107 protein-coding genes, 1 tRNA gene, 1 other RNA gene, 1 riboswitch and 3 other annotated features (2 of these 113 cut by a window edge) are annotated in these 115343 nt (G+C 39.6%); of the genes, 86 read left to right on the forward strand and 23 right to left on the reverse strand.

The annotated features are described in order from the left end of the window. Both J2Y03_RS14095 and J2Y03_RS14100 read left to right on the forward strand, forming a co-directional pair. Positions 1 to 232, forward strand: the 3' end of a protein-coding gene (locus J2Y03_RS14095) for an EcsC family protein (RefSeq protein WP_310195150.1). The gene continues 605 nt to the left of window position 1, outside the view; only the last 232 of its 837 coding nucleotides appear in the window; its start codon lies beyond the left edge, outside the window; it ends in the stop codon at positions 230 to 232. Between the two features lies 1 nt (position 233). Then, positions 234 to 746 (forward strand): MogA/MoaB family molybdenum cofactor biosynthesis protein, encoded by a 513-nt coding sequence (locus tag J2Y03_RS14100; RefSeq protein ID WP_310195153.1) that lies wholly within the window; start codon positions 234 to 236, stop codon positions 744 to 746. 35 nt (positions 747 to 781) lie between these two features. Here J2Y03_RS14100 and J2Y03_RS14105 read toward each other — a convergent pair whose 3' ends face one another. After that, positions 782 to 1096, reverse strand: coding sequence for a hypothetical protein (locus J2Y03_RS14105; RefSeq protein ID WP_132093161.1), 315 nt, complete (start codon positions 1094 to 1096; stop codon positions 782 to 784). 77 nt (positions 1097 to 1173) lie between these two features. Further along, on the reverse strand, positions 1174 to 1623 hold the full coding sequence (locus tag J2Y03_RS14110; RefSeq protein ID WP_310195155.1) for a universal stress protein: 450 nt from the start codon (positions 1621 to 1623) through the stop codon (positions 1174 to 1176). Between the two features lie 105 nt (positions 1624 to 1728). On the opposite strand from J2Y03_RS14110, the gene J2Y03_RS14115 reads away from it, so the two are divergent. Then, positions 1729 to 1890 (forward strand): hypothetical protein, encoded by a 162-nt coding sequence (locus J2Y03_RS14115; RefSeq protein WP_310195158.1) that lies wholly within the window; start codon positions 1729 to 1731, stop codon positions 1888 to 1890. A 411-nt stretch (positions 1891 to 2301) separates the two neighbouring features. Then, complete coding sequence (gene ald, locus J2Y03_RS14120) at positions 2302 to 3420, forward strand: alanine dehydrogenase (protein ID WP_310195160.1); 1119 nt, start codon at positions 2302 to 2304, stop codon at positions 3418 to 3420. A 54-nt stretch (positions 3421 to 3474) separates the two neighbouring features. Here the strand turns inward: ald and ssrS are convergent. Together ssrS and J2Y03_RS14130 are read right to left on the reverse strand one after the other, a co-directional pair. Continuing rightward, positions 3475 to 3671, reverse strand: a non-coding RNA gene (ssrS, locus tag J2Y03_RS14125) — 6S RNA. 54 nt (positions 3672 to 3725) lie between these two features. Then, complete coding sequence (locus J2Y03_RS14130; protein ID WP_310195163.1) at positions 3726 to 4823, reverse strand: M24 family metallopeptidase; 1098 nt, start codon at positions 4821 to 4823, stop codon at positions 3726 to 3728. A gap of 165 nt (positions 4824 to 4988) precedes the next feature. Between J2Y03_RS14130 and J2Y03_RS14135 the strand changes: the two genes are divergently transcribed. Further along, entirely contained in the window at positions 4989 to 5669 is a 681-nt protein-coding gene (locus J2Y03_RS14135) for a metal-dependent hydrolase (RefSeq protein WP_132093146.1), read from the forward strand. Between the two features lie 434 nt (positions 5670 to 6103). Next, positions 6104 to 7423, forward strand: coding sequence for a CBS domain-containing protein (locus tag J2Y03_RS14145; RefSeq protein ID WP_310195170.1), 1320 nt, complete (start codon positions 6104 to 6106; stop codon positions 7421 to 7423). Between the two features lie 41 nt (positions 7424 to 7464). On the opposite strand, the gene J2Y03_RS14150 is transcribed toward J2Y03_RS14145, so the two are convergent. Then, a complete protein-coding gene (locus J2Y03_RS14150) occupies positions 7465 to 7773 on the reverse strand; it encodes a YtpI family protein (protein ID WP_310195173.1) in 309 nt (102 codons plus the stop codon). Between the two features lie 94 nt (positions 7774 to 7867). On the opposite strand from J2Y03_RS14150, the gene J2Y03_RS14155 reads away from it, so the two are divergent. Continuing rightward, a complete protein-coding gene (locus tag J2Y03_RS14155) occupies positions 7868 to 8812 on the forward strand; it encodes a DHH family phosphoesterase (RefSeq protein ID WP_310195176.1) in 945 nt (314 codons plus the stop codon). A 32-nt stretch (positions 8813 to 8844) separates the two neighbouring features. Here J2Y03_RS14155 and ytrI read toward each other — a convergent pair whose 3' ends face one another. Both ytrI and ytrH read right to left on the reverse strand, forming a co-directional pair. Beyond that, positions 8845 to 9348 (reverse strand): sporulation membrane protein YtrI, encoded by a 504-nt coding sequence (gene ytrI, locus J2Y03_RS14160; protein WP_310195179.1) that lies wholly within the window; start codon positions 9346 to 9348, stop codon positions 8845 to 8847. Continuing rightward, the gene (gene ytrH, locus J2Y03_RS14165) at positions 9345 to 9683 is read right to left on the reverse strand and encodes a sporulation membrane protein YtrH (RefSeq protein ID WP_463675879.1); all 339 of its coding nucleotides are present in this window, start codon (positions 9681 to 9683) and stop codon (positions 9345 to 9347) included. The genes ytrI and ytrH overlap by 4 nt, the downstream gene beginning before the upstream one ends. A gap of 343 nt (positions 9684 to 10026) precedes the next feature. On the opposite strand from ytrH, the gene dnaE reads away from it, so the two are divergent. From dnaE to J2Y03_RS14205, 8 genes are all read left to right on the forward strand, one after another. Next, positions 10027 to 13389, forward strand: a complete 3363-nt coding sequence (gene dnaE, locus J2Y03_RS14170; RefSeq protein WP_310195184.1) for a DNA polymerase III subunit alpha — start codon at positions 10027 to 10029, stop codon at positions 13387 to 13389. Between the two features lie 127 nt (positions 13390 to 13516). Further along, positions 13517 to 14755: an NADP-dependent malic enzyme gene (gene ystJ, locus J2Y03_RS14175; protein WP_310195187.1), complete on the forward strand. Its 1239-nt coding sequence runs from the start codon at positions 13517 to 13519 to the stop codon at positions 14753 to 14755. 55 nt (positions 14756 to 14810) lie between these two features. Next, on the forward strand, positions 14811 to 15386 hold the full coding sequence (locus tag J2Y03_RS14180) for a FadR/GntR family transcriptional regulator (protein ID WP_396954212.1): 576 nt from the start codon (positions 14811 to 14813) through the stop codon (positions 15384 to 15386). Positions 15387 to 15587: 201 nt separating this feature from the next. After that, positions 15588 to 16463: an acetyl-CoA carboxylase, carboxyltransferase subunit beta gene (gene accD / locus J2Y03_RS14185; RefSeq protein ID WP_132093120.1), complete on the forward strand. Its 876-nt coding sequence runs from the start codon at positions 15588 to 15590 to the stop codon at positions 16461 to 16463. Beyond that, positions 16457 to 17431 (forward strand): acetyl-CoA carboxylase carboxyl transferase subunit alpha, encoded by a 975-nt coding sequence (gene accA, locus J2Y03_RS14190; RefSeq protein ID WP_310195193.1) that lies wholly within the window; start codon positions 16457 to 16459, stop codon positions 17429 to 17431. Before accD ends, accA begins: the two co-directional genes overlap by 7 nt. Positions 17432 to 17722: 291 nt before the next feature. Continuing rightward, entirely contained in the window at positions 17723 to 18682 is a 960-nt protein-coding gene (gene pfkA / locus J2Y03_RS14195; protein WP_310195197.1) for a 6-phosphofructokinase, read from the forward strand. 69 nt (positions 18683 to 18751) lie between these two features. Then, positions 18752 to 20515, forward strand: a complete 1764-nt coding sequence (gene pyk, locus J2Y03_RS14200) for a pyruvate kinase (RefSeq protein WP_310195199.1) — start codon at positions 18752 to 18754, stop codon at positions 20513 to 20515. A gap of 98 nt (positions 20516 to 20613) precedes the next feature. Continuing rightward, positions 20614 to 21000 (forward strand): FxsA family protein, encoded by a 387-nt coding sequence (locus J2Y03_RS14205; protein ID WP_132093108.1) that lies wholly within the window; start codon positions 20614 to 20616, stop codon positions 20998 to 21000. A gap of 40 nt (positions 21001 to 21040) precedes the next feature. Here the strand turns inward: J2Y03_RS14205 and ytvI are convergent, their stop codons facing one another. Further along, positions 21041 to 22156, reverse strand: a complete 1116-nt coding sequence (gene ytvI / locus J2Y03_RS14210; protein WP_310195202.1) for a sporulation integral membrane protein YtvI — start codon at positions 22154 to 22156, stop codon at positions 21041 to 21043. A gap of 105 nt (positions 22157 to 22261) precedes the next feature. On the opposite strand from ytvI, the gene J2Y03_RS14215 reads away from it, so the two are divergent. The 11 genes from J2Y03_RS14215 to coaE all read left to right on the forward strand — a co-directional run bounded on the left by J2Y03_RS14215 (position 22262) and on the right by coaE (position 34712). Further along, entirely contained in the window at positions 22262 to 22723 is a 462-nt protein-coding gene (locus J2Y03_RS14215) for a DUF441 domain-containing protein (protein ID WP_132093102.1), read from the forward strand. Positions 22724 to 23087: 364 nt separating this feature from the next. Next, entirely contained in the window at positions 23088 to 24206 is a 1119-nt protein-coding gene (gene citZ / locus J2Y03_RS14220; protein WP_310195207.1) for a citrate synthase, read from the forward strand. Positions 24207 to 24357: 151 nt separating this feature from the next. Continuing rightward, on the forward strand, positions 24358 to 25626 hold the full coding sequence (gene icd / locus J2Y03_RS14225) for an NADP-dependent isocitrate dehydrogenase (protein ID WP_310195209.1): 1269 nt from the start codon (positions 24358 to 24360) through the stop codon (positions 25624 to 25626). 108 nt (positions 25627 to 25734) lie between these two features. Next, positions 25735 to 26673 (forward strand): malate dehydrogenase, encoded by a 939-nt coding sequence (gene mdh, locus J2Y03_RS14230; protein ID WP_310195212.1) that lies wholly within the window; start codon positions 25735 to 25737, stop codon positions 26671 to 26673. Between the two features lie 75 nt (positions 26674 to 26748). Further along, positions 26749 to 27225: a MaoC/PaaZ C-terminal domain-containing protein gene (locus tag J2Y03_RS14235; RefSeq protein WP_310195215.1), complete on the forward strand. Its 477-nt coding sequence runs from the start codon at positions 26749 to 26751 to the stop codon at positions 27223 to 27225. 130 nt (positions 27226 to 27355) lie between these two features. Continuing rightward, on the forward strand, positions 27356 to 28072 hold the full coding sequence (locus J2Y03_RS14240; protein WP_132093087.1) for a response regulator transcription factor: 717 nt from the start codon (positions 27356 to 27358) through the stop codon (positions 28070 to 28072). After that, positions 28069 to 29832, forward strand: a complete 1764-nt coding sequence (gene pnpS / locus J2Y03_RS14245; protein ID WP_310195217.1) for a two-component system histidine kinase PnpS — start codon at positions 28069 to 28071, stop codon at positions 29830 to 29832. Before J2Y03_RS14240 ends, pnpS begins: the two co-directional genes overlap by 4 nt. Positions 29833 to 29850: 18 nt before the next feature. Then, a complete protein-coding gene (gene polA / locus J2Y03_RS14250; RefSeq protein ID WP_310195220.1) occupies positions 29851 to 32484 on the forward strand; it encodes a DNA polymerase I in 2634 nt (877 codons plus the stop codon). A 46-nt stretch (positions 32485 to 32530) separates the two neighbouring features. Next, the gene (mutM, locus tag J2Y03_RS14255) at positions 32531 to 33358 is read left to right on the forward strand and encodes a DNA-formamidopyrimidine glycosylase (protein WP_132093078.1); all 828 of its coding nucleotides are present in this window, start codon (positions 32531 to 32533) and stop codon (positions 33356 to 33358) included. A gap of 88 nt (positions 33359 to 33446) precedes the next feature. Then, positions 33447 to 34088 carry a sporulation membrane protein YtaF gene (ytaF, locus tag J2Y03_RS14260; RefSeq protein ID WP_310195222.1) on the forward strand — a complete coding sequence of 214 codons (642 nt, stop codon included), beginning with the start codon at positions 33447 to 33449 and terminating at the stop codon, positions 34086 to 34088. 18 nt (positions 34089 to 34106) lie between these two features. Then, positions 34107 to 34712 carry a dephospho-CoA kinase gene (gene coaE, locus J2Y03_RS14265; protein WP_310195225.1) on the forward strand — a complete coding sequence of 202 codons (606 nt, stop codon included), beginning with the start codon at positions 34107 to 34109 and terminating at the stop codon, positions 34710 to 34712. 928 nt (positions 34713 to 35640) lie between these two features. Here the strand turns inward: coaE and J2Y03_RS14270 are convergent. Next, entirely contained in the window at positions 35641 to 36042 is a 402-nt protein-coding gene (locus J2Y03_RS14270) for a nuclease-related domain-containing protein (RefSeq protein WP_310195227.1), read from the reverse strand. Between the two features lie 207 nt (positions 36043 to 36249). Between J2Y03_RS14270 and J2Y03_RS14275 the strand changes: the two genes are divergently transcribed. The 13 genes from J2Y03_RS14275 to J2Y03_RS14335 all read left to right on the forward strand — a co-directional run bounded on the left by J2Y03_RS14275 (position 36250) and on the right by J2Y03_RS14335 (position 47287). Next, on the forward strand, positions 36250 to 37281 hold the full coding sequence (locus J2Y03_RS14275; protein ID WP_310195228.1) for a glyceraldehyde-3-phosphate dehydrogenase: 1032 nt from the start codon (positions 36250 to 36252) through the stop codon (positions 37279 to 37281). A 322-nt stretch (positions 37282 to 37603) separates the two neighbouring features. Further along, complete coding sequence (speD, locus tag J2Y03_RS14280; protein ID WP_132093063.1) at positions 37604 to 37978, forward strand: adenosylmethionine decarboxylase; 375 nt, start codon at positions 37604 to 37606, stop codon at positions 37976 to 37978. A gap of 107 nt (positions 37979 to 38085) precedes the next feature. Then, positions 38086 to 38472 (forward strand): hypothetical protein, encoded by a 387-nt coding sequence (locus J2Y03_RS14285; protein ID WP_132093060.1) that lies wholly within the window; start codon positions 38086 to 38088, stop codon positions 38470 to 38472. An 89-nt stretch (positions 38473 to 38561) separates the two neighbouring features. After that, positions 38562 to 39023, forward strand: coding sequence for a transcriptional regulator NrdR (gene nrdR / locus J2Y03_RS14290; RefSeq protein ID WP_045523558.1), 462 nt, complete (start codon positions 38562 to 38564; stop codon positions 39021 to 39023). Between the two features lie 53 nt (positions 39024 to 39076). Beyond that, positions 39077 to 40474 carry a replication initiation and membrane attachment family protein gene (locus J2Y03_RS14295; RefSeq protein WP_310195232.1) on the forward strand — a complete coding sequence of 466 codons (1398 nt, stop codon included), beginning with the start codon at positions 39077 to 39079 and terminating at the stop codon, positions 40472 to 40474. Positions 40475 to 40487: 13 nt separating this feature from the next. After that, positions 40488 to 41417 (forward strand): primosomal protein DnaI, encoded by a 930-nt coding sequence (dnaI, locus tag J2Y03_RS14300; protein ID WP_310195235.1) that lies wholly within the window; start codon positions 40488 to 40490, stop codon positions 41415 to 41417. Between the two features lie 142 nt (positions 41418 to 41559). Next, positions 41560 to 42432: a putative sporulation protein YtxC gene (gene ytxC, locus J2Y03_RS14305; protein ID WP_310195237.1), complete on the forward strand. Its 873-nt coding sequence runs from the start codon at positions 41560 to 41562 to the stop codon at positions 42430 to 42432. A 407-nt stretch (positions 42433 to 42839) separates the two neighbouring features. Beyond that, positions 42840 to 44777, forward strand: coding sequence for a threonine--tRNA ligase (gene thrS, locus J2Y03_RS14310; RefSeq protein WP_132093047.1), 1938 nt, complete (start codon positions 42840 to 42842; stop codon positions 44775 to 44777). Positions 44778 to 44947: 170 nt separating this feature from the next. Further along, positions 44948 to 45079: a sequence feature (ribosomal protein L20 leader region), on the forward strand. 120 nt (positions 45080 to 45199) lie between these two features. Then, positions 45200 to 45703 (forward strand): translation initiation factor IF-3, encoded by a 504-nt coding sequence (gene infC / locus J2Y03_RS14315; RefSeq protein ID WP_132093044.1) that lies wholly within the window; start codon positions 45200 to 45202, stop codon positions 45701 to 45703. Positions 45704 to 45720: 17 nt separating this feature from the next. Then, positions 45721 to 45921 carry a 50S ribosomal protein L35 gene (gene rpmI / locus J2Y03_RS14320; RefSeq protein ID WP_034676880.1) on the forward strand — a complete coding sequence of 67 codons (201 nt, stop codon included), beginning with the start codon at positions 45721 to 45723 and terminating at the stop codon, positions 45919 to 45921. A 33-nt stretch (positions 45922 to 45954) separates the two neighbouring features. Continuing rightward, positions 45955 to 46311, forward strand: a complete 357-nt coding sequence (gene rplT, locus J2Y03_RS14325) for a 50S ribosomal protein L20 (protein WP_132093038.1) — start codon at positions 45955 to 45957, stop codon at positions 46309 to 46311. Between the two features lie 56 nt (positions 46312 to 46367). Then, positions 46368 to 46631, forward strand: a complete 264-nt coding sequence (locus J2Y03_RS14330) for a DUF1294 domain-containing protein (protein ID WP_310195239.1) — start codon at positions 46368 to 46370, stop codon at positions 46629 to 46631. A gap of 68 nt (positions 46632 to 46699) precedes the next feature. After that, positions 46700 to 47287: a TVP38/TMEM64 family protein gene (locus J2Y03_RS14335; protein WP_310195242.1), complete on the forward strand. Its 588-nt coding sequence runs from the start codon at positions 46700 to 46702 to the stop codon at positions 47285 to 47287. A 4-nt stretch (positions 47288 to 47291) separates the two neighbouring features. Here J2Y03_RS14335 and J2Y03_RS14340 read toward each other — a convergent pair whose 3' ends face one another. Then, entirely contained in the window at positions 47292 to 47672 is a 381-nt protein-coding gene (locus tag J2Y03_RS14340) for a sigma-w pathway protein ysdB (protein ID WP_310195245.1), read from the reverse strand. A gap of 102 nt (positions 47673 to 47774) precedes the next feature. On the opposite strand from J2Y03_RS14340, the gene J2Y03_RS14345 reads away from it, so the two are divergent. Next, on the forward strand, positions 47775 to 48266 hold the full coding sequence (locus J2Y03_RS14345) for a dUTP diphosphatase (protein WP_132093026.1): 492 nt from the start codon (positions 47775 to 47777) through the stop codon (positions 48264 to 48266). A gap of 63 nt (positions 48267 to 48329) precedes the next feature. Beyond that, positions 48330 to 49415 (forward strand): M42 family metallopeptidase, encoded by a 1086-nt coding sequence (locus J2Y03_RS14350; protein ID WP_310195249.1) that lies wholly within the window; start codon positions 48330 to 48332, stop codon positions 49413 to 49415. A gap of 159 nt (positions 49416 to 49574) precedes the next feature. On the opposite strand, the gene sspI is transcribed toward J2Y03_RS14350, so the two are convergent. Beyond that, the gene (gene sspI, locus J2Y03_RS14355) at positions 49575 to 49781 is read right to left on the reverse strand and encodes a small acid-soluble spore protein SspI (RefSeq protein ID WP_132089068.1); all 207 of its coding nucleotides are present in this window, start codon (positions 49779 to 49781) and stop codon (positions 49575 to 49577) included. 111 nt (positions 49782 to 49892) lie between these two features. On the opposite strand from sspI, the gene J2Y03_RS14360 reads away from it, so the two are divergent. The 3 genes from J2Y03_RS14360 (at position 49893) to pheT (ending at position 54470) form a co-directional block, all read left to right on the forward strand. Further along, positions 49893 to 50642 carry a TrmH family RNA methyltransferase gene (locus J2Y03_RS14360; RefSeq protein WP_310195252.1) on the forward strand — a complete coding sequence of 250 codons (750 nt, stop codon included), beginning with the start codon at positions 49893 to 49895 and terminating at the stop codon, positions 50640 to 50642. A 61-nt stretch (positions 50643 to 50703) separates the two neighbouring features. Next, positions 50704 to 50947 (forward strand) — a binding site (T-box leader). Between the two features lie 55 nt (positions 50948 to 51002). Beyond that, positions 51003 to 52040: a phenylalanine--tRNA ligase subunit alpha gene (gene pheS, locus J2Y03_RS14365; RefSeq protein WP_132089062.1), complete on the forward strand. Its 1038-nt coding sequence runs from the start codon at positions 51003 to 51005 to the stop codon at positions 52038 to 52040. A 15-nt stretch (positions 52041 to 52055) separates the two neighbouring features. Further along, the gene (gene pheT, locus J2Y03_RS14370) at positions 52056 to 54470 is read left to right on the forward strand and encodes a phenylalanine--tRNA ligase subunit beta (protein ID WP_310195254.1); all 2415 of its coding nucleotides are present in this window, start codon (positions 52056 to 52058) and stop codon (positions 54468 to 54470) included. Between the two features lie 69 nt (positions 54471 to 54539). Here the strand turns inward: pheT and J2Y03_RS14375 are convergent, their stop codons facing one another. Both J2Y03_RS14375 and rnhC read right to left on the reverse strand, forming a co-directional pair. After that, positions 54540 to 54992, reverse strand: coding sequence for a cupredoxin domain-containing protein (locus tag J2Y03_RS14375; RefSeq protein ID WP_310195256.1), 453 nt, complete (start codon positions 54990 to 54992; stop codon positions 54540 to 54542). Positions 54993 to 55106: 114 nt separating this feature from the next. Beyond that, the gene (rnhC, locus tag J2Y03_RS14380) at positions 55107 to 56042 is read right to left on the reverse strand and encodes a ribonuclease HIII (RefSeq protein WP_310195259.1); all 936 of its coding nucleotides are present in this window, start codon (positions 56040 to 56042) and stop codon (positions 55107 to 55109) included. Positions 56043 to 56175: 133 nt separating this feature from the next. On the opposite strand from rnhC, the gene zapA reads away from it, so the two are divergent. The 13 genes from zapA to J2Y03_RS14445 all read left to right on the forward strand — a co-directional run bounded on the left by zapA (position 56176) and on the right by J2Y03_RS14445 (position 71087). Further along, positions 56176 to 56436 carry a cell division protein ZapA gene (zapA, locus tag J2Y03_RS14385; RefSeq protein WP_132089049.1) on the forward strand — a complete coding sequence of 87 codons (261 nt, stop codon included), beginning with the start codon at positions 56176 to 56178 and terminating at the stop codon, positions 56434 to 56436. Positions 56437 to 56443: 7 nt separating this feature from the next. Continuing rightward, positions 56444 to 56998, forward strand: coding sequence for a CvpA family protein (locus J2Y03_RS14390; protein ID WP_132089046.1), 555 nt, complete (start codon positions 56444 to 56446; stop codon positions 56996 to 56998). 51 nt (positions 56999 to 57049) lie between these two features. Then, a complete protein-coding gene (polX, locus tag J2Y03_RS14395) occupies positions 57050 to 58771 on the forward strand; it encodes a DNA polymerase/3'-5' exonuclease PolX (protein ID WP_310195511.1) in 1722 nt (573 codons plus the stop codon). A gap of 12 nt (positions 58772 to 58783) precedes the next feature. Continuing rightward, on the forward strand, positions 58784 to 61141 hold the full coding sequence (locus tag J2Y03_RS14400) for an endonuclease MutS2 (RefSeq protein WP_310195261.1): 2358 nt from the start codon (positions 58784 to 58786) through the stop codon (positions 61139 to 61141). 64 nt (positions 61142 to 61205) lie between these two features. Continuing rightward, positions 61206 to 61613 carry a DUF350 domain-containing protein gene (locus J2Y03_RS14405; protein ID WP_310195263.1) on the forward strand — a complete coding sequence of 136 codons (408 nt, stop codon included), beginning with the start codon at positions 61206 to 61208 and terminating at the stop codon, positions 61611 to 61613. A 240-nt stretch (positions 61614 to 61853) separates the two neighbouring features. Next, a complete protein-coding gene (locus J2Y03_RS14410; RefSeq protein WP_310195265.1) occupies positions 61854 to 63557 on the forward strand; it encodes an AMP-binding protein in 1704 nt (567 codons plus the stop codon). A gap of 177 nt (positions 63558 to 63734) precedes the next feature. Further along, entirely contained in the window at positions 63735 to 64319 is a 585-nt protein-coding gene (locus J2Y03_RS14415; RefSeq protein WP_132089029.1) for a TetR/AcrR family transcriptional regulator, read from the forward strand. A gap of 30 nt (positions 64320 to 64349) precedes the next feature. Continuing rightward, positions 64350 to 65120 (forward strand): enoyl-CoA hydratase, encoded by a 771-nt coding sequence (locus J2Y03_RS14420; protein WP_310195269.1) that lies wholly within the window; start codon positions 64350 to 64352, stop codon positions 65118 to 65120. Positions 65121 to 65211: 91 nt separating this feature from the next. Next, entirely contained in the window at positions 65212 to 65985 is a 774-nt protein-coding gene (locus tag J2Y03_RS14425; RefSeq protein ID WP_310195271.1) for an electron transfer flavoprotein subunit beta/FixA family protein, read from the forward strand. A 64-nt stretch (positions 65986 to 66049) separates the two neighbouring features. Further along, positions 66050 to 67027 (forward strand): electron transfer flavoprotein subunit alpha/FixB family protein, encoded by a 978-nt coding sequence (locus J2Y03_RS14430; RefSeq protein WP_310195273.1) that lies wholly within the window; start codon positions 66050 to 66052, stop codon positions 67025 to 67027. A 176-nt stretch (positions 67028 to 67203) separates the two neighbouring features. Further along, complete coding sequence (gene trxA, locus J2Y03_RS14435; protein WP_132089015.1) at positions 67204 to 67518, forward strand: thioredoxin; 315 nt, start codon at positions 67204 to 67206, stop codon at positions 67516 to 67518. Between the two features lie 129 nt (positions 67519 to 67647). Next, positions 67648 to 69420 (forward strand): excinuclease ABC subunit UvrC, encoded by a 1773-nt coding sequence (gene uvrC, locus J2Y03_RS14440; protein WP_310195276.1) that lies wholly within the window; start codon positions 67648 to 67650, stop codon positions 69418 to 69420. 144 nt (positions 69421 to 69564) lie between these two features. Next, positions 69565 to 69743: riboswitch (Lysine riboswitch) on the forward strand. Between the two features lie 120 nt (positions 69744 to 69863). Further along, complete coding sequence (locus J2Y03_RS14445) at positions 69864 to 71087, forward strand: aspartate kinase (protein ID WP_310195278.1); 1224 nt, start codon at positions 69864 to 69866, stop codon at positions 71085 to 71087. Between the two features lie 53 nt (positions 71088 to 71140). On the opposite strand, the gene J2Y03_RS14450 is transcribed toward J2Y03_RS14445, so the two are convergent. After that, positions 71141 to 71593: a YslB family protein gene (locus J2Y03_RS14450; RefSeq protein WP_310195281.1), complete on the reverse strand. Its 453-nt coding sequence runs from the start codon at positions 71591 to 71593 to the stop codon at positions 71141 to 71143. Between the two features lie 451 nt (positions 71594 to 72044). Here J2Y03_RS14450 and J2Y03_RS14455 point away from each other — a divergent pair, with 451 nt between their 5' ends. From J2Y03_RS14455 to yihA, 18 genes are all read left to right on the forward strand, one after another. Further along, a complete protein-coding gene (locus J2Y03_RS14455) occupies positions 72045 to 72653 on the forward strand; it encodes a succinate dehydrogenase cytochrome b558 subunit (protein ID WP_132089003.1) in 609 nt (202 codons plus the stop codon). A 62-nt stretch (positions 72654 to 72715) separates the two neighbouring features. Continuing rightward, the gene (sdhA, locus tag J2Y03_RS14460; RefSeq protein WP_132088999.1) at positions 72716 to 74467 is read left to right on the forward strand and encodes a succinate dehydrogenase flavoprotein subunit; all 1752 of its coding nucleotides are present in this window, start codon (positions 72716 to 72718) and stop codon (positions 74465 to 74467) included. Positions 74468 to 74483: 16 nt separating this feature from the next. Beyond that, positions 74484 to 75245: a succinate dehydrogenase iron-sulfur subunit gene (sdhB, locus tag J2Y03_RS14465; protein ID WP_132088995.1), complete on the forward strand. Its 762-nt coding sequence runs from the start codon at positions 74484 to 74486 to the stop codon at positions 75243 to 75245. Positions 75246 to 75356: 111 nt separating this feature from the next. Beyond that, on the forward strand, positions 75357 to 75947 hold the full coding sequence (locus J2Y03_RS14470; RefSeq protein WP_310195283.1) for a class D sortase: 591 nt from the start codon (positions 75357 to 75359) through the stop codon (positions 75945 to 75947). Between the two features lie 154 nt (positions 75948 to 76101). Further along, a complete protein-coding gene (gene gerE, locus J2Y03_RS14475; RefSeq protein WP_009796032.1) occupies positions 76102 to 76326 on the forward strand; it encodes a spore germination transcription factor GerE in 225 nt (74 codons plus the stop codon). 174 nt (positions 76327 to 76500) lie between these two features. Then, the gene (locus J2Y03_RS14480; RefSeq protein ID WP_132088987.1) at positions 76501 to 76950 is read left to right on the forward strand and encodes a MarR family winged helix-turn-helix transcriptional regulator; all 450 of its coding nucleotides are present in this window, start codon (positions 76501 to 76503) and stop codon (positions 76948 to 76950) included. A 15-nt stretch (positions 76951 to 76965) separates the two neighbouring features. Next, the gene (gene racE / locus J2Y03_RS14485) at positions 76966 to 77760 is read left to right on the forward strand and encodes a glutamate racemase (RefSeq protein WP_132088982.1); all 795 of its coding nucleotides are present in this window, start codon (positions 76966 to 76968) and stop codon (positions 77758 to 77760) included. A gap of 123 nt (positions 77761 to 77883) precedes the next feature. Further along, positions 77884 to 78930, forward strand: coding sequence for a GerMN domain-containing protein (locus J2Y03_RS14490; protein WP_310195288.1), 1047 nt, complete (start codon positions 77884 to 77886; stop codon positions 78928 to 78930). 120 nt (positions 78931 to 79050) lie between these two features. Beyond that, positions 79051 to 79803, forward strand: a complete 753-nt coding sequence (gene rph, locus J2Y03_RS14495) for a ribonuclease PH (RefSeq protein WP_310195289.1) — start codon at positions 79051 to 79053, stop codon at positions 79801 to 79803. Between the two features lie 13 nt (positions 79804 to 79816). Then, positions 79817 to 80425, forward strand: coding sequence for an XTP/dITP diphosphatase (locus J2Y03_RS14500; RefSeq protein ID WP_310195292.1), 609 nt, complete (start codon positions 79817 to 79819; stop codon positions 80423 to 80425). A gap of 2 nt (positions 80426 to 80427) precedes the next feature. Then, a complete protein-coding gene (locus J2Y03_RS14505; protein WP_310195294.1) occupies positions 80428 to 80937 on the forward strand; it encodes a metallophosphoesterase family protein in 510 nt (169 codons plus the stop codon). A 545-nt stretch (positions 80938 to 81482) separates the two neighbouring features. Beyond that, positions 81483 to 81559, forward strand: a tRNA-Arg gene (locus J2Y03_RS14510). 357 nt (positions 81560 to 81916) lie between these two features. Next, a complete protein-coding gene (locus J2Y03_RS14515) occupies positions 81917 to 82942 on the forward strand; it encodes a tetratricopeptide repeat protein (protein ID WP_310195295.1) in 1026 nt (341 codons plus the stop codon). 165 nt (positions 82943 to 83107) lie between these two features. Continuing rightward, the gene (gene tig, locus J2Y03_RS14520) at positions 83108 to 84385 is read left to right on the forward strand and encodes a trigger factor (RefSeq protein WP_310195299.1); all 1278 of its coding nucleotides are present in this window, start codon (positions 83108 to 83110) and stop codon (positions 84383 to 84385) included. A 416-nt stretch (positions 84386 to 84801) separates the two neighbouring features. Beyond that, positions 84802 to 86061: an ATP-dependent protease ATP-binding subunit ClpX gene (gene clpX, locus J2Y03_RS14525; RefSeq protein WP_310195302.1), complete on the forward strand. Its 1260-nt coding sequence runs from the start codon at positions 84802 to 84804 to the stop codon at positions 86059 to 86061. Positions 86062 to 86222: 161 nt separating this feature from the next. After that, complete coding sequence (lonB, locus tag J2Y03_RS14530; protein ID WP_310195304.1) at positions 86223 to 87890, forward strand: ATP-dependent protease LonB; 1668 nt, start codon at positions 86223 to 86225, stop codon at positions 87888 to 87890. Positions 87891 to 88093: 203 nt separating this feature from the next. Further along, entirely contained in the window at positions 88094 to 90421 is a 2328-nt protein-coding gene (gene lon, locus J2Y03_RS14535; protein WP_310195306.1) for an endopeptidase La, read from the forward strand. Next, positions 90418 to 90999, forward strand: a complete 582-nt coding sequence (gene yihA / locus J2Y03_RS14540) for a ribosome biogenesis GTP-binding protein YihA/YsxC (protein ID WP_310195310.1) — start codon at positions 90418 to 90420, stop codon at positions 90997 to 90999. Before lon ends, yihA begins: the two co-directional genes overlap by 4 nt. Positions 91000 to 91027: 28 nt before the next feature. On the opposite strand, the gene J2Y03_RS14545 is transcribed toward yihA, so the two are convergent. Beyond that, positions 91028 to 91516, reverse strand: a complete 489-nt coding sequence (locus J2Y03_RS14545) for a LiaI-LiaF-like domain-containing protein (protein ID WP_132088945.1) — start codon at positions 91514 to 91516, stop codon at positions 91028 to 91030. Between the two features lie 264 nt (positions 91517 to 91780). Here J2Y03_RS14545 and hemA point away from each other — a divergent pair, with 264 nt between their 5' ends. From hemA to hemL, 6 genes are all read left to right on the forward strand, one after another. Next, entirely contained in the window at positions 91781 to 93121 is a 1341-nt protein-coding gene (hemA, locus tag J2Y03_RS14550) for a glutamyl-tRNA reductase (protein ID WP_310195311.1), read from the forward strand. A gap of 12 nt (positions 93122 to 93133) precedes the next feature. Then, positions 93134 to 93967, forward strand: a complete 834-nt coding sequence (locus tag J2Y03_RS14555) for a cytochrome C assembly family protein (protein ID WP_132088939.1) — start codon at positions 93134 to 93136, stop codon at positions 93965 to 93967. Positions 93968 to 93976: 9 nt separating this feature from the next. After that, a complete protein-coding gene (hemC, locus tag J2Y03_RS14560) occupies positions 93977 to 94915 on the forward strand; it encodes a hydroxymethylbilane synthase (protein WP_310195313.1) in 939 nt (312 codons plus the stop codon). After that, positions 94909 to 95682, forward strand: a complete 774-nt coding sequence (locus J2Y03_RS14565) for a uroporphyrinogen-III synthase (RefSeq protein WP_310195315.1) — start codon at positions 94909 to 94911, stop codon at positions 95680 to 95682. The genes hemC and J2Y03_RS14565 overlap by 7 nt, the downstream gene beginning before the upstream one ends. A gap of 18 nt (positions 95683 to 95700) precedes the next feature. Beyond that, positions 95701 to 96681: a porphobilinogen synthase gene (hemB, locus tag J2Y03_RS14570; RefSeq protein WP_132088929.1), complete on the forward strand. Its 981-nt coding sequence runs from the start codon at positions 95701 to 95703 to the stop codon at positions 96679 to 96681. A gap of 377 nt (positions 96682 to 97058) precedes the next feature. Then, on the forward strand, positions 97059 to 98345 hold the full coding sequence (hemL, locus tag J2Y03_RS14575) for a glutamate-1-semialdehyde 2,1-aminomutase (RefSeq protein WP_310195317.1): 1287 nt from the start codon (positions 97059 to 97061) through the stop codon (positions 98343 to 98345). Between the two features lie 139 nt (positions 98346 to 98484). On the opposite strand, the gene J2Y03_RS14580 is transcribed toward hemL, so the two are convergent. The 7 genes from J2Y03_RS14580 to J2Y03_RS14610 form a co-directional block, all read right to left on the reverse strand. Beyond that, the gene (locus tag J2Y03_RS14580) at positions 98485 to 98925 is read right to left on the reverse strand and encodes a hypothetical protein (RefSeq protein WP_310195318.1); all 441 of its coding nucleotides are present in this window, start codon (positions 98923 to 98925) and stop codon (positions 98485 to 98487) included. A gap of 389 nt (positions 98926 to 99314) precedes the next feature. Then, the gene (locus J2Y03_RS14585) at positions 99315 to 100310 is read right to left on the reverse strand and encodes an NAD(P)-dependent alcohol dehydrogenase (RefSeq protein ID WP_310195319.1); all 996 of its coding nucleotides are present in this window, start codon (positions 100308 to 100310) and stop codon (positions 99315 to 99317) included. A 230-nt stretch (positions 100311 to 100540) separates the two neighbouring features. Beyond that, positions 100541 to 101749 (reverse strand): polysaccharide deacetylase family protein, encoded by a 1209-nt coding sequence (locus tag J2Y03_RS14590; RefSeq protein WP_310195320.1) that lies wholly within the window; start codon positions 101747 to 101749, stop codon positions 100541 to 100543. Between the two features lie 130 nt (positions 101750 to 101879). Next, the gene (locus J2Y03_RS14595; RefSeq protein ID WP_310195322.1) at positions 101880 to 102629 is read right to left on the reverse strand and encodes a DUF2306 domain-containing protein; all 750 of its coding nucleotides are present in this window, start codon (positions 102627 to 102629) and stop codon (positions 101880 to 101882) included. 200 nt (positions 102630 to 102829) lie between these two features. Next, the gene (locus J2Y03_RS14600) at positions 102830 to 103555 is read right to left on the reverse strand and encodes a hypothetical protein (RefSeq protein WP_310195323.1); all 726 of its coding nucleotides are present in this window, start codon (positions 103553 to 103555) and stop codon (positions 102830 to 102832) included. After that, the gene (locus J2Y03_RS14605; RefSeq protein WP_310195324.1) at positions 103524 to 103859 is read right to left on the reverse strand and encodes a hypothetical protein; all 336 of its coding nucleotides are present in this window, start codon (positions 103857 to 103859) and stop codon (positions 103524 to 103526) included. The genes J2Y03_RS14600 and J2Y03_RS14605 overlap by 32 nt, the downstream gene beginning before the upstream one ends. Positions 103860 to 104044: 185 nt before the next feature. Then, positions 104045 to 106759, reverse strand: coding sequence for a LuxR C-terminal-related transcriptional regulator (locus J2Y03_RS14610; protein ID WP_310195326.1), 2715 nt, complete (start codon positions 106757 to 106759; stop codon positions 104045 to 104047). 291 nt (positions 106760 to 107050) lie between these two features. On the opposite strand from J2Y03_RS14610, the gene spoVID reads away from it, so the two are divergent. Both spoVID and ysxE read left to right on the forward strand, forming a co-directional pair. Then, complete coding sequence (spoVID, locus tag J2Y03_RS14615; protein WP_310195328.1) at positions 107051 to 108151, forward strand: stage VI sporulation protein D; 1101 nt, start codon at positions 107051 to 107053, stop codon at positions 108149 to 108151. Between the two features lie 89 nt (positions 108152 to 108240). Next, positions 108241 to 109278: a spore coat protein YsxE gene (ysxE, locus tag J2Y03_RS14620; protein ID WP_310195329.1), complete on the forward strand. Its 1038-nt coding sequence runs from the start codon at positions 108241 to 108243 to the stop codon at positions 109276 to 109278. A gap of 17 nt (positions 109279 to 109295) precedes the next feature. Here the strand turns inward: ysxE and J2Y03_RS14625 are convergent, their stop codons facing one another. Then, a complete protein-coding gene (locus tag J2Y03_RS14625) occupies positions 109296 to 109493 on the reverse strand; it encodes a hypothetical protein (RefSeq protein ID WP_132088916.1) in 198 nt (65 codons plus the stop codon). Positions 109494 to 109704: 211 nt separating this feature from the next. Between J2Y03_RS14625 and J2Y03_RS14630 the strand changes: the two genes are divergently transcribed. From J2Y03_RS14630 to J2Y03_RS14640, 3 genes are all read left to right on the forward strand, one after another. Then, positions 109705 to 111024: an O-antigen ligase family protein gene (locus J2Y03_RS14630; RefSeq protein WP_310195330.1), complete on the forward strand. Its 1320-nt coding sequence runs from the start codon at positions 109705 to 109707 to the stop codon at positions 111022 to 111024. 91 nt (positions 111025 to 111115) lie between these two features. Beyond that, positions 111116 to 111353: a binding site (T-box leader), on the forward strand. Positions 111354 to 111401: 48 nt separating this feature from the next. Continuing rightward, complete coding sequence (locus J2Y03_RS14635) at positions 111402 to 114047, forward strand: valine--tRNA ligase (protein WP_310195331.1); 2646 nt, start codon at positions 111402 to 111404, stop codon at positions 114045 to 114047. Between the two features lie 66 nt (positions 114048 to 114113). Further along, positions 114114 to 115343 carry the 5' portion of a bifunctional folylpolyglutamate synthase/dihydrofolate synthase gene (locus tag J2Y03_RS14640; RefSeq protein ID WP_310195332.1) on the forward strand. Its footprint extends 93 nt past the window's final position, so 1230 of the gene's 1323 nt are visible here — the first part of the coding sequence; the start codon lies at positions 114114 to 114116; the stop codon falls past the right edge of the window.

Here is a 115343-nt window from a genome sequence, read left to right on the forward strand (position 1 = left end):
TTTTTATGAAGGAAATGAAGAAATTACAGATGTGACCTGGTTAGAGCAGCCAATTCAACAATTACTTAAGGCAATGGTCATTACCTTGTTCCGCAAAAGGCTCATACAAGGGCTTCCGGTCGTCAGTATGGCTATTGGGGCAGGGACAAATTATCAATTAACAAGAAAAGTTACCGAATTCGCCCATAACTATTACCAGCTGCGATATCTTAATGAGAAAGAGGAAATTTAAGATGAGTACTACGGAACATAAGCAAGAAGCTCCAAGGATTGTATATTGTAAAGTGATTACCGTGAGTGATACAAGAAATAAAGATACAGATAAAAGTGGCAAGCTAATGATGGAATTACTAGAACAAGCCGGGCATGCCATTGTTGATTATGTCATTGTAAAGGATGAAGCTGGACCTATCAAAGAAGCAATCTTAAAAGGCTGTGAGCGTGAAGATATTGATGTCATCCTGACAAATGGCGGTACTGGAATTGCAAAGCGCGATGTAACCATTGAAACGGTACAAGGTTTGCTAAATAAAGAAATCGTTGGTTTTGGAGAGTTATTTAGGATGTTGAGCTATCAAGAGGATATCGGCTCTGCCGCCATTCTTTCACGTGCAATTGCAGGGGTAGTAAAGAATAAAGGTATTTTTGCCACTCCAGGCTCTACAGGTGCAGTTAAACTAGCCATGAATAAATTAATCCTGCCAGAAATCGGTCATGTAGTGAGGGAAATTAAAAAGGATCTTTAAAGAAAAGAAGAGCTCCCACTATCAGGGAGCTCTTCTTATTGGTGCATTTTTTCTGAAACTGTTTGGTTTGCTCTATACCACAGCCATAAATCATTAATGATGGACGCAAGCTCAGCAATATCACTGTTTAATTTACATGAAGTTTTAAAGTTACTTTCATCAGAAAGTTGTGCTTGCTTTTGATTTATCATTTTTTCAAGATCAGCAATTCGATCGGGAATGGAACCTCTAATTTGTTCCCAATGAAATAGGATAGCATGCTGGGTTTCATCACTATATCGTGCCCATTCCGTTTCTAGGTTGGGAATCGAAATGCCAAGCCGTTGATCAAAGGAAAAATGTTCTTTCAATGTGATAGCCTCCAAGACGAGTTATATTCCTATTTTACAACACATCAAGCAAGCATTCACGTTTAATTTATTGTAGGTCAGGGGCTTTTTTGTGAACGGACAATGAGGACATCACATGGGGCGTAACGAGTTATGTGTTCAGAGACACTGCCAATTAAGAACCTCTCAACGGCATTCATTCCAGTAGCACCGCAAATAATTAAATCAATAGGATGTATTTTAGCCATTTCTTTCGGAATTTTCACTTTAGGCGAGCCGTATTCAATTTCATATTGAACGTGTGCAACTCCCGCATCTAATGCTTGGCTTTGGTATTTTTCAAGCATATCGATGGCAAGCTTATTTGCTCGGTCAGCAATATCTGGGTCATAGGAATCAATTAACATAAACGACCTTGTGTCGATAACATGTGCCAATAACAATTTAGCGTTATTTCTTTTAGCAATTTCAATCGACTTTTCTAAAGCCCACTCTGATTCTTTTGAACCGTCTAGTGCAACTAAAATATGGTCATATTGAACACCCATAGGTAATCCCTCCTTACTTAAATTATACATTATTTTCTAGGAGTAAGATGTTTCAATTTTTCGAAAAATAATTGGGTAATAATCCATCGAAGGGAGATTGAAACAATGTTTAAACATGATCCTACTAATAAGTCCTTTACATTTGAATTTGATGAGAAAGGGACAAATGAGGTAAGTGAACAAATCATGGATTCCTATAATAGCGGCTTTATTGGCCAGGATTTTGGAGTAACTAATGAGGATGCAGGACAAAGTACAGCGGAATAGCTATAAAATAGGGCTCGCCAACAGGCGAGTTTTCCTATGTATATATCTATTAAATTTCTTTTTGCGGGGCATTTACCCAAGAATCTCATTTAAGCCTGCATATTCTTTTAATGTGTAAGGAATAAAAATGCAAGAAATGCCTAAATACATGGGATCAATCGATCCAAACGATCAAAGGTTTGGTTTTGGATTCGGATTACCATTCTTAGGGGGATTATTGCTAGGAGCAGCATTAAGTCCAGGGCCTTACTATTACCCATACCCATACCCATATTATGGGTACCCGTACTACCCTTATTATTATTACATCTAAAAATTATCGGCTTCATCGCTTACCGCGTGAAGCCTTTTTTATATAAATATGGTAAAATGAAAGTGCTTTCACAATCTTTGTTAATTGGAGGTTAGTACATGCGGGTCGGCGTTCCTAAAGAAATAAAAAATAATGAAAACCGTGTTGCGATGACACCAGCAGGGGTTTTCAATATATTGAAATTTGGACATGAAGTTTATATTGAAAAAGGGGCAGGACAAGGTTCTGGATTCACAGATGAAGACTATGTTTCTGCAGGTGCAAAAATAGTAGAAACAGCATCTGAAGCGTGGTCAATGGAAATGGTGATGAAGGTTAAAGAGCCGCTCCCAAGTGAATACCAATATTTCCGCGAAGGTTTAATTCTATTTACATACTTACATTTAGCTCCTGAACCAGAATTAACGAAAGCCTTAATTGATAAAAAGGTAGTTGGTATTGCCTATGAAACGGTGCAACTTCCAAATAAATCACTGCCATTATTAACACCAATGAGTGAGGTGGCTGGAAGGATGGCTGCTCAAATTGGTGCGCAATTTCTTGAAAAAGTTCATGGTGGGAAAGGAATTCTCCTTTCAGGTGTTCCTGGAGTCCAAAGAGGAACGGTTACCATCATCGGTGGTGGTGTGGCAGGAACCAATGCTGCAAAAATGGCGATTGGACTGGGGGCAAAGGTAACAATTATCGACTTAAATCCAGACCGTCTTCGTCAATTGGATGATATTTTTGGATCAGATGTTACGACCCTTATCTCTAATCCATACAACATTGCAGAAGCAGTAAAAGAATCAGACGTGGTAATAGGTGCTGTACTTATACCAGGTGCAAAAGCACCTAGGTTGGTGACTGAAGAAATGATTAAAACAATGAATCCAGGAAGTGTAGTTGTTGACATAGCCATTGACCAAGGCGGTATTTTTGAAACAACTGACCGTATTACAACACATGATAAACCAACCTATATTAAACATGGAGTTGTTCATTATGCTGTTGCCAATATGCCTGGTGCAGTACCGAGAACTTCCACCATGGCCTTAACAAACGTAACCGTACCATATGCAATCCAAATTGCAAATAAAGGTTATAGGCAAGCATGCCTAGAAAACGAAGCTTTATTAAAAGGTATTAATACGCTTGGCGGGTTTGTAACCTATGTAGCAGTGGCAGAGGCACTCGGGCTGCAATATTCTGATACCAAAACATTACTTAATCAATAATAAAAAAATAAAGCCAGCTTCCATTAGGGAGCTGGCTTTTGAATGATTTAAAATGATAGAGCCGCATTTGCCGTACCTCATATAAGAAAGTTTTAAACCACCACTCCTCAAAGTGGGTGTTCGCAAAAGCATTCCTGCTTGTCCTCCATGTCGTATAGACAGAGGCGTGTCATTACCGCTTCGATAGTAAAACTCCCTTTTACAGCTTAAAGGTTAAAACTTTATTATCATTACGAGCAACGCAGCTTGTATTAGTATAATACTTCAATTCCTCCAAATGTTCAATGGTAAAAAAAACTAAATATCTACTTAATGATTTGTAACTCTTTAGGAAATTTGGTTAATACTTTTGCTCCCTCAGCAGTAATGAACACATCATCTTCAATCCGCACTCCTGCAACATCTGGTACGTAAATCCCTGGTTCAATGGTATACACCATTCCTTCTTCAATCACCAATTGGTTAGTTTCTGTCATGGAAGGATACTCATGAACACTAATCCCTAATCCATGCCCGAGGCGGTGCGGGAAGTATTCCCCGTAGCCTGCATCTGAAATGATTCTTCGAGCTGTTAAGTCAACCTCAGCAGCAGTTGCACCAGGTCTACTTGCCTCTATAGCAGCTAATTGTCCCTTTAAGACGGTATCATAGATTTCTTTTTGCTTATCATTTATATCACCATAAGCAACAGTTCTTGTAATGTCAGAGCAATAGCGGTCAACGACTACTCCTAAATCAAATAAGACCAAATCCCCTTTTTGAATTTTTGTAGCTCCTGGATTACCATGTGGGGACGCTGCATTTGCACCGGTCAGAACCATTGTTGAAAATGACATTTCCGTTACGCCTTTTTTCTTTAGGGCATATTCAACGGCATTTAGAACATCTAATTCGGTGCGCCCTTCTTTTATTTCGCTGCAGCCAACTTCGATGGCATAATCCGCCAAAGCACATGCTTCTTCAATCACTTTTAATTCCTTCGCATCCTTAATCATCCGCAGTTTTCTCATTTTTTCCTCAGCAGAAGCAAAAGCAGCACTCGGAAATAACGCAGTCAGCTGCTCATAGCGTTCAACATTCATATGCTCCTTTTCAATTGCGACGTACCGTACACCAATATTTCTTTTTTTGATTGAAGTATGTACTAATTCCCATGGGTTTTCTATATCACTATACCCGATGATTTCATGGTTCCATCCAGATTTTTTAACATCATGCACTTCCATTCCTGGACATACAAGGAAAGGTTCTTCCTCCTGGAACACAGCTAACCCTAATAGGCGCTCGTGTGGATTTGAGAAGAATCCGCTTAAATAAAATACATTCTCAGAAGAACTGATAAAGCTTACATCAATCCCATTTTCCTTCATCCATGCTTGAAGTTTAGTTAATCGTTGATTCATTTATATTACCTCCTAAATAAACATTCCTACATGAGCGTATCAATTATAAAACCATGTGTAAACATAGCATGTGCTAAAACAAACAACTAATGGGCATAAATGAGGAAGGAATTTAGAAAATTTTATGGAAGTAAATACTATAAACTTTAAGGAGGAGATGGATAAATGAAAGTATCTTATCATGGACATTCGGTTGTTCAAATTCAAGTCAATGGCAAAAGGATCATCATTGATCCTTTTATAAGGGGTAACCAATTAACCGATTTAAGAGTGGAAGATGTAAATCCAGATGTAATTCTCTTAACTCACGGTCACAATGACCATGTCGGTGATACAGTCGAATTAGCAAAAAAAAACAATGCTCTCGTTATTGCTAATCATGAGATTTCTACCTTCTTAGGATGGCAAGGAGTAAATACTCATGGTATGCATATTGGTGGCGCACATCAATTTGATTTTGGAAAAGTAAAATTAACACAGGCTTTCCATGGATCAAGCTATGAGACAGAAAATCAGGAACTTGTATATTGTGGCATGCCTGCTGGTATTCTTTTTATGGCTGAGGGAAAAACCATCTATCATGCAGGTGACACAGGATTATTTTCAGATATGAAGCTCATTGGGGAAAGACATCCGATTGATTTAGCGTTCTTGCCAATTGGTGATAACTTTACAATGGGACCTGAGGACGCTGCATATGCAGCTAAATTACTGGGGGCAAAAACAATCGTCCCAATCCATTACAATACGTTCCCGCCAATTAAGCAGGACCCTAATCAATTTATTGATATGCTTGAGAATAAGAATGGAAAAGTGCTTGGTGCTGGAGAATTTATCGAATTATAATACTTTTTTCGCCCTTCCTTGCATAAAGTGAAACAAGCAGTATTTGGAAGGGAGATTAAGAGTTGAAAAAGAACCGATATTTACTATGCTTGTTGCTCTGCGGGTTCATGCTATATTTAGCTGTTCCTAGGCTATCAGTAGGTACAGAAGGTCTCGAAGGAATTTTTGCTATATCCTGGCTTGCGTTTGCATTAATTGTTATCGCAGGAAATCTCACTGGACTGTTGTATAGTCCAAAAAAGGCAGTTAAAGGTCGACAACAGCCACGCATAAACAAAAAATCACGTTCTTATTAATGATTAATCAACTAGGAGAGGGAGCCTGAAGTTCAGGCTCCCTTCGAATTTTTATAAAAGAATTTATGAAATTAATTAAATTAATGGTAAAATTATATAATGATTATTATTATTGGGTAATAGAAATGGGTGAAGGACTTGGCTACAAAGCATGAACAGATTCTACAGTATATTGATGAGCTGCCTGTTGGGGAAAAAATATCTGTACGTCAAATCGCCAAGGCGCTGAATGTAAGTGAAGGGACAGCTTATAGAGCTATCAAGGAAGCTGAAAATAAAGGTTATGTCAGTACGATTGAGCGTGTTGGAACGATAAGAATTGAACGAAAGAAAAAAGAGAATATTGAAAAGCTCACCTATGCTGAGGTCGTTAATATTGTGGAGGGTCAGGTTTTAGGCGGTAAGACTGGCTTGCATAAAACACTTAATAAGTTTGTTATCGGTGCAATGAAACTTGAGGCGATGATGCGTTATACGGGTCCAGATAACCTATTAATTGTCGGGAACCGTACACAGGCACAGGAGCTTGCATTGAAAGCAGGGGCAGCTGTCTTAATTACAGGTGGCTTTGATACCGATGACGCTATTAAGAAATTAGCAGACAGCCTTGAGATGCCGATTATTTCGACCAGTTATGATACTTTTACCGTGGCAACGATGATAAACCGCGCCATCTATGATCAGTTAATCAAAAAAGAAATCATTCTAGTTGAAGACATTCTAACCCCGCTATCAGAAACATTTTATTTGAAGACCTCAGATAAGGTTTCGAAATGGCATGACTTGAATCATGAAACCACTCACAGCCGTTATCCTGTTGTCGATCAGAACATGAAGATACAAGGAATGGTAACAGCTAAGGATATCATGGGGCAGGAAGCTGATATCATCATTGATCGTATTATGACGAAACTGCCGATGACGGTCTCGGGAAAGACAAGTGTGGCCTCTACAGCACATATGATGGTATGGGAAGGAATTGAAGTTCTTCCTGTTGTGGATGAAGCAAACCGTCTTGAAGGCATTATTAGCAGGCAGGATGTATTAAAAGCATTGCAAATGAACCAACGTCAGCCCCAAGTAGGGGAAACGCTTGATGACATTGTTACTAATCAAATGGTATTAATGCGCGGAAGAGCAAAAGGGGAGGAAGTCTATACCTGTGAAGTTACCCCGCAAATGACAAACCATCTAGGGACAATCTCATATGGAGTATTTACCACAATTGTTTCCGAAGCAGCGAACAGAATATTAAGAAGCTATAAAAAAGGAGATTTAGTCGTCGAGAACATGACGATTTACTTTTTAAAACCAGTTCAGATGGAGAGTGTATTAGAAATCTATCCAAAAGTGCTCGATGTAGGTCGTAAGTTCGGAAAGGTTGACGTCGAAGTCTTTAATGATGGAATTTTAGTCGGTAAAGCAATGATGATGTGCCAGCTATTAGACAGGAATTAAAAAATAGAAAAAAGCCGCTACAAAATGAGCGGCTCTCCTTATTATTTTGCCTCAAGGCTCTGAACTTCCTCAATGGCGAATGGAAGATAGTGTTTATACTTTTTGAAACCAACCCAAGTAAATACACCGCCATACACAATAAAGATTATAGATACAATAAATGTAACAGTCGTTTCTGATATAAAGAATAAATGATTAATACCAAATAAGCAGACAAACAAGCCAAGTGCGATATTGGATTTTGCACCCAGCCATTTCTTTTCAACCGGTCGGCTGCTCCTAAAGTATTTTGTTTTATAGAATAAATAAAAAGCAAATAGAATAACAATAAAAAACGCTAGAATCAACATTAAATTTCCTCCAACCCTAAAATTCTCATGTTCATTGTACATATTATTTTACCAAAATACTAGGCATGCTTCAAAAACTATAGAGGTGATAACCATGAATGAAAAAATTCTCGAAATGATTGAACAATATGAAACAATAATCGTTCACCGCCATGTCCGTCCTGACCCGGACGCTTATGGTTCCCAATGTGGATTGGTTGAAATACTAAAAGCATCTTACCCTAATAAAAATGTGTTTGCGGTTGGAAAGGAAGAAAAGTCACTCCATTTCATGCGCCGTCTAGACACCATTGAGGATGAGGTTTATAAAGGGGCCTTAGTCATTGTATGTGACACCGCTAATGAGGAGAGAATTTGTGACAAACGATATTCATTAGGGGATAAGCTAATAAAAATAGACCATCACCCTAATGAGGATCCATACGGAGATTTATTATGGGTAGATACAACGGCAAGTTCGTGCAGTGAGATGATTTATGAATTCTATTTATTTGGTAAGGACCGTGGTTTAAAATTAAATGATGTAGCCGCTAGACTCTTATTTGGTGGTATTGTTGGGGACACAGGGAGATTCCTGTTTCCAAGTACGACAGACAAAACCTTTGCCTATGCAGGGGAGCTCATTCACTATAATTTTTCCCGTACCGAACTCTTTGACCAAATGTACGAGCTTGATGCCAATATTATTAAATTAAACGGCTATGTCTTACAAAATTTTGAAATGCAGACTAACGGTGTAGCTTCAGTTCTTCTTACAAAGAAATTGTTGGAAGAATACGGGGCAGAGCCGCCAGAGGCTTCGTTACTTGTCGGAACATTGGGAAATGTAAAAGGTATTGTAGCCTGGGTCTTTTTTATTGAAGAAGAAGATCAAATCAGGGTACGCCTTCGTTCAAAGGGACCAGTCATTAATGGTGTTGCCAGAAAGTTTAAAGGCGGTGGGCATCCACTTGCATCAGGTGCTTCCATTCATTCATGGGATGAAGTTGATCTTGTATTAAAAGAGCTGAGTGAAGTGTGTGAAAACTATTCTTCATAAAAATGAATCGACCTAATTACGGGTCGATTCTTTTATTCTTCAAAAGATATTTCAAGCTGAATGGATAGTGTGGTGAAGATGACCATTTCCTTAACTTGCAGTTTATATCTTTTGTCATGAATTTTAATGGGTTTATTCTGAATGATTTTTTTGATTAATTCCTTGCTTTTATAGACGGTATCTATATCCTTTGCAATCATCATACTAATGTCATCTTTTACGGAGTCTTCGATTTCTGAAACACTTAATAAGTCTAGCTTGTATTTTTCCCAATTGGTTATTTTAATATTGATTTTTTGAATCGTTAGCTGCTCAATCGTCCGTTTATTTATCTCTTTATATTCTTCCTGCCAGATTTTTTTTTCATTTTTCAGGTCAACTATTTCCTCCTTTTGCTTTTCAATCAATGCGGTGTGGTCCTCCTGCCAAACTCCAAAAATATATAAAAAAATACACCAGCTAATCGCTCCGCCAATGACCATCCCAGCAAAAAAACGCTGCCAAGCAGGTCGTCGATAATAGGGTGGAATTCTCACGATATATACTCCTGTGTTAACCAATTAATAATCAGTGTACCTGTTTGTGCACCGCCTAATGCCGACAGGATAATAAGCAGCTGCTTAAAAATGTCCCTTGTTTCGGCATTAAATAACCCTCTCTCAAAGGTGTAGACAGCATCAAATGTCCCGCCTATTGCAGCGACAATTGCCCAAATTCTTAAGTCTGTAGACAGCCGGTAAACAGCTGTAAGCGGTGGTTGTCCAGTTAGAAAGGCTGCGATTCCGCCAATTAAGGCACCTCCTAAGATCACTCCTAATGCAATAAAATAGCTTTCAATAAAAGTAGGAAAAAAACCAATTTCTTTCATTATTTTAACCGCCCTTATGGAAAATCTTATTTACTATTACATTTATATGGACAAACAACTGCGTTTATGAGGACTAAAAAAAAGGCTGTGTTAATGGATACTGTTGATTTTAGAACCTGTTGATTGGAGCGAAAGGGGCTCGACTCCTGCGGGATGAACGAGCTGAGTGAGACCCCGCAGGTGCGAAGCTGTATGGAGGCTCACGGGTGAGCCCGCGAACCGCTCGCCCCTGTAGCGCAAATCAACAGCCAAGTTTAACACAGCCAAAAAACAAGAACATATTTTCCTTTTTTATAAATTGGTTCTATAATGTAGATAAGAGATTTAGTTGGAAGGGGTGACAAAAATGTCTTTTATTCACCTTCACGTATATAGCGCATATAGCTTATTAACAAGTACAGCATCGGTTCATGAATTGATTTATCATGCAAAGAAAAAAGGATTCAAAGCGCTAGCCTTAACGGATAGAAATGTTATGTATGGAACGATTGAATTTTACAAGGAATGTTTAAAAAACGACATCCAGCCAATCATTGGATTAACCGTAGATGTAGAAAGTGAAAATGAAAAGGAAACTTCATATCCGTTAGTTTTACTTGCTGAAAATGAAAAAGGTTTTAAAAACCTTTTGAAAATATCGAGTGCGGTCCAAACAAAAGCAGAAAATGGGATTCCTTTCAAATGGTTAAAACATTATGCTGAAGGACTTATTGCCATTTCTCCTGGTGTAGAAGGGGAGATTGAACAAAATCTATTAAGTGGAAATGAAGAACAAGCGATAGAAATCATAAAAAAACTTGAGTCTATATTTGGCAAAGGGTCCTTTTTTCTAGCACTCCAAAATCATCAATTAGAGGAGGAAGCAATAGTAACAAAGAGAATTCAAACGATTGCCGAAGAACTAACGATTCCATTAGTGGCAACAAATCGAGTTCATTACATAGAACAAGAAGATATGTTTGCTCATGAATGTCTATTAGCAATAAAAAATGGGGATAAACTTCAAGATGATCACCGAGAAAAATTGGGCAGCGATCAATTTTACTTGAAAACCGGAAAGGAAATGATCGAAGCATTTTCAGAAATACCTGAAGCGTTAGAGAACACGATTGGTATTGCTAAAAGGTGCTTGATAAATATTGAATTGAACAAAACCTATTTACCAGAATATCCTACTGAGAATGGACAGCCAGCAGAAAACTACCTAGAAAAGCTCTGTAAACAAGGGTTGATGGAGCGCTTTGGTTCTCCCGCCAAAGAATACTTTGAGCGTTTGTCCTATGAATTATCAGTCATTAACTCGATGAAGTTTAGCAACTACTTTTTGATTGTTTGGGATTTTATGAGATATGCTCGTGAGAATGGTATTTTGACAGGTCCAGGAAGGGGTTCAGCAGCAGGTTCGCTCGTAGCCTATGTGTTGTATATTACCGATGTGGATCCACTAGCACATAATTTACTATTCGAGCGCTTTTTAAATCCTGAACGGATTTCAATGCCAGATATTGATATAGATTTTCCTGACCATCGTCGGGATGAAGTAATCGGGTACGTGGCAAAGAAGTACGGAGAATTACATGTAGCTCAAATTGTAACGTTTGGAACACTTGCCGCCAAAGCAGCGATTAGAGATGTCGGCAGGGCATTTGGATTGAATACGAAGGAATTAGAACAATTATCAAGACGTATCCCATCAGTGTTAGGAATAAACCTTGAAGGTGCTTATAAGGAATCGCAGCCATTAAGAGCCTTTATTGATGAAAGCCCAATCAATCGAAAGCTCTATGAGACAGCTTTAAAGCTCGAGGGGCTGCCTCGTCACACATCCACCCATGCTGCAGGCGTGGTTATAAGTGAGAAGCAGCTAATTGAATTAATCCCTATCCAAAAAGGGAATAACCATATTTATTTGACCCAGTATTCTATGGAGCATCTTGAAGAAATAGGGTTATTGAAAATGGATTTCCTTGGCTTGAGAAATCTATCGTTGATTGAATCGATAGTAGCTTCTATTCATAGAAAAACTGGAAGAAAGATAGATATCAAAACCATACCATTACAGGATGAAAAAACATTCGCTCTGTTGGCAAGAGGAGAGACAACAGGGATATTTCAGCTCGAATCGGAGGGAATGAGAAAGGTATTATCACGTCTGAAGCCTTCACGTTTTGAAGATATTGTGGCGGTTAATGCCCTCTATCGACCAGGGCCAATGGAAAATATCCCCTTATTTATTGATAGAAAACATGGCAGGCAGGCTGTGGAATACCCACATAAAGATTTGGAACCCATTCTGTTAAATACATATGGGGTGATTGTATACCAGGAACAAATTATGCAGATTGCTTCTCAAATGGCAGGTTTTTCTCTTGGTGAAGCGGACCTTTTGCGAAGGGCAGTAGGGAAGAAGCAAAAGGATGTGCTGGACAGAGAGCGAAACCACTTTGTCCAAGGTGCTATAAAGAAAGGGTATGACCTAGCACTAGCTAATGAAATATATGATTTAATCGTTCGCTTTGCAAATTATGGTTTTAATCGAAGCCATGCTGTTGCCTATAGTATGATTACTTATCAATTAGCATATTTAAAAGCAAACTATCCTCTTTATTTTATGGCTGGCTTGCTGACCTCAGCCATTGGAAATGAAACAAAAATAGCCCAATATATTTTGGAAGCAAAGCAAAAGGATATGGAAATCCTGCTGCCTTCAATCAATCACAGTGGTTATTCCTTTCAGGTAGAGAAGAACGGAATCCGCTATAGCCTCGCAGCCATTAAAAGTGTCGGTGCTGCAGTATTAAAAGAAATCTTTCGAGCAAGAAAAAGTAAGAAGTTTGAGGATATATTCGATTTTTGTACCAGGGTTTCTTCAAAAGCCATCAATCGAAAAATCCTTGAGGTTCTCGTTCACTCTGGCAGCTTTGATGAATTTAAGGAAGACCGTGCTGTCTTACTTGCAAGTTTAGATGTTGCCCTAGAGCATGCCCAATTGTTTAAGGTAGACGAATCAAGTCAAGTGGAATTATTTCTTGATGAGTTTCAGCTTAAGCCAAAGTACGTACAGGTAGACCCAATCAGGCTGGAGGATAAGCTTCTATTTGAAAAAGAGGCGCTTGGATTCTACCTTTCTGACCACCCAGTATCCATTTTTGAAAAACGACTTAAACAAGCTGGTGCGTGTGTTTTGCTTGAATTATCTGCGGACCATAAAGGTAAAGCTGTCGGTGTTTATATTACTTCTTCGCGAAAAATTCGTACAAAAAAGGGGGATTCAATGGCCTTTTTGAATGTAAGTGATTCTAGCGGGGAAATGGAAGCAGTCGCATTTCCGGTTATATATAAAAAATACTCTCATCTTTTAGAACATGGAAAATTTGCAGTGATAGAGGGGAAAGTAGAAGAACGAGATAGTAAACTTCAATTTATTATCCAGCAAGTCTCTGAAATAGAGACATGGTTAGAAACAAAAAACAAGAAGGAGTCTATTTTATATTTAAAAATAGTCGAAGAGAAACAAGATGAGCAATCGTTACATCAATTAAAGCAATTATTCAAAGAGAATGCTGGAAAAACAAAAGTTGTTTTACATTATGAAATCAGTAAGAAAACCTTCAGGCTTGGGAAAGAATTTATGATTCATCCTAGTACAAAACTAATAAAATTATTGTGTGAATTTTTAGGAAATAATAATGTGGTTTTGAAGGAATAATTCTTTACAACGATTGCAGATATGTTATAGTGTAATTGAGATAGGTGTGGTCTGACCACTAAAAAACAGACTAATATTAATTGTATTTAACGATATCTTTTTGTACTAATTTAAGGGGTGAAATATTTTGACTTTACGGGAAGAAGCACTACACATGCATCGAATTAACAAAGGAAAGCTTGAGTCTAAATCAAAAGTACCAGTAAGAAATGCCAAGGATCTGAGTTTAGCGTATTCTCCTGGTGTTGCCGAACCGTGTAAAGATATCTATGAAAAACCAGAAATGGTTTACGAGTACACGATGAAGGGCAATATGGTTGCTGTAGTCACTGATGGTACAGCAGTCTTAGGTCTCGGAAATATTGGACCGGAAGCTGCACTTCCAGTAATGGAAGGCAAAGCAGTATTATTTAAAAGCTTTGCTGGCGTCGATGCCTTCCCAATCTGCTTAAACACAACCGATGTCGAAAAAATAATTGAAACCGTTAAGTTACTCGAGCCAACATTTGGCGGCGTGAATCTTGAAGATATCGCAGCGCCAAATTGCTTTGTGATTGAAGAGAGATTGAAAAAAGAAACCAATATTCCTATTTTTCATGATGATCAACACGGTACTGCTATTGTTACTGTTGCAGGTCTTGTAAATGCACTAAAGCTGGTTGACAAAAAAATTACAGAAATTAAAGTTGTTGCTAATGGTGCTGGTGCAGCTGGAATTGCCATTATTAAATTATTATACAGCTATGGAGTAAGAGATATTATCATGTGTGATACAAAGGGTGCCATTTATGAAGGCCGCCCACAAGGAATGAATGGTATCAAAGCGGAAGTAGCAAAATTTACAAATCGTGATAATCTCACTGGAAGCCTTGCTGATGTTATTAAAGGTGCAGATGTATTTATTGGCGTTTCTGTTGCAGGTGCCCTTACAAAAGAAATGGTTGCTTCCATGAATAAAGATTCTATCATTTTTGCAATGGCTAACCCAAATCCAGAAATCATGCCGGATGTGGCAAAAGAAGCAGGAGCTAGAGTGGTAGGAACAGGTAGATCAGACTTTCCAAACCAAGTAAATAATGTACTAGCTTTCCCTGGGATTTTCCGTGGTGCCCTAGATGTTCGTGCTACACACATAAATGAAAAAATGAAGGTGGCAGCTGTTGAGGCTATTGCCAGTTTAATAAATGAATCAGAACTTAATGAGGATTACGTTATCCCAGCACCTTTTGATCCGAGAGTTGCGCCAACTGTTGCTGCAGCAGTAGCAACTGCAGCCATGGACACGGGAGTTGCCCGTATAAAGGTTGACCCTGAAGATGTGAAAGAAAAAACAAAGAGGCTCGCTATTATTGGTAAAAGTGAGTGATTCGTTAGTGGCAAATACTAAGGTATATCTTGAGATTGTAAAGCAACTAAGAGAGATGATATCTGCAGATAATTTGAAATCTGGAGATAAAATCCCATCTGAACGGGAATTGTCTGAGCGCCTGAATGTCGGGCGCTCTTCTGTTCGGGAAGCTTTAAGAGCGTTGGAGCTGCTAGGTTTAATTGAAACGAGACGCGGAGAAGGTACATTTATCAGGGATTTTCAGGGAAATCAGCTTGTACAGTTGCTTGGAACCTTTATTCTTCAGGATGAAAAAGCAAAGCATGATGTGATTGAAACAATGTACCTAATAGAAATGGATTGTCTCCGATTAGTTCTGAATAGAGCGGATGAAAAGCAGTTATTGAAGGTAAAAAGCTTGGTTGAACAAAATCAATTAAATGATGATGAGTTCTTCTATCAACTAATTAAATTGGCTGATAACTTTTTGTTTTCAAGAATCTGGTTAATATTAAAGGATTATTACAATTCTGTTCAACCAAAAAATGTAGTGTATAATAGGAACATCATTTTACAATTAATAGAAGCCTTAATTGTAAAAGATGAGAAATGGACTTTTTCTATATATCGCCAATTAAGAAATTTGTCTATTTTAAGCGACAAATACTAACAGATTTTGAAGGATTTATCCTTTATAGTGATAGACAAGCTAACAAGCCCTTTTAGAAATGGGCATTTTTCATTTTTTGGTGGTCTGACCAATTTATAAAGATAGGTTTGAATTGTCATTATTTAAGGAAAGACTTCAATATAAGATTATAAAAACTTGCCGTTTGGCTTGATTTTTTCCAACGAGGGAGGTTTGGACGAATTGCTTAAAGATCTTTTTACAAAAAATACACCTAAAAAGAAAAAATATGCAACGATTCCTACCGAGGCTGCAAAAAGTGATGTACCTGAAGGAATTATGACTAAATGTCCATCATGTAAAACCATTATGTATACAAAAGAATTAACGAAAAATATGAAGGTTTGCTTGCAGTGTGGATATCACTTTGCCATGAACGCAAAAGAGCGCATTGTCAGCTTTTTAGATGAGGACAGCTTGGAAGAAATTAATGAAAATATGGTTTCTGAAAACCCGTTGAACTTCCCAGATTATCTCGAAAAAGTAGAAAAAGACCGTCAAAAAACGAAAATAAATGAAGCAGTAGTAACTGGCTGTGGAAGTGTAAACGGAAATAAGATTGTCTTAGCCATAATGGATTCTACATTTAGAATGGGGAGCATGGGGTCTGTTGTAGGTGAAAAAATAACCCGTGCGATTGAAAAAGCGGATGAACTTTCAGTACCATTTATTATTTTTACTGCATCCGGCGGTGCCAGAATGCAAGAAGGGGTCCTTAGCTTAATGCAAATGGCCAAAACAAGCGTTGCCTTAAAGCGATTTAGTGATAATGGCGGACTTATAATTTCGATTATGACCCACCCAACAACGGGGGGTGTTTCAGCAAGTTTCGCGTCACTTGGTGATTACAACTTTGCAGAACCAGGGGCATTAATTGGTTTTGCGGGGCGTCGGGTGATTGAACAATCCATCCGGGAGGAACTGCCTGAAGATTTTCAAACAGCAGAATTCCTATTGAAGCATGGTCAGCTGGATGCCATTATTTCCCGTCAAGATTTAATCGATAAAATCACAAACATACTTGAAATTCATCAACCAGGAGGTGAACTTGGATGGTAGGGGAATTAGAATTTGAACGCCCAATCGTGCAATTAAGAAATAAAATTGCCGAACTAAAAGAGTTTACAAAAACTGCAGATGTTGATTTATCTTCTGAAATCGAGAAATTAGAGTCAAGGCTTGAGAAACTTGAAAAAGATATCTATAACAATATAAAACCATGGGACCGTGTGCAAATTGCCCGACATCCAAATCGACCGACAACGTTAGATTATATTGCTAACCTCTTTGATGGTTTCTTTGAATGCCATGGGGATCGAACCTTTGGTGATGATGAAGCGATCGTCGGTGGTGTGGCTAAGTTTCGTGGGCTGCCAGTAACGGTAATTGGCCATCAAAGAGGAAAAGATACAAAAGAAAACATTCGCAGAAACTTTGGAATGCCCCACCCTGAAGGCTATCGAAAAGCCCTTCGCTTAATGAAGCAGGCAGATAAATTTAATCGACCAATTATTTGCTTTATTGATACGAAAGGTGCCTATCCAGGAAAGGCAGCTGAAGAACGAGGACAAAGCGAAGCAATTGCCCGCAATCTATTTGAAATGGCCGGACTTAAGGTTCCAGTCATTTGTATCGTAATCGGTGAAGGCGGAAGTGGTGGTGCGCTAGCTTTAGGGGTAGGTAACCGCATGTATATGCTGGAAAATTCCACTTACTCAGTTATATCACCAGAAGGTGCTGCTGCGATACTTTGGAAAGATTCTTCACTATCTAAAAAGGCTGCTGAGTCCATGAAAATAACAGCACCTGACTTAAAGGAACTGGGCGTCATTGATGATATCATTCCAGAAATCAAGGGTGGAGCTCATAAAGATATCAAGGATCAAGCAGAGGCGATTGACACTATCTTGAAGAAATCCTTAAAAGAACTTCTTGAACTATCAGAGGAAGAATTAATCGTGGATCGTTATAATAAATTTAGAACAATTGGAGAATATACCTTTTTAAAAGATTATATTAGTATCTAAAAAAACGTGCTCACAGAGCACGTTTTCAATATTTTACCGAGTTCACATATATGTCAATAAATTTCCGGAATATGTCAATGTCTGCGTTTCCAATTGTCGGTTAAGCGTTTCCAGTTAACCAACAATTCCGTCTATTAAATTTACTAATGTTATTGAGTTGTTTAGGGGTCGCTTTAATGGTATTTTATAAATATTACCGGCATTTCTGTAGATAATAAATGAAGTGCACTTATAATGAAAATTCTAATTTAAAATACATACGTTTTTTAGTAAATAGATGAGGTGGTATAAATGAAAAAAATTGGAGTCTTAACAAGCGGTGGTGACTCACCAGGAATGAATCCTGCTATCCGGGCTGTTGTCCGTAAGGCAATATATCATAACGTAGAGGTTTATGGAATTTATGGTGGATACGCTGGACTCATTTCAGGAAAAATAAAAAAACTTGAACTTGGCTCTGTAGGTGATATTATTCATCGCGGAGGGACCATGCTGCAAACTGCACGCTGTCCAGAATTTAAAACACCAGAGGGACAGCAAAAGGGAATTGAACAGTTAAAAGCACATGGTATTGAAGGACTAGTTGTTATCGGCGGCGATGGTTCTTATCAAGGTGCCAGAGCATTGACACAACAAGGGTATCCATGCGTAGGTGTGCCTGGAACGATTGATAATGATATTCCAGGGACTGAAGTTACCATTGGTTTTGATACGGCATTAAATACCGTTATTGATGCGTTGGATAAAATTCGTGATACTGCAACATCTCATGAAAGAACTTTTGTGATTGAGGTAATGGGAAGGGACGCAGGTGACCTTGCTTTGTATGCTGGATTAGCTGGTGGAGCAGAAACCATTCTCATTCCTGAAGAACGCTATGATTTGGATGAAATTGTAGACAGACTTCGCAAAGGGCAGGAACGCGGGAAGAAGCATAGTATCATTATTGTCGCTGAAGGTGTTTGCAACGGCAATGATATTGCCAAGCAGCTAAAAGAAGCAACCAGCTTTGATGTTAGATTATCTGTACTTGGGCATATTCAACGCGGTGGTTCCCCAACTGCAGCTGACCGAGTGCTGGCAAGCCGCTTAGGTGCAAGAGCAGTCGAATTATTAATTGAAGGCAAAGGCGGACGTGCCGTAGGGATTGAAAAAAATGCACTTGTTGATTATGATATCGTCGAAGCTTTAGAAAGAAAGCACAAGCTAGACCTAGATCTAGTCAAACTTTCAAAAGAATTATCTATCTAGGCTGTTTTCGTAGTTTAAGAAAAGAGCCACTGTCTAAAAGTACTAGTTGAAATATAGGAGGAAATAAATATGTTACGTAAAACGAAAATTGTATGTACAATCGGTCCTGCAAGTGAAAGTGTAGAAAAATTAACTCAATTGATTGAATCAGGGATGAATGTAGCACGCTTGAATTTCTCCCATGGTGACTTCGAAGAACATGGACAGCGAATCCAAAATATTCGTGAAGCATCAAAACTAACTGGTAAGACTGTTGCTATTCTTCTTGACACAAAAGGTCCAGAAATCCGTACTAATAATATGGTTAACGGATCAATCGAACTTCAGTCTGGAGATAACATTACCATTTCGATGATTGAGGTAGAAGGGACAACAGAAAAATTTTCGATTACATATCCAGGATTAATTGAAGATGTTCAGGTAGGCTCAAAAATACTATTGGATGACGGTTTAATCGGACTAGAAGTCCTTAATATTGATATGGAACAAAAGGAAATTCATACAAAAATCCTTAACAGTGGAACATTGAAAAACAAAAAAGGGGTTAACGTTCCAGGAGTATCGGTAAAGCTTCCAGGTATCACTGAAAAAGATACAAATGATATCCTGTTTGGAATTGAACAAGGTATAGATTTTATTGCGGCATCCTTTGTCCGCCGTGCAAGTGACGTTTTGGAAATCCGTCAGATTCTAGAAGAAAAGCAGGCTACACATATTCATATTATCCCTAAGATTGAAAACCAAGAGGGCGTCGATAATATTGATGAAATTCTTGAAGTTTCAGATGGTTTAATGGTAGCTCGTGGAGATCTTGGCGTGGAAATCCCTGCAGAGGAAGTGCCACTTGTGCAAAAAATGTTAATCAAGAAATGTAATGCACAAGGTAAACCTGTTATTACGGCTACACAAATGCTCGACTCTATGCAGCGTAACCCACGTCCGACACGTGCAGAAGCAAGTGATGTTGCCAATGCAATTTTTGATGGTACGGATGCCATTATGTTATCTGGTGAAACAGCGGCAGGAGTATACCCTGTTGAAGCTGTGCAAACCATGCATAATATAGCTTCTAGAGCAGAATCAGCTCTAGACCATAAAGAAATTCTTTCTGCACGCAGAAAAGATTCGGAACACAATCTTACAGACGCAATTGGTCAGTCAGTTGCCCATACCGCTTTAAATCTTGAGGTAAATGCAATTATTACACCAACTGAAAGTGGACATACTGCTAGAATGATTTCAAAATACCGCACGAAGGCACCAATTGTGGCAGTTACTGCAAACGAGCATGTTTGCCGCCGTTTAGCACTCGTATGGGGTGTGTATCCTCAGCTTGGAAGAATGTGCAGCTCAACGGATGAAATGCTCGATAGTGCTGTGGAAGATAGTGTAAACAGCGGTCTCGTCAAACATGGTGATTTAGTTGTCATCACAGCTGGTGTTCCTGTTGGTGAAGCAGGTACAACCAATTTGATGAAGATTCATGTTGTCGGTGATATTATCACTAGAGGACAGGGTATTGGCCGTAAGTCTGCTTTTGGTAAAGTGGTTATTGCCCAAAATGCTCAGGAGGCTATTGAAAAGGTAAAGCCTGGATCCATTTTAATCACACTTGGTTCAGACCGTGATATGGTTCCAGCAATTGAAAAATGCGCTGCTTTGATTACACAAGAAGGTGGATTAACCAGCCATGCAGCTGTCGTTGGACTTAATCTTGGAATCCCGGTTATTGTAGGTGTTGAAAACGTACTTGAGCTGTTCAGAGATGGTCAAGAAATCACTGTTGACGCCTCTCGTGGTGTCATCTATAACGGGCATGCAAGTGTCCTATAAGTCTTAAGAAGAGAAGGGATTAACCCTTCTTTTTTTTGAACATTAATTCAACAATTCGGTATATAATTAATACAAGCTGGTTTGAAGGAGATAAAAAAATGCGCTATTTAGCCTTATTAATTATTGTAATTCCCGCAATCGATATTGGGTTCCTTCTTTTATCGGGTAAAACCATTGGTTTTTTACCAACCATTGCGTTTATTATCTTAACAGGAGTTGTTGGAGCCTATTTGGCAAAAAGAGAAGGACTGCAAACGATAAAAAGAGCACAGGAACAGCTAGCCTATGGCCAAATTCCTGGTGACTCTGTCTTGGATGGCATATGTATATTAATTGGTGGAACACTGCTATTAACACCTGGTTTTATTACCGATTTATTTGGATTTTTGTTTTTGTTCCCTCCTACTAGAAAGCCGTTTAAATTCCTTATGATAAATTCTTTACGCAAGAGGATAGAAAAAGGGAATATAAAGATAATCAAATAAAAAATGTCAACCTCCAATGGGGGTTGACGTTTTTTATTGATTAGTCCTCTTTTCCTTTGATAAAAGTCCATAAATCATGAAAAACATTTGCGCGATAGAGAGTGCTAATGATAACGAGGGCAACAGGACCCACTATTAAACCTATGAAGCCAATTAATTTAAACCCGACAAACAACGCGATTAAGGTGGCTAATGGATCAAGGCCGATACTAGAAGAAAGTATTTTTGGCTCCATAACTTGCCGTTGAACAATGACTAGTACATAAAGTACCCCTAATCCTAAGGCAAGACCCAAATCACCTGCAATTACCTCATAAATAATCCAGGGTACAAAAACAGCACCGGTACCCAGGTAGGGGATAATGTCAACAATACCAGTGATCAAAGCGATAGTAATCGCATAATCAACCCGAAGGACGAGCAGCCCAATTAAAATAATCACGGTTGTTATCGAGATAAGTGTTAGCTGTGCCTTTAGAAAACCAATTAATGCCTTTTGCAAATCTACAAATACAGTCTTACCACTTGTTTTAGCTTTCTCTGGTAAAATTTTGTTACTAAGACGGGTAAATCTGTGCCAATCTTTACTTATAAAAAAAGTTGCTAATAAGGAGAAAATTAACACCGTTGCTGCATTTGGAAACCAGGATAGAATCACTGGAATATTGCCGAAAAGATTTTGTATGAACGTTCCAACGGTTGTTCCAATGGTTGTTCCAACATTTTGGATATTAGAAATGATGGTATTTTGCTGACCATCTGCTAATTGGTTAAATATGCTAGTTAATTGATTATAGAGAGGGATAATTTGAGCAGTAATATATTCTTCAATGTAACTTATTATTGTATCGAGATGTTCTGGTACAACTTTAGCTAAATAATTGGCCCCTGAAACAATTTCAGCTATTAAAAGTGTAACTAAGCCAACAGCAAAGGCAAAAATGATGATTAATGCCACAAAAACAGCTAATCCCCGGGGCATTCGAAGTTTATTTTCAAAAATGTTAACAATTGGATTAATAAAAAATGCAATAACTAAGGCAATTAGAAATGGATAGATCACTTTTGACAAATAATAAAATGATAGAAGTGCAAGAACAACAATGCCAATCACCATAACAAATCTCATCGTGCGATATAAGTACTTTTTATCCAATAACATGCCTCCCTAACAGTCATTTCGGTAGCTTTAGTTTAACATTTTTTGTACAAACCTGCATGATTTTCCATATTAGAATTGAGAAAAGGATGGATGAAATAGATGTTTAATGAGTCGTTTTTATTCTTATTGCTGCTATTAATCATTGGAATTATTGCAAAAAACAACTCGTTGATGATTGCCATTGTTGTTTTAATCTTATTAAAATTGAGTGGACTTGAAACAAAATCTTTCACCTTTATACAGAGTAAAGGCATTAATTGGGGGGTTACTGTCATTACAATCGCTGTTTTAGCGCCGATTGCCTCTGGCGAAATCGGGTTCAAAGATTTGTCCGGTGCTTTTAAATCACCTCTTGCTTGGGTGGCACTCATTTCTGGAATGGTCGTTGCCTTACTAGCCAAGGGGGGAGTCTCCTTATTGGAAGATGACCCACATATAACTACGGCACTTGTTTTAGGTACTATTTTATCTGTATCAATCTTTAAAGGTGTGGCTGTAGGTCCGCTAATTGGTGCAGGAATAGCCTATACAGCCATGAAAATAATCCATTTTTTTACTTAGATTTTTTGTAAAATAATATTTTTTTGAACTTTTCATCCCTTTTCGTTCACAAAAATCTGATAATTGTTTATAATAGGACTTGAAAGCGTATCCTTTTTTACATAAGTCGCATAAATATGCTAGATTACTTGTTAATAACTTTTTTTTAAAAAAAGAAGTTATTTAGTTTGTTGGGTTTAACCCGAGCAAGCGCTCAGGTCTAGATATTTGCTTGAAGGAGACGCGTTATAGTAATTCATAAGCAATATTTGAAATGAAGAATTTCTTTCAACATGGCTGTGATCATTAACGATTTCAGCTGATAAAAAATACTTCTTTTTACAAATGGGTAATGGGGAAATTATAAAGTGAAGGAGAGATTTCTATGACAGTAACACGCGGTCTTGAAGGGGTAGTGGCAACAACTTCTTCCATCAGCTCTATTATTGATGATACGTTGGCTTATGTTGGGTATGATATTGATGATTTAGCTGTAAATGCAAGCTTTGAAGAAGTAATTTATTTATTGTGGCACCGCAAATTACCAACAGAACCTGAACTAGCAGAATTGAAAAAGCAGCTAGCTGAAAATGCGGCACTTCCACAAGAAGTGATTGAGCATTTTAAAATGTATCCTATTGAAAAGGTTCATCCAATGGCTGCGCTGCGTTCTGCAGTTTCATTGCTAGGACTTTATGACGAAGATGCAGACTTAATGGATGCTGAATCAAACTATCAAAAGGCGATTCGACTGCAAGCTAAAATGCCTGCAATTATTACAACTTTTGCACGGGTTAGAAAAGGTCTTGAACCCATCCAACCAAGAACAGATTTAAGCTTTGCAGCAAACTTCCTTTACATGTTAACGGGGAATGAACCTGATAAAATCGCTGTTGACGCTTTAGACAAAGCACTTGTACTACATGCAGACCATGAACTGAATGCCTCTACATTTACGGCAAGAGTTTGTGTGGCAACTTTATCAGATGTTTATTCCGGCGTAACAGCTGCTATCGGAGCTCTTAAAGGACCACTACATGGCGGTGCAAATGAAGCTGTAATGAAAATGCTTAAAGAAATTGGCACAATTGAAAACGTTGAGCCATATGTCCGTGAAAAGCTTGCGAACAAGGAAAAAATCATGGGCTTTGGGCACCGAGTTTATCGCTTAGGTGATCCGCGTGCTAAACATTTAAGAGCGATGTCCAAAAAATTAACTGAGTTAACGGGCGAGCCTCATTGGTATGAAATGTCTGAAAAAATCGAAAGCATCGTTACTGGCGAAAAGAAATTACCGCCAAACGTTGATTTCTACTCAGCATCTATGTATCACAGCTTAGGCATTGACCATGATTTATTTACACCAATCTTTGCAGTAAGCAGGGTGTCAGGATGGTTGGCTCATATTCTAGAACAATATGAAAACAACCGTTTAATTCGTCCACGTGCTGAATATACAGGTCCGGGCATGCAGACTTACGTTCCAATTAACAAAAGGGGTTAATTAAATTTTACTTTTATGAAAAAAATTGTTCTAATAGGATTGTATCCTCAGGGTTAGAGATAACCCTCTCTAACCTCGGTTAGGGATCACCTATCTCTAACCGAGGAATCCACTTAATGATTGCTTTTTACATACGGAGGGAGAATGAATCATGTCAGGCGAAAAAATCACAGTTACCAATGGAGTATTAAACGTACCAAACAATCCAGTTATCCCATTTATCGAGGGGGATGGAATCGGTCCAGATATTTGGGCAGCCTCTGAGAGAGTATTAAATGCTGCAGTTGAAAAAGCTTATAAAGGCGAGCGCAGTATCGTATGGAAGGAAGTTCTTGCGGGAGAAAAGGCTTTTAACCAAACTGGTGAATGGCTTCCAAAAGAAACTCTTGATGTAATTAACGAATATTTAATTGCAATCAAAGGTCCACTTACAACACCTGTTGGCGGTGGTATCCGTTCATTGAACGTTGCCCTTCGTCAAGAGTTAGATTTATTTGTATGCTTACGTCCAGTAAGATGGTTTGAAGGTGTACCTTCTCCAGTAAAGCGCCCACAAGATACGGATATGGTTATCTTCCGTGAAAACACAGAGGACATCTATGCTGGAATCGAATATGAAAAAGGTACAGAAGCAGTTAAAAAAGTGATCGACTTCCTACAAAACGAAATGGGTGTTAACAAAATCAGATTCCCTGAAACTTCAGGTATCGGTATTAAACCAGTTTCTGAAGAAGGAACAACTCGTCTTGTACGTGCGGCGATTAATTATGCGATTAAAGAAGGCCGTAAATCTGTTACGCTTGTACACAAAGGAAATATCATGAAATTCACAGAAGGCGCATTCAAAAACTGGGGTTATGAGCTTGCCGAAAAAGAATTTGGTGATAAAGTCTTTACATGGGCTCAATATGATCGTATTAAAGCTGACCAAGGTTCAGATGTTGCTAATAAAGCGCAAGCTGACGCTGAAGCAGCTGGCAAAATTATCGTGAAGGATGCGATTGCCGATATTTTCTTACAACAAATCCTTACACGTCCACGCGAGTTTGATGTTGTAGCAACTATGAACTTAAATGGAGACTTCATTTCTGATGCTCTTGCTGCACAAGTTGGCGGAATCGGTATCGCTCCTGGAGCAAACATCAACTATGAAACTGGCCATGCTATTTTTGAAGCAACACATGGTACAGCTCCAAAATACGCAGGACTTGATAAAGTTAATCCTTCATCTGTTATCCTATCAGGTGTATTACTTCTTGAGCACTTAGGCTGGACTGAAGCAGCTAAAATGGTTATTAAATCAGTAGAAAAGACCATTGCTTCTAAAGTAGTAACCTATGACTTTGCTCGTTTAATGGACGGTGCAACAGAAGTTAAAACATCTGAATTCGCAGATGAATTAATTAAGAATATGGAATAATTGGAAGGCTAGTGCACCTAGGGGAAGCTTAACATGGATAATCAGGGCTGTTTTCGAACAGCCCCTTTCGAATATCGACAATAATACTTTCAAAGGGGAGAGTTTAAAATGTCTTTAAAGCGTAAAAAGGTTTCCGTAATTGGCGGAGGTTTCACCGGTGCTACAACTGCATTCTTACTTGCACAAAAGGAATTAGGCGATGTCGTTCTCGTTGATATCCCACAAATGGAAAACCCTACAAAAGGAAAAGCCTTAGATATGCTTGAAGCTAGTCCTGTTCAAGGTTTTGATGTGAATATCACGGGTACATCAAATTATGAAGACACTCGTGATTCTGATATCGTCGTTATTACTGCAGGTATCGCCCGAAAACCAGGTATGAGTCGTGACGATTTAGTTCAAACAAACCAAAGGGTTATGAAAAGTGTTACACAGGAAATCGTAAAGCATTCTCCAAACTGTACCATCCTTGTATTAACAAACCCTGTTGACGCAATGACTTACACAGTATTTAAAGAATCTGGATTCCCTAAAAACCGTGTAATTGGGCAATCTGGTGTACTTGATACAGCGCGTTTCCGTACATTCGTAGCACAAGAATTAAATCTTTCAGTTAAAGATGTTACCGGCTTTGTTTTAGGTGGACACGGTGATGATATGGTTCCACTTGTACGTTACTCTTACGCTGGTGGCATCCCATTAGAAACATTAATTCCTAAAGAGCGGTTAGAAGCAATAGTTGAGCGTACAAGAAAAGGCGGCGGCGAAATCGTGAACCTTCTAGGAAACGGCAGCGCCTATTATGCTCCTGCAGCTTCCCTAGTTGAAATGTGTGAAGCTATTCTAAAAGACCAACGCCGCGTTCTTCCTTCGATTGCCTATCTTGAAGGAGAATTTGGTTATGAAGGTATCTACCTTGGCGTACCAACAATCCTTGGCGCTAACGGAATTGAAAAAATCATTGAGCTAAATCTAACTGCAGAGGAAAAAGCGGCTTTAGACAAATCCGTTGAGTCTGTTCAAAATGTAATGAAAGTTTTAGTATAAGTGATTTGGAATTCGGGGAATAATTTCCTCGAATTTTTTATACTATAATGAAAACGTTTACAAGGAGCGAAAAAAATGCTTTTAGGTAAAAAAAGAAAACTAGGTCGAGAAATTAAAGAAATGACTGCAGGAGAAAAACTAGTCTTAACTGAAAAAATTGAAGATAAGGATATTCTTTTGTATTTAGGGCTAACCGATGATGCAAATCCGCTATTTATTCAGCATGATTACGCCTCCCAAACACCTTTCAAAAAACCGATTGTCCCAAGCGTAATGCTTACTGGAATGATTACATCAGCTATTTCGAAGTATTTACCTGGACCTGGAAGCCATATTGTCAGCCAGGATATTGATTTTCCCAAGCCAGTTTACCATTATGCAACAGTCCAGTTATTGTTAGAGGTGGTTCAAGTAAATCATGATGACCATACCGTGACGATTACAGTGGTTGGGACAAATGAAAAAGACGAGGTTGTTATTACTGGAAAATTAAAGGTTTGTCCTCCTTATCGCTTAGGAGGAATGAATGGTAATGTGTTAGATAATTTTTAATATCTATTCATCCGAAAAGGAATGTGCTCTCACATTCCTTTTTTGTAGATAAGTTGGATAGTAGGTAATCTTCTTGGTTCTATATTATAATAAAAAAGATGGAGAAATAGACATACACTCGGAGGGTTATATGAAAAATAAGGTACTTGTTGTAGATGATGAACAGTCAATCGTGACGTTACTTCAATATAATTTGGAACAAGCAGGTTTTGATGTAATGACAGCATTTGATGGCTTGGCGGGCAAACAATTAGCAGAAACCATGGCACCTGATCTTATTGTGTTAGATCTTATGCTGCCGCAAATGGACGGTGTTGAAGTGTGTAAACAGCTTCGTCAACAAAAAATCATGACACCGATTCTAATGTTAACGGCTAAAGACGATGAGTTTGATAAAATATTGGGTCTAGAGCTCGGTGCAGATGATTATATGATTAAGCCTTTTAGCCCAAGAGAAGTAGTTGCCCGTGTGAAAGCAATCTTGAGAAGAATTCAAATACAAACAACTAGTAATGAAGTGGACAAAGTTGATAGTTCAATTATTGAAATTGGAAACCTGCAAATTTTCCCTGAGAAATATGAAGCATATTTTAAAGGTCAGCAATTGGAATTAACCCTAAAGGAATACGAATTGCTGCATTATTTAGCTCAAAATAAAAATCGAGTTTTAACTCGTGACCAATTATTGAGCTCTGTTTGGAATTATGAATTTGCTGGGGATACTCGAATTGTGGATGTTCACATTTCACATCTGAGGGAAAAAATTGAAGAGGATACCAAAAAACCTATTTATATCAAAACAGTTCGTGGACTAGGATATAAACTAGAGGAGCCAAAGGTGGAATGAACAAATTTCGTTCAAAGCTCCTCCTAGCCCTTATATCCCTAATCATCATTGGTTTAGTCGGATTGGGGATTTTACTCGGTCAGCTTTTTAAAAGCAACTACCTTGATACATATAATGAACGTTTAAATAAAGAAGGCAGTCTACTTAAACTGTATATTGAAAATAATGGTGGATTGAACTCAATCAATCAGGAACAGGTAAGCGAAATAAGTCGTATGCTCAATGTAAGGCTTGCCATCACAGACAACGATGGGGTCCTTCTGTATGACAGTGGGAAAATGGATCAGACAAATATAAACGGTATAAAAGAAAATATTAATGAGCTCTTAAAGGAAAAATCAAAACAGGAAACGAAGCTAGTAGAGCAAGATGAATACGACTTACACTATTCATGGAAACCCATTTTAAAAGCGGGTGAAAGAGAAGGATATATCTTTATCATTACAAAAACGAGTGAACTTCAAAAAGCTTACGGACAAATATGGCTGATTTTATCGATTAGCTTAGTGATTGCACTTATTGTCTTCATATATCTCGGGTATAGAATAACGTCACGATATGCAAAACCAATCGAAGCTGCTACAAATGTCGCTATTGAATTGGCAGAAGGAAATTACCGGGCAAGAATAGAAAGTGACGAATTAAACGAGACAAGTATGTTGAGTTCATCCATCAATGTATTGGCGCAAAATCTTCAAGAAATGAGTAAATCTCAAGAAATACAGCAAGATCGTTTAAGTGCATTAATCGAAAATATGGGTGCCGGACTTCTTCTGATAGACAGTCGTGGATATATCAATCTAATTAATAAAGGATACATCGAGATCTTCCATGTGGAATCTACCGATTACTTAAATAAGCTATATTACGAAATAATTGAGAAAGAAGAAATCTGCCATATCATTGGGGAGGTATTCCGGACAGAACAACGTGTCAGAAAACATCTTCTTTTTCCATTGGGAATTGAAAGAAGATACTTTGATGTTCACGGAATACCAATTATTGGGACAAATAATGTTTGGAAAGGTGTTTTACTTGTTTTCCATGATATTACCGAGATAAAAAAACTTGAAAAAATGAGAAAAGACTTTGTAGCCAACGTTTCGCATGAATTAAAAACGCCTGTTACCTCGATAAAAGGGTTTACTGAAACGTTGATTGATGGTGCGATGAACAATCACGATACGCTCGAGGCATTTTTATCAATAATCCATAAAGAAAGCGATCGAATGCAAAAGCTTATCCAAGACCTGCTTGATTTTTCAAAAATTGAGCAGCAGGAGTTTAAGTTGTACATTCAGAACTTGGATCTTTATGAATTAATTAGCGAAGTTATTACCATGCTTGATAAAAAAGCAAAATCAAAGGATATTCGTCTAGAACTTGAGTTTAAGAGGGAAGAATTATATATACAGGGAGACCATGATCGATTAAAGCAGGTTTTTATTAATCTAATAACGAATGCTATTTTATATACTCCGGCAAGAGGATATGTGAAAATATCACTTTTTGATTACGAGAAGACAGTAAAAATACATGTTAAAGACTCCGGTGTAGGAATTAAAAAAGAAGAAATTCCTCGTATTTTTGAACGATTTTATCGTGTTGACCGTGCAAGAAGCCGGGACTCTGGCGGGACAGGTCTTGGGTTAGCCATCGTAAAACATTTAGTTGAAGCACATCATGGAAACATTACTGTGAGAAGCACAGTTGGTGAAGGCAGTGAGTTTATCATCGAACTACATAAATATTTGAATTAACCTGGAAGGGGTAAATGGATGGAAAAGAAGAAATTAGTATTAATTGACGGGAATAGTATTGCTTACCGTGCATTTTTTGCACTGCCCCTGTTAAACAATGATAAAGGTGTACACACAAATGCTGTATACGGTTTTACCATGATGCTGAATAAAATTATGGAAGATGAAAAGCCGACCCATATCCTCGTTGCCTTCGACGCTGGGAAGACCACATTCCGCCATAAGACTTTTGGAGAGTATAAGGGTGGAAGGCAAAAAACACCGCCTGAATTATCGGAGCAATTTCCTTATATTCGTGAACTGCTTGATGCCTACGGAATTAAACGCTATGAGCTTGAAAATTATGAGGCGGATGACATTATTGGAACTCTCTCATTGTCTGCGGAAAAAGAAGGCTATGAAATTAAAGTTATTTCAGGAGATAAAGATTTAACACAGCTTTCATCTGAGAATACAACTGTCGGCATTACCCGTAAAGGAATTACCGATATCGAGGTATACACTCCTTCACATGTGATGGAAAAGTACGGGTTAACTCCAGAGCAAATTATCGATATGAAAGGGTTAATGGGGGATCCTTCAGATAATATTCCAGGTGTACCGGGTGTCGGAGAAAAAACGGCGATTAAGCTGTTGAAGGAATTTTCAACATTAGAGAAATTATTAGAATCAATTGATCAAGTAGCTGGAAATAAGTTAAAAGAAAAACTCGAAGAATTTAAAGATCAAGCAAAGATGAGTAAGGAGCTTGCCACGATTGAAAGGCAGGCACCGGTCGAAGTAACTATAGAAAATGCCCTTTTCGAGGGATTTGAAAGAGAAAAAGTTGTAGCACTATATAAAGAGCTTGGTTTTACTTCGTTATTAGAAAAATTAGGTGGCGACACTACTAGTACAGAAGAGCTAGAGCTTGAGAACATCGAGTTTCAAACACCCGAAGTAATAACGGATGATTTGTTTGCAGATGATAATCATTTCTATGTTGAAATGCTCGAGGATAATTACCATTATGCAGATATTATTGGTTTTTCGATTGTAAATGAAACGGGATATTATTATTTACCAACAGAATTAGCCTTACAGTCTGAAAGCTTTAAAGAATGGGCCGAAGATGAATCGAAAAAGAAAACAGTCTACGATGCGAAACGTTCAGAGGTTGCGTTAAGAAGACATGGTATACATTTAAAAGGGGTCAATTTTGATATATTAATGGCTTCTTATATTATCAATCCAACTGAATCAATCGATGATCTTTCAACTATCGCTAAAAAGTACGGAAATACGATTCAATCAGATGAGTCGTTTTATGGAAAAGGGGCTAAGAGGAAAATACCTGATGACTCACTGATAGCGGAGCACCTTGTTCGAAAAAGTCTTGCTATGTTTGATTTGAGACAGAAGCTGGAAGATGAGTTAAAAACAAACGAACAATATAAATTATTTACTGAGCTTGAAATGCCGTTATCACTCATTTTGGCTGATATGGAATCCTGCGGGATCAAGGTGGATAAGGAACGTCTGCTAAAGATGGGCGGCGAAATTCATGACAGGCTGATTGAAATCGAAGGCACCATTTATGATTTGGCCGGTGAAAAGTTCAATATTAACTCAACTAAGCAATTAGGTGTGATTTTATTTGAAAAGCTAAACCTGCCACCCTTTAAGAAAACAAAAACAGGATACTCCACATCAGCAGATGTCTTGGAGAAATTAGCAAATGATCATGAAATCATTGATCATATTCTTAATTACCGACAATTAGGAAAGCTGCAATCTACCTATATTGAAGGTCTGCTTAAAGTGATAAATCCAGAGACAGGTAAGATTCATACACGATATCAACAAACCTTAACATCAACAGGCAGATTAAGCTCGATTGACCCGAATCTGCAAAACATCCCAATTCGATTGGAAGAGGGGCGGAAAATTCGCCAAGCCTTTGTCCCTTCAGAACCAGGTTGGATAATATTTGCAGCCGATTACTCACAAATTGAACTAAGAGTTCTTGCTGACATCGCCGGTGATGAAAAACTAATTCAGGCATTTAAGGATGACCTCGATATCCATACAAAAACAGCGATGGATGTATTCCATGTTAACGCTGACGAGGTAACATCCAATATGAGGCGCCAAGCAAAGGCTGTCAACTTTGGTATTGTCTACGGAATAAGCGATTATGGTCTTTCACAAAGCCTAGGAATTACCCGTAAGGAAGCTGGCCTATTTATTGATCGCTACCTTACTAGCTATCCTGGGGTGAAAGAGTATATGGATGACATCATTCATTCCGCTAAACAAAAAGGCTATGTTTCTACCCTGTTGCAGAGAAGAAGATATATTCCGGAGATTACAGCTCGCAATTTTAATGTTAGAAGCTTTGCCGAAAGAACGGCGATGAACACACCGATTCAGGGAAGTGCAGCCGATATCATCAAAAAAGCAATGATTGATATGGCTGAAGCATTGAAGGATTATCGATTAAAAACAAGACTTCTTCTCCAAGTGCATGATGAACTCATCTTTGAAGCACCGGAAGAGGAAATTGAAACACTCAAGAAATTAGTACCTGATGTGATGGAAAATGCACTCGAATTAAAGGTGCCATTAAAAGTAGACTTTTCCTATGGCCCAACATGGTTTGACGCGAAATAGAAAAGCTGCAGAGATGCTAGAGTAGCATTCAGGGAGGAATTAATGTATGCCGGAGCTGCCAGAAGTAGAAACAGTTAGAAAAACGTTAAAAAACCTTGTTTCGCATAAACAGATTGAAAATGTAACCATTCACTGGCCGAAAATCATCAAAAACCCACTAGAAGTAGAACAATTCATTGATGCCCTAAAGGGTGAAACGATTGAGGATGTCGGCAGAAGAGGAAAGTTTTTAATCATCTATACGAATACTTACGCCCTTGTTTCCCATTTACGCATGGAAGGAAAATATGGGCTTTATCCAAAAGAAGATCCATATGATAAGCATACTCATGTAATCTTCCATTTTACTGATGGAAGTGAGTTGCGGTATCGGGATGTTCGAAAATTTGGAACGATGCACTTGTATAAAAAAGGGGAAGAATTTCAAAAACCTCCGCTTATTGACCTTGGACCAGAGCCATTTTCGGAGGAATTTACAGTCGAATATTTAACTGAAAAGCTAAAAAAGACGAACAGGAAAATAAAACCTGCACTCCTTGATCAAAAAGTCTTTGTTGGACTAGGTAACATTTATGTGGACGAGGCCTTGTTCCGTTCCGGAATTCATCCTGAAAGGATAGCTAATTCTTTAAGTGAACCTGAACTAACATTACTTCATCAGGAAATTGTGGCGACATTAGGTGAAGCGGTTAAAAAAGGAGGAAGTACGATTCGCTCGTATGTGAATTCACAGGGGGAAATCGGAATGTTCCAGCTCGAATTATATGCCTATGGCCGCGAAGGGAAAGCCTGTAAGAACTGTGGAAGGCCGCTAGAAAAGACGAAAGTGGGAGGAAGAGGGACGCATTTTTGCCCTAACTGCCAAAAGCTTTAACCATTAGAAGTGATTGACAATTTAATAACAAAGGATAGGCTCCTGCCATATACTATCGTAGTGATTGACGGAAGGAGCCCTAGACATCATGTTTCAATTGTTCTCACTTCTCCTGCTGGCTTTTGCTCTCAGTCTTGATAGCTTTAGCGTAGGGTTTACGTATGGACTAAGAAAAATGGAACTACCGCTTAAATCAGTACTCATTATTGCCACCTGTTCAGCAATTTCTTTAATGATTGCTATGTCAATCGGACATGGTCTGGAAAAAATCTTATCACCGGGTATCACGGCAAGTCTTGGGGGCTTTATTTTGATTGCTCTCGGCGCCTGGGTATTGTATCAATTTTTTCGACCCGAAAAAGAAAAGGATTCCGACCTGCTCGAACATGAGAAGTTAATTGTTAATTTTGAAATTCGCTCTTTAGGGATCGCAATCAATATTCTAAAAAAACCAATGTCTGCGGACTTTGACCGTTCGGGTACCATTACTGGAATCGAGGCATTCATGCTGGGCTTTGCCTTGTCCATTGATGCATTCGCCGCAGGAATAGGTGCCGTTATGCTTGGATTCTCCCCTATTTATCTAGCCGTCAGCGTAGCGATAATGAGTTCTTTATTTGTTCTTTTAGGAATAAAAAGTGGTGCCTTTTTTCATAGATTTAATTGGATCCAAAAATTTACCTTTTTACCAGGGATTTTATTAATTATCATCGGTATTTGGAAATTATGATAATGAAGGGAATAGAGTATGTCACTAGTAATCGGATTAACAGGCGGAATAGCCAGTGGAAAAAGTACAGTTTCTAATATGTTTAAAGAAATGGACATTACTGTCATCGATGCAGACGTAGAAGCCCGCCTTGCTGTAGAAAAAGGAGAACCTGCCTTTCAAAAAATAGTCGCTGAATTTGGTCAGGATATTTTGCTAGCTAATGACGAGATTGATAGGCAAAAACTCGGTTCCATCATTTTTCATAACGCTGAGAAACGACAACTCTTGAACGGTATAACTCATCCTGAAGTTAGAAAAAGGATGAATGACCAAGTGGAAGCAGCCGAGAGGCGCGGGGAACAAGTCATTGTCCTCGATATCCCACTCTTGTTTGAAAGTAAATTAACACATATGGTAGAAAAAACCATTTTGGTATTTGTTGATAGAGCGGTCCAATTGCAGCGTCTCATGGAGAGAAATAATCTCGCATTGGAGGACGCAGAGGCACGCGTGACATCACAAATGCCCCTCACTGAAAAAGTTGCATTGGCAGATGCGGTTATTGATAATAATGGGACAGTTGCGGATACACGGAAACAACTCGTAGAAATATTACGGGGTTGGGGAATACTAACTGAATAAGATGATTAGCCGCAGAAGGGGGAGTCCCCTTCTTTTTATTTGCTCTAGTAGTTGCTGGTACAAGATTAAAGGGTACCGATTGGTTACTTAAGAGGTGCTACGTGACCGAAAAAGGAAAAAGTGAATATTCCGGTCAAGTGGAGAGCCCCCACGTGACCGAAAAAGGAAAAAGTGAATAATTCGGTCGAGTGGAGAGCCCCCACGTGACCGAAAAAGGAAAAAGTGAATAATTCGGTCGAGTGGAGAGCCCCCACGTGACCGAAAAAGGAAAAAGTGAAAATTCGGTCGCGTGGCAAACCCCCGCGTGACCGAAAAAACGACAAGGCAACTATTCGGTCGAGTGGAGAGCCCCACGTGACTGGAAAAACAAAAGGTCCCCAAGTTACAATGAGAATCATTGTAATTTGGGGACCATCTTTTGCTCTACTCAAAGTGGGCAAATCTATACTTGGCAGTCATTGTAAAATTATCATTTAGTACCCGTCTAATCAGTTTTTCAGATAAAACTCCCCCACACCATTCATAAACAAAGCGGGTTGTAATTTTTTTAACGGGAAACAAAAGCCTTAATTCCCCCACACACCTTATTACAGCTGTTTCAACGTCCTCCACACATGAACAAGTTTTACAAATTAATTTTTTTCTGCCTACATGAAGCGAAAAAGAGTTACATGTAACACAAGTAAGAATCTTTTGAAGTTGGTCATAACTATATTTTGGAAGCCTAGTAAAAGGATTATCGTGCTGGTGCAGTGAAACTAAAAGGTTAGCTAATTTTAAGTGCTCATCAGTTAGCTTTGATGGAATCGTATTTAACTTTTTTATAAAGCGGTTAACCTGTGTTGGTAAAATGATTTGTGGATTTTCGGGTGCATGATATAAAGTAAACTCGGGGTTTATAAAAACAAGGTAGGATTCAATGTTAAAATTATATCCATACTGTTGGTTTAATTGACTGAGTAATAATTCGCATCTTTTTCAATTGGGCAAGAGGATCCTTTATGGGTTTGTCATTAGCACTATAGAAGCCATCAGGTTTAAAAAAATAATCACCTTCAAAGTTTTTTACATCAATTAGATAAATTGATTTTTGAAAATGAATCAATGAATCAATTTGGAAGCTTGAATAATTATGATTGAGCAATAAATCATTGGTGATCAAATGTTCACCTTGAAGATTTTTCGTTAAGGAATCAAACTTCAGCTCTCCCTCATACCCTTTCTCAAGGATAAAATAGTGCAATTTCTCCTTTTCTGTGAGATTCATCTTCCTATTCAAAATTCGCAAAATCGCTAATTCTGCTGATATTTCGCGCGGCCTAATTAACATACCCCACTCCCTCTCTCTAACCCTAATTTTATACAAATATCCCATCCCAACAACCCATAAAACGTGGACATTCTGTTAACAAGTTATCCGAATTAAAAACATTTATAAAAATCCGCACATTATATATCGCATTTTTACGTGAATGTGTTATACTAATTACATCGAATTAAGTTATAAGTATAACGTTATTACGGAAGGGGCCGTGAAATGAAGGCGAGAATTGCGATTAATGGTTTTGGGAGAATTGGAAGGATGGTTTTTAGAAAAGCGATTCTTGAAAATACGCTTGATATTATTGCTATTAATGCGAGCTATCCAGCAGAAACATTAGCACATTTAATTAAATATGATACGGTCCATGGACCATTTCAAGGGGATATCATTGCATTAGATGAAGAGCTAATTGTTAACGGTAAACGAGTGAAATTATTAAATAATCGAAACCCAGAGCAGCTTCCATGGAAAGAATTAAATATCGATGTGGTCATTGAAGCAACAGGAAAATTTAACTCGCGCGACAAAGCGAGTCTACACTTAGACGCAGGCGCAAAAAAGGTAATCATTACTGCACCGGCTAAAGATGAGGATATTACCATTGTTATGGGAGTAAATGAAGAAAAACTCGATATCACTCTTCATGATGTGATCTCAAACGCATCTTGTACGACTAACTGCCTAGCGCCAGTTGCGAAAATTTTAGATGAGAAGTTTGGAATTGAAAACGGTCTAATGACAACCATTCATTCCTATACAAATGATCAGCGCAACATTGACAACCCACATAAAGATTTACGAAGAGCTAGAGCATGTGGACAATCTATCATCCCAACCTCAACTGGAGCTGCCAAGGCCTTGTCACTGGTATTACCACAGTTAAAGGGTAAGTTGCATGGGATGTCACTTCGTGTACCTACACCAAATGTTTCGCTAGTCGATTTAGTTGTCGATTTGAAACAAGATGTCACGATTGATGATATTAATCAAGCATTTATCGAGGCGAAAAATGGTCCATTGAAGGGGATTATCGATTTTACATTGGAACCACTTGTATCAGTTGATTTCAATACAAATCCGAATTCTGCAATCATTGATGGATTGTCAACGATGGTTATGGGTAACAGAAAGGTAAAGGTACTGGCATGGTACGATAATGAGTGGGGGTATTCTTCCCGAGTTGTCGATCTTACCTTATTTGTCGCACATTTAATGGCGAATAGTAATCAAGTGAAAGTTGGATAAAATGAAAAAATACTGTCGATTGACAGTATTTTTTTGTGGCTTTTTTAATTTCGATTGCATAATATAGTTTGACATCTGGTTTTTTAAGGAGACATGCCTTTTGAACCTAATTCCCAAAAAGAGGTAAAATTTAGATTGATAGGTTGCAAAACAAATATAAACTTAGTATACTAGTCATCGTGAACTTCTTGAAATTGGGTACCCATTAATTACTTAAAGGGTTAGGACCTCTTTGGACTAACTTTCCCCCGTGGTAATTACAAGATACCGTCAATACAGGATTTCAAGAACGAAGCAAAAATGTAAGAGGGGGAAAATGAATATGGAAACAATGGGACGTCACGTAATCTCAGAATTATGGGGATGCGATCTTGAAAAATTGAATGATATGAATTTTATTGAACAAACTTTTGTCGAGGCAGCTCTTAAATCAGGTGCAGAAGTTCGCGAAGTAGCATTTCATAAATTTGCACCACAAGGCGTAAGCGGTGTTGTCATAATTTCTGAATCTCACTTAACGATTCACAGTTTTCCTGAGCACGGATATGCAAGCATTGATGTTTATACATGTGGCGATTTAAATCCAAATGTAGCAGCGGATTATATTGCTGAAAGCTTAAATGCGCAAACACGTGAAAATATTGAAATTCCACGTGGTATGGGTCCTGTTCAAGTTAAACAGGCAAAAGCTCTTTAATATTTAAAATAAAAAACGACGAGGGGTGTATTTTTAAAGTACACCTCTTTTATTTTTTTCGTAAAGTATTGTAAACTATAAGGAAAAGATAATTTTTGGAGGCAAGCATGTCTATATTTGGTAATTTATTTATTCGTTTCAGAAAACAGGTCGAAACTTCAGATAATCAAAAAGATGGTTCATTAACTACCCATTATTATAAAGCATCTTTTAATCAGTTATTTAAATCCGTTGAAGATCTATTTAGACAGGACGCGGATTGTCGAATCATAACAGTTTCTAAAGATCATGGAGAGATTGCCGTTGAAATCGACAAACCGACACAGTGCTTTTTAATTGTAACAGTAGTTTCAGCGAAACCACTGGAAACAGCGGTAGACTTTAACATATCAACTGAAAAGTTTTCACCCATCGGAATGTATCCAGTTTTAAAGAACAGGCTTATTTCTTATTACGAAAAATTAAACAAATTACATACTCTTGTTCGAAGCTGAAAAAGCTCATAATCTCTTGTGTTACCGTTTTCTTTTTAATAAGATAAATACTATATACTTATGTATGGATTGATTTGGGAGTTGATCAAATGAAGTGCCCTTCATGTCAAAATTATGGTACACGTGTGCTTGATTCCCGGCCAGTTGATGAGGGTCGTGCAACCCGAAGAAGGCGAGAGTGTGAAGAATGTGGATATCGTTTTACGACATTCGAGAAGATTGAAGAAATTCCACTTATTGTCGTCAAAAAGGAAGGTACTAGGGAAGAATTCAGCCGTGATAAAATTTTACGTGGCTTAATTAAAGCTTGTGAAAAACGCCCTGTTGCTTTAAAGGAATTAGAAGATATTACCCAAGGGGTAGAAAAGGAACTACGCAGTCAAGGAATATCAGAAATAAAAAGTGAATTGATTGGTGAAATGGTCATGGACAGGCTTGCACATGTGGACGAAGTCGCTTATGTGCGCTTTGCTTCTGTTTACCGTCAATTTAAGGATATAAACGTTTTTATTCAAGAATTAAAGGAATTGATAAACAAGGAGAAATCCTAGAGAGCTAAAGAAAGTCTTTGGCTCTTTATTACTTTTTTAAAAGGGTGAATGAAATGGCGCAGCATTGGCAGGAATTGATTCCGATTGACCGTTATCAGGTTACGTCAAGTGGCTTGCTGCATGAATATGATCGCAAAGTGCTGACTTTTTTGTATCAGCCCTTAATCGGCTCTACTTGTTTAGGTTTATATTTGACACTTTGGGCAGAAATTGAAGAAAATAGACTTTGGTCGGGGTCCTCTACGCATCATTTATTAATGAATTTGTTAAGTGTCAATTTAAAGGATATATACGAAGCAAGACTCAAGCTTGAGGGGATTGGCTTATTAAAAACATACGTGAAATCGGATGAAAGCGGCCGATCTTTTATTTATGAACTCCATCCACCATTAAATCCAGAGCAGTTTTTTTTAGATGGTATGTTAAATATTTATTTATATCGTAAAATAGGGAAAAACCACTTTGCCCGTCTAAAACGTTTTTTTAGCGATCAGCAAAAGCCACTGAATGAAGAGTATTTAGAAGTAACTAGGGCTTTTCAGGATGTGTTTGCCTCTGCAACACCAGGCAGTCTTCAATATATGCAAGACCATTCTGACGACTTAGAGGCTGAACAGAAACATGAATTTATCGGCCGCCAGGATCAAAAACCGATTCAAATTGATACAAATACTTTTGACTTTGATATGTTATTGGCAGGTCTTAATGAATCACTCGTTCCCCAAAAGGCACTTACCAAAAAGGTGAGGGAGGTTATTAGTAATCTTGCCTTTCTTTATGGGATTAGTCCAATTGAAATGAAAAACTTTATTTTAGGGGCTATTAATGAAAATGATGAAATTGATATTGAGGATTTAAGAAAAGGTGCACGTGATTGGTATCAATTTGAAAATTATGACCAACTTCCGAGTCTTATCAATAGAACCCAGCCAGCTGTCCACCAGGAACAAGTAACGGAACCGAAAACCCAGGAAGAAAAATTAATTCGTTATTATGAAACTACACCTCCTATCGTTATTTTTAAGGAACTTTCGGGCGGAGTTGAGCCATCTGTTTCGAATTTAAAAATATTAGAGGAAGTTATGATTAAATATAAGCTTCCCCCTGGTGTTGTAAATGTATTGATCGAGGTAACCTTACGAAAAACAGACATGAAATTTACTAAGGGATTTGTTGAATCGATAGCAAGCCATTGGGCTCGGCTTAAAATCAAGACTGTTAGGGAAGCGATGGAAGCAGCACGGAAAGAAGAGCGAAGCGTTAAAGAAAGTAAGAAAACTGGGAAATCTACTAGAAAACCAATTCGGACAGAGGTATTACCAGATTGGTTTGATGATAATGGGAAAAATAAGGATATAGATAGTGGCAAAGAAAATCCAAAAGATAATAACGTAGAACTTGAAGCGAAAAAGCGTGCAATTGAAGAAAAGCTAAAAGCCTTTCGCAAATAGGGGGTGAGGGTAATTGGAGAAAATAAATCGAACACTTAAGCGTTTAGCCTCAAATGAAAGCTTTCAGAAGCGCTATGAAGAGCAGCGGCGGCAAGTACTAGAGCATCCTGATGTTCATACCTTTCTGACTGAACACCAAAATGAGCTCGATCAGGCATCAATCGAAAAGAGCATGAGCAAGCTTTATGAGTACACCCAGCAAAGTAAAGAATGTAATCGCTGCGAGAGTCTCGATGGCTGTATAAATTTCATGAAAGGGTATCATCCTGATTTAGTTTTAGTCAGAAACTCCATAGATGTGGTTTATAAGCGCTGCCCTAGAAAAGTAATGGCGGATGAGCAAAAGAAAAATCAAAAGCTAATCAAAAGTCTTTATGTACCAAGAGACATTTTGGAGGCTACCTTTGAGGACTTCGAAGGTGACTTGGGGCGTCTTGACGCAGGCGATAAGGCTGCTACCTTTTTAATGAATTACGAGGCAGGTCTAAAACCAAAGGGCTTATATTTATATGGGAAGTTTGGTGTCGGAAAATCCTATTTATTAGGGGCGATAGCCAACGAGCTTGCTAAAAAGCAAATTTCATCAATGATAGTTTATGTACCTGAACTGCTGCGCGAAATGAAAAGTGCAATAGGTGATTCTACATTAAACGAAAAAATTGAAGCCCTAAAAAAAGATCCAATCCTAATGCTTGATGATATTGGTGCAGAGGCAGTTTCTAGCTGGACAAGGGATGAAGTATTAGGTCCCATCCTTCAGTTTAGAATGCTTGAAAAGCTTCCAACTTTCTTTACCTCTAATTTTGACTTTCAGGGTCTAGAGCATCATTTAACCTACAGTCAACGTGGTGAAGAGGAGAAAATGAAAGCACGGAGAATCATGGAAAGGATCCGCAGTTTAAGTGAACCTGTTCTAGTTGATGGACCAAACCGGAGAGATTAAAAATGAGGATTACCGATTCATTTACGGTAATCCTTATTTTTTTTTTTACAATATAGGTGCATCCTTACGGTCTTAACTTCTATTTTGGCCAAGTCCCCCATATAAATAGTAAAACAGAGTATGGGTCAGAGGGGGGATTTGGTTGGCAGAAATCATCTTCCGAAGCAAGATGGATGTGAAGAGATTTTATGATCACTTGCGGGAGTGTTTACGTTATAATCCAAATAATCAAGATATTCTTCTATTAGAAGATCGACATATAGTAAGAATTTTGGAAAACAAGGTAAGTTTAGAAGCGGTCAAGGAAGCGTTTTATGAATTTATCATAAAAATAAAGCGTGATGACTGGTTTAAAGCCATTTTACAAGATAAATATTTTTTCGAGGACACAGAAGAGCAGCAACATATCATGGAAATTATTTATTCTGTTCTTGAAGGGCAACGTGAGGACCTGGCGGTTCTAATTAAGGAGAATGGAGAAGAATCAAAAATTAGAGAAGCCATTGATGAAATTTTCCAAGACCATGTCTCTTTTTCATTTGATTCCTTTCTAAAATTTCGTTTGCGTCCTTATTTAAAGATGTTAGAGAGTTACGTAGAAATATCCATTGATGAATATAAAATGGAGCAAGAATATCAAATGTTTATTCAAACATTACGAGATTTTTTAGCAGGCCGGGAGCCAAGAATGGACACTCTTCATCTTTTATTTGATGAAGAAATCACTTTCTTTGATGAGAAATTTGATGAGATTAGAAGGGGAGAGCTGGTGAAAATGATAGACCGGAAGCTTTTGTTTAATCATCCGGTTTATGTTGATTCTGCTTCGATTGCACCTTTATTATCGATAGCGCCCAAGAGTATTCTGCTTTATACGAAAAATTCGGAGGAGCCGCTCGTAAGGACGATAAAAAATATTTTTGAAGAAAGGGTAACGATAAAATCATACAAAGGTTTACGTCAGACAAGAGAATGGATTCATCAGGAAAACACCGCAAATGAAAGTGGAACTTGAAAAAATTTGTCATAATTGTTTGCTTGGTGTATTGATTTTTGAAAATAGAATCATTATAATAACGTACATAGTACGAAATACCAATTATATCAAGCAACAGTAATGATAAGGACAACAGTATTTATTCACGGTTACCAGAGAGGGAGGACTTGGCTGAAAGCCTCCTAGCACGGATTGAATGCTTACCACCTTTAAACTTCAGCGGTGAACGCTTCTTAGAAGTGAGTAATCGCCTGACGGGAAACAGCCCGTTACCCTGTCCTAAAGTCATTTTTAAGCTTTTTTTAAAAAATGAAAAATTGGGTGGAACCACGTGTTTATTAAACTCGTCCCTTTTCCAGGGACGGGTTTTTTTATTTTTATAAAGCGCCGTATTCAATGCGCTTAAATTAAAAGGAGGAAAAACCATGTCAAACGTTGTTAAGATTTCGTTTCCAGATGGAGCAGTGAAGGAGTTCCCTCGTGGAACAACAACGGAAGATATTGCTGCTTCCATCAGCCCGGGACTGAAGAAAAAAGCAATTGCCGGGAAGTGGAATGGTCAATTATTTGATCTTCGCCGTCCAATCGTAGAAGACGGATCCATAGAAATTGTTGTACCAGAATCAAAGGATGCCTTAGAGATTTTGCGCCATAGTACAGCTCACTTAATGGCTCAGGCGATAAAAAGGCTGTATGGAAAAGAAGTAAACCTTGGTGTAGGACCCGTTATTGAAGGTGGATTTTATTATGACATTGACCTTGAGGAATCGATTACTCCAGAGGACCTTCCAAGAATTGAAAAAGAAATGGCGAAGATCGTCAATGAAAACATTGAAATCGTTCGTAAGGAAGTAAGCCGTGCGGAAGCTGTACAGTTCTTCAAAGCAGCCGGTGATCCCTACAAGCTTGAACTAATCGAAGCAATTCCTGATGATGAGACAGTGACAATTTATGAGCAAGGCGATTTCGCTGACCTTTGCCGTGGTGTACATGTTCCTTCAACAGGAAAAATTAAGGAATTTAAATTGTTGAGCATTGCCGGTGCTTACTGGCGCGGTGACAGCAAAAATAAGATGCTTCAGCGTATTTACGGAACTGCTTTCTTTAAGAAAGAGGATTTGGCAGAGCACCTTCGCTTGCTTGAAGAAGCGAAAGAACGCGACCACCGTAAAATTGGGAAAGAATTAAGTCTTTTCACAACTTCACAACTAGTTGGCCAAGGGTTACCATTATGGCTTCCAAAAGGTGCAACAATCCGCCGTGTTATTGAACGATACATTGTGGATAAAGAGCAGCGTCTTGGCTATGACCACGTATACACTCCAATCATGGGAAGTGTGGATTTATATAAAACTTCAGGTCACTGGGATCATTACCAGGAAGATATGTTCCCGGTCATGGACATGGATAACGAGCAATTGGTTCTTCGCCCTATGAACTGTCCACACCATATGATGGTATACAAAAATGCGATTCACAGCTATCGTGAACTTCCAATTCGAATTGCGGAGCTAGGTACACAGCACCGTTATGAGATGTCAGGAGCATTATCAGGACTTCAGCGTGTTCGCGGGATGACTTTAAATGATGCACATATCTTTGTTCGTCCTGACCAAATCAAAGATGAATTCAAGCGCGTTGTTAACCTGGTTTTAGCCGTGTATAAAGATTTTAATCTGAATGACTATTCCTTCCGTCTTTCCTACCGCGACCCACAAGATACTGAAAAGTATTATGATGATGACGCAATGTGGGAAAAAGCGCAGGGTATGCTGAAGGAAGCGATGGATGACCTTGGCCTTGAGTATTATGAAGCAGAAGGCGAAGCAGCTTTCTACGGTCCTAAGCTGGACGTCCAAGTAAAAACTGCCTTAGGCAAGGATGAAACACTTTCCACTGTCCAATTGGATTTCTTGCTTCCAGAACGATTTGATTTAACTTATGTTGGCGAAGACGGCAAGCAACATCGCCCAGTTGTTATCCACCGCGGCGTTGTGTCAACAATGGAACGGTTTGTAGCCTTCTTAATTGAGGAATACAAAGGTGCCTTCCCTACTTGGTTAGCGCCCGTACAGGTACAGGTAATTCCTGTTTCTCCAGATGCACACTATGATTTTGCGAAGCAGGTTCAGGAACAGCTGCAAAATGAAGGCTTCCGTGTTGAATTAGATGGCCGTAATGAAAAAATCGGCTATAAAATTCGTGAAGCTCAAATGCAAAAAATTCCATATATGCTCGTTGTCGGTGACAAGGAAGTTGAAGAAAATGCCGTTAATGTCCGTAAATATGGGGAGCAAAAATCAGTAACAGAGCCATTTAGTCAATTCCTTGAGTCATTAAAAGCAGAAGTGAAAAGAGGATAATATTTAGGAAGGGGAGAGCACTCTCCCTTTTTCTTTTTTGAAATGAAAAAATTTCTATTGAATAATTTGCCGTTTCTTGATAAAATGAAATTCGTTGTCATAAGAAATGTCTTGTTGACATCACGTCTTTGCTTATGTTATAGTAACTAAGGAAAATTGAATACTAGTTTTGGGAAAAGAAGAAGCACCCGCTTCTCACCTGATTGACGCAATTGGCAGTTGGCAGGTTTTACGTGAACTTTTTAGTTTATTACTTTTGTTTCGTAAAGTGTGGGTGTTTGCATCCACACTTTTTTATTTGTAAAAAACGTTGTTCATTTCTTGCCGAAACAGCAAAAGTGTCAAAAGTCAGTCAGCTGATTAACTTGACCTGAAAGTTGTATTCGTGAAAACCTTGGAGGTGGCTAATTATTAGCAAAGACATGTTGTTAAATGAGGGTATTCGCGCTCGCGAAGTTCGCCTAATTGATCAAAACGGCGAACAACTGGGGATTAAAACAAAATTTGAGGCGCTGGAGATTGCCGGTCGAGTGAATCTTGATGTGGTACTAGTTGCACCAAATGCGAAACCTCCGGTAGCCCGAATTATGGACTATGGCAAATTCAAATTCGAGAATCAAAAGAAAGAAAAAGAAGCTCGAAAGAATCAAAAGATTATTGTTACAAAAGAAGTTCGTCTGAGCCCAACAATTGATGAGCATGACTTTAATACAAAACTTCGCAATGCGATTAAGTTTTTGGAAAAAGGCGACAAGGTAAAAGCTTCAATCCGCTTTAAGGGCCGGGCGATTACCCATAAAGAAATTGGTCAGCGAGTGTTAGACCGTTTTTCTGCAGAGTGCAAGGAAGTTGCAACCATTGAGTCTCATCCAAAAATGGATGGACGAAGCATGTTCCTCGTTCTAGCACCTAAAATCGAAAAGTAATAAGGAGGACTATTCCAATGCCAAAAATGAAAACTCACCGTGGCGCTGCAAAGCGTTTCAAGAAAACTGGTTCTGGTAAACTGAAGCGTTCACATGCTTATACAAGCCACTTATTTGCAAACAAATCTACAAAAGCTAAGCGTAAGCTTCGCAAAGCGTCCCTTGTTTCTAAAGGCGATTTCAAACGCATCCGTTTCTTATTAACAAATCTTAAGTAATCTCGAACGATTGATATATAGGAGGGAAATTCAATGCCACGTGTAAAAGGCGGTACAGTTACGCGCAAGCGTCGTAAAAAAGTTATTAAATTAGCAAAAGGTTATTATGGTTCAAAACATACATTATATAAAGTAGCAAACCAACAGGTTATGAAATCTTTAATGTATGCATTCCGCGATCGTCGCCAGAAAAAGCGCGACTTCCGTAAACTTTGGATTACTCGTATCAACGCAGCAGCTCGTATGAACGGTCTTTCTTATAGCCGTTTAATGCATGGCTTAAAGCTTGCTGGTATCGAAGTAAACCGCAAAATGCTTGCTGAATTAGCAGTAAGTGATGCAAACGCATTTGCTGAATTAGCAAACGTTGCAAAACAACAACAGAAGTAATTTTTAAAGCCATTCTCCGTTGCGAGGATGGCTTTTTCTATAAGGGAGCTGGGGAAATGACTACTATTTTAGCGGCGTACATCATCATGAATTTGATTGGGCTGGCTGTGATGAAGGCGGATAAGGAGCGGGCAAAAAAACATCAATACCGTATAAGTGAAAATACGTTGTGGCTGATTGCTCTATTTGGAGGGGCTGTCGGTGCAACCGCGGGAATGAGGCTGTTCCGGCATAAGACAAAGCACTTATCCTTTAAAGTGGGATTCCCCCTACTAGCAGCAGTTGAAATCATACTTTTAGGTTATTTTTTTACGTTATAGACATAACAGCTTGCCCCTATTTATAAGCTTAATTATCAACAAAGATTAACATCCAGGGGGCATGATAAATGAATGAGAACTTGTCTTTGCTGTTAATCATGGTGGAAGCAGGTGGGATTTTTGCTCCAGTAGCGTTCATACTTTTTCATTTGCTGCGATCGTTTTTATTTATTCCTGTATCGGTTGTCGTCATTGCTGGAGGAGTTTTATTTGGAACGGTGTGGGGGACAATTTATTCGGTTATTGGCTTAATGGGGGTTAGTATCTTTTTCTATGCTTTTATAGATAGGATGCCGAAAACACAGGAGCGCATTATTAAAATCAAAAATCGCTGGTTTGGCGAATACCGGAATCTTACGGTTGGTCAAATTGCTATTTTAAGGCTCATTCCATTTGTACACTATCACCTTTTAAGCTTTTGTTTAAAACAAAGAAAACCTAGATTTAAAGAGTACATGAAGGCTTCTTTACTAACGAATATCCCAATCGCCTTTTTCTTTACCATCTTTGGAGAGTACATCAGCACTTTTACCCCATCATTCATTATTTTGATCCTTCTTGGGTTAACTTGTCTTGTTTATTTGTTAAGGGAGAAACAAAATGTGATTCAATGGAAGGTGTTTTTTAAAAGAACAAAAGAAAAGGCCGCTGGTTAAGCGGCTATTTTTGATGCAAAAATTCATCTATTGGACTTTTCCAATTGATTTGAGCGACTGGGTATTTTTCATGAATTTTTTTCTCAATAAAATAAAAGTCTTCCTTAGCCATTCCTTTAATTGGGGTTTTTGGATCAGGCCATAGGGAAATGGAAACCACATCTATCGTGTTTTTTGTCGCACCTAAATATTTTTCACCCGTAAATACTGCACCATTATAAGTAAGTTGAAAGTTTTTTATGACCTCCTCGTTATCTAAAAGCAAGAAACGTTTGTGTTTCCGTGCTGCTTCTAATTTCCTAGTTGGTTTGAGGAGGAATTTAATTGTTACAAATAAAATAAACGCAAGCAAGAATAGTAAAACTAAGCGCAGCAGCCAAACCATGGTTTTGCCTCCTAGTACTTTTACCTACTATACGGAATGAAAAGAGAAAAGTTTCATTCTTTCCATACTTTGATATAATTTTGCAGAGGGAGTGATAGAAAAATGCAATTGGAAAAATTATTTAACATGCAGCAAGCGCTGGATCAGCATATTGAAGAAAAGCATGAATTACAGAATGAAGAGTTATTTAACAGGAAGGTGCTTGCATTACTAGTCGAACTGGGTGAATTGGCGAATGAAACACGCTGTTTTAAATTTTGGAGTATTAAGCCATCATCGGAGAAAAGTATTGTCTTAGAGGAGTTTGTTGATGGTATCCATTTTATATTATCGCTTGGAATTGAGTGCGGGTTTCAGAATCTCAAGTACGCAATGAATAACGAACCACCAGGTAGTGGTGTTTCGGACCAATTTTTGCTGATTTACGAAAGTGTAAATAATTTTAAGAACAGTAAGAATGAACATGATTTCAAAGTCTTACTTGAATCCTATTTACAGCTGGGTACGCTGCTCGGTATAACATACGAGGAAATGGAAAAAGCATATTTTGCGAAAAATGAAGTAAATTATCAAAGACAACAGAATAATTATTAGCTGAACATAATCATTATTTTCAGTATAATAAATTTCGAATATAGATAAAAAGGGGGCGCAGCAATGGCTAAATTGGATGAAACTTTAACGATGTTAAAGGATTTAACGGATGCCAAAGGAATTCCCGGCAACGAGAGGGAAGTCCGCGAAGTAATGAGTAAATACATAGCTCCATATGCGGATGAAGTTACAACCGATGGGCTTGGCAGTTTAATCGCTAAGAAGGTCGGAAAAGAGGGCGGTCCAAGAGTTATCGTGGCTGGTCACTTAGACGAAGTCGGTTTTATGGTTACGCAAATTGATGACAAGGGTTTCCTTCGTTTTCAAACCGTGGGCGGCTGGTGGTCGCAGGTGATGCTGGCACAGCGCGTTACCGTGGTTACCAAGAAAGGTGATATCATTGGTGTCATCGGGTCCAAGCCACCACACATTTTGCCTGCAGAAGCTCGTAAAAAACCAGTAGAAATAAAAGATATGTTTATAGATATTGGTGCTTCAAGTCGAGAGGAAGCTCATGGATGGGGAGTTCTTCCAGGGGATATGGTCGTCCCATATTTCGAGTTTACTGTGATGAATAATGAAAAAATGCTTTTGGCAAAAGCATGGGATAACCGAATTGGCTGTGCGATTGCCATTGATGTATTAAAGCAGCTAAAAGGTACCGACCATCCAAATGAGGTTTATGGTCTGGGAACAACCCAAGAAGAAATCGGCTCCCGTGGTGCAAAGACTTCAGCTGAAAAAATTAATCCTGATATCGGTTTTGCTGTGGATGTGGGTATTGCTGGAGATACACCGGGAATTTCGGAAAAAGAAGCCATGAGTAAAATGGGGAAAGGTCCGCAAATCATTTTGTATGATGCTACTCTTGTGGCACATAAAGGTTTGCGCGATTTTATTACTAATTTGGCAGACGAATTGAATATCCCATACCAATTTGATGCAATCCCTGGCGGTGGGACTGACGCAGGTCCTATCCATCTAGCTCATCATGGTGTCCCTTCGATAGCGATCACCATTGCCACACGCTATATTCATTCGCATGCAGCGATCCTTCATCGTGATGACTATGAAAATGCAGTCAAGCTGATTGTAGAAGTCATCAAACGTCTAGACCGTGAAACCGTTGATAAAATTACGTATGAATAAAGTTTGCTTTCCTCGATATAATGTCGGGGATTTTTTATTAGATACTTGCGGATAGCGGAAAATACTTGCGGATAGCGAGAAATACTTGCGGATAGCGGTAAGTACTTGCGGATATGCATAAAAATAGCTGCCGAGTTCGAATCGGCAGCTCTAATATGATTACTTTAATCCACTTTCAAGAGCAACCAGCATTTCCTTCTTTTCTTCTGCAGATGAATGCTTCCATATAATTTCAAACAACACGCCTAGACCCGGTAGCATTTTTTCCTCGCCGTTTTGAATCGCGTCAACAATTGTATCTTCTAATTCCGCTTGTGAGTTTCCAGAAACATTGTGTACAATGGCATTCCGTAAATTTAAATTCATAATCATACACTCCTTTTTCATCCTGTATTACTTTAATATGTTTTCTATTTTTGGTTTTATTATGTATTTTTTTTGGGATATAATGAGTAAAAACACTAGAGGAGTACAAACTTGAAACATATTGAATCCATACAGAATCCAAAAGTAAAACAATGGAAAAAACTTTTAACAAAAAAGGAACGCGATAAAACTGGTACATTTTTAGTGGAAGGCTTTCATTTAGTAGAAGAAGCATTAAAACACAGTGAGAGTGTAATCGAAATTATCGTTTCTACTAGTGTGGGTATTCCACCACGCTGGGACTCTAGAGAAATACCTGTTACGACCGTTACAGAAGAGATATCAAACTCCTTATCAGATACAGAAGCACCACAGGGGATCTATGCGGTTTGCCGGCAGGTCCAAATGGAAGTGCCTGAGGCGAAAACTTATCTTTTAATTGATGCAGTACAGGATCCAGGGAATCTAGGAACAATGATTCGCACAGCGGACGCAGCTGGTATTGACGCAGTAATAGTCGGAAAGGGAAGCGTAGATGTCTATAACGGAAAGGTACTCCGCTCCGCGCAAGGAAGCCATTTTCACCTGCCAATCATATCTGGTGACCTTCATAAATGGATGGAACAGCTAAAGGAAAAAAATATTTCCGTTTACGGTACAGCACTTGAAGGGGCAGCTGCATATACTGATATTTCAACGGAGGATAAGTTTGCCTTACTTGTTGGCAACGAGGGGAATGGCGTCAACAAGGAGCTGCTTGCTAAAACAGACGCGAACCTTTATATTCCAATTTACGGCAAAAGTGAATCACTCAATGTAGCTGTTGCAACAGGCATCCTGTTATATTTTTTGAAAAAATAGACGATACTTGTTTGAAACCACTGGCAAAGTATTATATAATAATCTACATTATTGAAAAATACCAAAAACGATGACGGAGAAAAGTATCTTATCAAAGACCATTTAGGGAGAAAGTGCCATGACTGAAAGCACTTTTATGGAAGGGGTAGGAGAAGTTCACCTCCTGAGTTGGCATCGGGACCACGTGCGAAAAGCACTTGTAAAGATGCACCGGCCTAGCCGTTATCCGAATGAAGCGAACACATGTGTTTTATACATACCGTGTTTACAAGGGTGGTACCGCGACTATAAACCTCGTCCCTTTCCAGGGATGGGGTTTTTTTGTTTTCATTCGTAATCAAATTTAAGGAGGAAAACCAAATGCAAGAACGATTAAAGGAATTGCAGCAGGAGGCTATTCAAAAAATTGAACAGTCTTCAAGCTTGAAGGAATTGAATGACATCCGGGTTGCTTATTTAGGAAAAAAAGGTCCGATTACAGAAGTGTTACGTGGAATGGGTAAGCTTTCTGCAGAGGAACGCCCAGTTATGGGAGCACTTGCTAATGAAGTCCGTGAGGCAATTGCAACGATATTAGAAGCTAAACAGAAAGATTTAGAGGAAGCAGCGGTTTCAGAAAAACTCGCTTCTGAATCAATTGATGTTACCCTGCCAGGAAGACCAGTTAAGGTTGGAAATCACCATCCATTAACCAAAATCATTGAAGAAATTGAAGACTTATTTATTGGGATGGGCTATCAGATTGCTGAAGGACCTGAAGTTGAGCAGGATTATTATAACTTTGAAGCTCTAAATTTACCAAAAGGTCATCCGGCACGTGATATGCAGGATTCCTTTTATATTACAGATGAGATATTACTACGTACCCATACTTCACCCGTACAGGCGCGGACAATGGAAAAGAACGAAGGGAAAGGTCCATTCAAAATTATCTGCCCAGGTAAAGTGTACCGCCGTGATAATGATGATGCGACACACTCTCACCAGTTCACACAAATCGAAGGTCTTGTCGTCGGCGAGAATATTCGCATGAGCGACCTAAAAGGTACTTTAGAGGTTTTTGCGAAGAAAATGTTTGGTGAAGATCGTGAAATCAGATTGCGTCCAAGTTTTTTCCCATTCACAGAACCGTCAGTTGAAATGGATATTTCCTGTATGATTTGCGGTGGACACGGCTGTAATGTTTGTAAGAAAACAGGCTGGATTGAAATTCTTGGAGCAGGAATGGTCCATCCTCACGTCCTTGAAATGGCTGGCTATGATTCTAAAAAATATACTGGTTTTGCCTTCGGTATGGGACCAGAGCGGATTGCGATGTTGAAATACGGTGTCGATGATATTCGTCATTTCTATACAAACGATGTACGGTTCTTAAAACAATTTTCAAAACACGAATAGGAGGAGGGGCACAATATGTTCGTTTCATATAAATGGCTCCAGGATTATGTAGATTTATCCGGAGTATCAGCTGATGAATTGGCTGAAAAAATTACTAAAAGCGGGATTGAGGTTGAAGGCGTAGACGTCCTCAACGAAGGAATTAAAGGAATAGTCGTTGGTCATGTTGTTGAACGAGTACAGCATCCAAACGCTGATAAATTAAGTAAATGCCAGGTGGATATCGGTCAGGGAGAACCTGTTCAAATTATTTGTGGAGCACCGAATGTCGCGCAAGGGCAGAAGGTAGCGGTGGCAACAGTTGGGGCGGTATTACCAGGTAATTTTAAAATCAAACGCGCAAAACTTCGCGGTGAAGAATCAAATGGAATGATTTGCTCCCTAACGGAGCTTGGGATGGAAGCGAAGGTTGTACCGAAGGAATATTCTGAAGGAATCTTTGTTTTCCCTCAAGATGCAGCAGTTGGAAGTGACGCAATCGCATTATTAAACCGTGACGATGAAGTGCTTGAACTAGGTCTAACACCTAACCGTGCGGATTGCTTGAGCATGCTCGGTGTCGCTTATGAGGTAGCAGCGATTCTTGGACGCGATGTTAAGCTGCCAGAAAACGACCTTCAACCTGTAAATGAAAAAGCGACTGATTATATTACAGTAAAAGTTGAAGCTAATGAGGATAATCCTTTATATGCTGCAAAAGTAATTAAAAATGTAAAAATTGGCCCAGCGCCATTATGGATGCAAACACGATTAATGTCAGCTGGAATTCGTCCACATAATAATGTTGTCGATATTACTAACTACATTTTATTAGAATATGGTCAGCCTCTTCATGCGTTCGACTATAATCGATTAGGCTCAAAGGAAATCCTTATACGTCGCGCGCAAGATGGTGAGAAATTTGTAACTCTTGATGATGCAGAACGTACATTAACCTCCGACCATTTAGTGATTACCAATGGGACAGAACCTGTTGCATTAGCGGGTGTAATGGGCGGTGCAAATTCTGAGGTGACTTCAGACACTACAACAGTATTGTTGGAGGCTGCCTATTTTACAGGTGGTACGATAAGAAAAGCTTCAAAAGACCATGGTTTACGAAGTGAAGCAAGTGCTCGTTTTGAGAAGGGAGTCGACCCAAATCGTGTCCGTGCAGCTGGTGAGCGTGCAGCTTACTTAATTGCAAAATATGCAGGAGGAGAAGTATTAGAAGGTGCTGCAGAGGTTGATACGCTAACAGTTGAACCGGCAGTGGTTTCGATTACGTTAGAAAAAATAAATAGCGTTATCGGTACGAACCTGACAATAGCCGAGGTGGAAGCGATTTTTGAACGCCTTCAATTTGCGGTAAGCAGTGAAGGTGAAAATATTACAGTTACAGCTCCAACACGACGTGGTGATATTAAAATCGAGGAAGATTTAATTGAAGAAGTAGCGCGTCTATATGGCTATGATCTTATTCCAATGACATTGCCAATCGGATCGGCTACACCGGGTAAATTATCAAAGTATCAGGAAAAACGCCGTATCGTCCGTCAATATCTTGAAGGCGCTGGTCTTTACCAAGCAGTAACCTATTCGTTAACAAGTGAGGAAAAAGCAGCACAGTTCGCACTTGAAAAGCGCGATTTCATTCGCCTGGCAATGCCAATGAGTGAGGACCGCAGTATCTTGCGCTTAAGCATTATGCCGCAGCTTTTGGAGGTACTAAAATACAACAGTGCTCGTCAAAATGACAGCCTCGCTGTGTATGAGACAGGTGCAGTATTTTTAGCAAATGGAACTGAAGTATTACCTGAAGAAGAGGAGCATGTAGCTGGTGCGATTACCGGACTATGGCATAGTCATTCTTGGCAGGGTGAGAAAAAGCCAGTTGACTTCTATGTCGTAAAAGGTATTTTAGAAGGATTGTTTGCAAAACTTGGTCTTACTGAAAACGTTACTTATGTACAGGCGAAAGTGGATAATATGCACCCAGGACGTACGGCAGAGATTCACTTAAATGGTGAAAGAATCGGCTTCGTCGGTCAAGTACACCCAACTATGCAAAAAGAGCTTGATCTAAAAGACACCTATGTGTTTGAGCTATCCTTGAAGGCAGTCCTTGAAGAAGCTACAGCTGCACTTAGATACGAAGGTATACCACGTTTCCCATCCATCACAAGAGACATCGCTCTTGTTGTAGATAAAGAAACAGTCTCAGGCGTGTTGAAGGATATTATCCAAACTGCCGGCGGACAGCTTCTAAAAGAAGTACATGTCTTTGACTTATATGAAGGAGATCGCATGGAAGAAGGCAAAAAATCCATTGCGTACTCATTGAAATATATGGACCCAGAACGGACATTAACAGACGAAGAAGTAACAAAAGTCCATACTCAAGTACTCGAAGCTTTGAAAAGTCAAGCTGGGGCAGTACTTAGAGGATAAATACTCTTTTTTATTAGGCAATCACTAAAAAAGAACACCTTTATCAACATGTGGAGGTGTTCTTTTGGTTTAATTAACGACAATATAACCAATCATAGGGACCGAATGGTCACGATGAGCATGCGTTTCACATATTAATCGGTATGTTCCAGCTTTTTCGAATTGAAGTGGAACCAACGTTTGTTCACCTTCACTAACTGTCCCGCTAATGTCTGTTCCTTCAATATAAAAAGGGTGATCTTCATTACCGATACCACTAATATATAAATTGACTTTCTCTCCCTTTTCTAAAAAAATCGTTCCTGGATCCCAGCGAAAAGTCTCCATCTGTTTACCATCAACCGAATGCGATTTTAATTCAGCTGTAATCATGTCAATTTCGCGAACTTCACTATCTGCTTGTTGATTAAATACCATCGTATTGTCTTCTTTAAACATAAACCATCCATAAATGGCGGCGAAAACAACACCCGCTGCCAAAAAGAAAAGAATGGTATCTTTTTTTATTGCCAAAAATTTCATGACCTTACCCCTCTCAGATATTTGTCCTAATTCATACATATGCAAGACAACTAGGAAAACTTGTCTACTTTTTTATTTTTTTAGCATGAATTAGAAAAAAATCAGAAAAGGTAATTAGTTCTTCTTTTTATTGATCAGGTTAATCGCTTTTTCCGTATTGGCAAAATGCAGTTTCACAAATTGCGGCAGGACCTCTCGTCCTTTTTTCAAAATTAGCCTAGCTGCCGCCTCATCAACCTGTGCACCCGCACCTTTTGGGATTTTAAAGCCAGCTGATTCACTTAGCTTGTCAATATACTGAACAAACGCATACCGGGCAAGGATCGAGGCTGCTGCTACTGCTAGATGGATACCCTCGGCCTTCGTACTAAAATAAACATTTTCCTGCGCTACGGCTTTTTGATTTTTTACATGTTGAAAATAAGTGCTCCCTTGGACAAATTGATCAATAAGAATTCCATCTGGTTTAACAGGAGAAATTTTTTCAAGCACATTTAGGATCGCTTGGTTATGAAGGATGGCTTTCATTTTACCCTGGGACATACCTGACTTTTGGAGCTGATTGTATTTTTCATTTTTTAGGGTCATTAGACTAAATGGAACAACATCTTTAATGACCTTCGCAATCGCAATGATTTTTTCATCATTTAAGTCCTTTGAATCTCTGACACCTAATTCCTTCATGAGTGGAATATCCTCTTTCCGTACATACGCGGCAACGACCGTGATCGGACCAAAGAAGTCACCTGTCCCGACTTCATCAGAGCCAATGACGGACCATTGGCTAAACCCTTCTGGCAGATTACCTTTTGGAGCAGCTTTAGATTTAGCGGGGGCCTTTGCAGCTGCCTCTCCCCACCTGCTGGCTTCCGCTTCATTGCCATTTCCCTGAAATAATACTTTACCTGATTTATAGGCCGTTATCGTGCAGCTCGCTGTTTTCGCTGAAAACACACTGCCGGGTGGAAATTTATCTAGTAATTTACTCTCATAATAGCTTTTCATTTTATTGATTTCAGGCAAACTTAGATTTAACACAACATTTCCCAATCAAAAACACCCCTCGACAATTTTCTAGAAAAAGTAAAAAAACTCTACGTTAGACTGTTTCTCTTTTCGACATATATCCGTTCGTGTTATATTATAAATTAGGGATTTCTTCGAATTGAATGGAGGCAGTAACTTGTCAAATACAGAAAGAACTAGAACAACCGTTGATATATACGGACAGCAATACGTTATTTTAGGTACCGAGGCTCAAACGCACGTTCGGCATGTCGCTGAATTAGTTGACAAGAAAATGCGCGAAATTGGTTCTAGGAATCCATTACTAGATGTTAATAAGCTCGCTGTTTTAACCGCGGTTAATGCCGTCAATGATTATATTAAAATAAAGGAACAATTAGAGCGGCTGCAAGCTGAACTACAAAAGGAAAAGGACTGAATAAGTCATGATAGATTTAGCAATTATTTTATTATTAATTTTTGGTTTTTTTATCGGTTTAAAAAGGGGATTCATTTTACAGTTAGTCCATACAATAGGTTTTATTATTGCATACATAGTGGCAAATTTATACTATGACGATTTGGCACCGAAATTAACACTATGGGTACCATATCCGAATCTTGGCACAACCTCTCCTTTAAAACTATTTAGTGAGAACGGAAATATGGAGGAGGCTTTTTACCGTGCGATAGCCTTTGTGATTATTTTCATCGCGGTAAAAGTCTTGCTGCAAATTATCGGATCAATGCTCGATTTTATTGCCCATTTGCCTATTCTTAAACAATTAAATGTGTGGGCAGGCGGCATGCTAGGTTTTGCAGAAGTCTATTTAATTATCTTTATTTTATTATATATTGCTGCGCTTGTTCCAATGGAAGTTTTACAAAAACCATTGGATGATTCAATTATGGCAAACTTAATTGTCAATCATACGCCATTTCTTTCGCAGCAAATAAAAAGTATGTGGATTGAATATTCAGCTGCATTGACTTCTCTTTAAGGAGAAGTTTTTCTTTTAAAGGTTAAAATAATGGCAAGGTGGGTGGAAGCAATGGAGGTAAACAAAAAAGATTTAATCCGTCATTTAGAAATAATTGCTGTATATATGGAGTTAAAAGGTGAAAATCCCTTCAAGGTATCTGCCTTCCGTAAGGCTGCGTCGGCACTGGAATTTGATGACCGCAGTTTATCTGATATCGCAGATTTTACATCTATATCAGGAATCGGTAAAGGGACCGCTGCTGTTATTGAAGATTACATAAAAGAGGGCAATTCATCTGTGTTGAAGGAGCTCAAGGAAGAAGTTCCGAAAGGTCTTATTCCGTTATTACAATTACCAGGTCTTGGTGGAAAAAAGATTGCTAAGCTTCATAAAGAGTTGGGAGTTGAAGATGTCACTACATTAGAAGAGGCCTGTAAAGCAGGAAAAGTGCAAGCACTCGCAGGATTTGGAAAAAAGACAGAAGAAAAAATCTTAAGTGCCATAGCGAATGTTGGTTCAAGACCAGATAGACTGCCGCTTGCCTACATGCTTCCTATTGCAGAACAGATAGAAGCCAAGCTTTCTGAACTTCCCGAGATTCATCAATATTCCCGGGCTGGGAGTTTACGAAGAGTGCGCGAAACGGTTAAAGACCTGGACTTTATTATTTCTAGCGAACAGCCAGAAAAGGTCAAACAGTTCTTACTTGATTTACCAAATATAAAAGAGATTATCGGCGCTGGCGATACAAAGGTTTCACTTGTTTTTAGTTTCGAGTATGAAGTGTCAGTTGATTTTCGAATCGTCAAACCAAGAGAATTCACAACCACTCTCCACCATTTTACGGGTTCCAAGGACCATAATGTCCGGATGAGACAGCTGGCAAAGGAACGTGGTGAAAAAATAAGTGAGTATGGTGTTGAAAATGTGGAGACAGGCGAAATTCTGACTTTTACTTCAGAAGAGGAATTTTTCAAGCATTTTGACCTGCCATTTATTCCGCCAGAAGTACGGGAAGATGGAAAAGAAGTCGAGGATTTTGCGGCTTATGAAGGTGAATTAATACAACTTAGTGATATAAAGGGCGATCTTCACATGCACTCCACTTGGAGCGATGGAGCTCATTCGATTGAGGAAATGGTTGATGCCTGCCGTGCCAAGGGCTATAAATATATGGCGATCACCGATCACTCCCAATACTTAAAAGTAGCAAATGGGCTGACACGTGAGCGGTTGTTACAGCAAAAGGAAGAAATTAAAAAATTAAATGAAAAATACGATGATATACTAATTTTATCAGGAGTTGAAATGGACATCTTGCCAGATGGCACATTGGATTATGAGGACGACTTACTAGCGGAAATGGATTTCGTTATTGCGTCCATTCACTCCGCTTTTTCGCAGCCAAAAGAAAAAATTATGGAGCGGTTAACCACAGCATTAAGAAATGCCCATGTTGATTTAATTGCCCATCCGACTGGCAGGAAAATTGGCCGCCGGGAAGGCTATGATGTTGATATTGATATGCTAATAGACCTAGCAAAAGAAACGAATACAGCTTTAGAACTTAATGCCAATCCTAATAGATTGGACTTAAAAGCAGAATATTTACGAAAAGCGCAGGATGCAGGCGTGAAAATATTTATTAATACTGACGCTCATAAAAAGGAAACGTTATCCCATATGACTGTTGGTGTTTCCACAGCTAAAAAGGGCTGGGTAAAAAAATCATCGGTTATCAATGCACTTGAACCGAATGACTTATTAGAGTTTTTGCATAACCGAAAATAAGGAGGTTACTCCATGCAAGAAAGATCATTAAAAGTATTGGAATTTACCAAAGTGCGGGATCAGCTCATCGAGCATGCTGCTTCATCACTTGGAATAGATAGGTTAAAGAGATTGGTCCCATCGACTGATTTTGAAGAAGTCGTCAGGCTTCAGGCAGAAACAGATGAGGCCTCGACCGTTTTACGAATAAAAGGGAATGTCCCATTATCAGGAATTCATGATATTCGGGCACATATCAAGCGCTCTGTTATTGGAGGAGTCCTTAGCGCCCATGAGTTGGTACAGATTGCTAGTACCATTCATGCCAGCCGGCAAATGAAGAGATTTATTGAGGATATTGCAGAGGAAAGAACTGAAATCCCGATTTTAATAGAGCATGTAGATCGCATTATTCCTTTAGCACATTTGGAGGAATCAATTAAACTTGCCATCGACGAGGGCGGTGAAGTTCTCGATAGTGCAAGTGTTCTATTACGCTCGTTAAGGCAGCAGTTGCGTTCGAATGAAGCGCGTGTTCGTGAAAAATTAGAGAGTATGATTCGCTCTTCTAATGCAGCAAAGATGTTATCGGATTCAATTGTTACGATTCGAAATGATCGGTTTGTTATTCCTGTTAAACAGGAGTATCGCGGCCATTATGGCGGGATTATCCATGACCAAAGCTCATCTGGGCAAACGCTATTTATTGAACCGCAAGTGATTGTCCAATTAAACAATCAATTACAGGATATAAGAGTAAAAGAACAGCTTGAAATTGAAAGAATTTTGACGGAGCTTTCTGCAAAGACCGCTGAATTTGAGGCGGAGCTGCAAGTAATCGTTGAAGTTCTAGCTAATTTGGATTTTATTTTTGCCAAGGCAAGATATGGCCGTAAGATAAAAGCAAGTATGCCAAACATGAATAATGAAGGGCGAATTGCACTTTATAAAGCTAGGCACCCATTAATTCCAATTGATGAGGTCGTTGCTAACGATATTTTGCTCGGGAAAGAGTATACAACGATTGTGATAACCGGACCAAACACAGGTGGAAAAACGGTTACCTTAAAAACACTAGGTTTATGCTCGTTAATGGCGCAAGCAGGTCTACAGGTTCCAGCCTTAGATGGCTCAGAGTTAGCTGTATTTGATGCCATCTATGCAGATATCGGAGATGAGCAGTCAATAGAACAAAGCTTAAGTACCTTTTCTTCTCACATGGTGAATATCGTGGATATTTTAAAGAGAGTCGATTTCAATTCTCTTGTACTATTTGATGAGCTTGGTGCGGGTACTGACCCTCAAGAAGGTGCTGCGCTTGCCATTTCAATACTTGACGAGGTTCATCATCGTGGTGCCAGAGTAATAGCGACTACACACTATCCAGAATTAAAGGCATATGGCTATAATCGTGAAGGTGTCCTTAATGCCAGTGTGGAATTTGACGTTGAAACGTTGAGTCCAACCTATAAGCTTCTCCTTGGGGTTCCAGGACGAAGCAATGCATTTGAAATTTCAAAGCGATTAGGGTTAAATGATCGAGTCATTCAGGCAGCGAGATCGCATGTTAGTGAGGATAGTAATCAAATCGATAAGATGATTGCTTCGCTCGAAAACAGTAAGCGACAGGCTGAAATTGAACATGAAGAAGCTCGCGATTATTTAAGACAGGCAGAGCGTCTCCGTCAGGATATGGAAAAGCAAATGATTGAATTCTACGAGAACAAGGACTCTATGCTTGAAAAAGCGGCCGAACAAGCAGGTAAAATTCTTGATGAGGCAAAGAGTGAGGCGGAAAAGGTTATTCGTGACCTCCGTAAAATGCGGATAGAAAAGCATGCGGATATAAAAGAGCACGAATTAATTGATGCGAAGCGCCGTCTTGAAGCTGCTACACCTGAAATAAAGAAATCTTCCAAACAAATGAACAAGAAAACCAAGAAGCATACCTTGACTCCGGGTGATGAAGTCAAAGTTCTCACCTTTGGTCAAAAGGGTACTTTACTTGAAAAAGTATCAGATACCGAATGGCAGGTGCAAATCGGCATCCTGAAAATGAAAGTAAAGGAAAAGGATTTAGAATATACCGGTACTCCGAAGCTAGTAGAGACAAGACCGATGGCAATTGTTCAAGGTAGAGACGGTGATGTGAAGCTGGAGTTAGATTTACGCGGAGAAAGATATGAGGCAGCTCTTTCAAGAGTGGAAAAATATATCGATGATGCGTTATTATCAAACTATCCTCGTGTTTCTATTATTCACGGAAAAGGCACGGGAGCTTTAAGACAAGGTGTTCAGGAATATTTACGAAATCACCGCTCAGTAAAGAAAATTCGGTTTGGAGAAGCGGGCGAGGGCGGCTCTGGTGTTACCATTGTTGAATTTAAATAAGGCTGTTCATGTTGTTTTTCGAAATGGATAAATAGCCTTTACTAATAACCGGGGAGATTATGCAATGAACCAGTTTTGGGATAACATGTATGTTCAAAGTGCAGCCAATTATAGCGTAGTCATATTATGTGTGGTTGTCTTTTTAGCCATTTTTGAATTAGTTACAAAATATAAAAATTGGGAAGAAATCCAAAACGGTAATATTGCTGTGGCTATGGCAACCGGAGGGAAAATATTCGGGATTGCTAACATATTCCGCTATTCCATTGAACAAAATGATTCATTAGTAACAATGATAGGCTGGGGAGTATTTGGCTTTGTGCTTTTACTGGTTGGATATTTTATCTTTGAATTTTTAACACCTAAATTTAATATTGATGATGAAATTAAAAATGATAATCGTGCGGTTGGATTCATTGCTATGATTTTATCAATCGGCTTATCCTTTGTGATAGGTGCGGGAATATCGTAAGGGGAGAAAAAAGTGGAGACATTAGCTAAAGTACTTCTTGGTTTATGCGCCTTGTTTTTGCTAATCGGTATGGGGTACATGTTGTTTTTTTAATAAGAAAATCATCGCTGTTCATTCAGCGATGATTTTTTTATTGGAATAGTAAACATATACTATTATTCCAATTGTTTAAAGAGTCTGACTATATTATAATGAAAAGGAAGTGGGAAATTTTACAATTGTATAAAAAGGAGGGTTACTATGTATGAAACAAAACCATGGCTAACATCTTACCCAGAGGAAATTCCTGTAGAACTGGAATTTCGAAAGGAGCCTGTTCAGCAGTATCTTGTAGATGCAGCAAAAAACTTTCCAGAAAAAATCGCCATCCATTTTATGGGCAAGGAAATGACCTATAAAGAGCTTTACGATGAATCATTGTCATTTGCCAGCTATCTTCAACAAATTGGGATTTCTAAAGGTGACCGAGTTGCTATCATGCTTGCCAACACCCCGCAGGCGGTCATAAGTTATTTTGGAATACTAATAGCTGGTGGAATTGTTGTTCAAACAAACCCATTATACACTGAACGTGAACTTGAATATCAAATGAAGGACTCCGGAGCAAAAGCGATCATCACACTCGACATCCTCTATCCTCGCGCTTCTAAGGTGATGCCGCAAACTAATTTGCAGCATATAATTGTAACCGCTATCAAAGACTACCTGCCATTTCCAAAAAATTTAGTTTATCCCTTTATCCAGAAAAAGCAATATGGAATTGTCGTAAATGTTAAACATGAGGGCAATACCCACTTATTTAAAGAAATAGTAAAAATCAAGCCTACAAAACTAGTGGAGTATGACTTCGATTTTGAAGAGGATGTTGCCCTGCTTCAATATACAGGGGGAACAACCGGTTTTCCGAAAGGGGTTATGCTGACACATCGGAATTTAGTGGCGAACTCATCCATGTGTACCGCTTGGCTGTACAAAGCAAAACCAGGTGAGGAGTCCATTTTAGGGATTGTCCCATTTTTCCACGTATATGGAATGACAATCGTTATGATTTTATCCGTCATGGAAGCTTATAAGATGATCATTTTACCGAAGTTTGATGCTCTGACCACATTAAAAACGATTCAAAAACAGCGACCTACCCTTTTTCCTGGAGCGCCAACCATTTATATCGGTCTATTAAATCATCCTGATTTAAAAAAATATGATTTATCGTCTATCGATTCCTGCCTTAGCGGCTCTGCACCGCTGCCCATTGAGGTCCAAGAGGAATTTGAGGCGATTACAGGCGGGAAGCTTGTTGAAGGATATGGATTAACAGAATCCTCTCCTGTTACACATGCAAATTTCTTATGGGACCGTCCTCGGATAAAAGGCAGTATCGGTGTACCATGGCCGAATACAGAAGTAAAAATTATCTCTATGGATGATGGTGAAATAATGCCTGTTGGAGAAATCGGTGAAATTATCATTAAAGGTCCTCAAGTCATGAAGGGCTATTGGAATCGTCCGGAGGCAACGGAGGAAACGATTAAGGACGGCTGGTTATATACGGGTGACCTTGGCTATATGGATGATAATGGATATTTTTATGTAGTGGATCGAAAGAAGGATATGATTATCGCTGGAGGATATAATATATATCCAAGAGAAATAGAAGAAGTTTTGTATGAGCACCCAGATGTTTTGGAAGCGGTAGCTGCTGGTATTCCAGATCCGTATCGTGGTGAAACCGTCAAAGCATATGTGGTGTTAAAAGAAGGCTCAAAGCTTACCTCTGATGATTTGAATCAATATGCTAGAAAATATTTAGCGGCCTATAAGGCCCCGCGATTATATGAATTTAGAGGAGAATTACCAAAAACAGCGGTAGGGAAAATATTAAGAAGAACACTTGTTGAAGAAGAAATGAGAAAAATAGAGGAAGAAACCAAAAAACATGCCTAAAGCCTCCAGTTATTGCACTTCTTTTTTTTGCATGATAGAGCTTGTCTCTTTAGAAAGAGTAAAGTAATATAAAATTGTCTTTGAATTTCTTGACAGAAATCCAACTAATATCTATTATAAAAATATGAATGATTATTCATTCATATTTTTCTTTTGAAAAATTTAGGAGTGAAAACAGTGAAAAAAAATAAACCAAAATACATGCAAATCATTGATGCAGCGGTTATTGCGATTGCAGAGGTTGGCTATCATCAGGCACAGGTTTCGAAAATCGCAAAGCAGGCAGGTGTCGCAGATGGTACCATTTATCTTTATTTTAAAAACAAAGAAGACATCCTCATCTCACTCTTTGAAGAGAAAATGGGAAGCTTTATTGAAAAAATAGATGAAAAGATAGCAGGAAAAGAGACCGCGGTGGAGAAGTTATTAATGATGATAGAAGCTCATTTCAAAAACCTCTCTGATGATCATCACATGGCAATTGTAACTCAGCTTGAATTAAGACAATCCAATAAAGAGTTGCGTTTGAGAATAAATAATGTTCTTAAAGAATACTTGCGAGTGATTGATAAAATCATCATTGAAGGTAAAGAATCGGGAGAGTTCTCGAGCGATCTCGACGTCCGACTTGCCAGACAAATGATTTTCGGGACGATGGATGAAACTGTCACAACCTGGGTTTTGAATGAGGAGAAATATGATTTAGTTGCACTAGCCAAGCCTGTTCATCACCTGCTGGTTAAGGCGTGCGGTAAGCAGTAATGCTCTAGTGCAAGAGGAGGAGGGATTCTATTGGAATATTTAAAATGGTCTAATCAAGACGGAATCGCGACTATCACCATCGAGCGTCCACCGGCAAATGCCCTCTCATCAGGATTATTAAGGGAACTGTCGGTTGTTCTTGACGAAATGGAACCAAATCAAGACATTAAGGTGATTGTCATTCATGGGGAAGGGCGATTCTTCTCAGCGGGGGCGGATATTAAAGAATTCACAACCCTTTCTTCAGAAGGTTTTGCAAATCTTAGTAAGTATGGACAAGATTTGTTTGACCGGATGGAGAAATTCCCCAAACCAATCATTGCTGCGATTCATGGCGCGGCACTTGGCGGCGGCTTAGAGCTGGCAATGGCCTGTCATATCCGTTTAGTCGGTGAAAATACCAAGCTTGGACTTCCAGAACTACAGCTTGGATTAATCCCAGGATATGCCGGAACACAGCGTCTTCCGAAATATGTTGGAGTTGCACGTGCCGCAGAAATGCTGTTTACGTCTGAGCCAATCACAGGAATGGAAGCGGTTCAATTTGGCTTAGCGAACCACGCTTATCCGGAAAATGAAGTATTGGAACAAGCACTTAAACTGGCTGGGAAAATCGCTAAGAAAAGTACAGGTTCATTAAAAGCCACGATTCAATTATTAAATTATGCAAAAAACGAAGAGTTTTACGAAGGCTCTAAAAAGGAAGTCGAGCTTTTCGGAGAAATATTTGTTTCTCCTGATGCGAAAGAAGGAATTCAGGCTTTTATTGAAAAAAGACAACCGCATTTTAAAGGTGAATAGCTTCTACATAGAAGTTACTAATAAATTTTTTTGCTATAAATATTCTTAATCTTTGAAACAGAAAAAATGTTTGCATTATAGGAGGGAAACCATGAACATTTATGTACTTTTGAAAAGAACGTTCGATACCGAGGAAAAGATTACAATTTCCGGTGGAAAAATCAATGAGGATGGTGCAGAGTTTATCATCAACCCTTACGATGAATATGCCGTTGAAGAAGCAATCCAAGTCCGTGATGCAAATGGCGGCGAAGTAACCGTGATTTCAGTTGGAAGTGAAGAATCTGAAAAGCAATTACGCACAGCCCTTGCTATGGGTGCGGATAAAGCAGTGTTAATTAATACTGAAGACGATGTGGAGAACGGTGATCAATTCACTACAGCAAAAATTCTTGCTGAATACTTAAAAGATAAAGAAGTTGACCTCATTTTGGGCGGAAATGTAGCCATTGACGGCGGTTCTGGTCAAGTGGGTCCACGTGTGGCCGAATTGTTAAACATTCCTTACGTTACAACGATTACGAAGCTTGAAATTAATGGAACATCTGTAACCGTTACACGTGACGTGGAAGGTGATTCTGAAATAATCGAAACAAGCCTGCCGTTGTTGGTTACAGCTCAACAAGGTTTGAACGAGCCTCGTTATCCATCTTTACCAGGAATTATGAAGGCAAAGAAAAAGCCGCTTGATGAACTTGAATTAGATGACCTTGATCTAGAAGAAGACGATGTGGAAGCAAAAACAAAAACGATTGAAATTTACTTGCCAGCTAAAAAGGAAGCAGGAAAAGTGTTATCTGGAGACTTAAATGACCAGGTTAAGGAACTCGTTCACCTTCTTCATACAGAAGCAAAAGTAGTTTAATCGATATTTCACATATAGGTTCAGATTGCTGTTTAGACAAAAATGATTTGCAGGAGGTAAAGGGATGACTAGAAAAGTATTGGTATTAGGGGAAACACGTGACGGTTCTTTACGTAATGTTACTTTCGAAGCAATTGCTGCAGGAAAAACAGTGGCAGAAGGCGGAGAAGTTGTAGGTGTTTTACTTGGACAGAATGTTGGCGCTTTATCAATGGAGTTAGTGCAATACGGGGCTGACCGTGTTGTAGTGGTAGAGGATGAAAAGTTAAGTCAATATACATCGGATGGTTTTGCTCAGGCGCTACTAGCTGTGATTGAACAAGAAAAACCTGAAGGGCTAGTTTTAGGACATACATCACTAGGGAAAGACCTTTCACCAAGAATTGCTGCCAAGCTATCTTCAGGCTTAATTTCTGATGCAACAGCGGTTGAGGTTGCAGGTGGAAATGTTGTCTTTACCAGACCAATTTATTCAGGTAAAGCATTTGAAAAGAAAATCGTGACGGATGGAATTATTTTCGCAACAGTAAGACCAAATAATATTGCACCACTTGCAAAAGATGAAAGCAAAACAGGTGAAGTCTCTTCCATTTCAGTCGAAATTAAAGACCTTCGAGCGATTATTAAAGAAGTAGTAAGAAAAGCAAGTGAGGGTGTAGATTTAAGTGAAGCAAAAGTTGTAATTTCTGGCGGACGCGGTGTAAAAAGTGAAGCAGGATTTGAACCATTAAAAGAACTTGCGAAAGTATTAGGTGGTGCGGTAGGTGCTTCACGTGGTGCCTGTGACGCAGACTATTGTGACTACTCCTTACAAATCGGTCAAACTGGTAAGGTTGTAACACCTGACCTCTATATTGCCTGCGGAATCTCTGGAGCCATCCAGCACTTAGCAGGTATGTCTAACTCTAAGGTAATCGTTGCTATCAATAAAGATCCAGAAGCAAATATCTTTAAAGTAGCAGATTACGGTATTGTTGGTGACTTATTTGAAGTGGTGCCGATTTTAACAGAAGAGTTTAAAAAGCTTAAAGTACACTCTTAATGTCTATACTACATAGGGTGAGCGTGTCAAACCGCTCGCCTTATTACATATAATATGACAGAATATCAAAAGAATTTTAGGGAAAATTACATGCGAGACAGATTATTAGCATGATGATTTAAACAATGCTATACTTTCGTTAGTAGTTCAGTTTTCATTAGGAGGGCAAATAAAAAATGGCAATTTCAAACGTAACAGATGCAAATTTCTCTGCTGAAACAGGCTCTGGCCTTGTACTTGCAGATTTCTGGGCTCCATGGTGTGGACCTTGTAAAATGATCGCTCCCGTTCTTGAGGAAATTGATTCAGAAATGGGCGACAAAGTTAAAATCGTAAAATTAGATGTAGATGATAACCAAGAAACAGCTTCTAAATACGGCGTTATGAGTATCCCTACATTATTAGTTTTCAAAAATGGCGAAGTAGTTGACAAAGTAGTCGGCTTCCAACCAAAAGACGCTTTAGCAAGTGTATTAGAAAAGCACGCGTAAGCATAGATAACCTTAGCTAGGATAGTTCTAGCTAAGGTTTTTTATTTTTGGAAAAAGAATCAGGCTTTTCTTTATGAGCTATATGCTTTAAAATTTTAGGATAGATAAAGACGGGGAGGAGCAGCTGGAATGAATGAAAACATTAAACAAAAATTAACACTGCTGCCTGATCAGCCTGGTTGCTACTTGATGAAAGACCGTCAGGGTACGATCATTTATGTAGGAAAAGCAAAAATATTAAAAAATCGAGTTCGGTCTTATTTTACCGGGTCACACGACGGAAAAACGTTTCGACTTGTCAATGAGATTGAGGACTTTGAATATATTGTCACCTCATCCAATATTGAAGCACTGCTGCTCGAATTAAATTTAATCAAAAAATATGACCCAAAATATAACGTAATGTTAAAGGATGATAAGACCTATCCGTTTATCAAACTGACGGCGGAAAGACACCCAAAACTGATCATTACGAGAAAAGTTAAAAAGGATAAAGGCAAGTACTTTGGTCCATATCCAAATGTCATGGCAGCAAACGAAACAAAAAAGCTGCTTGATCGAATTTATCCCTTACGAAAATGCTCGACTCTGCCGGATCGGGTTTGTTTGTACTACCATCTGGGGCAGTGCCTGGCACCATGTATTAATGAGGTACACGAAGAGCAATACAAGGAAATGACAGATGAAATTACCCGCTTCCTCAATGGCGGCTATAATGAGATTAAAAAAGATTTAACAGAAAAAATGATGAGCGCTTCTGAAGAATTGGATTTCGAACGGGCTAAAGAGTATCGAGACCAGATTATCCATATTGAAACGATTATGGAAAAGCAAAAAATCACGATGACAGATTTTACAGACCGTGATGTGTTTGGCTATGCAGTCGATAAGGGCTGGATGTGTGTTCAGGTTTTCTTCGTTCGCCAAGGAAAACTAATCGAGCGTGATGTTTCGATGTTCCCAATTTACAATGAGCCGGAAGAGGAAATCCTCACCTTTCTTGGCCAATTTTATGAAAAATCCAATCATTTTAAACCAAAGGAAGTCCTTATTCAAGATGAGATTGACTTAAACATGACAGAACAACTCCTTCAAATAAAAGTACTTAAGCCACAGCGTGGTCAGAAGAAGGATCTTGTAAAAATGGCTATCAAAAATGCAAAAATAGCACTGAATGAGAAATTTTCGCTGATTGAAAAGGATGAGGTACGGACGATAAAAGCCGTTGAGAATCTTGGTGAGCTTATGGGGATCTATACTCCTCACCGAATTGAGTCCTTTGATAACTCTAATATTCAAGGGACAGATCCTGTATCGGCCATGGTGGTATTTATCGATGGTAAGCCAAATAAGCGAGAATACCGGAAATATAAGATAAAATCTGTCCAGGGTCCGGATGATTATGAATCGATGCGTGAAGTAACAAGAAGAAGGTATTCGAGGGCACTTAAGGAAGAACTGCCGCTCCCAGACTTAATTCTTATAGATGGCGGCAAAGGACATGTTGAGGCTGTCAGGGATGTACTGGAAAATGAGTTAGGCTTAGATATTCCGTTAGCTGGAATGGTGAAGGATGAAAAGCACAGAACCTCGCAGCTGCTATTTGGAAATCCGCTTGAAATTATTCCACTTGGCAGAAACAGCCAAGAGTTCTATTTATTACAAAGAATCCAGGATGAGGTTCACCGTTTTGCGATTACCTTTCATCGTCAAACCCGCGGAAAAAGCGCCTTTCAATCATTACTTGATGACATTCCAGGTGTAGGTGAGAAGCGGAAAAAGCAATTACTCAAAGAATTTGGTTCGGTTAAGAAAATGAAAGAAGCCACGATTGAAGAGTTTAAAGCAATCGGGATTCCAGCCCCAGTAGCAGAGGAATTAATGAAAAAACTTCAATCATAGTGATTGTCAGGGCACAAAAATAGATTGTGCCGCGTTAAAATCGGCTTTTGGATTTTAACACAATTTACGAAATCAGACTTGTCAGAAAAAAATTGCTATGCTATAATTAGTGAAATTTAATATACTATCACTTTTTTATACTGAAGTGAAGGTAGAGGTGCGAGATTCAATAGTAATGGTTCTGAGAAGGATGGGCTTCTGTGAGGAATCATGAAAGGGGAGGTTCGCCGAAGTGAAGAAAGTCTCATTTCTTTCTTTGCTGGTCTGAGCATTTAATAAATGCCGGATTGTCAAGACGATTGTCTTGGAGAGCTATCTTACATTGTAGACGCAGAATTTTTTTTGTGTATTCAAGCAATGAGATGCCCTCTCATTGCTTTTTTATTTTTTTGCGGGGAAAAATATAATGATAGCTGAACCTATAACTGAAAGCAGGGGAAAAAATGGGTTTAATTGTACAAAAGTTTGGCGGTACTTCGGTAGGAAGTGTCGAAAAAATTCTAAATGTAGTTAAACGGGTAAAAGCCGAAACGGACCAAGGGAATCAGGTGGTTGTAGTTGTCTCAGCAATGGGGAAATCAACGGATCATTTGGTAAACCTAGCCAAAGAAATTTCTGAGCATCCAAATAAACGGGACATGGACATGCTCTTAAGCACTGGAGAACAGGTGACAATTGCTTTATTGTCGATGGCGCTAAATGAGCAAAAATTACCTGCAGTTTCGTTTACTGGCTGGCAGGCTGGAATTTTGACAGAACCTGTCCATGGAAATGCCCGTATTACAACGATTAATACTGAGGCTGTAAAGAACCAGCTGAGCGAAGGCAATGTGGTCATTGTCGCAGGTTTCCAAGGGATTACCGAAGATGGCGAGATTACAACACTCGGACGCGGCGGCTCTGATACGACCGCGGTAGCACTAGCTGCGGCTCTTAAGGCTGATAAGTGCGATATCTATACGGATGTAACAGGGGTTTTCACCGCTGACCCAAGATATGTGAAAAGTGCTCGTAAATTAAAATCAGTATCTTATGATGAAATGCTTGAGCTTGCCAATTTAGGAGCAGGTGTCTTGCACCCTAGAGCAGTAGAATTTGCAAAAAACTATCAGGTACGACTTCAAGTTCGTTCGAGCTTGGAGAAAGAAGAAGGAACAGTGATTGAGGAGGAAGCATCAATGGAACAAAACCTTGTTGTCCGTGGAGTGGCATTCGAAGATGAAATTACAAAGGTGAGCGTATTAGGTCTTGCCAATTCTTTAACTAGTTTATCAACCATCTTTACAACACTTGCAGAGAATCATCTAAATGTCGATATTATCGTTCAAAGTACAACGGAAGCTGAAACAGCTAATCTTGCCTTCTCGATTAAAACGCAAGACCTATTAGAGACTTTAAATGTCCTTGAAGATAACAAGGATGTGCTAAACTACGAAAGGCTGGATGCTGAAAATAAATTAGCTAAAGTATCCATCGTTGGTTCAGGAATGATTTCAAATCCAGGGGTCGCAGCTAAAATGTTTGAAGTCCTAGCAGCCAACAGTATTCAAATTAAAATGGTCAGCACCTCAGAAATAAAAGTATCAGCAGTAGTCGAAGAAAAACACATGTTAAAAGCAGTAGAAGTACTACACCAAGCCTTCGGTCTTTCTACAGACAACCAATAAAGAAAAAAAGCTTTCATCGATGTTCTTTCTGTCGATGAAGGCTTTTCTAAATGTTATAGTGTATCCTTACGGTCCCATTTGACGGTGAATTGGACTTTGTTTGCCTTTTTTACTGGGTGTTCGAAGGTTTCGGCGATGGCTTGTTTTTGGAGTTCGATTTGTTGGGCAAGGAAGCCTGCTTCGATTTGGAAGTAGTGTTCCGCTTTTGATTTGACTCGAGAAACGATGAGCGGGCTTATTAGTTCAAATTCAATTTCATCTTTTCGCTCTTTTTTTAACTCGAGCTGCCCCCAGGAGGCTTTTGTGAAAAATTCAATGACTTCATCAAGAGTGGTTAATGGGTGCTTACGCGCTAATCGTTTTCCAGCCCAGTACAGAATCTCAGGAGTATCTTTTCCTAAAATTTCAGGCAATACAAATTCCCTAATCAATTCATAACCAAACAACGAAATATTTTTTGGTTCGTCCGAATGTAAATTAAGTTCGACGACATTACTATCTTTCATATAGCTTCCCCTCTTTCTATCATTCTATTATATACAAATATGGCTTTTGATAAGAACACTTTTTATCGAGATGAGTCTAAAGCTTTAGAGTGGTGAAGGATTGTTATCTTGCAATACATAAGCCTATCTTTCATTATAATTATGTTCCCCAAAAAGGAATGCAGGCTTCCGTTTAATTGAATAACTTCATTGTAATTCTATTGGGTTTAATTGAAGATAATACCAATTACATGCGAAAAAACTTAAAGTTTATTATAATATCAATATATTTTAAAAATTTTATTTTTTTAAAGTTTTTGTGTATACGTTTTCTTGACGCTCCATGCGGTTGGGGGTAAAATGGACATGTCACATAATTGTCACAGTGGTACTAAGTTTGAAAATTTATTTAACAAGAACAGTAGGTTTAAAAAGTCTTACCATCATTTTAAAAATTCAAGGGGGGTTAATTATGGCGGGGAATCGAGAGTTTTTTAATCGAAGATTGCATTCATTACTAGGAGTAATTCCAATAGGACTATTCCTAATCCAGCATCTAGTAGTCAATCATTTTGCTACAGGGGGACCAGAGTCCTTTAACAAAGCTGCAGATTTTATGGGGAACCTTCCTTTTAGAATTGTCCTAGAAACAGTAGTGATTTATTTACCAATTTTATTTCATGCAATCTATGGCCTTTATATTGCTTTTACCGCAAAAAATAATGCCGGGGAATATGGATATTTCAGAAACTGGATGTTCTTACTGCAGCGTGTATCAGGTGTCATTACGTTAATCTTTATTGCATGGCACGTATGGCAAACTCGCGTTGCAGCAGCATTCGGTACAGATGTTGACTTTGACATGATGGCCAATATTCTGTCTTCACCATTTATGTTTATCTTCTATGTAATTGGTGTAATTTCAACAATTTTCCATTTTGCAAACGGCTTGTGGTCATTCTTTGTTAGCTGGGGTATAACAGTTTCTCCACGTGCACAAGTAATTTCTACATATTTTACAATTGGCGTTTTTGTGGTCCTTTCAATCGTAGCAATAAGAACACTTTTAGCTTTTGCTTAAAAAAAACAAAAATACACTGAGTTGAAAAATATCGGATTTTTGGATTAAGGGAGTGAGTCACAATGAGTAAAGGTAAGGTGATCATAGTTGGCGGCGGCTTAGCCGGCTTAATGGCAACCATCAAGGTTGCTGAGTCAGGAACACCTGTAGAATTATTTTCACTTGTTCCAGTTAAGCGTTCCCACTCTGTTTGTGCCCAAGGTGGTATTAATGGAGCAGTAAATACAAAAGGTGAAGGTGATTCTACATGGATTCACTTTGACGATACTGTTTATGGCGGTGACTTTCTTGCTAACCAACCGCCAGTAAAAGCGATGTGTGATGCAGCGCCTGGTATTATTCATTTAATGGACCGTATGGGAGTAATGTTTAACCGGACTCCAGAAGGATTATTGGACTTCCGCCGTTTCGGAGGTACTCAATTTCACCGTACAGCATTTGCTGGAGCAACTACAGGGCAACAGCTGTTATATGCATTGGACGAGCAAGTACGCCGCCATGAAGTGGCTGGTTTAGTTACTAAGTATGAAGGCTGGGAATTCTTAGGCTCCGTAATCGATGACGACGGTGTTTGCCGTGGTATTGTCGCGCAAAATCTTAGATCAATGGAAATTAAATCGTTCTCAGGTGATGCCGTAATCTTGGCAACAGGTGGCCCTGGTATAATTTTTGGTAAAACAACGAATTCAGTTATTAATACGGGTTCTGCAGCTTCTATTGTTTATCAGCAAGGCGCATATTATGCGAACGGAGAAATGATTCAAATCCATCCAACTGCCATTCCTGGTGATGATAAGCTTCGTCTAATGAGTGAATCAGCTCGTGGTGAAGGTGGACGTATTTGGACATATAAAGATGGTAAGCCATGGTATTTCTTAGAGGAAAAATATCCTGCCTATGGAAATCTAGTACCACGTGATATTGCAACTCGTGAAATTTTCGATGTTTGTGTTAATCAAAAACTCGGAATTAACGGTGAAAATATGGTATACCTAGATTTATCTCATAAGGATCCGCACGAATTGGATGTTAAGCTTGGTGGAATTATCGAAATCTATGAGAAGTTCACCGGGGATGACCCACGTAAACTTCCAATGAAAATTTTCCCTGCTGTTCACTATTCGATGGGTGGACTATGGGTGGATTACGATCAAATGACAAACATTCCAGGACTTTTTGCTGCTGGTGAATGTGATTTCTCACAGCATGGAGCAAATCGTTTAGGTGCTAATTCATTATTATCAGCTATTTATGGCGGTATGGTTGTCGGTCCAAATGCAGTTAAATACATCAAGGGTCTTGAGAAGAGTTCAGATGCTGTATCCTCTTCAGTTTTTGATCGCCATGTTAAAGAACAAGAAGATAAGTGGGCTTCTGTTATGTCCTTAAATGGTACAGAAAATGCTTATGTTCTTCATAAAGAGCTTGGCGAGTGGATGACAGATAATGTTACGGTTGTACGTCACAACGACAGACTTTTAAAGACTGATGAGAAGCTTCAAGAACTATTAGAACGCTATAAAAATATAAACATCCATGATACAAGCAAATGGAGCAACCAAGGGGCAGCTTTCACTCGTCAATTAGAGAACATGCTTCAATTAGCTCGTGTAATCACAATTGGTGCCTATAACCGTAATGAAAGCCGTGGTGCTCATTACAAGCCTGAATTCCCTAAACGTAATGATGAAGAGTTCCTAAAGACAACAATGGCGAAATTTGTTGATAGCTCATCTGCACCAGCATTCCATTACGAGGAAGTTGATGTTTCATTAATCAAGCCACGTGAACGCGATTACTCAAAAAGTCATTAAGGGGGAGTAGAATAGCATGTCTGAAAATAAAACAGTAAAATTTATTGTTACACGTCAAGATGGCCCAGATTCTGCTCCATATGAAGAGGAGTTTGAACTAGCATATCGTCCGAATATGAATGTCATTTCCGCATTAATGGAAATTCGAAGAAATCCTGTAAACACAAAAGGGCAAGATACAACTCCGATTACTTGGGATAGTAACTGTCTTGAAGAAGTTTGCGGAGCTTGTTCCATGGTTATTAACGGAAAGCCGCGCCAATCCTGTTCGGCACTCGTCGATCAGCTGGAGCAGCCAATCCGTTTAGAACCAATGAAAACGTTCCCTATTGTTCGTGACCTGCAAGTTGACCGCAGCAGAATGTTTGACGCTTTGAAGAAAGTAAAAGCCTGGATTCCAATCGATGGAACCTATGACCTGGGACCAGGACCACGTATGCCTGAGAAAAAACGCCAATGGGCTTACGAACTTTCAAAATGTATGACTTGTGGTGTCTGCCTTGAGGCTTGCCCAAATGTAAATAGCAACTCAAGCTTTATTGGACCGCAGCCGCTTTCTCAAGTACGTCTTTTCAATGCTCATCCAACTGGTGAAATGAATAAGGCCGAGCGTTTGGAAGCAATTATGGGTGATGGCGGACTTGCGAACTGTGGTAACTCACAGAACTGTGTACAATCATGTCCGAAAGGAATTCCTTTAACTACATCAATTGCAGCGTTAAACCGTGATACTACAATCCAAGCATTTAGAAGCTTCTTCGGAAGCGATCATGCGTAGGGTCTGATTCTTTAAACCTTCTTTTCTATTATGAAGAGAAGGTTTTTCTTTTAGGACATTCATATTGCCTTTTGGTATACTAGTAGTAATAAGTTGGAAAAAGGATGGTAAATGAGGGTGAAAAAGCTTCCGTTGTTAATAATACTTGCCGGATTAGTTGTAATCGGTGTTGGAGTTTGGCAAATCATGGAGACCAAATTTCAAGGTGATACCTCGCTCAAAGAGGCAAAAAAAATTGTTGCACAGGCCGAGTCTCCTACTTTTGATGAGGAATTTCCTAAAAGAAACAAAAAAATTGAACCTCCAAATTTTGGTGATACAGTTGGATTATTGACAATACCGAAGATTAAATCTGAGTTGGCCATTGTTGAAGGTACTGACCCAAATGATTTGAAAAAAGGTGTTGGACATTACAAAGGTTCATACTTTCCTGGAGAGAATGGGCAGATTGTTTTATCAGGACATCGAGATACTGTTTTTAGGCGTTTGGGAGAATTGAAGCCTGGGGATATCTTTGAAGTACAGCTGGCAAACGGAAAGTTTAAGTATGAACTTACCCATACCAAGATTGTCGACAAGGATGATCGAACCATCATTACCTTGCAAAATACCCAGGAAGAATTAATCGTCATCACCTGTTATCCATTCCGTTTTGTGGGTGACGCCCCGGAACGTTATATCATTTATGCGAAACCTATTTAAAGTCCTTTTGTAGAGGGCTTTTATTTTTTTGAAAATTATTTCTCGATAATCCAAATATAGTCACTCCAGTAGTGTCATTCACATATGATATCGTGACTAAATATATACCCACCCCACGGTTCATAACTGGCGAAGGCAAGGAGGGTCACAATACTTGAAGGAGAATGAATATACTCACAAGCCGTTACTCACCAAACGTGAAAGAGAAGTATTCGAACTCTTAGTACAGGATAAAACTACTAAGGAAATCGCTGGTGAATTGTTTATAAGCGAGAAGACGGTTCGAAACCATATTTCCAATGCTATGCAAAAGCTTGGTGTCAAAGGGCGTTCACAAGCAGTTGTAGAGCTCCTTCGTATGGGAGAGCTAGAACTTTAATCATGACCGGCATCCTACGGGAGGCCGGTTCATGTTTTTATCATGGCTTTTTCATGCTTTGTTACATTTGAACTTGAAATTTTATCGAAAAAAGTAGAAAATAAGGACAAGATTAAAGTACAGGTAATGACTACGGAAACTGTAAAGGGAAACCTCATATAGGAGTGTTATAGAATGACTGTCGAGAATTCACCAAAGATTAGCCAGGAAATTGTCGCGAGAATAGAAAAGGATTTACGTTATATTTCAGGGATTATTAAGCAAAAAGGCAGAGAGATGCTCGGTCATTATAAAATAACTCCGCCGCAATTTGTGGCACTGCAATGGCTTTTTGAAGATGGTGATATGACCATTGGGGAGTTGTCTACTAAAATGTATTTGGCCTTTAGTACCACAACCGATCTAGTTGATCGTATGGAAAAAAATCAACTGGTTGTGAGGGTAAAGGATCCAAAGGATCGCCGGGTCGTAAGAATTCACTTACTTGAAGAAGGCGAAAGAATAATAGATGAAGTCATTAAGAAACGTCAAGTCTACTTAGAGGAAGTTTTGGCAAATTTCTCGATTGAAGAAATTCAACATTTTCAAAGTAATTTGATGAAACTGCATCAAGATATGCGTTAAAAAGAGGCGATGATTTTGAAACAACCAATTGGTGTAATTGATTCTGGCGTTGGTGGATTAACGGTTGCGAAGGAAATCATAAGACAGCTTCCGAACGAAAAGATCATTTACTTGGGTGATACGGCACGGTGCCCATATGGACCAAGACCACTGAAGGAAGTCAAACGATTCACATGGGAATTAACGACCTTTTTGTTAGGAAAAAATATAAAAATGCTCGTTATTGCGTGTAACACAGCAACAGCAGCGGTCTTGGATGAGATTAGAAATGAACTGAAAATTCCAGTGATAGGAGTAATCTATCCGGGAGCACGAACCGCTGTCAAGCGAACAAAAAACTATCGGGTAGGGATTATTGGTACAGAAGGAACGATCAAAAGTGGTGCTTACGAAAAAGCGTTAAAGGCGCTGAACAGCCGATTGTTTGTAACCGGACAAGCATGCCCGAAGTTCGTTCCTCTTGTTGAAAGCGGAGAGTACGACGGGGAAATTGCTGAGAGAATTGTGATAGAAGCGTTGAAGCCTTTGCAAAATCAAAATTTAGATACACTTATCCTCGGCTGCACGCATTACCCTTTGCTCGAGCCACTTATTCAAAAAGTGATGGGTGACACTGTAAATGTTATTAGCTCTGGGGATGAAACTGCAAGGGAAATTAGTGCCATTCTTCAATATAACGGTATCCTTGAAACTGGAGAGGATGAACCTGCACATGAATTTTACACTACAGGTTCAAGGTATATTTTTTCGAAAATTGCTACACAGTGGCTTGGCTTCCCTATTAATGATGTGAGAAAAATAAAATTATAGTCAAAGCTCCCTATAGTGGGAGCTATTTTTATGAAAAAAATCCTATTTTCTTTCCGAAGGCGGTCTAATTATTTTAATAGGCTCGTATACATGATAGTACAAACTGTCTTAGGAGGGAAAAATATGTCAAAAAATAAAGTGAAACCCCTTGTTACAGCTGTTTTTGCTTCAACACTTTTTTTATCGGGGTGTGGATTGTTCGGAAAAGAAGTGCAGAAAAAAGTAGATCCACCAAAGCAGGTTACAGAAACGAAAGCAAACCCGACTAAGGAAACCACAGGTCAGAATGAGGAAGTCGAAGGAACCGTAAGTACAGAATTATACCTAATCAATAAAGATGGTTTAGTTGTACCACAAACATTAACTCTGCCTAAAACAACCTCTGTAGCGAAGCAAGCATTAGAGCACTTAGTTGCGAATGGTCCAGTTACAGACATGCTGCCAAATGATTTCCGGGCTGTGTTGCCAGAAGGTACAACCATTTCCGTTAACATTAAAGACGGACTAGCGGTAGTCGACTTCTCAAAGGAGTTTAAGAACTACCAGCCTGAAGATGAAAGAAAAATCCTTGAATCTATCACATGGACACTCACACAATTTGATACAGTCAAGAAGGTTAAGCTGCAAATGAATGGGCATGAACTAAATGAAATGCCTGTAAACGGAACACCAATCAGCGAAAACCTATCAAGAGCTACAGGTATTAACCTTGATACTGCTGATGTTATGGATATTACGAATACCAAGCCTGTTACGGTATATTATATCGGCGGTGAAGAAGGTTCGTATTACTATGTACCTGTAACAAAACGGGTTAGTACAAGCGAAAAAAATAATGTTGTTGCCGTCGTAAATGAATTGGTGAAGGGGCCTAATTCTAAATCTAATCTTGCTTCAGACTTTATGGCGGATGTGGAGCTTCTAGAGACACCAAAAATCGAGGATGGAAAAGTAACATTGAATTTTAATAAATCCATCTATGGAAGCTTTGAAGAAAAAATTGTTTCAGAGCATTTACTTAATACACTAGTTCTTTCTTTGACTGAGCAAAAGGGGATTGAAAGTGTTGCTGTAACGGTAGATGGCAAGGCTGAGCTGGTAAATGATAAGGGTGAAAAAGTATCTGAACCAGTAACTCGCCCAGAAAAAGTCAATACAGGTAGTTTCTAAAAATGTATTTTTGATATACTATATAGTGACAATCGTAGGGAGGTTGCCTTTAGGCTTCCTCTTCTTTATTTGATTTTTTTATGGTGAGTTAGGTTTTTCACCATTAAGGAGGAAATAGTAGTGCGTGTTGATGGTAGAGAAAGACTGCAATTAAGACCAATACATATTGAAACAGGCTATTTAATGCACCCAGAAGGCTCTGTACTTATATCAGTGGGGAACACAAAGGTAATTTGTACTGCAAGCATCGAGGATAGAGTTCCTCATTTTATGAGAGGTGAAGGCAAAGGCTGGATAACCGCAGAATATTCTATGCTGCCGCGGGCAACCGAAACCAGAAACATTCGTGAATCTTCAAAAGGGAAGGTTACCGGCAGAACGATGGAAATCCAGCGGTTAATTGGACGTGCGTTAAGAGCCATTGTTGACCTTTCTGCACTTGGTGAAAGAACGGTCTGGATTGATTGTGACGTCATCCAAGCGGATGGTGGGACGAGGACTGCTTCGATTACAGGAGCATTTGTAGCGATGGCGATTGCCCTCAATCGACTTGGGGAAAAAAAGGGTTTTAAGTTTCCGATTACAGATTACTTAGCCGCCACGAGTGTTGGAATTCTAAAAAATAACGAAACCGTGCTTGATTTGAATTACGCTGAAGATTCAAAAGCACTAGTTGATATGAATATTGTTATGACGGGTAATGGTGAATTTGTAGAATTACAGGGGACTGGTGAGGAATCTACTTTCTCCTACCAGCAGCTGCAAGAACTATTAGGTGCAGCTCAAGAGGGACTGATGGAGCTTTTTGAACATCAAAAAACGGCATTAGGGGAAGAAATTACAGCAAAAATTGAAGCAAAACGGAAGAAATAAGGGGATAGAAAAAATGAAGGAAGTTATTATCGCAACCAAAAATCCAGGCAAGGCTAGGGAATTTGAACATATATTTGCTCCTAGAGGGATAGCGGTGCGGACACTACTTGATTATCCTGAGATCGAGGATGTTGAAGAAACGGGTAGAACGTTTGAAGAAAATGCAACGTTAAAAGCGGAATCAGTGTCGCAGCAATTGAATAAAATGGTGATTGGTGATGATTCCGGCTTAATGGTGGACGCCTTAGAAGGCCGACCTGGAATTTACTCTGCACGATACGCTGGTGAGGAGCCTAAGGATGATCAAAAAAATCTTGAAAAGGTACTAACTGAACTACAGGGAGTTCCTGAAGAAAATCGTACTGCTCGCTTTTATTGTGCACTTGCTGTTGCTGTGCCGGGCAAAGAGACCATTACGGTTGCTGGGACCTGTGAGGGACGAATTCTTGAGGAGCAAAGGGGAACGAATGGATTTGGCTACGACCCAGTCTTTTATGTGCCGGAAAAAGGCTGTGCGATGGCAGAACTATCGTCGGATGAAAAAAATAAAATCAGTCACCGAGCGAATGCATTGAAAAAACTTGATGTCATCGTAGATTCGCTCGTGGAAAGAGCGGAATAATCATGAGCAAGGTTCTTGTTGTTAGTGATAGCCATGGGTTAACGAAAGAGCTTGAGGATTTGAGAGAGAGGCATTTGAATGATGTCGAGTTAATGATTCACTGTGGTGATTCCGAAATGATGGCTGAGGATAAGGTAATGAATGGTTATTTGACTGTGAAGGGAAATTGTGATTTTGGCAACTATCCTCTAGAGACAACAACTGAGGTCGCTGGCAGGAAGTTCTTTATTACCCATGGTCACAAGTATTCAGTGAAGACATCATTAATGAATTTATCCTATAAGGCAGCCGAAGCTGGGGCAAATATCGTTTGTTTCGGGCACTCTCATCTATTGGGAGCGGAAGTCATTGGTGGCACCCTGTTCTTGAATCCAGGGAGCATTCGTTTGCCACGTGGGCGTATCGAGAAAACCTATGTCATTTTAGAATTAGTAGAAGATAAGGTCAAAATGTCTGTATATGACATCAGCGGTCGGGAGCTAAACGATTTAGCCTATGAATTTGCTTTGTAAAAAGATAATGAGGGAAGAGATTTTCTTCCCCCATTAGACTACCTGCATTGACCCAAATGCATTTTATAAATGGTATTCGGTCACTCCAGCCTAGTTGCATTGACCCAAATGCATTTCATAAATGGTATTCGGTCACTCCAGCCAAGCTGCATTGACCCAAATGCATTTTATAGATGGTATTCGGTCACTCCAGCCAAGCTGCATTGACCCAAACGCTTTTCATAGATGGTATTCGGTCACTCCAGCCAAGCTACATTGACCCAAACGCTTTTCATAGATGGTATTCGGTCACTCCAGCCAAGCTGCATTGACCCAAATGCATTTTATAAATGGTATTCGGTCACTCCAAACTAGCTGCATTGACCCAAATGCACTTCATAAATGGTATTCGGTCACTCCAGCCTACCTAATTTATATATCGATGTTAAGTCGAATATATTTGTAATCAGTCCAATCTTTTTAGGAACTATAAAAATTCCACAAAAAGTGTTGACTTTTATTCATATCCTTTATATAATAAATCTTGTCTTTGAAAAACTTATTATGTCCCAGTAGCTCAGCCGGATAGAGCATACGCCTTCTAAGCGTACGGTCGGGAGTTCGAATCTCTCCTGGGACGCCATTTAACTACATACCAAAACTTATTACTCACCTTCAGAAGGTGAGTTTTTTTGTTTTTATGGATATCAGATACTTGAATTTTCTAAAGTACGCCCCATTTTCTACATTGGCCGTAGGATTGTGCCCGAAAATCAAGCAGGAATAGAATTTGGGTAACAATAACTCCGTGATTGTGCCCGAAAACTAGGCAGTAGCAGATTTTGGGTAACAATAACTCCATGATTGTGCCCGAAAACCAAGCGGTAACAGATTTTCGGGAACAATTGCACAAAACCCTCGTATACGAGGTGAGTTTTTTTGTTTTTTCCCATTTTCATGCTAAACTATTTTCCATATAGAAGTAGAGGACGGTATACATATGAAAAAACGGGAACGAGCGAAACGGAAAGATAATATCATATTCCTTCCCGGACTCGAAAAGAGATTAACGGATAAGGGCTTAGAGAGCCTGCAAAATAAAAGGTATCAAGAAGCAATCACCTTGCTCGAGGAGGCAAGGGTGCATGACCCGGAGAACAGTGATATTTTAATAGGACTCGTACTCGCTTACTTTGAAGCCGGCGCCTATCAAAATGCCAAAGAACTGGCGAATGGAATGCTTCTAGAAGGAATTGGTGACTATTTTCATATGGTCGATCTCTATCTGACCATATTAATCCAACTGCACGAATACCAAGAAATTGTCGCTACGATTGAAGCACTCTATGACGAAAAGGAGATTCCACCTGACCGGCATGACCATTTTCTTACCATCCTGCAATTTAGCAAACGAATGGCAGACAGCAGTCATCCGGAACCAAGTGAGGACTCAATAGAAGATACAAATGTAAAGGGGCTCGGACTTTCTACCTTAAACAACATAAATGACCAAATGCTCGTTATTTCAAAATTGGCAGAAAAAAATATTCGCCCTTTTATGGAAGAAATCAAAGAATATCTTAACTCAGATTTAGCTCATCCCTTCCTAATGACAATGCTGCTAACCTTATTAAAAGAGCATGAATATGACAAGGAAATATTGGTTAAAAAGTTTAGTGAGGATTTAAGGCTAGTGCCAACAGAACTGCCTGACATTCAGTCACAGCCGAGAATGAAGGAAATAGTAAATATACTAGAAAAGAAATTAGAAAGTAGTGACCCGGTTCTATTTGAAAATATTAAAGGAATGGTAGAACGTATTTTTTTTATAAGCTATCCATTTGAACTCAAGCCTGAAGCAGATACAGCGTGGGCGGCGGCTTTTCATTTACTTGTCCTTGGGTATTTAGGTGTCGACCCTGATTTACATGATATTTCAGATGAATACGAGATTTCTCCTGAAAAAATAGAGCAGGCACTATCAAAAATCAAAGAATTAGAAGAAATTTCATATCCTAATATATAGATAACTCTGTTGAAAGAAAAAAATCCTGTGTTATAATGTAAGGGTTGCATTGTGTAAAAACTATATTTTACATAAAAAAAGTGGATAATGGCTTGGATGGACAAGACATTTTCCTACCATATTCGTTACAAATGAAATGATAATAGATTGTTGGAGGGAAATCGTATGACAGTGAAATGGGAAAAGTTAGAAGGAAACCAAGGTGTCCTTACTGTTGAAGTAAGTGCCGAAAAAGTAAATGAAGGTTTAACTGCAGCTTTTAATAAAGTTGTTAAGACAGTAAACGTTCCAGGCTTCCGTAAAGGAAAAATGCCTCGTCAAATGTTTGAAAAGCGTTTCGGTGTAGAATCTCTTTATCAAGATGCATTAGATATTCTTCTTCCAGAAGCATATGGCAATGCGATTGACGAAACAGGAATCGAGCCAATTGATCGCCCTGATATCGACATCGAGCAAATGGAAAAAGGTAAAGAACTAATCTTCAAAGCTACTGTACAAGTTAAGCCTGAAGTAACACTAGGCGAGTACAAAGGTTTAGAAGTTGAAGAGTTCGATACAAACGTAACAGACGAAGATATTGCGAAAGAATTAGAAACTCTTCAAAACCGTCAAGCTGAGCTTGTAGTGAAAGAAGAAGGTACTGCTGAACTTGGTGATACCGTTGTTCTTGATTTTGAAGGATTCGTTGATGGCGAAGCGTTCGAAGGCGGAAAAGCTGAAAACCATTCACTTGAATTAGGTTCTGGCTCTTTCATTCCAGGATTTGAAGAGCAGCTAGTAGGTTTGGCTACTGGCGAATCTAAAGATGTTGAAGTATCATTCCCTGAAGAATATCATGCGGCTGAACTTGCAGGCAAACCTGCAGTATTCAAAGTAACTCTTCATGAAATTAAAGGTAAAGAACTTCCTGCATTAGATGACGAGTTTGCAAAAGATGTGGATGACGAAGTTGAAACATTAGATGCATTAAAAGAAAAAATTAAAACTCGTTTAGAAGGTAGCAAAAAGCATGAAGCTGAGCACCACCTACGTGATTCAGTTGTAGAAAAAGCTGCAGCTAATGCTGAAGTTGAAATTCCAGATGTTATGGTTGAAAGCGAAGTAAACCGTATGCTTCAAGAATTCGAACAGCGTTTACAATCGCAAGGTATGAACCTCGAGCTTTACTTCCAATTCTCAGGTCAAGATGAGAATGCATTACGTGGACAAATGAAAGAAGAAGCTCTAAACCGCGTTCGCGTTGCGTTAACACTTGAAGCAATTGCAAAAGCTGAAAACATTGAAGCTACTGACGAAGACGTCAATGCTGAGATTGAAAAAATGGCTGCTATGTACAACATGACAGTTGATAATATTAAGCAAGCACTTGGCAGCCTTGAAGGTATCAAAGGTGATCTTCAAAAGCAAAAAGCGGTTGAATTCTTGATTGAAAATAAAAAATAATAAATATTGTTAAAACATGGCACGATTTTATCGTGCCTGTTTTTATACATTTTTTCAATTACATATTATAATAAGGACAGGGAAACCTTTTTAACAAGCAGGCAGGAGCATAAAAGAACTGCAGGCAGGAAAAACAGATTTACATAGCGAATTAAGTAAAACCAGCTCCATTAAAGATTTATTTTTGTGAAAAGTGGTTATGCTTAATGGGTACATACGAACCATTTTAAGGATTTCCAAACAAAAATGCGCTTTCAGAAAAACATAATTGAAGAGGCTTTTTATTTCCTGTCCACTGGGTCCATGTGTTACAATGCAATACATACTACTCAAAGGTTTCGAAAAAAGAAACGGATTTTTGTTTGTGTTAGGCAACTTTAAATATGGTTATAACACGTTTTCAAGGGGTGAAAGAATTGTTTAAATTTAATGATGAAAAAGGCCAATTAAAGTGTTCCTTCTGTGGAAAGACACAAGACCAAGTTCGTAAATTGGTCGCCGGACCAGGTGTTTATATATGTGACGAGTGTATCGAGCTCTGCACAGAAATCGTTGAAGAAGAGCTGGGAACTGAAGAAGAAGTAGAATTTAAAGACGTTCCGAAGCCAAGAGAGATTTGTGAAATTCTTGATGAATACGTCATTGGTCAGGATCAAGCTAAAAAATCTCTATCGGTTGCAGTTTACAATCATTACAAGCGTATCAATTCTAATAGCAAGATTGATGATGTTGAACTTTCTAAGAGTAACATCGCTATGATTGGACCAACTGGAAGTGGTAAAACTTTATTAGCTCAAACTTTAGCACGTATTTTAAATGTTCCATTTGCCATCGCAGATGCAACGTCTCTTACCGAAGCAGGTTATGTAGGGGAAGATGTTGAAAATATTCTTTTAAAATTGATTCAATCTGCTGATTACGATGTGGAAAAAGCTGAAAAGGGTATTATTTATATTGATGAAATTGATAAAATTGCCCGTAAATCAGAAAATCCTTCCATCACTAGAGATGTCTCTGGGGAAGGTGTACAGCAAGCATTACTAAAAATTCTAGAAGGTACAGTTGCGAGCGTTCCTCCTCAAGGCGGACGTAAACATCCTCACCAAGAATTCATTCAAATCGATACGACAAATATTTTATTTATTTGCGGTGGTGCATTTGATGGAATTGAACCAATCATTAAGCGCCGCTTAGGTCAAAAGGTTATTGGTTTTGGTTCGGAAATGAAGCAGCTGGAAATCACACAGAAAGAGCTTCTTTCTAAAGTGTTACCTGAGGACTTACTTCGCTTTGGTTTAATTCCTGAATTCATCGGCCGTCTACCTGTAATTGCAAGTCTTGAGCAGTTAGATGAGTCAGCATTGATTGAAATCTTAACAAAGCCAAAAAATGCTTTAGTTAAGCAATATCAAAAAATGCTTGAAATCGATGAGGTAGAATTGGAATTCGAGGAAGGCGCCCTTAGTGAAATCGCGAAAAAAGCGATTGAACGTAAAACAGGTGCGCGCGGATTACGTTCTATTATTGAAGGAATCATGCTAGATGTTATGTTTGACCTTCCTTCTCGTAATGATATTCAAAAGTGTATCATTACAAAAGATACGGTCATCGACAATAGTCTTCCAAAGCTTGTTTTAGCAGACGGAACGGTTGTGGCAGAAGAAAAATCAGCTTAATAATGAAATTTTAGAGGATCCAGTAAAATCACTGGGTCCTTTTTCTGCATTTTATACATTCCGCCTTAAACAGTTTCTTACAAATTTGTGGTTTATTCCATCTCTATGCAGGAAATACTTATTAATATCTACTCAAGTTTACTGTAGCAGGAGGGAATAAGATGAGTTGGACGGGGATTGCCTTATTTATACAGCTGTTCTTTGGAATTATCATCGGGCTGTATTTCTGGAATTTGCTTAGGAACCAACGGACACAAAAGGTTTCCATTGATCGGGAATCCCGTAAGGAAATGGAACAGCTTCGAAAAATGAGATCGATTTCATTAACGGAGCCATTAGCTGAAAAAGTACGCCCTACAAGCTTCCAAGATATTGTTGGACAAGAAGATGGTATAAAATCATTGAAGGCAGCATTATGTGGTCCAAATCCTCAGCATGTTATAATTTACGGACCACCAGGGGTTGGAAAAACAGCTGCAGCAAGATTAGTTTTAGAAGAGGCGAAAAAAAACCAAAAATCTCCATTTAAACAATCCTCTGTATTTATCGAATTGGATGCTACAACCGCCAGATTTGATGAAAGAGGCATTGCCGATCCTTTAATTGGGTCCGTTCATGATCCCATTTATCAAGGAGCAGGGGCAATGGGACAGGCTGGAATTCCTCAGCCGAAGCAAGGTGCAGTTACCAATGCACATGGTGGTGTACTATTTATTGATGAGATTGGCGAGTTACACCCGATTCAAATGAACAAGCTGTTAAAGGTTCTTGAGGATCGTAAAGTATTTCTTGAAAGTGCCTATTATCATGAAGAAAATAATCAAATTCCTACACATATCCATGATATTTTTAAGAATGGGCTTCCGGCTGATTTTCGCTTAATTGGTGCAACCACAAGAACTCCAAGTGAAATACCGCCTGCAATTCGCTCACGCTGTATGGAGGTGTTTTTTAGAGAATTGACGCAAGAAGAAATCATTGAAATTGGTAAAAAAGCGGCTGAAAAAGTGAATTTAGACATTAGTGAAGTTGGTTTAGATATATTATCTACATATGCAAGGAATGGGCGCGAAGCTGTTAATATAGTTCAGATTGCTGCTGGACTTGCCATCACGGATGAGCGCAATTTTATAAAAGATGAAGATTTAGAATGGGTTGCTCATTCCAGTCAACTGTCTCCAAGAATGGAAAGAAAGATTAATGACGATTCCCGGATTGGCCTTGTGAACGGTCTAGCCGTTTATGGACCCAATTCAGGTGCACTGCTTGAAATTGAGGTAACTGTCATTCCTGCGAAGGATAAAGGATCGATTAACATAACTGGAATTGTCGATGAAGAAAGTATCGGCAGTCAGGGTAAATCAGTCCGTCGTAAGAGTATGGCGCGTGGTTCGATTGAAAATGTTATCACGGTATTAAGATCAATGGGTGTTCCTGCGAATGATTTCGATATTCATGTCAATTTCCCAGGCGGGGTTCCAATTGATGGTCCTTCAGCCGGAATTGCAATGGCAACTGGAATATATTCGGCGATTTACAAAATTCCGATTGATAACAAGGTAGCGATGACGGGAGAAATAAGTATTCACGGAAATGTCAAGCCTATCGGCGGCGTATACCCTAAGGTAAAGGCAGCTCGGAAAGCAGGAGCAACCACTGTAATTATCCCTGAAGAAAATATGCAATCGATTTTAAATGAAATAACGGGAATTCGGATTGTGCCGGTTACACATTTGAGTGAAGTCTTTGACATTGCCCTCGTCAATAACCAGCCAATTAACCAAGTTATCCCGGCCTCAATAGAGCTTTCTAAAAAAGAATCTATTTAACTTTCTTCACTTCGGTTGTCTAACCGAAGTGTTTTTAATGATAGAAATATCCTGCTTGGGGAAAATTAATGATATTGACAAGCAGATATTGTTACTTCCGTAATATTAGACACATATTTGCAAATAAGATAGAATTGTACAAAGACGATTTCTGCTTTTAACAGCGGGAAAAGATTGATTTATGCATATGGAGGTGCAAGTTAATGGCGAAAGAGAGAGAATTGATCGTCCCCCTCCTGCCGCTTCGGGGGTTGCTGGTGTATCCAACAATGGTTCTTCATTTAGATGTAGGTCGTGAGAGATCGGTTGAAGCCCTAGAAAAAGCGATGGTAGATGACCATTTAATTTTTTTAACTACACAAAAGGATATTGCAATAGACGATCCTTCTGAAGAAGATTTATATGAAATTGGTACCTTAACAAAGGTTAAACAAATGCTTAAACTCCCAAATGGTACGATTCGCGTATTGGTGGAGGGACTTAACAGAGCAAAAATTGAATCGTTTCATGATGAGGACGAATATTATGCTGTCAACATTGTGACATATGATGAACCTACAACAAAGGATGTTGAGGATCAAGCATTAATGAGAGCAATGCTTGAGTATTTCGAGCAATACATAAAGTTATCTAAGAAAATTTCAGCAGAAACCTATGCCTCGGTTGTCGATATTGAGGAACCAGGTAGAATGGCAGATATTATCGCTTCCCATTTGCCAATTAAGCTGAAAGAAAAACAGGAAATACTTGAAACGATTGATGTAAAGCAAAGAATGAATATGGTCATTGATACCATACAGAATGAAAAAGAAGTACTAAACCTTGAGAAAAAGATTGGACAACGTGTAAAGCGCTCTATGGAAAGAACGCAAAAGGAATATTACTTGCGTGAGCAAATGAAGGCGATTCAGAAAGAATTAGGCGATAAAGAGGGTAAAACAGGTGAAATCGCGGAGTTGACTGCAAAAATTAATAATGCAGGTATGCCCGAGCATGTTCAGCAGACTGCTTTAAAAGAACTCGACCGTTATGAGAAAGTGCCATCAAGCTCAGCAGAAAGTGCGGTCATTCGCAACTATATTGAGTGGCTGATTACCATTCCATGGTCGAAAAAGACGAATGACGATATTGATATTAACCGTTCTGAGAAAATCCTCAATCAGGATCATTTCGGTCTCGAAAAAGTAAAAGAACGTGTATTGGAGTTTTTAGCAGTCCAAAAGCTAACAAATTCCTTAAAAGGGCCGATTCTTTGTCTTGCAGGACCTCCAGGCGTAGGGAAAACAAGCTTAGCACGTTCAATTGCCACTTCATTAAATCGCAATTTTGTCAGAGTTTCTTTAGGTGGCGTTCGTGATGAATCTGAAATTCGCGGTCACCGCAGAACATATGTCGGGGCGATGCCAGGTAGGATCATTCAAGGGATGAAAAAAGCGGGCACCATCAATCCAGTCTTTTTATTAGATGAGATTGATAAAATGTCGAATGATTTCCGTGGCGATCCGTCGTCTGCGATGCTTGAAGTATTAGACCCTGAGCAAAACCATAATTTTAGTGATCATTATATCGAAGAGACTTATGACCTTTCAAAAGTCATGTTCATAGCAACTGCAAATAACTTATCGACCATCCCTGGTCCACTGCTGGATAGAATGGAAATTATCACGATTGCAGGCTATACCGAGATTGAAAAGGTTCATATCACAAGAGATCATTTACTGCCTAAGCAAATTAAAGAAAATGGACTTTCAAAAGGGATTCTCCAAGTACGTGATGATGCCCTTCTGAAGGTTGTAAGGTATTATACCCGCGAAGCTGGGGTCCGGAGCATGGAACGACAAATGGCAACTATCTGTCGTAAGACCGCAAAAATCGTGGTTTCAGGTGAGAAAAAACGGGTCATCGTTACCGAAAAGAATGTCGAGGAATTCCTAGGTAAGCCAAAATACCGTTATGGTCAAGCAGAGACAGAGGATCAAGTTGGAGTTGCAACGGGTCTAGCCTACACGACGGTGGGTGGAGATACACTGCAAATTGAAGTGTCCTTATCACCTGGTAAAGGAAGACTGGTTTTAACAGGAAAACTAGGCGATGTCATGAAGGAATCAGCTCAGGCTGCCTTTAGTTATGTCCGTTCAAAAACTGCGGAGCTTGGTATTGATGATAATTTTCATGAAAAATTTGACGTACACATTCATGTTCCAGAAGGTGCCGTTCCAAAAGATGGGCCGTCTGCAGGAATTACAATGGCTACTGCACTGGTGTCTGCGCTAACAGGCAGAGCGATTCGACGTGAAGTAGGCATGACAGGAGAAATTACCCTTAGAGGCCGGGTTCTTCCGATTGGCGGTTTAAAAGAAAAAACACTCAGTGCTCATAGAGCAGGATTAACAAAGGTCATTCTTCCAAAAGATAATGAAATGGATATTGATGATATCCCAGAAAGTGTAAGAAATGAAATTGAGTTTGTCCTGGTTTCACATGTCGATGAAGTTTTACGGCATGCACTAGTAGAAGGTGGAGTGAAATGAAAGTAACAAGTTCCGATATTGTCATCAGTGCCGTAAGGCCAGAGCAATACCCAGAAACAGAGCTGCCTGAATTTGCATTGGCAGGACGATCAAATGTTGGCAAGTCCTCTTTTATAAATAAGATGTTAAATCGTAAAGGTCTCGCAAGAATATCGTCAAAACCAGGAAAAACACAAACCTTAAACTTTTATTTAATTAATGAAATCCTTCATTTTGTCGATGTTCCAGGATATGGATATGCGAAGGTTTCAAAGTCAGAGCGTGCTGCTTGGGGAAAAATGATTGAAACGTATATTACTTCTCGGAAACAATTAAGAGCGGTAGTTATGATTGTTGACTTAAGGCACCCGCCAAGCCAGGATGATGTCATGATGTACGACTTCCTGAAGCATTATGGCATTCCGTGTGTTGTCATTGCAACGAAGGCAGATAAAATCCCAAGAGGAAAGTGGCAGAAATATTTAAAAGTCACGAAAGAAACCCTCGATTTAGATGAAAATGACCAAATCGTACTTTTCTCATCAGAAACCGGTGAAGGTAAAGATAAAGCTTGGTCGATTTTGCAGAGCTATATGTAAAAAAATAACGTCAGGCACCCGCCTGGCGTTATTTTTTCTTTCTAAAAAGAAAGTATATCCCTACAAGTATAATAATCGCCGGCCAAAACTTCCATACAAAACTCAGCCCATTTTGAAGTAAATTAAGATATTCTGAAACTTTGTCGTAAAATAATAGCAATAATGCTAATACTAAAAACAGAAACGCTTGAAACAAGCCATTATTTGTTTTTTGAAAACGTAGGAAATAGCCAATCGAAATAAATAATACCAACATACCTATCGTGTTATTCGGCCAGAAAGAGATTTTACCAGCGAAATGAAAATGGAGACCGAAGCCAGCTATAATAACTCCCGGTAGAATCGCTTCATAATCCCTTGCAGAATATCCCTGTCCCAAAAAAGCTGCGCCGACTATAATAAGCAGTGTTGGCCACGAATATAATGCTTGTAGAGCAGTAAATCCAGATTGCTGTAAGAATAGAAAGGCTCCAAAGCCAATGAGAATAATTCCAGGAAAAACCCGTTGATTCTTCATTTTAACACCACCTCCAGTAAGGTTTACTTGAATCTCTTCTATTTTTTTGGTACTGTACATAAGATGATATATTAATAAAACATAACTTTTTCCCTATATAGTAGGATAACTTTTGCGCCTAGGCGCTTCCGTTTTTATAGTAACATATAGTTTCGTTTTCTGTTCACATTTTTTTGGTAAAAGTTGAAAAACCCGTGTTATAATCAGACTAGTTAAGTATGTATTAGTAGTTAGTGTATTACGTATTGGGGGTGTTCTAAGAAAATGCATATTGTAGTGATCGGTATAAACTATAAAACTGCCCCTGTGGAAATCCGTGAGCGGTTGACATTTAATGAATCCGACCTTGGTGATGCCATGACAAAATTAAATTCCAAAAAAAGCATCCTAGAAAATATAATTGTGTCGACATGCAATCGTACAGAGATTTATGCGGTTGTGGATCAAATCCATACGGGCCGCTATTATATCAAGGAATTTCTATCTGAATGGTTTGGAATTGAACAAGCTGAGTTTTCACCATTTCTATTTGTTTATGAAGAAGATGGTGCAGTGGAGCATTTATTCAATGTGGCATGCGGTCTTCATTCCATGGTTTTAGGGGAAACACAAATATTAGGGCAGGTTCGGTCAAGCTTTATTCTAGCTCAAGAACAAGGAACAACAGGTACTGTATTCAATCACCTATTTAAACAGGCCATTACAGTTGCGAAACGTGGACACGCTGAAACAGATATCGGCGCAAATGCGGTTTCAGTCAGCTATGCCGCTGTTGAGTTGGCAAAGAAAATTTTCGGTTCGCTTGAGAACAAACATGTGTTAATTTTTGGTGCAGGAAAAATGGGTGAGTTAGCAGCCCAAAATCTGCACGGCAATGGTGTTAGAAAAGTTTCGGTTATTAATCGTACCTTTGAGAAAGCAAGAGTTCTTGCAACCCGTTTTGCTGGAGAGGCAAAAACGATCGATGAACTTCAACAGACGCTGATGGATGCAGATATTTTGATTAGTTCTACTGGTGCAAAGGATTTTATCATCACGAAAAAAATGATGGAAAAAGTTGAAAAAAAGCGTAAGGGTAAACCATTATTTATGGTCGATATTGCCGTTCCGCGTGACTTGGATCCAAAAATTGCTGAGCTTGAAAGTGTATTTTTATATGATATCGATGATCTAGAGGGAATTGTTGAGGCAAACCTTCAGGAGCGGAAGAAAGCAGCTCAAGTCATTATGCTGATGATTGAAAAGGAAATCGTTGATTTCAAACAATGGCTTGGAACGCTGGGAGTGGTTCCTGTTATCGCTGCTCTTAGAGATAAGGCGGGTGCAATTCAAGCTGAAACAATGATCAGCCTTGAACGCAAGCTGCCACATCTATCAGACCGTGATATTAAGGTTTTAAATAAACATACAAAGAGCATTATCAACCAGCTATTAAAAGACCCTATCTTACAAGCAAAAGAATTGGCTGCTCGTCCAGACGCTGATGAGGCTTTGGATTTATTTATGAAAATATTTAATATTGAAGAGCTTGTTGAAAAACAAACAAAAGCAGCCGAAACCAAAAATGCAATGGTTCATGTACCTCAGGCTTCTTTTCAGTCATAAGAGGTACTCATTATGTATGACTTTTATATGACACGGCTGCACGAATTGACAGTAGTCCTATATGCCTTCAGTGTATTGTTATATTTTTTCGATTTTCTCAATCATAACCGGAAGGCTAACCGTATCGCCTTCTGGTTACTTGCGTTTGTATGGGTTTTACAAACGATTTTCCTAACTAGTTATATGATAAAAACAGGAAGATTTCCTGCGTTAACGATATTTGAGGGTCTTTATTTTTATGCATGGGTATTGGTAACTCTATCACTAGGAATTAACAAGCTGTTGAAGGTAGACTTCATCGTCTTTTTTACAAATATCCTTGGTTTTATTGTCATCGCCATTCACGCGTTTGCTCCGATTCAATATGATTCACATGTCATAAGCAATCAGCTTATGTCTGAACTCTTGCTTATACATATCACGATGGCGATTCTATCTTATGGAGCCTTCTCCTTGTCATTTGTCCTTTCGCTTCTCTATCTGATTCAATATGACTTGTTGAAGCGGAAAAAGTGGGGTGCCAGACTTTTGAGAATTGCAGATTTAAGCAAGCTGGAGCGATCCTCTTATATTTTAGTAGTAATAGGCGTTCCGATGCTGTTATTAAGCCTTATCCTAGGCTTACAATGGGCGATTTTAAAGGTCCCAGGAATGCCCTGGTACGATATGAAAATAATAGGTTCATTTCTTTTATTAACCGGTTATAGTATCTATTTGTACCTGCGTATCGTTAAAAACATGGCAGGCAGACAATTAGCCCTTTGGAATGTCGGGTCTTTTTTAGTTGTATTAGTTAACTTTTTCTTATTTGGTCAATTATCATCATTTCATTTTTGGTATTCATAGGAGGCAGTCATGCGAAAAATTATCGTAGGTTCTAGACGCAGCAAATTGGCTTTAACACAAACAAATTGGGTAATTGAACAGCTGAAGAAGCTCGGAGGACCTTTTGAATTTGAAGTAAAGGAAATTGTTACAAAAGGAGACAAAATCCTTGATGTCACCCTTTCTAAAGTAGGCGGAAAAGGCTTATTTGTGAAGGAAATCGAGCAGGCTATGATGGATAAAGAGATTGATATGGCTGTTCATAGTATGAAAGACATGCCAGCAGTGCTGCCAGAAGGTTTGACCATCGGCTGTATTCCTTTCCGTGAGGACCACCGTGATGCATTGATTTCAAGAGATCATATTAAGTTAAACGATTTGAAGCCAGGAGCGATTGTCGGCACGAGCAGCCTTCGTCGCAGCGCACAGCTTTTAGCACAGCGTCCTGACCTGGAAATTAAATGGATCCGTGGAAATGTTGATACGAGATTACAAAAGCTTCAAGAAGAAGAATACGATGCGATTATCCTAGCAGCGGCAGGACTTTCTCGTCTGGGCTGGACATCAGAAACCGTTACTGAATTTATTGATGCGGATATTTGCGTTCCTGCTGTTGGTCAAGGAGCTTTATCAATTGAATGCCGTGAGGATGATAAAGAGCTTCTTGAACTGTTTGAAAAATTCACTTGCAAGAAAACCGAAAGAGCCGTTCGAGCAGAACGTGCTTTCCTTCAAAAAATGGAAGGCGGCTGCCAAGTGCCAATTGCTGGTTTTGCCTCTATTGCTGACAATGAGGAAATTGTTTTAACCGTACTAGTTGGTTCTCCAGAAGGACAAGAAATCTTCAAAGAGGAACTAAGAGGTCAAAACCCAGAAGAGCTTGGTATCGTCGCTGCAGACCTATTAATTGAAAAAGGAGCTAAAGACCTGATTGATCGGGTTAAACGGGAGCTCGAAGGTCAATGCTAAAACCATGTGGTTTGAAAGACAAAAAGGTCCTTGTTCCCCGTGGAGCAGGTCAGGCAAAATCCTTTTCACAACTTGTAGAAAAGTATGGAGGGATTTCAATCGAAATCCCTCTTATTGCGTTTCGTCCGATTGAAATCAATCAGCGTCTTCAAACTGCAATGGATAATATTGATACATACGACTGGATTATTTATACTAGCAATGTCACTGTGGAAACTTTCTTTTCTTTTAAAAAAATAGAAGAGTTCGGTAAATTTCCGAAGATAGCTGTTATTGGCAAAAAAACCGAAGAGGTCCTGAATGAACAGGGATTAAAAGCTGAGTTTGTCCCATCGGCTTATGTGGCTGAGGTATTTGTCGAAGAATTCCTTCCTTTTGTAGCTAAAGGCTCAAAAATACTGCTTCCGAAAGGAAATTTGGCCAGGGAATATATATCAAGCTCGCTCATTAAGAACGGTGCTCATGTCGATGAAATAATCATTTATGAAACATTCATGCCCAATGAGAGCCGGGAAAAACTGGCCAAGATGCTTTTAGCGGACGAGCTCGACATCTTAATGTTTACAAGTCCCTCCACTGTAGACCACTTTATGAGTGTGGTACATGAGTATAAGCTTGAGAGTCATCTCGAAAATTGCGTTATTGGCTGCATTGGACCAGTCACAGAGAAAAAATTGCTTTCCTATAGATTGCCCGTACATGCTGCACCTGAGGAATATACTGTTAAAGCAATGATCAAAAGCACGATTCAATACTTAGAAAAATAATGTTGGGGGTAAATATAAATGGAACTTCAATTTTCACGTCATCGCCGATTACGTTCAAGTGCTAATATGCGTGCACTTGTTAGAGAAAACCACTTAAGACCAGAGGACTTCATCTATCCTTTATTTATTTATGAAGGTGAAAACATTCGCAATGAAGTATCATCGATGCCAGGTGTGTTCCAAGTGTCAATGGACAATCTGAAAGGTGAAATGGATGATATCGTAGCGCACGGAATTAAGTCTGTTTTATTATTTGGAATTCCGGCTACAAAGGATGAATGCGGTACACAGGCGTTCCATGACCATGGAATCATTCAAGTTGCCACACGTTACATAAAAGAACATTATCCAGAGATAATTGTCGTTGCCGATACTTGCTTGTGTGAATATACAAGCCACGGTCACTGCGGCGTCGTTGAAGGAGAACAAGTTCTTAACGACGAATCCCTTGAATTACTTGTGAAAACAGCGATAGCACAAGCACAAGCTGGAGCGGATATTATTGCACCATCTAATATGATGGACGGATTTGTGGCAGCGATTCGTGCTGGTTTAGATGAAGCAGGATTTAAAGAAATCCCGATTATGTCTTATGCCGTTAAATATGCATCTGCTTTTTACGGACCGTTCCGTGAAGCAGCTGAGGGAGCTCCACAGTTTGGTGACCGTAAAACCTATCAAATGGATCCGGCCAACCGGATGGAGGCATTTAGGGAAGCGGAATCGGATGTTGCAGAAGGCGCAGACTTCTTAATTGTTAAACCAGGATTACCTTATCTTGATATCGTTCGTGATGTTAAAAACAACTTCAATCTTCCAGTTGTTATTTATAATGTCAGCGGTGAATATGCAATGGTAAAAGCAGCTGCAGCCAACGGCTGGATCGATGAAAAGAGTACGGTTCTTGAAATGTTAGTAGGTATGAAGCGCGCCGGTGCTGATTTGATTATTACTTATGCTGCTAAAGACGCATGCCGCTGGTTAAAAGAAGACCAATGAATCTCCCCATCGCTAAAGCGAGGGGTTTCATAAAGATTACCGTTTAAGAGGCATTGTCTTTATGTGGGTGACCACAAAACCCGCTAATACATCTGGTCTTTACAAAAGACCTTCAGCTTTACTTTCATCAAAGCCTATTTAATTCACGTTAGCAAACGTGAATTGGCTTTTTCAAAGGCTTGAACATTTTACGTGGCAGAGCACTTATACCTGCCACAACCTTCTATGTTCAGTTATCAAAGAACAAATGTTCCCTTTGGTTTCTAGTATATTCCAAATCTTTTTAAAGGTCAATTGATATGCGTACATCTCCATAACTTAAAGTTATGGGTATTACGCACAAAAGAATTATTAAAATTCGAAAAGAGGAACTCAAAATGCGCTCATATACAAAATCAATAGAAGCATTTAAAGAAGCTCAGAACTTAATGCCTGGCGGTGTCAATAGCCCAGTACGTGCATTTAAATCTGTCAATATGGATCCTATCTTCATGGAAAGAGGAAAAGGATCAAAAATTTATGATATTGATGGCAATGAATATATCGATTATGTATTATCATGGGGTCCGTTAATTCTTGGTCATAGTAATGACCGTGTGGTTGAAGGTATTAAAAAAGTGGCTGAGCTTGGTACAAGCTACGGTGCACCAACGTTAATGGAAAATAAATTGGCTAAGCTTGTGATTGAACGTGTACCATCGATTGAAGTGATAAGGATGGTATCATCAGGAACAGAAGCAACGATGAGTGCGCTCCGCTTAGCACGCGGCTATACAGGTCGTAATAAGATTTTGAAATTTGAAGGCTGTTACCATGGACATGGTGATTCGCTATTGATTAAAGCTGGTTCTGGCGTTGCTACACTTGGATTACCGGACAGCCCTGGTGTTCCAGAGGGGACTGCTAAAAACACCATCACAGTCCCTTACAATGACCTAGAAGCGGTTAAATATGCATTTGAACAATTTGGCGATGATATTGCTTGTATTATCGTTGAACCTGTTGCAGGTAATATGGGTCTTGTACCACCGCTTCCAGGATTCTTGGAAGGACTTCGTGAGATTACGACCGAAAAGGGCGCATTGCTGATTTTTGATGAGGTTATGACAGGTTTCCGTGTGGGCTACAATTGTGCACAAGGCTATTTCAATATAACTCCAGATATCACTTGTCTTGGAAAAGTAATTGGCGGCGGTCTCCCAGTTGGCGCGTACGGTGGTAAAGCTGAAATCATGCAGCAAATTGCTCCAGCAGGACCAATTTATCAAGCAGGAACACTTTCAGGAAACCCACTAGCGATGACGGCTGGTTATGAAACATTAAGTCAATTAACACCAGCGCATTACGAAGAGTTCAAACGCAAAGGCGATTTACTCGAAAAAGGAATTACAGCAGCCGCTGAAAAATATGATATTCCCGTTACCTTCAACCGTGCTGGTTCTATGATCGGGTTCTTCTTCACCAATGAAAATGTAATCAACTATGAAAAAGCCAAAACTTCTAACTTAGAATATTTTGCTGAGTACTATCGACAAATGGCAGAACAAGGTGTATTCCTGCCGCCATCTCAGTTCGAAGGATTGTTCCTATCAACGGCACATACCGACGAAGACATCGAAAAGACCATCAAAGCAGTAGAAATTGCTTTTTCCAAACTCAAATAAATTTAAGCACTTACCGTTGTTGTAAGCCGTTCTCTTTTGGAGTACACACAAGGACATTATTTATATGCAATAAACAGCGACAAAGGTTTTAAGCTTTGTCGCTGTTTTTAATAAATTCAAGCACCTGTTAGAGCGGGCTTTAGCGCCACCGATCTCCGCGCTTCTTCACGTAGTGTGCAAATACATAGCGCCAAGGAATGCAGAAAGGAACAATCAAGACGAATAAACAGGCATAGGCCATCGCCCAGGTTGCTTCGTCCATTTGACCGGCTGTCCATAGTGGGAGCGCAACGCTGATCAGCCAAATCGACTTCCACACCAATTCCCACAGAAGCAAAGGTATCATCTGCAGTGGATACCGCAGCCCCAGGATTAACAGAACCGAAAAGGAGGCCAGCATGCAGATGACTACTCCCTCCATTAACTCATAGGGCTTCTCCTGATAGAAAACCAGTTGGATGACATCCGGCCATCGTACGATAGCGAGCCCCACCACGATAAAAAGGTACAGCGACCTCAGCAAATAAAGACGAAACAACGAGACCTCGTTCATTTTTGCAGTTGGTTTGCTTTCATTCATTTTTTTCACCTTCTTTTATAAATTTGATAGTAATAGGACATTCGACTTCCTTATCCACTCCGTTATACCAAGTCCCTCTGATTCATGAAATTTCTCGACATCAGCCATTCTAATCAGATACGTGTTTTTCACTCATTCTCCTCCTCCTTCATGTTCCTCCTGCGGATGCATCTCCACCTCGTTAAAGATACACGCACATATGGTGAGTCGTCATCACCACATGTGGTGATTGACAAACTAATTAAGTGAAAAAAATTACTTTAGCAAATCCGCTAAAGTGAAAAGAAAAATCCTCCGATAACGCCGGTTTGCTACTAAAATAATTTGCTGTAATAATGATCAAACAAAGACCAAAATTGTTATTAACCTTTGGGTGTCGTGAATTTAGTTCATACTTTTAGGGGTTTGTTGTTTTGTTCCAGATTTATGACGACATTTCCCTTTTTGTGTCCTTGTTCGACATAACTATGGGCAGCAACGATTTCTTCAAAAGTATAGGTTCTATCAATAACTACTTTTAGCTTTCCAGCCTCTACTAAATCTTTGAGGAAGTTTAATGCTTCGGGAGTTTCAGGAGAGTTTTGCCCCAAAATGATCTTTATGCTGCTAGTCATTTTTTTCCATAGCATTTGAACACTTGGTAAAAGCAAGGTAAGATTTATATAGGTTCCATTCTTCTTGAGCGATTTCATACAAGCTGATAAGGGACTTTTACCAACCGTATCAAAGATGACATCAAACGTTTCACCTTTACTTGAAAAATCTTCTTTCGTATAATCAACAACTCTATCTGCTCCCAAAGATTTTACCAATTCTAAATTTCTAGTACTGCATACTCCCGTAACATTTGCTCCGAAAATTTTAGCAATTTGTACTGCATAAGTTCCTACACTTCCTGAGGCTCCATAAATTAGAACCTTCTGGCCGCTCTGAATATTAGCTTTTCTAAGAAAAAACAATGCTGTACGTGCCCCAATGGGAATGGCAGCAGCTTCCTCAAAAGTAATATTGGCTGGTATAAGAGTGACTGGCCCATCTTCAGGCAAACATTTATACTCGGCATATCCACCAAAATCCAATAGGGACGCTGCAAAAACCTGGTCACCTTCCTTAAACTTCTTGACATTTTTCCCTACTGACTCAACTTCTCCTGCTAGCTCCATTCCCAATATTCCCTTTTTTGGCCCCTTGAGACCCAGCGAAATTCGGGCTGGCAGCCAAAAAGCCGAAGGGACTAAAAAACCTCGCGCCCGAATATCTGCTACTGTTACGGTCGTCGCTTTTACTTTTACCAAAATTTCATTTTCTTTAGGAGCAGGTTTTTCTATCTCTTTTAGTTGAAGAACTTCAGGGGGACCGTAGTTTGTATACACAATTGCTTTCATTTTATCCTCCTCCAATTCGTTTTATTATTTGGCTCTGTTAAATAATAATGTTGATATTTAAGACATAAAAAATAGACCGTTAGAATTCCATATATATATTTAACATTTCGATGGTCTTATTCAACTAAATGCCTCTTACTTTAATAAAATATTATTTCTGAACTGAACTACAATGACCTGACACGATATATTAAATTAGGGAGTAACGAAGATACCATAAAGAATTAGAGTTAAAATCCAGCTGCGAAAGTTGAGTGATTAATAAATCGTTGTTGGTCTATAATAGTATCACTATCAAAAAAACGATTTAAAATATGTTGTTGTGTTTCTAAACTAATTCCATCAATGTGAACGCGGTCCATCATTGCAGAAGCATCAGTATATTTTAAATAAGGATTTGGACCAACAGAACACAGGATTCGAAAGCCAACACTTTGCAAATAGTCAAATTTGGGGTCATCAGGTAACACGCTACTTCCGAAAGGATAAATATAAATTAATGTTTCTCCTATTAAAGGCGAAACTTCATTTAACCATCGATTTGTATCATTTTTTAAAGTATTTAAATCTATGTTTGCAGTAGCTAAATGACCATAACCATGAGAGGCAAATTCCCATCCTTCATTTTTCAATTTATTGATAACTTGCATTGCTTCTTTCTTTTCAATTTCATAACTAGGTGAATCTAAGTCATTGGTACGATATCCTAAAACTCCTTCATATCCAGTAAGAGCTAAAATCCCTTTTGCTCCATTTAATGAAAAATCAGGATGTTTTTCAACAAATGAATTTAAAAGAGGAACAATTTCATTTTCTTCAGAAATTACTTCATTACCACTTAAATCTTTTGAGAATGTAGCAATTTTTCCTTCTGAATTAATAATTAATTTATAGGCATTACCGTTAGAAATCATGTAGGGATAATAATTTAAATCATCAACAGATATAATTAAAGGTTTTTTATCTTTTGGTAACTTCAATTCTTTTTTTATAGGTTGCTTTTTTCCATTTAGATTTGTTTCTTCAAAAACATCACTCATTTTAATCAGAATATAATTTTTAGAATATAAAGACTCAATAATGGAGTTAAATTCTTTTACTGTAACAAAATAATCATTGTACCCTTGCGACATATGGTCACCATCAAAAGCAAGTGATGGATATACTACAAGAGGATGAAAGAAAATATGTTCAATAGGACCATCATATGTGACAAAATCTTTTAGCACATCATTATCATTAGTTGGTGTCTTTCCACTTTTTCCAATTTCCTCATTACGACTATCTTTCAGTCCATTCATTTCATCTTCAATCACTGCTCTTTCTTTTTTTGTGTTTATATTTTCTTTTTGTTCGTTGTTAAGGGAGGTCATAGAAGCACAAGCATTTAAAAGAACTAAAACTATTAAAATAAGAAAATATAATAAACCTTTTTTCATGTTTTTAACCCTCCATTACCCTTTACTATAAAAAATCCTCCTGTTGATCGACTTACGGATAAAAGCCGGCCAAAGGTGTCCATTGTCGACATCCTTTGTACCTACTGCACCTTTTCGGAACAAGAAATTGTCAGGATCTATGGGATACATCGGCTGATGCCGTATGGGCTGGGGCCATTCGCTTGCGAATGGCCCATTCGGCAACGACGAGGTTAATTGCCCATCCTGCACCCATCAGTAGGGCTTCGCTGAGCTCACTTGGCGGACCGGCGATTATTTCCCCAGCCATCAAGGTCAACATCTGTGTACCCGCGCCAAGCCCGATTGCATAGCCACGTATCATCCATGCGCCGTGCTGGACCACCTTTCCTCGCAGGATTGCAGCAAAGCCGAGAAGGATAGACACGACCATGGCCGACCCAAACAGGAGCCGGAAAACATAAAGCAGCAGCTCACCAGTACCATCCACACGGGGATAGAACAGGGTCATCCACAGTCCTGAAATTCCAACCACTAGCCCGCATAAAATCAAGAGCAACCCGGCAGCGCGATGCCAGCCAGGCCTACGCCGCCTGAAACCAGTTGCGAATTGGAATGCGCCCAATATCGCATACACGATGGAGCACAAGATATGCAGCACTATCGGTAAATTCACCGCAAAGAACCGTTCGTTGGCCAGCGTAATTTCAGTTCCACTAGCCAGCACTATTAGGCGGAAGACTCCGGCAGCAAGCGGAGGTGTGCTCAGCAAAAGGAGTGCAGCGACGAGCCACTTTGCCGAAACTTCTTTTGCAGGTGCTTTTGTTTTCTGAGACGTAGGTTTCCCTAACTCATTGTGCTCAGACACATTGGGGGCTTGATCTTTATCGTAGACATTCACTCTCAATTTCAACTCCTTTTAAAAAATTTGCGTAGGGCTTTGTTTAGTTCACATCCATTCTGAAGATAACGGATTACATTGTTTAGTGTTAGAGTGACTATTTCGAAACTATGAGACTAGCGGCGGTATAGCCGCTTGTTCAATCCTTCCACTTTCGGAGCGAACTTACTTGACTTCTGTTTGGCGTGACTGGATGAAGCCTAGGCTTCCTTTCGCGGTTCAGACCAGAGCGCATATCCCAGCCAGGCCAGACCTAACCCAAGAGGCACCGCCGCTATGCGGTCGAGCGGGTGTGGGAGCAGCAAAACCACGAGAGCCGACACGGGTCCCGCGGAGGCAAACAGGCCGGCCGCCCATCGCGGCAGGATGCCGGCGCGGATCGTCGCGATGCCAAACAGCGGGCTGCCGAGCATATACAGTACCCCTACTAGCGTATATACCGCTGCGAGGGCTCCAAGGTTCATCTCGCCAGCAGACCCACTGGGGAGCAACAAGAAGCTCTCCATAAACTTCGGTGCCTCGGTCGGCAACAGCGGCGAGATAAAGGCTTCGGCGAATTGAAAGGCCATTGTGAGCGCATAGAAGAGGCTAAACATGAGATAGCCGATCAGACCAAGCCAACCGGCCTCTTCGACTTGCCTTGCATAGATCCCTGCAATGCCGAGCAGGCCGAGGAGGCACATGGCGATGCTCAAGTAGTGGACGATTGCCCATCGACCGGTGGTGACTGAAGAAAGAATATCAGCTGGATGGATTGTCTGAATGACTATGAAAAGGAACCCTGCTACCATAGCTGCTAAACCCGACCAGCGGATGAGAGACGTCGATGTTACCTTCATTTTATTCTCCAACCTGGCCTCGAAGTGCTGGTTGGTGTGAGTGTGCTTGTTCCCTTCAATGATTGATGTCTTGGGAATTGTTTTCATCTTTTTCTCTCCTTTTTAAACTATTTGTTTTGTCTGTGTTACCATCTGAACCCTTCGACTGATTGGAATCAATCTGATGGATTGAGATTAATGTCAGGCCGAGATTACGCACTTTCCTCAGCAAACCATGTAATGCGGCCTGATCGACCACCGGGCCAGAGAGTATGGTTATTCCGTCACTTTCGTGGGTGAAGCTTAGACCTTCAAACCGGTCGGCCCACCGGGCATCAAGGTGTCCCTTGAGGCGAATTTCGTACAGTCTAGGCTCGTGATGGTCCTCTGTTGATACATGTGTTTCACTCATTTCGTTCCTCCTTCCCGTTCGTTCTATGGATGCATATCCACATTGGTGTAAGCGTTCCTTTCTTCTTCAAAGTTACATGTTGAAGTGGTGAGAAGGCATCACCACATGTGGTGATTTATCAATCGAGAATTGTAAGGATAGAAAAATGCCCTGGCATGAGCCAGGGCAGGGGGGGATGGGGCTTGCTAGAACAAATCGAGTTCCTCAGCCCGTCGGACTGCTGCCCGGCGGTTGTTCACATCAAGCTTGCCATAAATGTTCTTGGTGTGGGTCCGTAGTGTGTTCAGGGACACTATAAGTTCACGGGCAATGTCTGGGCCACTCAAGTCGGTTCTGAGCAGCCTAAGAACTTCCCGTTCACGTTCACTTAGTCGCTCGATCATAACCTGTTTGGCAGGCGGTTTATCCTCAGCCCTGCCAAAGGCTGTCAGGAGACGACGGACATAGTTCAGGGCAATCTTCTTTTTCACAGCCGCTTCCAGCAGGGCAATCATCGGTTGACCTTCGTCCACAAAGATTCGGACATAACCCTCTGGTTCACCTAGGGTCAGGGCGCGTTCCAGCGGCACAAGCGCAGCAGGGCTGTCGCCTTTCATATGGTAAGCAAGCGACTGCAGTATCAGGATTTCGATCGAACTTCCCTTTCTCCCGCCTTCTTCTGCTGCTTGGAGGAGGCGTTCGAGTAGACCCATTACCTCAAGTATAGAGTGGTTAGCGCGGTCGCTCTTATACCGGGCCAGGAGCACCCTTGCCAGGGTAATATGCTCGAATTCGCGCAAGTAGCAAAGGTCGTCCTGTGCTGACAGGTCCTGCTCCCGTGCCCAGTCGAGGGCATCACCCAACTTACCCTGTGCGACCCACACCCTTGTCCTCAACGCTGCTATAGGACGTACATTTGGGAAAAAGTCATTAACATACAGGTGCTCTGCCTCGTGAAGCAGGTTGAGCGCGCTGTCCAGACTTCCTTCGGCCTCCCCTAATCGAGCCATTGCGACGTACCACCGATAGCGGTTTTGAGGGAACCCGGTATGCTCGCCCTGCTCCTTGCTTCTCAGTAGGTGTTGCGTGGCGGAATCCAGATCGTTATGCTCACGGTGGAGCTCACTCATTCCCACGTAAATATCAGCCGTTCCCAGTAGTTCAGGTTCGCCGTTTTCTGCTGCAAGTTGTAATCCCCGCTCATAGGTACGCATCGCATCGCGGAGTCGGCCTTGCGCAATCCGTATATCAGCAAGAGCGATTGCACCATTGATTGCGTCAGGGATGGCTCCTGCCAGTTGCACGGTAGAAATACCATCGGCAAACATCCGGTGTGCTTCCTCGAGGTCCCCGCTCCTCCAGGATGCGAGTCCCAGGAGCGCTGCTGCCGATCCGCGCGGGAGATGATCATCCTCAGGTACGAGGTCGAGCACAAGCTGGGCGTATTTCACGGTGGCGGGCACATCACCCAGAACCAGGGCTAGTCCGGCACGGAACACAGCAATCGAACCTGGGAGTCGGCGAAATTCCTCTTCGTCCACGACAACCATCTTACCAAGTAGGGCTTCCAGTCGATCGCGCATGCCTGTCATAGACTCCAGCCATTTTTCGGCAATTTTCAATCGGTCCTCAACAGCCTCTAGCTTGCCGCCAGCCAGTAACGCACCGGCATACCAAACACAAAGCACGGGTCTACAGTGGACTAGCTCGCTGGGGAGCCCTTTCAACCAGCCCAACACCACAGCCCACTGTCCACTCCTGCCAATGGCTGGACATGCCATCTCGATCAAGTCCGCAGCCTGTGTGAAATCCTTGGCGGCCAGCGCATGGCGGATTGCATCGGCAGGCGATCCATTCTGCTCATACCATTTGCTCGCCCGCAGATGCAGCGTAGCAACCTGATCTGGTAAATCTGCCCTCAAATGCGAAGAGAGAACCTCTGCAAAGAGGTGATGATAGCGATACCAGTGACGCCTGTCATCCAGTTGGACAATAAAGAAGTTGCCTCGCTCCAAGAACTCCAAACGAGCGTTGCCTTCCTCCTGGTTCGTGACGGCATCGCACAACGGGCCATGCAAGCGGTCGAGAATGGAGGTCTGAAGTAAGAAGGTCCGGACATAATTGGGCACACGCTGCAGGACCTCTTCGACCAGATAGTCCAAGATGTACCGATTGTCTCCAGCGAATGCCCGAATGAACGCAGGAATGTCCTCGCGTCCCTGCATCGAGAGTGCTGCCAGCTGTAGCCCCGCAATCCAGCCTTCGGTACGGTTCTCCAGTACAGTAATTTCATCAGCCGAGAGACACAGACCCATCACCTGATTGAGGAACGTGGCCGCTTCGCCGGGAGTAAAGCACAGGTCATTGGCACGCAACTCGGTCAATTGGCCCCGGGCACGTAACCGGCCCAGTGGAAGCTGCGGATCTTCACGGGTGGCGATGACCAAGTGTATTTGTGGCGGAAGATGCTCGAGTAGGAAGATGAGAGCAGTGTCTATCCGGTTAGAATCAATAAGATGGTAGTCTTCAAGGACGAGGACGAATTTGTATGGGATAGTTGAGATTTCATTGAGCAGAATTGTCAAAATCGATTCAATTGACGGTGGCTGTGGGGATTTGAGTGAACCAACCACGCCTTCTCCTATATTCTCCGCAATCATCTGCAATGCAGCGACAAGGTGAGTTAAGAAGCGTGTAGCGTCGTCATCCCCTTCATCCAGCGACAGCCATGCGACAGGTCGCTTACAACTGGGAACCCATTGGCTGACCAGCGTAGTCTTGCCAAAGCCAGCAGAGGCAGAGATGAGTGTCAGCTTGCGGTTCAGACCCTCGTTCAGCCGTTCGACCAGGCGCGGTCTTAGTACAATATTAGTCCGTGGCAGGGGGATATATAGTTTAGTGGATAAAATTGGAATATTCATAGATTAATAATAACACGTAAAAAGACTCCCGCACAAAATTTCAACATAATCGGCTGCCCCAACCTATGCCTCATATCAGGGCGTACGCCAGGCTTTTTTGGGTGCTGAAATCAATTATCCAAATAGTCGGCGGGATTAATCTGGATTAGAGCGGGATTAATTTCGTCAAAACTCCCTGATCCTAAACTTTTTCACATCAAAATCCTTTTTTATCATATTTAAAAGCCTTTGTTCATATTGTGTAAGTGACATAGTGATTTTGCGTGAAAGGAAACGAAAGGAGGAGTCGCTTTGTCTCAAGAGAATCAATCGTGCCTGCGATTTTCCTTGGAGGAATCTTTGTGGTTTAGAAGGGGACAGGAAGTAGCTGAACTTGTGTCGATTTCTCTAGACCCGGATATTACCATCCAGGAAAACGATCAGTACGTAACCATACGTGGTTCGCTGGAATTAACAGGCGAATATAGAAGTGACGAGGATAGTGCTGAGATTGAAGAAGAAAATGCACCAAGCCAAAAGTATGTTGAAAGAGTGGATCCACAAGAGGAAGGAATCTGTGAATTTTCACACCGTTTTCCTGTCGATATTACCATTCCAAACAATCGAATTCAAAGTATTTATGATATCGATGTTATCGTGGAGTCATTTGATTATGCCTTTCCCGAGCGCAGCTGTCTGAAACTATCCGCAGAACTAACCATCAGCGGCTTGTATGATTCATCCCAGCAGCAAAAAGATGATGTTGTGGAAGAAGAGGAGCAGTATGAAGTACTCCATCGTTATCAGGTAGAGGTTCAAGAAGAAACAGAACAAGAAGAAGAACTACATGAAGAAAATCAATTTGAGGATACCTTCTTGTTTGAGGCTGAAGCAAGAAAGCAGCCAGAAGAAGAAAAGGTTGAACCATTTCCGAAATTCCCAACGTTCACGTATGAAGAGCCTGAGCCGATAGAAGAGCCTCAGCAGCCAGTCGTGTTCGAGCATGCAAGAAGTGAAATTAGTGAGCCAGTCGATGAGATGGAAGAAATCGCCGAGGAAGCACCAAAACAGCCAGTTGCGGAAGAGGTAGAGGTAGAGGAACCTGCCCAGCCAAAAGAACCAGTGATGGAAGAGAGTTCGTCCTCCCCAGAAGAACCACCAAAACAAGTTAAGAAGAAGGCATCAAAAAAGAAAACAATGACACTCACGGAGTTCTTTGCCCGTAAGGAAGAAGCTTCAGATCAAGCGAGATTAAAAGTTTGTATTGTTCAAAAGGGCGACACGCTGGAGAGTCTATCCGACCGTTACGATGTTTCTGTCCCTAATCTACTTAGATATAACAATCTCGAGCTCAACCAAGATGTGTATGAGGGTCAAGTATTATACGTACCAGTTGCCTTCGCAAAAAAATAATCAACCGAAAACAGAGTGAGCGGGTGTCAAATCCTGCTCACATCTTTTTAAGGATTTTGCTTTATTTGAAAGGCAGATGATGATTGTCGATGAGTGATATGAATCCGTTCGATCCAGTTGTTCCGATTTTAAAAAACTATCAAGTAACGCCATATTTCGTTGAGGAACACGGCAATATTAAAAAGGTTTATTCGAATAAAGGTACATTTGCACTGAAGAAAATTGGCCCGACGACGGGAACAGATTTTATACGGCATGTTCATTTGCTCTACCAAAAGGGTTATAACCGGATTGTGCCCATCTATCCGACAATGGACGGAAGATATGCAGTTCTCCATGATAAAGCCTTGTATTACTTAATGCCATGGATGCCGAATGAAGTTAAGGAAGACCGCAATCATAAACACGAGCAGCTATTTCGTGAATTAGCTAGGCTGCATACTCTTTCCGCCAAAGACATCACCGTTAATAAAGATGAACGTACAGAGCATTATGAGAAAACCATTGAACTACTTGATAAAAAACAGGAGTTTCTAGACGGTTTTATCGATGAATGTGAAAAAAAGACTTACATGTCGCCGTTTGAGCTTGTGTATTGCTTGTACTATAACGAAATTAGCCAGGCGCTTCGCTTTTCAAAAACAAAGTTCGAAGAATGGTATGAAAAAACTAAGGAAGTAGAAAAAGCGCGAATGGTGATTACACATGGAAAATTATCATCTGAGCATTTTCTATATGACGACAAGGGTTACGGTTACTTTATTAATTTTGAAAATGCCCGATTTGGCTCACCGATTCATGATTTATTGCCCTATCTTTCACGTTCCTTTAATACCCGGCCAACACGGAATGATGAGGCCGTTGAGTGGGTGTATCACTATTTTAAATACTTTCCATTCAAGGCAGATGAAAAACTTCTTTTCTTTAGTTATTTGGCGTATCCCATTCCAATCATTCAAGTGGTCGAACGGTATTATAAAAAAGAACAACCCAAAAATGAGCTGAAATATGTCAGGATGCTGCAAAGCAAATACTGGAATTTAAAGAATTCAGAGTATGTGGTTATGAGGATGACGGAACTCGATGAACAAGCAAAGCAAGCAAAAGAAGGAGCCCAGCAGCAGTGACCATGCTAAATGGGCTCTTAAACAATTTCAAAATAAATCGATACAGCAATCGCAATAAATACGGCTAATAATAAGACATCAAAAACAGTCGGTATAAACAGTGTTCGAATTAATTGAAAAATTGTAAACGGCAAAATTAGCTGCTCACAAACTCTCTTGGTGGTTCGATACCAGGGGGTGTAGGAGTACTTGGTGATAAATTTCCTCCGCTTCATCAAAACCTTCCTCTCTAAAAATCGCATTTCTTTTATGTATATTCTAAAACAGGTCTAAATTCCCCAAATTCTAATTAAATAAAAATGTGATTCCCCTAATTCACCATATTGAAATCTTCTAGGATAAATGAAATAATAAAAAAGTTCTATAAAATTGGTTCCTTAATGGGAATCTCTAACTATATTAATCTACTAATTAGGGGTAATCATCATGTTTTGGTTTATCATACTTTTCCCGATTTTAATTTATCCATGGGGCTTCGATCCTTACTATACTACAACGAAGACTGGATATTTATATGCCTTTGTACTCGCAACATGGCTATACATACTGTTTAAAAGAAGATACCGCTCATTAAAGCCGGATAAGGGTGATAAGACTATTGTAATTCTTTTGTTACTATTTCTAACTCTTATAGAAATTTCAACAGCCTTCTCTCCCAATAACTATACTTCCGTATATGGTTTGATTGACCGTAAAGAAGGTCTTATTTCCTACTTTTGCTATTTCAGCGTTTTCCTTTTTTCTTATCGATTAATGGATAAGGAGAAATTAACTAAAGTGATTTCTGGGGTAGCCATAGTTTCAATGATTGTTTCCCTATACGGAATATTACAGCACTATAAATTAGATTTTCTTCCAAGGAATAGTGCGATGAGAAATTATGGTGGGACATATACATTCTTTGACAATCCCAACTTCTTTGGGTCGTATCTTGTATTAGTGTTGCTGATCACGATACCGTTATTTTTGAATGCTGCATTAAAAAAATACCAAATCCTTTATTTTACTTCGTTATGTTTAGCTTTTGTGGCCCTTATCTTTTCGAATACACGTAGTGGATATGTCGGTGTATTTTTTGGGTTAGTATTTATAACTTTGTTTGTAGTAATAAAACGGAAACACCTTTGGAAGAGGTGGGGTGCATTAGCTGTTTCAATGATTGTACTATTATTTTTAATTAACATGACTGAGCAAGGACATTACGCCAAGCGTATAAATTCTGTGGTTAAGGAGTCCTATAGTGTAGTTACGAATCAAAGTACGGGTCGTGAAGGGTCCTCGCGCTTATATATCTGGGAAAAATCACTACCTTTAGTAAAAGAATATTTTTGGGTGGGTTCCGGACCTGATTCATTTGAATTTGTGTATCCAAATAATAAAAAAAACATGGAATTTTTGAGCAATTCAATTGTCGATAAGGCACATAACGAATATTTACAGATAGCTATTACACTAGGTACTCCAGCACTTTTGAGTTATTTATCTTTTCTTTATTTAATTCTAAGACGAGCATTTCAGGCAGTAAAACTGGCAGAAGGTAACGAGAAGGTATTGATTTACGGTTTAATAGCAACGATAATTGGTTATCTTGTACAAGCATTTTTTAATATAAGTACGGTTCCTGTAGCCCCAATTTTTTGGTCCATTCTTGGAATAACCTTAGCCAAATCGACTATTGTAATTAATAATTCGCATAATCAAAATAGGGAAAAGTATCAGTTTGAAAATAAAAACCAAACTGCTTAAAAACTCATATAGTATTAAAACTAAAAAAGTTGGCTATCATTATTGACGTCAAGAACCTTTTTTGGGTAGTATATACAATATAATTAATTACATATAAGCACAGACAGGGAAGAGTACGATGTTACCCTGCTTAAAGAGAGGGAAGCCACTAGCTGAAAGGTTTCCTAAGCAGGCACTCGGAAGGTCGCCCTCGAGCTTCTTTAGCGAACGGACTACACAATCCTACTAGTTGAAGACGGATCAAATCCGTTATCCATATAAGAGCCAATCCATGTTTTTAGGGTTGGAAAAAAGGTGGTACCGCGAAGCAAACTCCATTCGTCCTTTTATGACGAATGGGGTTTTTCTGTTGTTGATGGAAAAAGGAGGAAAATAAAATGGAAACAAAAGAAATTACCATGCCGACGAAGTATGATCCCCAGTCAATCGAACAAGGACGTTATGATTGGTGGTTAAAAGGAAAGTTTTTTGAAGCACAAAATGATGAGGGCAAACAGCCTTATACGATTGTTATTCCGCCGCCAAACGTTACTGGAAAGCTTCATTTAGGTCACGCTTGGGATACAACCCTGCAGGATATTCTTACTCGCATGAAGCGGATGCAAGGTTATGATGTTCTTTGGCTCCCAGGGATGGACCATGCCGGTATCGCAACACAGGCAAAGGTTGAAGAAAAGCTTCGTGGAGAAGGCAAAAGCCGTTATGATTTAGGTCGTGAAAAGTTCGTTGAAGAAACATGGAAGTGGAAGGAAGAGTATGCCTCCCATATTCGCCAGCAGTGGGCAAAGTTAGGTTTAGGTCTAGACTACAGCCGTGAGCGTTTCACACTAGATGAAGGTTTATCTGCAGCTGTTCGTGAAGTATTCGTTACACTATATAAAAAGGGACTAATTTATCGCGGCGAATACATTATCAACTGGGATCCATCTACCAAGACTGCATTATCTGACATTGAGGTTATTTACAAGGATGTTCAGGGTGCATTTTATCATATGAAATATCCGTTAGCAGACGGTTCAGGGCATATCGAAGTAGCGACTACTCGTCCGGAAACCATGTTAGGGGATACTGCTGTTGCAGTTCATCCAGAAGATGAGCGCTATAAGCACTTAATCGGCAAGACCGTTATCCTGCCAATCGTTGGCCGTGAAATTCCGATTGTTGGCGACGATTATGTTGATATAGAATTCGGTTCTGGGGCTGTAAAAATTACTCCGGCACATGACCCGAACGATTTTGAAATTGGAAACCGCCATAATCTTGAGCGTGTCCTCGTTATGAACGAAGACGGCTCGATGAATGATAGAGCTGGAAAATATCAAGGAATGGACCGTTTCGAATGCCGCAAGCAAATTGTGAAGGACCTTCAAGAACAAGGAATCCTGTTCAAAATTGAAGAGCATTTGCACTCTGTTGGCCATTCTGAACGCAGTGGTGCAGTAGTTGAGCCTTACCTATCAACACAATGGTTCGTTAAAATGCAGCCACTTGCAGACGAAGCAATCGCCCTGCAAAATAAAGAGAATAAAGTAAACTTTGTTCCTGAACGGTTTGAAAAAACATACCTGCACTGGATGGAAAATATCCGTGACTGGTGTATTTCACGACAGCTATGGTGGGGTCACCGAATTCCTGCTTGGTACCATAAGGAAACAGGTGAGGTATTTGTTGGTCACGAAGCCCCTGCTGATAGTGAAAATTGGGAGCAGGATAAAGACGTTTTGGATACGTGGTTCAGTTCTGCATTATGGCCGTTCTCCACAATGGGCTGGCCAAATGTAGAGGCAGAAGACTTTAAGCGTTTCTTCCCAACAGGTGTACTCGTAACAGGTTATGATATCATCTTCTTCTGGGTATCCCGAATGATTTTCCAGAGCCTTGAATTTACGGGTGACCGACCATTTAAAGATGTTCTTATCCATGGTTTAGTACGAGATGAACAAGGACGGAAAATGAGTAAATCCCTTGGTAACGGTGTCGACCCAATGGATGTTATCGATAAATACGGTGCTGATGCACTTAGATACTTCCTTTCAACTGGAAGCTCGCCTGGTCAGGATTTACGCTTTAGCTTTGAAAAAGTTGAATCTACTTGGAACTTCGCGAATAAGATTTGGAACGCTTCTCGTTTTGCTTTAATGAATATGGATGGCATGACGTACGATGAAATTGATTTTAGCGGAGAAAAGTCTGTTGCGGATAAGTGGATTTTAACACAATTAAATGAAACGATTGACCATGTTACCAAGCTATCAGAACGTTACGAGTTCGGAGAAGCGGGTCGTGCCTTATACAACTTCATCTGGGATGATTTCTGTGATTGGTATATCGAGATGGCAAAGATTCCATTATATGGTGATGATGTAGTAGCAAAGAAAACAACACGTTCGATTCTTGCCCATGTACTGGATCAGACCATGCGTTTGTTGCATCCATTCATGCCATTCATTACCGAGGAAATCTGGCAGAACCTTCCACATGAAGGAGAATCGATTACAACTGCCAAGTGGCCGGAGGTAAATCCAGCATACTCTGATGAGCAAGCGGCTCAGGAAATGAAGATGTTAATGGAAATGATTCGTTCCGTTCGAAACATCCGTGCAGAAGTAAACACGCCAATGAGCAAAAAGATTAAAATGCTTGTAAAGGCGAAGGATGATTCCGTATTAACTGCGATTGAAAAGAACCGTGGCTATATTGAAAAATTCTGTAACCCAGAAGAATTACAAATAGGAACGAACCTTGAAACACCAGAGAAGGCAATGACAGCCGTTATTACCGGCTTGGAAATCTATCTTCCGCTCGAAGGTTTGCTTAACATTGATGAAGAAATTGCTCGTCTTGAAAAAGAATACGACAAGTTAACAAAAGAAGTAGAGCGAGTTGAAAAGAAACTAAACAACGAAGGCTTTATGAAAAAAGCTCCGGAAAGTGTTGTTACTGAAGAGCGTGCAAAAGAGAAAGACTACCGTGAAAAACGAGCGCTTGTTGAGGCACGCATCAATGAATTAAAAGGTTTATAATAAGAAGTGAAGACGAGTCCAAAATAGGATTCGTCTTCTTTTAGAAAATAAAATGGGGTGTCATAGATGTTTACGAAATATAGCGAAGCCCTTGAATGGATTCATGCAAGATTAAGGCTCGGCATTAAACCAGGACTTTCCAGAATGGAATGGATGATGGAGAAGCTTGGACATCCAGAACGTAAAATGAAAACTGTACATATTGGCGGAACCAATGGCAAAGGTTCGACTGTAACCTACCTGCGCAATATTCTCGAAGCGGCAGGCTATTCAGTTGGGACGTTTACCTCCCCATATATTGAACAATTCAACGAGCGAATTTCAGTCAATGGGAAACCAATTAGTGATAAAGAGATCCTTGAACTAACCAATGTAATTCGTCCGCTTGCCGATGAATTAGAAGAAACCGAGCTCGGCGGCCCAACAGAGTTTGAAGTGATTACAGCAATGTCATTCTATTATTTTGCTAATGTAAATCAAGTGGATATTGTTATCTATGAAGTGGGCTTAGGCGGAAGATTTGATTCTACGAATATTATTCATCCAATAGCTTCTATCATCACTAACATTGGGTTAGATCATACAAATATTCTAGGACATACTTACGGAGAAATCGCTTTTGAAAAAGCAGGAATTATCAAAGAAGGGATTCCTACTTTCACTGCAGTAAAAAATGAAGAAGCACTTAAGGTAATAAAAGAACAGGCTGAAAAAAAGCAGGCTCCACTTTATAGATTGAATCAGGATTTTAAGGTTACCTCCCACAGCCCACAAGCAAATGGAGAGATTTTTACACTAAAGAGTGCTGAACATACATTAGAACAGCTGGAAATCAGCATGATTGGTCAGCATCAAACAGAAAATGCTGCCTTAGCAGCTATGGCAGCTCAATCCATCAATCATGATGAAGATTTTTCAATTAGCGAGAACGCGATAAGGACAGGCTTAAAAAAAGCGTATTGGCCAGGGAGATTTGAAATCCTATCAAATCGTCCACTCGTTATTATTGATGGGGCTCATAATGATGAGGGTATTTCGGCACTGGTCCAAGAGCTATCAACTCGTTATTCTAACTATAATATTCATATTGTATTTGCAGCCTTAAAAGATAAAAAGTTGGACCAAATGATTGCTCAATTGGATCAAGTTGCAGATGAAATCTCTTTTGTCTCATTTGATTTTCCTCGAGCGGCCCAAGCGAATGATTTATTTGCAATAAGTAAATCGAAAAATAAAGTAATGGCAGACAAATGGGATACACATCTTTCCAAGATTACAAAATCTCTTGAGAATAAT

It is taken from the genome of Neobacillus niacini (genome assembly GCF_031457145.1).
Classification (GTDB): Bacteria; Bacillota; Bacilli; order Bacillales; family Cytobacillaceae; genus Neobacillus; species Neobacillus niacini_J.

Coding starts and splice junctions, on each gene's coding strand:
- J2Y03_RS14100 (WP_310195153.1), top strand. CDS start 234: ATGAGTACTACGGAACATAAGCAAGAAGCTCCAAGGATTGTATATTGT.
- J2Y03_RS14110 (WP_310195155.1), bottom strand. CDS start 1,623: ATGGGTGTTCAATATGACCATATTTTAGTTGCACTAGACGGTTCAAAA.
- J2Y03_RS14115 (WP_310195158.1), top strand. CDS start 1,729: ATGTTTAAACATGATCCTACTAATAAGTCCTTTACATTTGAATTTGAT.
- ald (WP_310195160.1), top strand. CDS start 2,302: ATGCGGGTCGGCGTTCCTAAAGAAATAAAAAATAATGAAAACCGTGTT.
- J2Y03_RS14130 (WP_310195163.1), bottom strand. CDS start 4,823: ATGAATCAACGATTAACTAAACTTCAAGCATGGATGAAGGAAAATGGG.
- J2Y03_RS14135 (WP_132093146.1), top strand. CDS start 4,989: ATGAAAGTATCTTATCATGGACATTCGGTTGTTCAAATTCAAGTCAAT.
- J2Y03_RS14150 (WP_310195173.1), bottom strand. CDS start 7,773: ATGTTGATTCTAGCGTTTTTTATTGTTATTCTATTTGCTTTTTATTTA.
- J2Y03_RS14155 (WP_310195176.1), top strand. CDS start 7,868: ATGAATGAAAAAATTCTCGAAATGATTGAACAATATGAAACAATAATC.
- dnaE (WP_310195184.1), top strand. CDS start 10,027: ATGTCTTTTATTCACCTTCACGTATATAGCGCATATAGCTTATTAACA.
- J2Y03_RS14180 (WP_396954212.1), top strand. CDS start 14,811: ATGATATCTGCAGATAATTTGAAATCTGGAGATAAAATCCCATCTGAA.
- accA (WP_310195193.1), top strand. CDS start 16,457: ATGGTAGGGGAATTAGAATTTGAACGCCCAATCGTGCAATTAAGAAAT.
- pfkA (WP_310195197.1), top strand. CDS start 17,723: ATGAAAAAAATTGGAGTCTTAACAAGCGGTGGTGACTCACCAGGAATG.
- pyk (WP_310195199.1), top strand. CDS start 18,752: ATGTTACGTAAAACGAAAATTGTATGTACAATCGGTCCTGCAAGTGAA.
- J2Y03_RS14205 (WP_132093108.1), top strand. CDS start 20,614: ATGCGCTATTTAGCCTTATTAATTATTGTAATTCCCGCAATCGATATT.
- J2Y03_RS14215 (WP_132093102.1), top strand. CDS start 22,262: ATGTTTAATGAGTCGTTTTTATTCTTATTGCTGCTATTAATCATTGGA.
- citZ (WP_310195207.1), top strand. CDS start 23,088: ATGACAGTAACACGCGGTCTTGAAGGGGTAGTGGCAACAACTTCTTCC.
- icd (WP_310195209.1), top strand. CDS start 24,358: ATGTCAGGCGAAAAAATCACAGTTACCAATGGAGTATTAAACGTACCA.
- mdh (WP_310195212.1), top strand. CDS start 25,735: ATGTCTTTAAAGCGTAAAAAGGTTTCCGTAATTGGCGGAGGTTTCACC.
- J2Y03_RS14235 (WP_310195215.1), top strand. CDS start 26,749: ATGCTTTTAGGTAAAAAAAGAAAACTAGGTCGAGAAATTAAAGAAATG.
- J2Y03_RS14240 (WP_132093087.1), top strand. CDS start 27,356: ATGAAAAATAAGGTACTTGTTGTAGATGATGAACAGTCAATCGTGACG.
- pnpS (WP_310195217.1), top strand. CDS start 28,069: ATGAACAAATTTCGTTCAAAGCTCCTCCTAGCCCTTATATCCCTAATC.
- polA (WP_310195220.1), top strand. CDS start 29,851: ATGGAAAAGAAGAAATTAGTATTAATTGACGGGAATAGTATTGCTTAC.
- mutM (WP_132093078.1), top strand. CDS start 32,531: ATGCCGGAGCTGCCAGAAGTAGAAACAGTTAGAAAAACGTTAAAAAAC.
- ytaF (WP_310195222.1), top strand. CDS start 33,447: ATGTTTCAATTGTTCTCACTTCTCCTGCTGGCTTTTGCTCTCAGTCTT.
- coaE (WP_310195225.1), top strand. CDS start 34,107: ATGTCACTAGTAATCGGATTAACAGGCGGAATAGCCAGTGGAAAAAGT.
- J2Y03_RS14270 (WP_310195227.1), bottom strand. CDS start 36,042: ATGTTAATTAGGCCGCGCGAAATATCAGCAGAATTAGCGATTTTGCGA.
- J2Y03_RS14275 (WP_310195228.1), top strand. CDS start 36,250: ATGAAGGCGAGAATTGCGATTAATGGTTTTGGGAGAATTGGAAGGATG.
- speD (WP_132093063.1), top strand. CDS start 37,604: ATGGAAACAATGGGACGTCACGTAATCTCAGAATTATGGGGATGCGAT.
- J2Y03_RS14285 (WP_132093060.1), top strand. CDS start 38,086: ATGTCTATATTTGGTAATTTATTTATTCGTTTCAGAAAACAGGTCGAA.
- nrdR (WP_045523558.1), top strand. CDS start 38,562: ATGAAGTGCCCTTCATGTCAAAATTATGGTACACGTGTGCTTGATTCC.
- J2Y03_RS14295 (WP_310195232.1), top strand. CDS start 39,077: ATGGCGCAGCATTGGCAGGAATTGATTCCGATTGACCGTTATCAGGTT.
- thrS (WP_132093047.1), top strand. CDS start 42,840: ATGTCAAACGTTGTTAAGATTTCGTTTCCAGATGGAGCAGTGAAGGAG.
- infC (WP_132093044.1), top strand. CDS start 45,200: ATGTTGTTAAATGAGGGTATTCGCGCTCGCGAAGTTCGCCTAATTGAT.
- rpmI (WP_034676880.1), top strand. CDS start 45,721: ATGCCAAAAATGAAAACTCACCGTGGCGCTGCAAAGCGTTTCAAGAAA.
- rplT (WP_132093038.1), top strand. CDS start 45,955: ATGCCACGTGTAAAAGGCGGTACAGTTACGCGCAAGCGTCGTAAAAAA.
- J2Y03_RS14330 (WP_310195239.1), top strand. CDS start 46,368: ATGACTACTATTTTAGCGGCGTACATCATCATGAATTTGATTGGGCTG.
- J2Y03_RS14335 (WP_310195242.1), top strand. CDS start 46,700: ATGAATGAGAACTTGTCTTTGCTGTTAATCATGGTGGAAGCAGGTGGG.
- J2Y03_RS14340 (WP_310195245.1), bottom strand. CDS start 47,672: ATGGTTTGGCTGCTGCGCTTAGTTTTACTATTCTTGCTTGCGTTTATT.
- J2Y03_RS14345 (WP_132093026.1), top strand. CDS start 47,775: ATGCAATTGGAAAAATTATTTAACATGCAGCAAGCGCTGGATCAGCAT.
- J2Y03_RS14350 (WP_310195249.1), top strand. CDS start 48,330: ATGGCTAAATTGGATGAAACTTTAACGATGTTAAAGGATTTAACGGAT.
- sspI (WP_132089068.1), bottom strand. CDS start 49,781: ATGAATTTAAATTTACGGAATGCCATTGTACACAATGTTTCTGGAAAC.
- pheS (WP_132089062.1), top strand. CDS start 51,003: ATGCAAGAACGATTAAAGGAATTGCAGCAGGAGGCTATTCAAAAAATT.
- pheT (WP_310195254.1), top strand. CDS start 52,056: ATGTTCGTTTCATATAAATGGCTCCAGGATTATGTAGATTTATCCGGA.
- J2Y03_RS14375 (WP_310195256.1), bottom strand. CDS start 54,992: ATGAAATTTTTGGCAATAAAAAAAGATACCATTCTTTTCTTTTTGGCA.
- J2Y03_RS14390 (WP_132089046.1), top strand. CDS start 56,444: ATGATAGATTTAGCAATTATTTTATTATTAATTTTTGGTTTTTTTATC.
- polX (WP_310195511.1), top strand. CDS start 57,050: ATGGAGGTAAACAAAAAAGATTTAATCCGTCATTTAGAAATAATTGCT.
- J2Y03_RS14400 (WP_310195261.1), top strand. CDS start 58,784: ATGCAAGAAAGATCATTAAAAGTATTGGAATTTACCAAAGTGCGGGAT.
- J2Y03_RS14405 (WP_310195263.1), top strand. CDS start 61,206: ATGAACCAGTTTTGGGATAACATGTATGTTCAAAGTGCAGCCAATTAT.
- J2Y03_RS14410 (WP_310195265.1), top strand. CDS start 61,854: ATGTATGAAACAAAACCATGGCTAACATCTTACCCAGAGGAAATTCCT.
- J2Y03_RS14425 (WP_310195271.1), top strand. CDS start 65,212: ATGAACATTTATGTACTTTTGAAAAGAACGTTCGATACCGAGGAAAAG.
- J2Y03_RS14430 (WP_310195273.1), top strand. CDS start 66,050: ATGACTAGAAAAGTATTGGTATTAGGGGAAACACGTGACGGTTCTTTA.
- trxA (WP_132089015.1), top strand. CDS start 67,204: ATGGCAATTTCAAACGTAACAGATGCAAATTTCTCTGCTGAAACAGGC.
- uvrC (WP_310195276.1), top strand. CDS start 67,648: ATGAATGAAAACATTAAACAAAAATTAACACTGCTGCCTGATCAGCCT.
- J2Y03_RS14445 (WP_310195278.1), top strand. CDS start 69,864: ATGGGTTTAATTGTACAAAAGTTTGGCGGTACTTCGGTAGGAAGTGTC.
- J2Y03_RS14450 (WP_310195281.1), bottom strand. CDS start 71,593: ATGAAAGATAGTAATGTCGTCGAACTTAATTTACATTCGGACGAACCA.
- J2Y03_RS14455 (WP_132089003.1), top strand. CDS start 72,045: ATGGCGGGGAATCGAGAGTTTTTTAATCGAAGATTGCATTCATTACTA.
- sdhA (WP_132088999.1), top strand. CDS start 72,716: ATGAGTAAAGGTAAGGTGATCATAGTTGGCGGCGGCTTAGCCGGCTTA.
- sdhB (WP_132088995.1), top strand. CDS start 74,484: ATGTCTGAAAATAAAACAGTAAAATTTATTGTTACACGTCAAGATGGC.
- J2Y03_RS14470 (WP_310195283.1), top strand. CDS start 75,357: ATGAGGGTGAAAAAGCTTCCGTTGTTAATAATACTTGCCGGATTAGTT.
- J2Y03_RS14480 (WP_132088987.1), top strand. CDS start 76,501: ATGACTGTCGAGAATTCACCAAAGATTAGCCAGGAAATTGTCGCGAGA.
- J2Y03_RS14490 (WP_310195288.1), top strand. CDS start 77,884: ATGTCAAAAAATAAAGTGAAACCCCTTGTTACAGCTGTTTTTGCTTCA.
- J2Y03_RS14500 (WP_310195292.1), top strand. CDS start 79,817: ATGAAGGAAGTTATTATCGCAACCAAAAATCCAGGCAAGGCTAGGGAA.
- J2Y03_RS14505 (WP_310195294.1), top strand. CDS start 80,428: ATGAGCAAGGTTCTTGTTGTTAGTGATAGCCATGGGTTAACGAAAGAG.
- J2Y03_RS14515 (WP_310195295.1), top strand. CDS start 81,917: ATGAAAAAACGGGAACGAGCGAAACGGAAAGATAATATCATATTCCTT.
- tig (WP_310195299.1), top strand. CDS start 83,108: ATGACAGTGAAATGGGAAAAGTTAGAAGGAAACCAAGGTGTCCTTACT.
- lonB (WP_310195304.1), top strand. CDS start 86,223: ATGAGTTGGACGGGGATTGCCTTATTTATACAGCTGTTCTTTGGAATT.
- lon (WP_310195306.1), top strand. CDS start 88,094: ATGGCGAAAGAGAGAGAATTGATCGTCCCCCTCCTGCCGCTTCGGGGG.
- yihA (WP_310195310.1), top strand. CDS start 90,418: ATGAAAGTAACAAGTTCCGATATTGTCATCAGTGCCGTAAGGCCAGAG.
- J2Y03_RS14545 (WP_132088945.1), bottom strand. CDS start 91,516: ATGAAGAATCAACGGGTTTTTCCTGGAATTATTCTCATTGGCTTTGGA.
- hemA (WP_310195311.1), top strand. CDS start 91,781: ATGCATATTGTAGTGATCGGTATAAACTATAAAACTGCCCCTGTGGAA.
- J2Y03_RS14555 (WP_132088939.1), top strand. CDS start 93,134: ATGTATGACTTTTATATGACACGGCTGCACGAATTGACAGTAGTCCTA.
- hemC (WP_310195313.1), top strand. CDS start 93,977: ATGCGAAAAATTATCGTAGGTTCTAGACGCAGCAAATTGGCTTTAACA.
- J2Y03_RS14565 (WP_310195315.1), top strand. CDS start 94,909: ATGCTAAAACCATGTGGTTTGAAAGACAAAAAGGTCCTTGTTCCCCGT.
- hemB (WP_132088929.1), top strand. CDS start 95,701: ATGGAACTTCAATTTTCACGTCATCGCCGATTACGTTCAAGTGCTAAT.
- hemL (WP_310195317.1), top strand. CDS start 97,059: ATGCGCTCATATACAAAATCAATAGAAGCATTTAAAGAAGCTCAGAAC.
- J2Y03_RS14580 (WP_310195318.1), bottom strand. CDS start 98,925: ATGAATGAAAGCAAACCAACTGCAAAAATGAACGAGGTCTCGTTGTTT.
- J2Y03_RS14585 (WP_310195319.1), bottom strand. CDS start 100,310: ATGAAAGCAATTGTGTATACAAACTACGGTCCCCCTGAAGTTCTTCAA.
- J2Y03_RS14590 (WP_310195320.1), bottom strand. CDS start 101,749: ATGAAAAAAGGTTTATTATATTTTCTTATTTTAATAGTTTTAGTTCTT.
- J2Y03_RS14600 (WP_310195323.1), bottom strand. CDS start 103,555: ATGAAAACAATTCCCAAGACATCAATCATTGAAGGGAACAAGCACACT.
- J2Y03_RS14605 (WP_310195324.1), bottom strand. CDS start 103,859: ATGAGTGAAACACATGTATCAACAGAGGACCATCACGAGCCTAGACTG.
- J2Y03_RS14610 (WP_310195326.1), bottom strand. CDS start 106,759: ATGAATATTCCAATTTTATCCACTAAACTATATATCCCCCTGCCACGG.
- ysxE (WP_310195329.1), top strand. CDS start 108,241: ATGAGTGATATGAATCCGTTCGATCCAGTTGTTCCGATTTTAAAAAAC.
- J2Y03_RS14625 (WP_132088916.1), bottom strand. CDS start 109,493: ATGAAGCGGAGGAAATTTATCACCAAGTACTCCTACACCCCCTGGTAT.
- J2Y03_RS14630 (WP_310195330.1), top strand. CDS start 109,705: ATGTTTTGGTTTATCATACTTTTCCCGATTTTAATTTATCCATGGGGC.
- J2Y03_RS14635 (WP_310195331.1), top strand. CDS start 111,402: ATGGAAACAAAAGAAATTACCATGCCGACGAAGTATGATCCCCAGTCA.